Source organism: Paenibacillus sp. FSL H8-0122 (assembly GCF_038005345.1).
In the GTDB taxonomy this organism is placed as follows: domain Bacteria; phylum Bacillota; class Bacilli; order Paenibacillales; family Paenibacillaceae; genus Paenibacillus_AQ.
This window is the reverse complement of record NZ_JBBOTB010000001.1, coordinates 1-115,343: the sequence shown is the minus strand read 5'-3', so window position 1 is coordinate 115,343 and position 115,343 is coordinate 1. Positions and strand designations below refer to the sequence as shown.

The window sequence follows — 115,343 nt, the reverse complement described above, 5'->3', positions numbered from 1 at the left end:
TCGCCCGTACTCGCGCTGACGCTCAGCGAAGCCTCGTAGACTTCTTTGATTCGCGCCAATTGCAGGTCAGTCAGCTCTCGGATCTCCCGGGTCTGCTCCGAGACCTCTCCGGCAATATCAGCCATGCTGCCCACCGCTGCCGCAACCTCCTCTGAGCCGGCGGAGAGCTGCTCCGCTGTCGCCGACACATCAATGATCTGTCCGGCCACCTCCCGGAAGGCGGCGGAGGCCTCCAGCAGAGCAGCCTCCGCTTCGGCTGACATCCGCACCCCTTCCCTCACTTCAGCGGATGCTTCCGTCATCTGTACCCCGATGCTCGCCGAAGCCTGGCTGATATGCAGCAGCAGCTCGGCTACCCGCTCGGCCGAGGCTGCGGAGCCTTCCGCCAGCTTGCGCACTTCACCGGCTACGACAGTGAAGCCTCTGCCGTGCTCCCCCGCATGCGCCGCCTCAATCGAGGCATTCAGCGCCAGCAGCTTCGTCTGATCCGCAGACTCCCTGATCGCAGCCAGCGCACCTTCAATCTCATCCGTGTACTCTTGCAGCCGCAGCACATTATCCAGCGTCTCCCCGGTGGATACAGAGATCGATTTCATTTGCTGGTTAGTGTGGTTCATGGACGTCTGGGATGCCTCTGCAATGTCCAGCGCCTTGACTGCGAATTCCGAGACCGCAGCCGAGGCCTCCGAGATGCGCGAGATGCCCAGCGCCATCTCTTCCATAGCCACAGCGCTGCTCTGTGCGCCTACCGTCTGCGAGTTAGCCCCGGCATGGATATCGCTGATTCTGCCGCTCACCGTCTCACTCATTTTCAGCACATCATCGGCATTCCTGGCGAAGGTCTCGGAGGAGCCGTAGAGACTGTCAGATGCGGTAGACACCCCGGATACCATCCCTTTCACTCTGGCATTCAGATCCCCTGACATCTGGAGCATCGCCTGATAAGCCCTGCCAATCTCATCCCGGGAGGTGACCGGACGGGCATGCAGGATACGGGCTGCTCCGGCGAGATCCCCTTCAGCCATCGTGCCCGCGCTCTCTGTAATCGTCACCAGCGGACGCAAGGACCGGGAGACGAACCAGGCCAGCACCGCGAGTGCGCCCAGAGATAGAGCTAGAATAATACTATAGAGCGGCAGGCTCTCCATCAGGACATCACGGGTCAGCGTACTAAGCACAGCAACATCCGTATCAATGCCCAGCGCCCCGACCAGTTTCCCAGTGGTGTCCTTCATAGGAACGAATGCCGAGATATAATCCCCGTACTCGGGATTGCTGATCAGCGGCGTGCTGGCATTCTCTCCGGCAAGCACAGCCGTAACTGCGGCCGCAGGCATATCGGTAGTCTCATTAATCCCTGAAGCCAGCGGGTCTCCCTCCGGCCTGCCGTCAATCATCAGCTGCGGCTGGCGGGCATCATCAATCCTTACAAAATATACATAACGGGCACCAATCGACTTCCGGAACTGATCCAGTTCATGGCGGAGTGACCAGTACAGGTCCGACTCCTGCGGATCGGCCAGGAATTCGCTGTAGCGGCCGGGTTCAATCTGCGTCACATAATGGCTGGCAATACTCATGTTGTAGCTGCTGATCGTCCCTTTGACCGCTGATCCGGTGTTCACCCACTGAATGGCGGCATTGCCTGCTGTAATGCAGAGAATCACTAAAGTCATAACACAGAGAATACGGGCAATCAGTCTGGTTCGGATAAAAGAAAACATGGAGGCCTTCCCTTTCGCGCATCACAATTGCGTGGTTATAGTAGGGCCATCCGATTAAGCAATGACAAATGTCCCTCTACCGGAAAATTTCGACAAACTTTTCAAAAATCCTTTTCCAAAGACGGCGCAGAACATTAAAATTTGAAAATCAAGTGGAAACGGCTTTGCTGTCTTTTTAAAGGACGGTACCGTTTCGGCGAGAAATAGAAGGATAATGGATAGCGTGAAACCTATACATTCTTATATTTGAACCAAATCATCCTGCGGGTGAACGATGCTAATGCCTCTCTCACCGTCCGCTTTAAGGAGCAGTAATGTTGCACTTTTGGCAGGATTTCTCTACACCTTTTACCGGGTTGAAGTACAATGTTGCATTATTTGCATAAATTTAGGTGTTTAGAGCAAGTTAGCGCTGAATTTGTTGCATTTCGTGCAGGATTTCAGCATTGACCGCTTCTTTGGGGCTGTATTGTTGCATTTTTGGCAGGATTCCTCTTAAAATGTTACTGCCTGTGATGCATGGGGCCCTTTCCTCGGCGCAGCGGCACCCATTGTATTCGGTTTTTCGTATACACTCAGGCCCACGTACCTTCGCCCAGCACAGTATGTATAGCGTGAAACATACACATTCTTACATTTTCAAAAAAAAGGCTGCTTCTGAAGCCTAATCGCTCCAAAAACAGCCTTCTGGCCTTAACCCGTCAATGGCCGCCCGAAGGCGACCATCCAACCCGCTGCACCAGCTGGGTACTTTCTTTATTTTATACTCGTTAACGGTATAGTCCCGAAGCCTTCACTTCATTGAAGAAGGTGTTGAACTCCTCAATATTAAGCTGCTGCGCCGCATCGGACAAGGCTGTAGCCGGATCAGGATGCACCTCCACCATAATACCGTCGGCTCCGGCAGCGAGTGCGGCCTTGGCACATGGAATCAGGATGTCCTTGCGTCCGGTAGAATGGGTGACATCGACCAGCACCGGCAGATGGCATTCCTGCTTGAGAATCGGCACCGCCGAGATATCCAGCGTATTGCGCGTCGACCGCTCATAGGTACGGATACCGCGTTCAATCAGCATAATCTCCATATTGCCGCGGGACATAATATATTCTGCCGCATGAACGAATTCATCCAGCGTAGCGGATAGTCCGCGCTTCAGCAGCACCGGCTTGTTCACTTCCCCTACCGCCTTAAGCAGCTCGAAGTTGTGCATGTTCCGCGCGCCGACCTGAATGACATCCACATAATCCAGCGCTTCTTCAATATGCCGGGGATCTACAATCTCACTGATCGTCAGCAGCCCGTATTCATTCGCCGCTTCACGCAGAATCCGCAGGCCATCCATGCCCAGTCCCTGGAAATCATAAGGGGAGGTCCGGGGCTTGAAGGCGCCGCCGCGCATAACCTTGACGCCAGCCTTCTGCAGGGCAGCAGCCACCGTACGGGTCTGCAGCTCGCTCTCCACCGAACACGGGCCAGCCACCATCAGGGAGGATAATCCGCCTACTGTAACGCCGCCCGGCAGCTCAATAACTGTATCCTCCGCATGGTCTTTGCGCGCTACCAGCAGGGTCTTCTTATGCTCCGTACTTTGCAGATCAAGCGAAGCTGAGAAAATCTGCTTGAACAGCGTACGGATGGTTCCATCCGTGAACGGCCCCTTATTGCCTGCGACCATTTTCTCCAGCATTGCCTTCTCCCGCTCAGGATCGAACTTCGGCACGCCCTGCTTCTCTTTGAGCACCCCAATCTCCTGAACGATTCCGGCACGCTCCGAGATCAGCTCCAGCAGCTGACCGTTAATCTCATCCAATCTTGCTCTCAGATCATCCAATTCCACATTACTCATTCCAAGACACTCCTTTGTGCAGTTAATAGTTAAGGCTATGAACGAACGCAAAAAGACCCCCCGCCGCAAGGGACGAGGAGCCGTGGTACCACCCTTATTTAGAGCTGAATCCTGCTGACGCATCAGCACATGACGGCATACCTGAAGGATACCGGCCAGTTGATTCATTCTGTCTTACATCCGTTAACGCAGGAAGCGGGCCACCCTACCCATAACTGCTGCAGCAGTGTACTTCAGGGACCGACTCGGAAGTGAACTTCGGCACTAAGCGTCTAATGGGGGTGCTCTCAGTCTCCGGCACGCCTTCCCTGTTAAAATCCGCTATGAAGTGCTTACTCTCTTCGTCATTGTCATTACAAGGTATATCGGTGCTGCTTATGCACCAGTTTCTGCTATCTTAATCAAAAAGACTTCCATATGCAAGACATCACAGCACTGTATTGCAGCTTTAACTCAGCATTGTGATTATTTTGTGAAGAGAGGTCTGCTTATTCCTGTTCCGCAAAAAAATTCCCGATGACTTTGGCAATGCTGTCGCTTCTCAGCGGCTTGCTGATATACTCATCCATCCCGGCTTCAAGGCATAGCTCCCGGTCGCCCTTGAGCGCGTTGGCCGTCACTGCAACAATGACCGGCTGCTGGTCTGCCGGCTGCTCTGCCCTGATGGCAGCTGTGGCCTCCAGGCCGTTCATCCCGGGCATCTGCACATCCATGAAGATCAGATCATAGCCATGCCGGGCTGTCATATCGACCGCCTGCCGCCCATCCTCGGCCACATCGACGGTGAAGCCGCGCTTCTCCAGGATTTTGCGCAGGACGATCTGGTTGATCACATTGTCCTCGGCTACCAGAATATGCAGGGACCGGCCTTCTGATTGCGGCTCCGGCTGGTTCCCCTCCGGCCCGTCAGTCGGAAGCGCCTGCGCTTGCGTCCGGAGGACCACGGTGAACACAAAGGTCGCCCCCTGCCCGGCTGCTGTATCCAGATAGATCTCTCCGCCCATCCGCTCGACCAATTGCTTGCTGATCGCCAGCCCCAGACCGGTGCCTTCCCCATGGCGGCCCCTGAAATGCTCCAGCTGATAGAACGGCTCGAACAAGCGGCTGCGGGCCTCCTCGGGAATCCCGCTCCCCGTGTCCGCCACGGTGAACTGGAGCGTTACGCCTGCCAGGCCATCGGCAATGCGCTTCACGCTTACCTTTACCCCGCCGGTACAGGTGAATTTCACGGCATTGCCGGCCAGATTGAGCAGCACCTGCTTCAGCCGCTCCCCGTCCCCGATCAGCCGCTGCGGCACATCCGGGTCCGTCTCCACGCTGAGGGTCAGGCCTTTACGCTCCGCCTTGAGCTGAAGCAGCTCCAGCGCAGAATCCATACAGTGCTGGAGGATGAACGGCTCATCTTGGAGTGAGATTTTGCCTGCCTCAATCTTGGAGAGATCGAGAATGTCGTTGATGATATTCAGCAGGGATTCACCGCTCTGGCGGATAATCTCCAGGAATTCCCGCTGCTGCGAACCCGGCTCACTGCTCTCCAGCAGCAGGTCGGTCATCCCGATCACCCCGTTCATCGGAGTACGGATTTCGTGGCTCATCATGGCCAGGAACTCACTTTTGGCGCGGTTCGTATTCTCTGCGGTCTCCTTGGCAATCAGCAGCTTCTTCTGCTCGGTAATATCCTTGACGATAATATAAAAGCCTACGGTAGACTGGTTGATAATAATCGGCGCAAGGGTAGTCAGAACCTCCACAGAATGCCCGTCCTTATGCCAGATCAGGTTGATATCCTGGCCTGCGGAGCCGCTCTGCCGGCGGGGACCGAGTACATTCTGCAGCTGCCGCTCGCCGATGATCCGGCTGACACTCATGCCCACCATCTCGGGGATCGTATACCCCGTCAGCCTTACCGCCTGTTCATTCCCGTTAATAATATGGCCTTCCAGATCCAGCGATATGATCGCGTCATGATTATATTTCTTCAGCGAGGTATAACGCTCGACCGATTCCTGAAGCTTCTGCTCCACAATCTTGCGCCGGGTCACATCGCGGCCGACAGCCAGCACCCCGCGCTCCCCGCCGTCTTCCACCGTTCTCAGAGAGAATTCAATCCAGATATATTGGCCGTTCGCATGTAATATCCGCAGCTGGACATCAGGCGAGTCAGCCATCTGCTGCGCACTGATTAAGGCCAGATCCTCAGAGTGAACCAGTCTGCTGTTATCCCGGCCGATCAGCTCCTCCGGTCTGTACCCGAGCACCTCTTCCACTGAAGGGGAGCAATAGCGGCAGACTGAGCCCGGCGCAGCATAGTACACAATGTCCCTGATGTTGCCGGCAATCAGCTCGTACAGCCGCTCAGACGTCCCGGTAAATGCCTCCACCGGTGCCGCAAGCGGCCTTCCAGCCAAGTGAACGATATAATACAGCCCCTCTCCCGTTGAAGGCTCGCTCACCCTCGCCACATGCAGCAGCACCGGAACCGCAGAGCCATCCGCATGGCGCAGCTTGATTTCGGCTTCAAAAAAAGGGGCTGCTCCTGTCCTGAGGCTCCCCATCCTGTAACTATGTATGTGCAGGCTATCTTCATCCCAGAACGCTTGGAAGCTGCGTCCCAGCAACTGTTCTTCGGAATATCCGAGCAAGAGGGTTACCGCCGGATTCACCTTCATCCATTCTTCAGCCATGGAGAGAAAAGCTACTCCGGCAGTTCCTGTCTTCAATGCCTGTTCAAATGGAGAAGTCGTCTCCGTATGCTGCTCTAGCATAAGATCCACCGCCCGTTTGTGAAGTATTAGATGCAATTCCTTTATATTAAATCTGCAATATAAATATCTTGCATAATCGGGCGAAAGTCAAATCATTATGTCGAATACAGACAATTCCTTATTCAGCGGATTACAGCAGCCCGTGAACCCGCCGCCAGACAGAGATCTCCCCAGCTCCCCACCTTAATGAATCCCTTGTTGCTATTTCAAGCTAAATCTTCTGCAGGTCTTCTCCGTAGAGCAGCCTTTTCACGGTTTCGGTGAACGCTTTCACCTGAAAGGGCTTGGTGATATATTCGGCAAAGCCCTTCTTCCGGGCCTTCTCAATATCCGAGCTTTGCGCAAACGCGCTCGTCGCCAGCACCGGAATATGACAAGTTGCCTGATCCTGCCGCAGTATTTCCAGAGCTTCATACCCGTTAAGTCCGGGAAGCCCGATGTCCAGGATAATCAGATCCGGCAGAGCTTCCCGCGCTATTTGCAGTCCAAGCTCTGCCGTTTCAGCCTTCAGCAGCAATACGGAGGGCAGATTTCTTTTGAAGATATGGTGTACTAAGGCCATATTGAGCTGATTATCTTCTACATATAATACCGTCCACTTACACTCCTCCATCCAGCTTATCCTCCTAAAAAGTCTCAGCACCCCTAACGGCAGATGGGCAGAAAATAAAAAAACCGAAGAAAGGGACTATTCCCCCTTCTTCGGCTCATGTTCGGCTCATTTACATGTCCGACTCATTTCCACCTCATATATGGTTAGACTTCAGTGAAAAGTATAGGCTATCACGCTGGTATCTTTGTCGAAATCCCAATCCACATAAATATCCGCCAGCTCTTTGCCAAGCATCTGGGCTATAGTGGTGGTATCATCCAAGTAACGCTTCTCCATCTTGCGCTTGGTAGTCTTAAGCGTATTCTCATAGCCGAGGCCAATCAATTCCTTCTCCAAAGGAATCATGATACCCTCACGCTTAATAATTAGAATGCGGGGTCCCAGCCACCAGGAGTCCGTATGGACCGGTTCCTTCTGGACCTTCCTAGTTACTTCGTTAATCTGGAGATGGACTTCCTCGCGCCCGGCATAATCATCAATCGGTACGTCGTCATTCTTGATGAGCGCCACGATCATCCCCGATGCGTTATGAATGCCCCAATCATAAAAAAGCTCGCCGACCTCAATAGCCATGCTCTCCTTCAGGTACGCTGCAAGCTCGGGAAGCAGGGACTTCATCAGAAGCTCCCGTGTATAACGAAACGCCTGTTCTTCTTCCTTATTCAATAAAAACCTCTCCACAGGTCCGATGAAATTACGGATATGCAGTGCTATACATTGCTCCCCGATAGAGGCATGTATCGATTCAGGTCCCTTCCCGAAGCGTTCCCGCAGTAGCCTTCCTGTGAAACTGGAAAGTTGGCTAGTAAGTTCTGTAGTGCTCATTCAATTTCCTCCAGCATAATATTGTAGTGTCTGTGTGTAGATTTGGGGAGACGCTCCGCCTGCTGAAGAAACGGTTCGTTCAACTTAGTATAATCGGTAGCCGCCCAGTTCGTATATATTAAAATAATTTATATTTTTCTGCAGCAGCTTAGCCTGCTTCTATATGTATCGGCGTGCTCCTAGTATTGCCCAAATTATGTCATATTACTTAGACACGGCCGAAACGTACAAGAACATGCACCCGTCAGTCAGAAGCGAATATATTCAAAAAGGTGTTCCGCTGCCGGCATGGCTGCGGAACACCTGTGAATTCACTTGCCTATCTCTTGCTGCTTGCCGCGGTAAGCTTCGGTGAAGACCTCGAAGAACGGTGTCGTGTCCCGCTCTGCCATCGTGTCCTCCGCCCCCGGATTCCAGCCGATCTCCTTCCGCCAGCTGCCCAGCCGGCCGGATTCAATCAGCTCCTGCTCATCCGGGTTCGCAGACTTATCTGCCTGTGGTGCCACATACAATGCATCGACAGGACAATAAGCTTCGCACATGAAGCAGGTCTGGCAATCCTCCTGGCGGGCAATGACGGCAAGCTTGCCCTCCATCGCGAAGACATTCGTCGGACAGACCTTCACGCACAGCCTGCAGCCGATGCAGCGGTCCTGGCTAACCAGCTCAATCATATGGCCCGCTCCTCTCCCGGAATCCGCAGCTCATGGGCATGAGGCACACTTTCCGTGCGGATACCGATCGTATTAACGCCGGAGAGAATCAGGCGGTGGGTCTGGCGCGGGTCCAGCGCCGGATACTCGGCCAGGCGCTGCAGGCCGCGGCTCTCCTTGCGGGCCAGCGCAGCGGTGTAGATCCAACGGCCGACATTCAGCATAGCGGCCGCTTCACGTGACTGCACGATGCCCTGAACCGTGGCAGGCACCTGCCCGCCCAGCTCGGGCATCAGGCGGTTCAGGCACTGCAGGGCGGCAGCGACTACGGGCTCGCTGCGGAAGTAATTGATCCGCAGCGGCAGGATCTCCTGCTGGACCGCCGCGATCAGCGGCTTCGCGTCCAGCGTCCGTGAGGTGCCGGCGCCAGCCGGCATGCCGTAGCGGCCCGCCGCGCGGAGCATCCGGCGCTCCGCCGGATGCGGCTGCTGCAGAACGTGCCGCGCCGCGCTTCGTCCTGCCCAGCTGCCGCTGCAGATGGCCCAGGATGCATTGTAGGCGCCGCCGCCGGAGATGGCGCCGGTCACTTTCTCGCGGGAGGCGGCGTCGCCTGCCGCATACAGCCCCGGCACCGAGGTTTCACACCCGGGGCCGGTCAGGCGCAGGCCGCCCGTGCCGCGCATCGTGCCTTCATAGCGGAGCGTAAGCGGAAATTTATCCTTGAACGGATTAATCCCCGCCCGCTCCAGCGGCATGAAGAAGATCGGGTGGGCATTGCGGAGGAATTCCTGCTTCTCCTTCGTATCAGCCAAATCCAGAGAAGCATAGACCGGGCCCTTCATCATCAGCTCGGGAATGCTGCCAAAGGTGCGGTCGCCCCGGTGCAGCGGCCTTCCCGCAGCATCATACAGCGTGGCCCAGGCCAGCATCCGCCCGCGGGTTACCGTTCCGTCCGCGAAGCTCGGAGCATATTGCCGGGTGAATTCCATACCCGACAGCTCGGCACCGGCTTCGGCTGACATCAGCAGCCCTTCACCGGTAAGCACATTACAGCCCAGCCCCTTGCTGAGGAAGGCGCAGCCGCCCGTAGCCATAATCACCGCATTCGCCTTCACTTCCCAGCTCTCTCCGGTCAGGCGGTTGATTCCGCGGGCGCCACCCACGCCGTGCTGATCATGGAGCAGCTCCAGTGCCGGCGATTGATCCCAGATGCGCACTCCCGCCTTGCGCACCACTCTGCGCATAATCTTCATGTATTCGGGGCCATGCAGATGCGTCCGCAGCGGCCTGCCCTCCTCATCCTTCGGGAAGGGATACCCCCATTCCTCTACCAGCTGCAGATTCTGCTCGACCTGATCCAGCACACGGTGTATCCAGGCATTCTCCGAGAGATAGCCGCCGGCCTTAAGTCTGTCCTGCACGGCCTGTTCCCGCAGCTCTGCCACCGGCGGAATCACCAGCAGCGTCGTTCCCCCCGGCGCGGTAGCCCCGCTTGTTCCGAGATATCCCTTATCGGCCAGGATCACTTTCGCTCCCTGAGAAGCTGCACTCCATGCCGCCCATGCTCCGGCCGGGCCTCCACCCAGCACTAGAACATCTGTTGTAGCCTGCTGTTGCTGCGGCATTCCGCTTCCTCCTCTTCATGGTTCTTTGAAATGTAGAAATAAGATCAGGCCAGCTTCTCCTGCAAAAATGCTATCGTCGAAGTGACAGCCTCATTCAGCGCAGAGGTGGAGCCTTCGTACGGATCTACCGTGCCGAAGGTATGATCTGCACCCCGGATGCTCAGGTACCGGTGCTGCGGCGCTTGTTCCCTGAAGCCGGCATGCTGCTGCAGCAGGGCATCACGGTCCTGATCACCCTGAATCAGCAGCGCAGCAGCCGATACTCTGCTGAGCGCTTCCTCCAGATTGAAACGCTCCTTATTCCGCAGCTGATCCTCCCGGACCGCCTGCTCCTGCGGCGTAAGCGCCGCAGGACCTTCACCCTGCCGAGGCTGCGGTGCAGCACCGCCGTTCCAGACTACCAGCGCCTTCACCTCAGGATGCTCTGCCGCGAACAGGATGTTGCTCCCGCCTGCACGGCTATGCCCCAGAACCGCTATCCGCTCCGTGTCGGCTAGCCCGGCAAGCGGCAGCCTGCCTTCAAGCAGGCTATGGAGCAACTGCTCCAGATCCGCCAGCTCCCTGCTCAGCGTGGCCGCTTCGGCTGCTTCCTCCGGGCTGATCCCGTCAGCATCACGGGCAGCGATACGCGAGAAATTGAAGCTTACGGTGTAGAACCCGCTTCCGGCAATTCTGCCGGAGACCTCCGGCCAGAACGCCCAATCTTTATGCCCTCTGAAGCCATGGCTGATCAGGAGTACGGGCTTCGTTGCCGTCCCCGCAGGGAGCCGTACCTCACCTTCCAGATACAGCCCATTCTCCAGCGGCAGCTTGAAATGTTCAAAAGTTAAGGTTTCATGAGACATCGGCATTCCCTCCGTTTCCCTATGTTGAATTACTTGAGCTGCCAATCGCTGATATTGAAATCCTTCTTGGCCAGCTTCTCATCGACGAGGAAGTTCTTGGTGCCCTCCAGCAGCTTAATACCGTCATCTGTGAAGGCTGTATCCTTGATATCACTGATTGGATTGACCTGCTTCGCGAGTTCCGGGGTGGTATCTCCGATCTCAGCCAGGAATGCATAATATTCATCTTCATGCTGCTTCAGGTCGGCCAGTGCCTTCTCCCGGGCCGCATTCCAGACCTTGGGGAAATCCGGGAATTTCGCAAGGTACTCCTCTGACACTACGGTAGCGCTGCTACCGAGCAGATCCGGATGCTGCGAGGCATCATCCAAATGGGTGTACCCCTGCTCAATCTGCTTAAGCGCTGCCACACCGTTATTGGTGGTCGCGTCTACATCGCCGCGGGCCAGTGCTGCGCTTGCATCGGGAATCAGCATGTGAACCAGCTTATAATCAGTTACGCCCTCCTGCTTCAGCAAGCCGACTACATAACGGTGCATAAACGAACCTTTTTGGATGGCAATCGTCTTGCCCTTCAGCTCCTGCACCGTCTTCGGCCCGTCCTTCTTGCCGATCAGATAACCGACTGTATGCGCTGAAGTCTGGGCGATCAGCCGGGTCTTGGCTCCTGAGGCGTAGGCGATAATCGCCGGGGTATCCCCGAGGCTGCCGAAATCAAGTCTTCCGCTGATTAAGGATTCCGTCTGATCCGGCCCGTTCGGGAAGCCTGTCAGTTTGACTTCGGTAATTCCGTATGGTTTCAGCTCTTCCTGAATAATACCCTTGTAAAGGCCCCAGCCTTCCGCGCCTCCCGGCAGATTCAGCTTATTGGAGCCAATGAATCCGTAATTCAGCACGGCCGGAACATTGCTTGAAGCCTTATCGCCAGCCGCTTCAGCGGTATTGGTACCTCCACTGCCTGCTGCTGAGCTGCTGCTCCCCGTATTATTACCGCAAGCCTGCAGTACCAGCATGATCATCACCATACCTGTAATCAGCGTGAGGCGTCCCCTTTTGCTCCATATACCTGTAATCTCTCTGTACAATCTGCTCATTGCTGTATTCTCCCCTCAGTCGTCTACTGGATGTTGTTATCGCATATCAGAAATCAGAATCCTGCCCGCGCCGCCAGCTTAACCATGAAGTCATGACTAGCCACCGGCTGTCTGCCCTTGCCCCAGCCTACCTTCTCGCGGTAGCCTCCAAGCAGGCCTTGCTCCTCCAGCTCTGCCTCTGTAATCCCGGTAATTCCCTCGGAATCCGGAGCAACATACAGCGCATCCACCGGACAATACAGCTCACACATGAAGCAGGTCTGGCAGTCGCTCTGCCGGGCGATAACAGGAATTCCATTATCTACCCGGTCGAATACATTGGTCGGGCAGACGGATACGCATTGGTTGCATTCTACACACCGGTCAGCGCTGATGACTTCAATCACAACAATACACTCTCCTTCGCTACCTCTTCAGTCTTCACCCATACCTGATCCAGTCCGCCGCTAATCAAGCGGTGATGCTGGCTGTCATCACTTCCCTTGAAGTCCTCCCGTTTATGCATTCCCCTGGTTTCGGTGCGGGCCAATGCGGAGCTGTACATCCAGCGTGCCGTTGCCGTCATCGCTTCGGCTTCACGCGCCTTCATACCTTCCGGCGTACGCTGGATTTCCCGGCTGCGCTGCTCCTTCCATAGTCCGTCCAGACGTTCCAGCGAAGAGGCCAGCCCCTGCTCTGTACGGAACAGATTAATATCGTACGGTTTGACTTCTGCCTGCACAGCCTCCACATATTCTGCGGTTCTGGCCGCCGCTCCCGCCTTCACTTCCTGGTGAACCAGCGGTGAAGAGGATAACCCGACGGGTGTGCGGTGATCCGCATGCCGCCCGAGTCCGGCTGCATAGGCTGCCGCCCCTTCTCCGGCGAAGGAGCCGGAAGACATTGCCCAGGCGGCATTATGGCTGCCACCTCCGGTGAATCCGCCGCAGATCAGCTCCCGGGTAGCCGCATCCCCTGCGGCATATAACCCTGGAACACCCGTGCCGCAATTCTCGTCTGTAATCCGGATGCCGCCTGTCCCCCGGACGGTCCCCTCCAGCCGCAGAGTTACCGGGAAGAGGTCCTTGAAGGGATTGATCCCCCGCCGGTCAAACGGCAGGAAGAAGTTGGTCTGCGCCACCCGCAGCAGCGGCTGCAAGGCCTCGTCGGCTCCGTCAAGCTTCGCGAACACCTGGCGGCCCGCCAGCAGATTCCTGGCAATGACCGAACGGCCCTTCTTGGAGCCCGCTCCTTCCACCACACTACCGTCCTCATAATAGAAGCTGGCATAGCTGTAATACGCGGTCTTCGTCACAGAGGAGAAGGTCGGGCAGATCGCATAGGCGTTGGAGAACTCCATGCCGGACAGGCTCGCCCCTGCTTCCGCAGCGAATAAGTAACCATCACCCGTCAGGACGTTGCAGCCCAGCGCCTTACTGAGGAAAGCGCAGCCCCCGGTAGCGATAACCACCGCCCCGGCATGCACACTCCAAGCTTCTCCGTTCTGGGTCTGCACGCCGGCCGCTCCGGCTACCCCGTGCTCATCGGCGAGCAGCTCCAGCACGGGACTGTGGTCCAGAATCTTCACACCTGCCTTCTTCACCAGCTTACGCATCAGACGCATATATTCAGGTCCCTGCAGGCCCCGCCGGTATGGATTGCCTTCCTCATCCACCGGGAACGGATAGCCGCTGACGCCCAGTCTGTTCATATTCTCATAGGTACGGTCCAGCACCCGGTCCATCCAGCGGTGCTCCGCCAGCTTACCGCCCATAGCATAACGGCTGGCCTTCGCCGACTCGCGCAGCTCTGCCTCCGGCTTCACATACCAGACCCCGGTGCCCGACGGGGCCGTTGCACCGCTGGAGCCGCAGTAGCCCTTATCGGCCAGAATCACCTTCACTCCCTTGGCTGCGGCTGTAAGTGCCGCCCATGTTCCTGCCGGGCCCCCGCCGATGACCAGTACATCTGCTGTCAGTTTCAATGCTTCCTTCAGTGCCGGTTGGTTCATGTTGTTTCCCCCTTGGTTTCATTAGCGTTAGCGTTGCATTAGCCCGTCTTTAACCTTGGTAGCTGTCACGCCAGTGCAGGAATTTGCGTTCGATGACGCGGAATAGAGAATCGATTAGCTTGCCGACCACGGCGAAAATAAGTATTCCGACAAAAATAACTGCCGTATTGGAATTCTGCTTCGCTTCATTAATGAGAAATCCAACCCCGGACTGTGATCCGATCAGTTCAGCAACCACCAGACCGATCCAGGCCACAGCCATCGACAAGCGCAGTCCCAGGAGAATGCCGGGCAGCGCAGCCGGCAGGATCAGCCGCCGCAGCTTCTGCAGCGGACTGAAGCCGAGCACCCGGGCCACTTCGAACAGCTTGTTGTCCACTCCCCGGATGCCCATGAAGGTATTAATATAGAGCGGGAAGAAGGAGCCGCTCATAATAATAACCACCTTCGAAATCTCCCCGAAGCCAAACCACAGAATAATTAGCGGGGCAATCGCCAGATGCGGAACCAGCCGCAGAATCTGAACACTCGGGTCCAGCAGATAGGCAGCGCTGCGGAACAGGCCGGTTAATGTCCCCAGCAGCAGGCCGAGAATCCCCCCAATCAGGAATCCGGTGCCCGCCCGTCCGATGCTGACGCCCAGATGATGGAGGAGCTCCCCCCTAACGGCCAGATCCGCAAATGCGGAGAGGATCGTCAGCGGTGCCGGAAGGAACTCCGGCGAGATCCAGCCTGCGCTCCCGGCAAGCTGCCATACGGCTAGTACCGCAAAGGGAATCACTGCTCCGGCTCCCCAGTCATACAGAAGCTTTTTCCAGAGTACAGAATCTGTCTCTGTCTTGTTGTTAGCCGTAGTAATTGAAGCAGTTCCGCTATAATCACGGGCTTCCCTTACGCCCTTGGCTGTCTTGATTATGGCTTCTATCCCTTCACTCATGCTGTTCTTCCCCCCTATCCCTGATAACTGTCCCGCCACCGGAGCAGACGCTGTTCGATCAGGCGGACAATCGTGTCACTCAGCAGTCCGACAGCGGCAAATACAATAATTCCGACAAATACAACCGGCGTATCGGCAAACTGGCGGGCATCCGACATCATGTAGCCAATCCCCGAGGTAGAAGCAATAAGCTCCGCAACCACCAGTCCCAGCCAGGAGAGTCCCAGCGACAAACGTACGCCGAGCATAATATTCGGCACCGCCGCAGGCAGCACCAGCCTTACAATCTGCTTCCCTCTGCTGAAGCCAAGCACTCTGGCTACCTCAAACAGCTTGTTATCCGTCCCGCGTATACCCATGAAGGTATTGATGTAGACCGGGAAAAACGCCCCTTTGGCAATCAGCAGCACCTTGGATTCTTCGCCGATGCCGAACCAGAGAATGAACAGCGGCACTACGGCAAGGCTCGGAATCATCCGGATCATTTGCAGCGAGGGGTCCAGCAGCTTCTCCGACCGGCGGAATAATCCGACCAGTATGCCAAAGAACAGGCCGAGCCCGCCGCCAAGCAGAAATCCTGATAATGCCCGCACGACACTGATTCTGAGGTTGCTCCATAAATCTCCGGTAGACGCCAGCGTAATGAACGACTGGACAATCGTATAAGGTGTCGGGAACAGCATCTCCGAGATCACTCCGTAATGGCCCAGAATCTGCCACAGGATCAGCACCCCTGCCGGAAGCAGCAGCCCCAGACCGGCAATGACCACTTTTCCGGGTCCATCAGGCCGTCCTGTTCTTCCGGCATTCCCTGCCGCTACAGTCCGCTCTGCCATGACTGTCCCTCCTTGAGAATTATTTAATATATTCGCATGGATTAAGTCGGATATAAGTCGGCACATCCCCTCACTTTTCCACAGTAAGAATCTGTATCCACTCTATATTCCGGCTCCGTCCTTCAATTCAAGCTCCTCTACCTTCTCAAAGTAATTCAAAACCTTCAGCCGCAGCTCCTGAAAGGAGGTTGTCGTTTTGGTGCGCGGATACGGCAGGTCTATGGGAACGATCTTGCGGATTCGTCCGGGTCGGGGCTCCAGAATCACCACCCGATTCCCCAGGAACACGGCTTCATCAATATCATGTGTCACCAATATCATCGTCGTCCGGTTCCGCCGCCAAATGTCGAGCAGCACCGACTGCATATGCGCCCGGGTAAAAGCATCCAGCGCACCAAAGGGCTCATCCAGCAGCAGAACCTTGGGACTGCGCAGCAGCGCCCGGGCAATCGCTACCCGCTGGGCCATCCCACCCGACAGCTCACGGGGATAGGACTTCTCGAAGCCGCCGAGCTTCACCAGCTCAATCAGTTCATCTACCCGCTGCCGGATATCCGGCCTGCCCAGCGGCAGATCCGAGGCAATATTCTTCTCTACCGTAAGCCAGGGAAACAAGCGGTGCTCCTGAAAAATAAACCCCTTATCGATTCCCGGCCCGCTGATCGCTGCTCCCTCCAGAGTAACACTGCCGGTATAGCCGGTATCCAGACCGGCAATGATGCGGAGCAGGGTACTTTTGCCGCAGCCGCTGGGTCCAATCACCGTGATGAACTCGCCCTCCTGCACCTCCAGCTCAACATCCTCCAGCGCCTGCACCTTACCTCCAGCGGCATCAAAGTGCTTATTCAGTGCTGTGATAGACAACAAAGCCTCTCCCATATCTGCTCCTCCTTCTGGCTGAACTCCCTTAGTAACAAAAAACAGAGGAACCTCGCGCAGCAATCACGCAGGCACCTCTGTATGTACAGTCGGTAAAATATAATCCAAAGTAAATTGATTGGAATTTGTAAATTTAAAATATCATCCATTAGATGATCTGTCAATAAAAATACATAATATCCGAGCGGATTAATTTGATTTGATGCTGACATCCTTTTGAAATTATGAAACAGCAACTAGGAAGCAGCCCATCTTAATGGGATAATCGCAAACTTCCACTCATATACTTACAATTAGTAAGTAATTATGATATACTAGGCTATATCCTTGCACTAACGGACAAGCTTACAAGTAACTGCTGCTCAATATTCTGGATTATAAGGGGTCTGTACCATGAACAATCAAGGGAATACACAAGCTAATGCGCAAGCAAATACACAAGCTGATGCTCAAGAAAAAGAAGCATGCCTGCCGGAGTTTGAATTCGGCATTTATACATTAGGCGATATTGTTACCGACTGCCATACAGGGCAGCGGATCAGCCCCTCCCAACGCCTGCAGGAAGTCATTGCAGCCGCGAAGCTGGCCGATGAAGCCGGGCTCGATGTATTCGGCGTAGGCGAGCATCACCGGCTGGATTTCGTAATCTCATCGGTGCCCGTTGTCCTGGCAGCTATTGCCCAGGTTACACAGCGGATCAAGCTCACCAGCGCTACGACCGTGCTAAGCACCATTGATCCGGTCCGTGTCTTCGAGGATTTCGCCACCCTGGACCTCTTGTCGGGCGGCCGGGCCGAGATCATTGCCGGACGCGGCGCTTTCCTGGAATCCTTCCCGCTGTTCGGCTACGAGCTAGAGGATTACAAGCAGCTGTTCAGCGAGAATCTCGACCTGCTGCTCACACTGAACCAGCATGAAGTCATGAACTGGAAGGGTAAATTCCGCTCCCCGCTGCATAACGCCGAGATCGCTCCACGTCCGCTGCAGCAGAGGCTGCCGCTCTCGGTCGGCATCGGCGGCTCAGCCGAAAGTGCCGAGAAGGCCGGGTCCCTTGGCATCGGCATGGCTATCGCTATCCTGAGCGGCAGCCCGGAGCCCTTTCAGAATCTGGCCGGCACCTACCGCCGCGCCGGGGCTGCCGCCGGCCACCAGCCGGAGGACCTGAAGATCGCCATCACCAGCCACGGCTACATCGCCAAGACCTCACAGCAGGCACTCGATGAGTATTACCCTTATTACTACAGCTACCGTAATAGCATCAGCCCGCGTCCCGGTCAGGAGTACCGGATCTCCCGCAGCGACTTCGGCCGGTTCACCTCGCCGGACAACACCCTGGCCGTGGGCAGCCCGCAGCAGATTATTGAGAAGATTCTCTATCAGCATGAGCTGTTCGGCCATAACCGCTTCATGACCCAGCTCGACATCGGCGGTCTCCCCTACCCCAAGGTAGCCGCCGCCATCGAGCTGCTCGCCACCGAGGTCGCCCCGGTGGTGCGCCGCGAGGTTGCGAAGAAGCAGCGCGGAATTTCCTCCGCGCAATAAACCTGTACTGAGGCCGCCCGGTTAATGGGCGGCTTCTTTTGGCGGGAGCAGGTGCACTAGTGCTCCTCATTTCCGCTCACCGCCCACTTTCTGCGGAATCGGGTGCATTAGTGCACCTTAATCTCCTCCTTTAGCTACCTTTTGCCGGAATCTGGTGCACTTCTGCTCCTCATTTGCTCATTTAACCAACTTCTACTCGATTCAGGTGCACTTATGCACCTGATTTTCTCATTCAACTAACTTGCCCTCCCCCGTCCCCGCCCACTTTCAGCGCCACCAAGGGGATTTTTCCCTTTCATTTCCCCATCCCGCCCACTTTCAGCGCCACTAAGGGGATTTATCCCTTTCATTTCCTCATCCAGCCCACTTTTCAGCGCCACCAAAGGGATTTATCCCTTTCATTTCCCCTATCCAGCCCACTTCCAGCGCCACCAAGGGGATTTATCCCTTTCATTCCCCGTCCAGCCCACTTTCAGCTCCACCAATGGGATTTTTCCCTTTCATTTCCTCATCCAGCCCACTTTCAGCGCCACCAATGGGATTTATCCCTTTCATTTGCTCTTCCAGCCCACTTTCAGCGCCGCCAAGGGGATTTATCTCTTTCATTTTCCCTATCCCTATCCCCTTCACCCTCTAATCCACCCCGCAGCACTCAGCCCGCTTCCGGCGGAGTTCACATATCACCCTAATTCCTTATATTAGTTTAAATTCAAGACCAGGCAGACGGAGGATGTCACGGATGAGCAGGCGCATCAGGAGAGCGCATAACCTAAGTGGGCGGCGGCCGTTCGTTCCTTCATTCGTTCGTCGTTCCGCCATTCGTTCAAAGGACAAAAAAGCCCCCAGCGATTGCTGGGGACCTGTTCAATAGTATGATTTAGCCAATGTTCAGGCAAATGAAGGCTTGTTATTATCCACTTTACCGCTGACCAGCTTCTTGTACTCGTCGTCGCCACCCTCCACGGATGGTGCCAAATACACGCTTGGCGCCGAGGGCGTAAGCTTGGAGCCGGATTTGCGTCTGGAGCGGCCTTTGCCTCCCGCGCTGTTGCCGTCACCGCTTGCAGACCGGCGGACAGTACTGGATACACTAACGGCATTCTTCATATTCTTCATCCTGTTAGTCCCCTCCCACTAAATGATTGACGGTGCGGAACAAATCCCGGTTATAGGCCACGACTGCTGTAATATCCTCTGCCGATAATCGCTGACTTCCCGAGAAGTGCACGGACAGCACATGGTTCTCCCCTAAAGGATAGCATAGGATATATACCTCCGCAACTTCCGTACGCTGTAAAAAAGTCCATTCTTTTGTCAGAAAGGCATCCAGCACCCCCGGCTTCACGCTCCCGTCCTCGAAGGCGGCGAACGGATACATCTGCCCGCGTCCCACATTGCCGCCGACCTGCTTCAGGCCTGCTTCCGCTTCGGCCCGCCACATGGCGGCTCCGATGACCCGGCAATCCTCCGGGGGCAGGAATGAATTGCGGACGGCTTCGCTCAGTGCCTGATATTTCTCGGCTGCCTGCGGTGGCGTCACATTATTATTATATTGCCAAAAGAAGTGAAGGATACTTTCTTTTCGCCTAAGCTCTGCCCGCAGCTGCAGCAGCTCTACAGCCGGGTCGTGGTACATCCCCTGCGCCTGAATACTGTCGATGATCTTGCCGCAGCTCACATCCACCGCCGCTGTAACATTGTCATGCTGCCACTCATATTCCAGCGGGGTTAGTCCCGACAGATCCGACAGCAGATGATACTCTTCCACATTCTCACCCGGGATCAGGTCACTACGGGCGGGTACCTGATCCGGCAGCAGGCAGAAGACCCGGCCGCGCCGCAGCCGCGCCCAGAACAGGCCCATTTCGAACTGGGTGTTGTCCCGGGTCACATAATAATATTTACCCCTAATCCGGGCTACATCATCCGGCGAGAACACAAAGACGGCAAAATCGCTGATATCCAGATTCCGCTCCAGCGCTTCCATGGTGTATTCATTCGGCCGGAAAGCAGCGGCATACCACGGATGAACCTCGGCGGTCCGCTTCAGCTGTTCGTGGATAGCTCTGGCATAGCGGATAGATTCTCTGGAAGAACCAATGAATAATCTAGGTCTGATCACGGCGGCACTCCTTTGTCTGTTTCCCCAATATGTAATAATTATACAGACATTTCCTGCCAACGAATAGGGCTTAGAGCGATATTGGGCAGCAGCAATGGAATGTAACTAGCAGCGTTGTTAGCGGTATTCAGAGCAATTATTTATCTTCAATTTTAAATTTTCGGTATTCTCCGGCCGATGAAACGGGTAATAGAAGTTTATCTCTCCGGGAAATGAGGATTTATTTGTATGCGACTAAAATTACATACTGCAGTCCTGTCAGCCTGTCTGCTGACTTCATCCATACTGGCACCTGTCCTGCCGTCTTCCACAGCTTACGCTTCAACGGCCTACTCGGCCAAAGTGTACGCCAGCTCCCTGAATGTACGCAGTGAGCCTGCTGCAAGCGCCGCCGTCACAGGCACTCTGGCTGGCGGTGCCACTGTTACCGTCACCGAAGAGCAGCATGGCTGGCTCAAGGTCCGGGCCGGCTCTGTCTCCGGCTGGGTAGCCGGTTATTATCTGAAGCGCACCAGTGGAAGCTCCAGCACCTCTGCCAGCTCCTCCGCCTCCAAGGCATCCGCCAAGTCGGCTGTGAAGACCTCAGCGGTCTCCAGCGGAACGGCTGTCGTTACAGCTTCTTCCCTGCGCATGCGGGGAGGTCCGGGAACCGGCCACGAGGTCGTGGGATCGCTGCAATCCGGCAATAAGGTGACCATTCTGCTCCGCCAGGGGGAATGGTCGCGGGTCCGTACAGCCGGAGGAACCGTCGGCTGGGTATCCTCCCAGTATCTGTCGGGCGGAGCCGTCCGCAGCGCAAGCACAGTCAGCTCGAATAGCCAGACTCCGAGTGTCGTACGGAAATCCGGCAGCATCCGGGGCAAGCTGATCATAGTGGACCCTGGCCACGGCGGCACCGATCCGGGCATGCTCGGGACAACCTATAACACGATGGAGAAGGATCTGACGCTCCAGACCTCCCTGTATCTGCGGGATTATCTGACCGCCAAGGGAGCCAGAGTAGAGATGACCCGGACCCGCGGGGAGCAGAAGCCTGCGCTCTCCCAGCGGGTGCAGCTTGGACGGCAGCTCGGTGCGGATGCTTTTGTCAGCATCCATTATAATTCATCGCCGAAGAATGTCTCCGGCACGCTGACCTTCTTCTATTCGCAGCAGAATGATCTGCGGCTGGCCCGGGCCGTGGAGACCCGGCTGGGTGAGGGCATCGGCCTGCGCAGCAACGGTCTCTCCTTCGGCGACTATCATATTCTGCGGGAGAATCCGCTGCCGGCTACCCTTGTAGAGCTGGGCTTCCTGTCGAACCCGTACGACGAAGCGATTGTGCGCAAGGCGGCTTATCAGCGGAAGGCGGCTCAGGCGGTCGCTGAGGGAGTGGCCGATTATTTCAACAAGTAGAGAGGAATCAGAGGCTGATCTCCCGGATGTTAAGCTCCGTTCTTTTGCTGAGGTCGATATATTCATCCCCGATACGGATCAGCGGAGTCTCGATATCATGCGGGTTCAAGTAGACAATCTCGCCGACCCGGCCATCGGTTAGAACCACTTCACGCCCAACTGACCGCTTCACGATATTTTCCAGAAAAACGGTTACAATATGCGGGTCCAGCGCACCGAAGCTGCCTCTTCTCATCTGATCGACAATCATATGAAACGGCGTCGGTTCATGATACGGACGTTTGCTGGACATCGCATGAAAAATATCCGCCACGGCCACAATTTTGCTGTACGGATCGATCTGTTCGTCCTTCAGGCCCAGCGGATATCCCTTGCCGTCATTTCGCTCATGATGCTGAAGCGCCACCAGGGCAATGCGTGAATTGGCTCCGGTGGTTTCTTTGAGAATCTCGTAGCCGTAGACCGTGTGCTTCTTCACCTGGCTGAATTCCTCGTCCGTCAGCTTGCCGGGCTTATTCAGCAGCTCTGAGGGGACCTTCAGCTTGCCGATGTCATGCAGAGTTGCCGCCATGGAGAGCACGGACAGCTCCGCTTCACTCATCTCCAGCCATCTGCCGATCAGGGTAGAGAGCACTGCAACGCCGATGTTGTGCTCATATGTATAATCATCCTTGCCCTGCACCGAATGGAACAAGGCGAAGATATCCGGGTTGCGTGAGATCTCCTGGATGACCGGAAGCACCTCCTTGCGGATATCCGCCAGCGGGATTTTGCGGGAGATCCGGTAGGATTCGAATAATTCCTTGGACAGGTCCACTGTACTGTTGACCATCTTCTGATAGGAGGGCGCCTGGTCAGCCTCATCTGCAAAAAGAATGTCGAACCTGTCGATTTTTTGTTTGCGGATAAGCTCCAGATGCTCGGCATTCAGTCTGCTTCCCGCCGGAATTACAGTCACTCCGTAGGCATTAATCAGGTCATTCTTAATCGTTCTTCCCAGATCATTGTCCATACTATCCAGCCCTCCCCAATAACCGCAGCTATGTATTTATTGCCCATATAGCTATTATCGGTTGCAGGCCGGGAAATCCTGACAGGCAGTCAACGAACCTTACATACTCAGGCTTCTTCCTCCTGCTTGCGGTATTCTCTTGGCGTGATTCCGGCGTTTTTTTTGAAGACACGGCTGAAATACTTCTCATCCTCATAACCCACCAGCTCCGCGATCTGCGACAGCCGCAGATTCGTATTCTGAAGCAGCGTCTTCGCCTTCTCCACCCGGAGGCCGGTCAGATAATCCGACAGATTCTCCCCGGTGATCTGCTTGAACTTGCGAGATACATTCTCCCTGCTGATGAAAAAGCGTTCCGCAATATGCTGCAGCGTCATCTCCTGCGCATAGTTCCGGTCCAGGTACTCCCTGATCTCCTGGACGAGCCGGCTATCCGGCGTCTGCGGACTGCCCTTGGACAAGTGGTGAAGCAGCGATTTCAGCCGGCACTGCCAGTTCTCCACCGAGAACAGCCCTTCAGCGTCATAACAGCGCTCCAGGCTAATCTCTGCCTCCGGCCGCCAGCGCTTCAGAACGTCCAGCATCTCCGTCTGCTGATGCAGCAGAACGCGCTCTGTTAGCAGCGGCAGCCCGGCCAGATGTCCGGCCCACTCCTCCGCCACCCGCTCCATCCGCTCCAGATCGCCGGACAAGACGGCGACTCTAAGCTTGTCCAGCCTTTCTTCCAGGCCGTAGTCGTTTGCAGGTCCACGCCCGTCCTCACGCTTCCTGAAGGGATGAATGCGCCCGTCCCGCTGCAATAGATTCCGCTCCGCAAGCGCCTGGCCTGCCTGTTCAAAAGCAGACCGCAGCCCCTCCGGCAACGGGTTCACCGGACTAAGCCCGATATCCAGCTGAACGCCGAACGCCCGGCGGATGGCTTCATTCATGCGGGTAAGCATCTCCTCCGCCTGCACTACAGCACTCCACAGCAGAACTACAAGCTCGCCCCCGCCCTGCCAGTTGCGGAAGGCGTAGCCGCTCTGGCCCTCTGCCATCACTTCATTGCAGACATTGGCCAGCACGAAGGCTGTCAAGGCCACATCTCCATGGAATCTCCGCAGCAGATGGCAATCTGCGCCTTGCAGCGGGATGACGGCGATCCTGCATTCCTGCGCCCCAATCGGCATCCCCAGCTCTTCACAGAGGGCCAGCTTCAGCTCATGGAAGGAGGCCTGTCCGCTTACCAGATCGGACAGCATCTTATCCCAGAAGAGCGGACGCAGTGCGTTCAGCTGCATATTCTGGCGCTGACGCCGCTTCCGTTCCGCCTCCTCCTCCATCCACAGCTTGAAGGCATGCTCCGCAGAGGCAATCAGCTGCTTGCTGTTCAGCGGCTTCAGCAGATAATCCGTACCGCCATATACGATAGCCGGCTTCACATAATTGAAATCCTGATACCCGCTGATGACAATCGTCTTCGTATGCGGATAATGACGGTGCAGCCATTCCAGCAGCTCCGCCCCGTCCATCAGCGGCATCCGCATATCCGTGAAGACGACGGCCGGCTGATGCTCCTGCATGATCCGTATCGCCTCCTGCCCGTTGGTCGCCTCATAGATCCCGGAGATATTATAGCTGTCCCACGGAACAAAGTAACGGATGGCCTCCCGCACATGCTTCTCATCATCTACAATCAGCACCTTCATCTCAGCCGCTCCTTCAAGAAATAGTCTCTATTCGCAAAAGCCGCCGGAATTAACCGCCGATCTCCTCCAGCGGAATAATCAGCGTAACGGTAAGCCCCTGGCCGTCTTCATTATTCTTAAGCTGCATCTCCGCTGCGCTGCCGTACTGGAGCCGCAGGCGGGCCAGCACATTGTACAGGCCGATCTCCTCCTGGCCTTGCTGGCTGCTGCCTCTGAGGCAGGCCGTAATCTCCTCCAGCCGCTCCGGGCTCATGCCCCGGCCGTTATCCTTCACGGCAAGCACCAGGCTGGCCGCCTCTTCCAGCCTGCACTCTATCCGGATCAGCCCCCCGCTTATGCCGTCAGCGAAGGCATGCTTGAAGATATTCTCCACAATCGGCTGCAGGATCATCTTCGGCAGGATCAGCTCCAGAGCCTCCGGTCCCGCTTCCACCTCCAGCCGCAGATTCTCTTCGCCGAACCGCTCCGTCTGCAGAATCATATAGTTCTGCACATGCTCAATCTCGTCACGCAGCGGTACCCGGGTACGCTCGGTATTCATCGAATAACGCATCATGCTGCCCAAGGAATAGATGAGATCATACACCTTCGGCGCATTATAGCGCAAGGACAGGCTGGCGATGGATTGCAGCGCATTGTAGAGAAAATGCGGGTTCACCTGGGCCTGGAGCGCCTTCAGCTGATTCGTCTTGTTCGCCAGCTCCAGCCGGTATTCCTTAACGATCAGTTCATTGATCGTACGGGTCATGCCAGTGATCTTGCGGGTGAGGAGCCCGAACTCGTCCTCCCGCTCAGCTTCCATATGCGCATCCAGCTGGCCGGTCTGCACCTTCTGGGTGAAGTGAATCAGCTTCTTGATCGGACGGGTGAAGCCGATGGAGATCAGCACGGCACTGATGCCCCCGATCAGCAGGAACAGCAGTCCGATGCCCATATTGAACCGGGTAATTACCCTTGCATCTGTGTAGAGATCCTCATAGGGCACCAGCTTGATAATGCTTCCGCTGAACAAAGGGTCCTTGATCTGCTTGTACATTACAATCCCCTGGAAGCCGTCCTTCTTCCAGGCGAAATGCCCGCTGTCCTGCTCTGCGGGCAGACGGCTCCAGCCCGCTGTGACCGGCTTCCCGATCCAGCCCGGGCCAGAGGCGAACAGCGCCTCGCCTTGCTCATTCAGCACATACAGGCGTTCTGTGTCCGAATTGTACATCGATTCCACGATGCCCTTCAGCTCCTCCAGCCTGTAATCAATCGACAGATCCGCCAGTACGCTGTCACTGGGGGTCCGGTAGATCGGAAAATGGGCGGTAAAGACCGGCACACTCCCCGGCTTAAGATTCGGGAAGCCGGACTTCACCCCGTATTGATGATCCATGTGCGTCACTTCGAGATAAGGGCGGTACGTCCCTGCGGCATGGCCGTTCGCGGCGTAGTCTCCGTTATCCTCGCGGCGGAAGTATCCCTTAAGCAGGAGGTTAGACTGCCTGGCAGCCCTCACGTACAGATGAATCTGATACGTATTGCGGTCGGAGAGAAACAGATTGTACAGCTGGGTGGAGATGATGGCCCGGGTGTCCGGCAGAATCGTGCCGGGCGGGGCCTGGGCAGCGCTTTTGGCGGTAAGCAGGGTGGTATAGAAGGAGCTGGGAACATTGATCCCGCTGTAGAGCGACATCGCCTGCTGGTTCATGCCGCTGAAATAACTCCGGAGATTCGCCTCCCCCAGCGTCAGCAGCTTCGTATTCTGCTTCACGGACTGGTCCGTAACCGACTGCCTCGTATAGAGATAAGAGAAGGTCACAGAGATGCCTGACGGGATCACTGACGCCAGCAGCACTAAGGCCATCAGCCGTGTCCGGATGCTGTTCTTGAACATGGGGGAACCTCCTACAAGTTGTGTGAGCCGTATGGCCTGCAATATAATCCACTTTTCCCGGCATGAAATGAAGTGTTAGCGGTGGCCCGGGCTTTCTATAATCAAGCTGTGAACCCGTAGTTATCTTACCCTAAGGAGAATCCATATGAGAAAAACTCTGCGTATGCAGCGCGGCTGGGGACAGCAAATCGTATTTCTCGGCCCCTGTCTGCTCTTTTTCCTGACCATTGTGGTCACCCCGTTCTTCCTCGGCTTCTACTATTCCTCCACGGACTGGAACGGGCTGGATCTGGACAAAGCGGTTTGGACCGGCGCGGCCAACTGGAAACGGATTTTCATGAATGACGATAAGTTCTGGGAGTCCCTGGTGTTCACCCTGCGCTTCACCGTGATCTCAGTGGTCGCTGCCAACGTGCTTGCGCTGCTGCTGGCCTTCATTCTAATGACTACGCTGAAGACGAAGAAGCTGCTCCGTACCGTCTTTTTCATGCCCAATGTGATCGGCGGCATTCTGCTCGGCTACATCTGGCAGTTCATCTTCACCAAGGGCTTCGCTACGATCGGCGAGCTGACCGGGATTTCGTTCTTCCAGCTGCCCTGGCTGGGCACGCCAAGCACCGGGTTCTGGGGTCTGGTCATTGTGTTCGTCTGGCAGACGGCCGGTTATATGATGGTCATCTATATTGCCGGGCTGGCCGGGATTCCGAAGGATCTCATTGAAGCGGCCCGCATAGACGGTGCACGCGCTCCGCAGCTGTTCAAGAGCGTCTACATCCCGCTGATTATGCCGGCGATCACCATCTGCTTGTTCCTGACGACCTCCAATGCCTTCAAAATGTTCGACCTCAACCTGTCGCTGACCAAAGGCGGACCGGGCACCTCGACCCAGTCGCTGGCCTATAACATTTATGCGGAGGCATTGATCAACAACCGGTATGGCCTGGGTACAGCCAAAGCGCTGCTCTTCTTCGCCGCCGTCTCCCTGATCACCGTCACCCAGGTCTGGCTTACCAAACGAAAAGAGGTGTCCGCCTAATGAACAGCAGCCGCTACCGCCCGGGCAACTTCGTCCTCGAAATTGCCGCCATTCTGCTGGCTATTGTCTTCCTGTCGCCGTTCTATCTGGTTCTGAGTAATTCGGTTAAAGGGCTGAAGGACATCCTGATCGATGCCGCTTCCTGGCCGCAGGTGTTCCACTGGAGTAACTATTCCAAGGTATGGGATGCCATTAACTTCCCGCAGGCCTTCTTCAATTCTCTGCAAATTACGATTCTCAGTGTAATCTTCATCGTCCTGTTCAGCTCGATGGCCGCTTATCAGATTGTGCGCAAGCCGACGCGCTTCAATGCCTTCGTGTTCCTGCTGCTGGTCTCGGCGATGATCATTCCGTTCCAGTCGCTCATGCTGCAATTGGTCCGGGTGACCAGCCTGCTGGAGCTGCGCGGCGAGCTGTACGGCATTGTGGCCTGTTATCTAGGCTTCGGGATGCCGCTGTCGGTCTTCCTGTTCCACGGGTTCATCAAGACGGTGCCCTTTGAGCTGGAGGAAGCCGCGCGGGTGGACGGCTCGAATCCTTACGGCGTGTTCTTCCGGATCGTCTTCCCGCTGCTGCTGCCGATTATTGTAACCGTCATTATCCTGAATACGCTATGGATCTGGAATGACTATCTGCTGCCTGTCCTGGTGATCGGCGGGAATAAGGATCTGACGACCCTGCCCGTAGCTGTGACCAAGTTCTTCGGTCAGTACACCAAGAAGTGGGATCTGGCCCTTGCGGGTCTCGTCATGGCGATCACGCCTATTCTCTTGTTCTTCCTGTCACTCCAGCGTTATATTGTGGAAGGCGTGACGGCAGGCTCCATTAAGGGATGATCTTAGGGCAGGCTTCCCTCCGCAATAATATCCACTTTTTCGAGCAACATATGAAGTGTAAGTCATCTATCCATTCCTTTACGCTCTAAGAGCAGGAACCACAGACCAGGGAGGTTATTCTATGAAAAGAAAGTTCGCGTTCATCATGGCAACCGTTTGCACCCTCATTATCGCAGGTTGCGGGAACAGCGGCAATACGAATTCCGCAGGCAATGGAAGCGCTACGAATGCCCCTAACGCGTCAACCGAATCCGCAGCACCGGAAGCCGGCAAAGCGCCTGCCAAGGATGTTACCATCAAGATGTTCCAGTTCAAGGTGGAGATTGCCGAGCAGCTGAATGCACTCGCTGAAGAATATGAGAAGGAGACGGGGGTGAAGGTGGAAGTCGAAACGCATGGCGGCGGTGAGGATTACGGCGCGCTGCTGAAAGCTGAGATTGCCTCCGGCTCTGAGCCTGAGATTTTCAATAACGGCGGGTATACAGCCCTTGTTCCTTATATGGACCGCGCCACTGACCTGAGCAATGAGCCTTGGGCCGCCCAGCTGATCCCAACTGCCAAGACACCGGCAACCGTAGACGGCAAGCTCTATGGCATGCCTATGAATGTAGAAGGCTACGGGCTGATCTACAACAAGGATCTGTTCGCCAAAGCCGGCATAACGGAAGAGCCCAAGACACTCCCGCAGCTCAAGGATGCCGTAGCCAAGCTGAAGACCGCCGGCATCACGCCGTTTGAAGCGACCAATGAGTGGTGGTCCATGGGGATTCACCTTGTTAACGTGGGCATGGCGCACCAGCCTGATCCGAAGCAATTCATTGACGATGTCAAGGCAGGCAAACAGACCATCAAGGGCAATGCCGTCTTCAAGCAATGGCTGGATCTCGTCGATGTGATCTTCGATAACGCCCAGGATAACAAGATGACTACCGATTACGCGACCCAGGTGGCTGAATTCGCCTCCGGCAAGGCCGCCATGATGCTGCAGGGGAACTGGACGCAAGGCGATATCGACAAAATCGATCCGGCTCTGAACCTGGGCCTCCTCCCGCTCCCGATCAATAACGAAGAAGGCACCATCCTGGTAGGCGTGCCTAACAACTATATCGTGAACAGCAAATCCGCACATCCGGAGGAAGCCAAGGCCTTCCTGAACTGGATGGTCAGCTCGGAAACCGGCCAGAAGTATCTGACCAAGGAATTCAAGTTCATCCCGGCGGAAGCCAATATCACCGCAGATGCCGCTGATATCGGCCAGGTCGCCGTTGCCGTGCAAGAGAAGTCTGCGAGCGCGCTGGGCTGGAACTGGGATATGTTCCCTGACGGCGTCACCCAGGGCTTCGGCGCAGCCATGCAGGAGTACCTCGGCGGACAGTTGAACCACGATCAGCTATTGGAGAAGCTGGATAAGGCTGTGCAGGATATTGTGAAGCAATAGGATGGAAGCCTTTTTTTAGACTAGGGGTGTCCTCAGCAGCCGGCAAACGGTACTGTGGCACTCCTTTTTGGGGTATGCGGCTGACATCCAAGGGCAGTTTGCATCCTTATAAATTTTGGATGTAAAATTTGTTATATCCCCATACCCCTCTGTTCAAAAGGATAGGAGTGTTTTCAGTGAAATTAGAAGACTATGCATGGAATACGCATGAGCAGATATTAAAAGAAGCACAAATCGAATTTAAACATAGCAGCCCTAAAATAAAAATCATAGATAACAGCAATTTGCGGAATCGAATTGAAGAAGCTCTTGAAAAAATGCCGCAAAAGTTACTTGCGGAATGGGCTTTGCGAGTAGCTACTCCGTACTTAGATTATCTTGATGACTCTTTAAAGGAGGACCCGCGAATACTTCTGGGGATTGAGACATTACAAAAACGAATAGACGGAAGGATTCGAGCCTTCGATTTACGAAAGGTTGGATTTGTAGTGAATGACTTGGCGAAAGAATCCAAAACAGAGATTAGCAAACATGCTGCGCGTTCCTTCGCCCAAGCCATTGCAACAGGACATATGAGGGGACATGCTTTAGTTAGCAGTGACTACGCAATAAAGACAACGAATTCTTTAACGAATAACTCTATAGATGCTTCTACTAAGGAACGGGAACGACAATTAAAGTTAACAGAGCTTTTAGGCTGAAATCAAAACAAAAGGCCCTCCTCTCAAGCCATTTTATGGCTAAAGGACGACCTCCTGGATAATCTGTTATAGCGTGTTACACAAACATCTCCACTACCAGGAACAGGTTCAGCGCGACCACCAGGGCGGAGATCATCCAGCCGAGAATGGTAGTGATCCGGTGGTTCACCAGCCCCTGCATGATCCGACGGTCACTGGTGAAGATGACGAGCGGAATCAGGGCGAAGGCAATCCCGAAGGACAGGACGACCTGGCTCATTACCAGTGCGCTGGTTGCGTTAACGCCCAAGGCAATGATGACGAGCGGCGGGATAATGGTGATCGCCCGGCGGAGGTAGAGATTGATTTTTTTATTAATGAAGCCCTGCATGACCACATCACCGGCCATCGTACCCACTGACGAGCTGGACAGCCCTGCGATCAGCAGGCCCAGGCCGAAGGAGACCGCCGTAACGGGTCCTGCCAGATTGCGGAACTGCTCGAAAGCGACATCCAGGTCCTCGACCACCAGGCCGTTCTTGAAGAACAGTGCGGCGGCCACAATGACCATGGCCATATTGACCGCACCGGCAATCAGCATGGCAATGAGAATATCGATGAATTCCAGCCGGAAAATCTGCTTCTTCTCCCGTTCATCAATCCCGACAACCCGGCTCTGGGTTAGCGAAGAATGCAGATAGATCGCATGGGGCATCACCGTTGCGCCGAGAATCCCGGCAGCCAGCAGGATGCTGTCCACGCCCTCGAATCTTGGAGTGAACATGCCGGCAACCACGCTGCCCGCATCAGGCTTCGCCATAATGACCTGGAATGCAAAAGCCAGCACCACGATCATCACCATTCCCGCGATTCCGGCCTCCAGGGTACGGTACCCGCGCCGCTGAAGCTCCAGAATGGCGAATGACCCTACAGCGGTAATCAGTGCAGCCGGGAGCATCGGTATCCCGAACAACAGATAGAGTCCGAGCGCCGCGCCGATGAATTCAGCGAGATCGGTGGCGATAATGACGATTTCACTCTGAATCCAGAGGAAAATCGACACGCCCTTCGGGAATTTCTCCCGCGCGACCTCCGGCAGATTCTTGCCAGTCGCAATGCCAAGCTTGGCGGATAACGATTGAATCAGTACGGCCATCAGATTCGAGGCGAAGATGACCCAGAGCAGCAGATACCCGTATTTCGAGCCTGCGGTTATATTGGTGGCGAAATTGCCGGGGTCCAGATAAGCTACGGAAGCTATAAAAGCCGGGCCCAGAAAAGGAAGAAGTCTCTTCAGTCCCTTGACATCTCCGTTAAGCACCGATTGCGCCGAATGTTTGTTGGTATGAGTTTTTAGTATAGGGGATGATTCTACTGCGGTATTTTGCTCCATCATGTTCTGTCCTCCTCTTGCCGAGAAAAAGTTGTCTATACACACGAAAGTTTCCCTGGTGCAACATTTGATCTGGTTTTATTATAATCCTCAAAATGAGAAATGTAAATGTATTTTCATTGGGTTTTCATGTAATGCCTGCACTCCTAATCCTCCACCCATATTATGTAAAGTCACGCGATAAAGTGAGGCTCATACCCTTATGTTATTACCCGCTCCCATTATCGAGTTGACTCCTCTGCCGGGGGTGATTGTACTTTGTGCAGTAGATTACACAATAATTTGCGATAAAACTCACTCTGTTGTATTTCATACATTTGATTTTCGGTTTTTTGTTTTAAAAGGCCATTTTCCCAATAATCTGCTGTATAAACTACAATAGAAGCTGCTTTTTGGTCGATTATAATGAAATCTAATGTACAAAGTGCAGCCAACGCTTTACTCCCAACCCGATTTTTCTCCTACTTGTCGACCATTAGCCTGGCAGACGCATACGCAAATCAGCGATCCTCCAGTAACAGGAGCACCGCTGCTTGTGTAACATTCTAAACTTTTTAAGAAGTTAGCCTGGCATAGCCCGCACAACCCGCCAGATTCTAGATTCACCCACTAACTTATTCGCTGCTGCTTACGTGTCCTGCGTTGCCCTTCCAGGTGTCCTTGAGCGGAACGATTCTATTGAACACCAGCTTCTGAGCTGTGCTAAGCCTGCTGTCAATGCAGAAATAGCCGTGACGCAGGAACTGGTAGGTGTCCCCGGGCTGAGGGTTACCCGCAAGCGGCTCCAGCAGGCAATCCTTAAGCAGAGTTATCGAATTCGGATTGATGTATTCCTCCCAGCTCTCTCCTTCCTCCTTCGGCCCGTTGTTATCCGTCAGCAACTGCTCATACAGGTATACGTCACTCTTCAGCGCATGAGCAGCCGAGACCCATTGCACAGTCCCCTTCACCTTCCGGCCGCTTAGAGGGCCGCCGCTGCGGGTATCCGGGTCGTAGGTGCAGCGCAGTTCGAGGATGTCTCCCGTCTCTGCGTTCTTCATGACTTCATTGCAGCGGATAATGTATCCGCCCTTAAGGCGCACCTCGCCGCCCGGAACCAGTCTGCGGAAGCCCTTCACAGGCACCTCCATGAAATCGGCCCGCTCGATGTAGAGCGTGCCGGAGAACGGTACTTCTCTTGAACCCAGCTCTGGGTTCTCTGGGTTGTTAGGGATCGGAAGCAGCTCAGCGGCCCCGGCGGCGTAATTGGTAAGCACGACCTTCAGCGGGTCCAGCACAGCCATGACAGCCGGCACCTTGGCCTTAATATCCTGCCTCAGACAATGCTCCAGCAGCGAGAAATCCACCATGGCCGTATTCCGGACCATGCCGATCTCCCTGACGAAATCTCTGATGCTCCCCGGCGTGAATCCCCGTCTGCGCAGCCCGCTAAGCGTGGGCAGCCGCGGATCATCCCAGCCGTCCACGAAGCCTCCGGCTACCAGTGCCCGGAGATGCCGCTTGCTTGTAACAACTCCGGTCAGGTTCACCCGGCCGAATTCCCTTTGTCTCGGCGGTTCCGGGGTGCCCAGCTCGTTCAGCACCCATTCGTACAGCGGCCGGTGATCATTGAACTCGATCGAGCAGAGCGAATGCGTCACCCCTTCCAGCGCATCCTGAATCGGATGGGCGAAATCATACATCGGGTAGATGCACCAGGCATTGCCGGTGCGGTAATGCACTGCGTGAATGATCCGGTACAGCACCGGATCACGCAAATTCATGTTCGGCGAGGCCATGTCGATCTTGGCCCGCAGCACTTTAGCGCCATTCGGATAGCTCCCCGCACGCATCTCCCGGAACAGCCGCAGATTCTCCTCCGGCGTTCGGCTGCGGTAAGGACTGTCCTTCCCCGGCTCGGTTAAGGTCCCCCGGTAAGCCGTTACCTCCGCTGCCGTCAGATCACAGACATAGGCTTTCCCCTTCAGAATAAGCGTCTCTGCCCTGCGGTAGATCTCCTCCGAGTAATCAGAGCCGTAGTAGATGTGCTCCCCGGGACTGCAGCCCAGCCATTCCAGATCACGGATGATCGCCTTCACATATTCCATATCCTCTTTGAGCGGGTTAGTATCATCGAAGCGCAGGTGGAAGCGTCCGCCATATTTACGGGCGATTCCCACATTCGTGTGGATGGCAAAAGCACTCCCGATATGCAGATAGCCATTGGGCTCCGGCGGAAACCGGGTGCAAATCTCCCGGCTGAAGACTCCCGTCTCCACATCTTCTCTAATCAGCCTATCCATATAATTCTCCGGCATGGCCGGGTCATTCGTATTAACAATATCGTCAGTCATTCGCTTTCCTCCTGTTCATGGGTGGTGCGCCGCCTTCCGCACAACAAAAAAAGAACCTCACCTCCAAGACCCTAAGTCTTGGGGACGAAATTCTCGCGGTACCACCCCAGGTTCATTAATATGTCACCATATTAATCTCATCAAGTACGGCGCTGCCGTCCGGCAGGGCTTATACTCTAGCTCTGTAACAGGAGCTCCTGTCGTACCATCCCCGGCTGCTGCCTGGTTCCGGTAAGCCGCTCAGAGGCTTGTTTCCATCCAGTCTTCCCTGCTCCTTCACACCAGCCGGAGCTCTCTGTGAGGGAAGAACCTGAATGTACTCTTCTCGTCATCGCGTTTAAATTATTGGATACAGGATATCAAATCTCACGCCCGGTGTAAAGTACTTACGCCAGGCTGCCGGGAGCAGCAGCCTAAGCCTCTGCCGGGGGCTGGCTCAGTGCAGCCAGCAGCTCCAGCGCTTCCTCATGCTCCGGCTCAATCAGCAGCGATCTGCGCGTATAATCCAGCGCCGCCTCATCATCCTCCTGCTCGTAGCTGCAGATTGCCAGGCAGTACAGCACGGTAATCACCGGCTCCTCCTCGCTGGAGGCCAGCGAATGCTCCAGGAAGCGGCGGGATTCCCCGTACTGCTCCATCTCGAACAGCAGCAGGCCGCAGTCCAGCGCCAGATCATACTTTTGCGGCATCGGGTAGAAGCCCCGCCACATCCGGTCGATCCCCCGCTGAAGGTCCAGCAGCTCCTCGTCGCTGGCATCCGGCAGCAGCGCAGAGATCCGCTCGGCACTCTGAATGAACAGCTCCGCGTCATAGCCCCCCAGCCGCCAGAAGGCCAGGATCTGCTGCATGCCGATGGTGTCGTAATTCTTGTCGATCCACACCTTCAGGCTGAAGAAATCATCCGGCCCGAAGCGCTCGACAAACCGCCGGTAGGCCAGCCGGGTATGCGGATGCAGCATCGGCTCCTCCAGCATCATAATGCAGCCCACATTGAGATTCTTATAATGATGCTGCGTGAACTGGGATTGTGCGCCCTTCCGCTCAAAATAATGCACCAGCGCATGATAATTCGCCGTAAGCGAGATGCTTCCGTGATGAATCAGCTTCGGCGGCTCGGCGAACTCCCAGTTCTCCAGCCGGTGGTCTCCCTTATCGGCAGTGAGCAGCAGGAAGCTTCCCCGGGAGAGTGCACCCAGACGCTCCATACAGGACAGGGCTGCCTCCGGGAACAGCACATGTGAATCCTCCAGCTTGTCCAGATAGAACGAGATCACTTCATGATAAGGATACGAGGGGTCCTCATAGCCCGCTGCACGCTTGTAATGGTATTCCGGCACCAGATCACGGAGCACCTCGGACGGTCCCATGGCAGCGGACTGCTCAGGATATTTCAGCGAGACCTCACATTCATAAATCTTGCCTTCATCCATATAGAGCAGCTCCTGCGGGATACTGTCGAAGAAGTAGTTGGCGATTACCATCAGCGGCTGCCCCAGCTCCCCGGGCTTAATCACCAATCCGCTCTGCGTTAAGCTCAGCTCCGTATCCCGGACCGCATCGAAGCGGGCAAAGTCAAGCATTCCCTGCTCTACAAAAGGCTTCAGTCCCTCATGCTGCTGCCAGCCCTCAATGTTCTTCCAGGGCAAATCGCTCATCACATAACGGAACGGCGGCAGCAGCACGCCCGCATACTGGATCAGCTCACACAGCTGCTGCAGCACATGGAACGCCAGACGCCCCACTCCCGCACCCAGCTCCAGCACCACTACCGGCTCTGTAGTGAATCCCTTCTGCGCACGGTCCTGAAGAAAGCCGAAGATGATCTCCGCATATGCCGTTCCAATCATCGGATTGCTTGTAATATACTGCGGAACCTGGTCATTGGCCCAAGCCTGAAGACCCAGCTGTTCATAATAGGTGCGCTGCAAATCCCATATAGGCGCTTCGCTGAAGCGGTAGCGTTCTTGTCCACTTAATGTCATTGGTTCTAACCCTGCTCTCTGATTATCGTACGGATCTTTGTCCGGTAGTCAAATATTATCACATTTGCGCATATATTTTCTTGAAATGCTGTGCGTTCAAGAAAGGAGACTATGCGATGAATCCTGAGCATCCCCGTTCTCCAGGCCAGTCCGTCATTCCCCAGCCCATACGCAGTGACGGTGCAGGCAATATCGACCTGGGTCCACGTGACATCATGCGCGACCGGGAGAATCCCGATATGTTCGTTCCTCCGGTCACGGACAACGGGCTGATCCCGAATCTGAAGTTCTCGTTCTCCGACGCCCACATGCAGCTGAATCATGGCGGCTGGTCCCGTGAGGTGACGGTCAGGGAGCTTCCGGTGGCCACTACGCTTGCGGGGGTGAATATGAGCCTGACGCCGGGAGGCGTACGTGAGCTGCACTGGCACCAGCAGGCAGAATGGTCCTACATGCTGCTGGGCAGCGCAAGGATTACAGCCGTGGACCAGAATGGCCGCAATTTTATTGCCGATGTCGGTCCCGGCGATCTGTGGTATTTTCCCCCGGGTATCCCGCACTCCATTCAGGGTCTGGCTGAGGGATGTGAATTCCTGCTTGTGTTCGACGACGGAGGCTTCTCAGATCTGAACACCCTGTCCATCTCCGACTGGTTCGCCCATACGCCGCGCGAAGTCTTGTCCGCGAATTTCGGCGTACCTGAGTCCGCATTCGCCTATCTTCCTAACAAGCAGGTATACATCTATCAGGACCAGGTGCCCGGCCCGATCCAGAGCCAGCGGATCGAATCGCCTTACGGGGAGATTCCGCTGAGCTTCAAGCATCGGCTGATGGCCCAGCCGCCGCTCAAGACCCCGGGTGGCAGTGTGCGGATTGTCGACTCCAGCAATTTCCCCGTCTCCCGGAATATCGCCGCAGCCCTGGTAGAGATTGAGCCCGGGGCGATGCGGGAGCTGCATTGGCATCCGAACAATGACGAGTGGCAGTATTATCTCAGCGGACAAGGACGGATGACCGTCTTCGGCGGGGACGGCGATGCGCGCACCTTCAATGTAAGAGCCGGGGATGTCGGCTATGTACCTTTTGCCCAGGGGCATTATGTTCAGAATACCGGTACCGATACGCTCTGGTTCCTGGAAATGTTCAAGAGCGACCGGTTCGCCGACGTCTCCCTCAACCAGTGGATGGCGCTCACGCCGAGGGAGCTGGTCAGCAGCAATCTGCATGCCGGACCGGAGCTGATGAACGCCCTGCGCAAGGTGAAATGGCCTGTGGTGAAGTATCCGGATCAGCAGGAGCAGCCGCCGGGAAAGGAACAGGAGCATGGGAAGCAGAAAGGGTAGGCGTTGTTACATTTTTCGCAGCTCCAATTGCCCCGGGACACGCCAACAACAAAAAGCGGCCAGACTCACCGTCTGCACCGCTTTTTCTTATACCATTTTTCCAATAAATTACACAATTCTCACAGTGCTTAGCTATTCACCGGTCACTGCAAAACGCCTGATCCGCTTAGATTAGAGCCACTTCAGCTCCAAATATAGACCCAGCAACGTGATGAACAGTGTGGGAACCGTCAGGATCATCCCTATTTTGAAATAGGTGCCCCAGGAGATCTTCACACCCTTACCGGACAGCACATGCAGCCACAGCAGGGTGGCCAGTGAACCAATCGGTGTAATCTTCGGGCCCAGATCCGAACCGATAACATTGGCGTAGATCAGAGCCTCCTTCACCAGACCAGCGGCATGTGCGGTATCAATGGCCAGCGCCCCGATCAGCACGGTCGGCAGATTATTCATCACCGAGGAGAGCAGCGCGGCCAGGAAGCCCATCCCCATCGTGGCTGCGAACAGCCCGTGCTTCGCAATTCCGCTGATCATCTCTGCGAGCACATCCGTCAGTCCCGCATTACGCAGGCCATACACCACTACGTACATGCCAATGGAGAAGAAAACAATCGCCCAAGGCGCCCCCTTGACTACTTCCATCGTCTTCACGTAAGGACTTCTGCGGGCCATCAGCAGGAAACAGATTGCGATCACTCCCGCTACCACGGATACCGGTATGTCCAGGAATTCACTGACGAAATATCCGGCTACCAGAAGCGCGAGTACGAACCAGGATAGCCGGAACATCCGCTGGTCCTTAATGGCATCCCCCGGAAGCTTCATTCCGGCGGTGTCATACTCCTTCGGAATGCTGCGGCGGAAATACAGATATAAGACCAGAATGCTTGCTCCAAGCGAGAACAGGGTAGGCAGCCACATATGTCCTGCATACTGCATGAAGGTGATGCCGAAGAAATCGGCGGAGACAATATTCACCAGATTGCTGACGGTCAGCGGCAGCGAGGTGGTATCGGCAATGAAGCCGCTGGCAATAATAAAAGGAAAGACTTTGCGCTCATCCAGATTCAGCGCCCGGACCATCGCCAGCACAATCGGCGTCAGAATCAGCGCTGCCCCGTCATTGGCGAACAGCATCGCCACGACTGCACCCAGTACAATTACATAGATGAACATCAGCGTGCCGTTGCCGCGTGCCGCCGCCGCCATATGCAGCGCCGCCCACTCGAAGAAGCCGACACGATCGAGAATTAAGGAAATTAGAATAATCGCTACGAATGCAAGCGTTGCATTCCATACAATCAGCGTCACATCACGGACATCGCCGAAGCTGACCACCCCTGCCGCAAGCGCGAGAATCGCCCCGCCGCAGGCGGACCAGCCAATCGATAAATTCCGCGGCTGCCAGATCACAAAAACCAAAGTCACAACAAAAATCAGGCAGGCTATCACAACCATAATGCAGCCCCCCATTTGATCTGCAGCATTCCCCGATGCACTCCTTACAGTAGATATAAATATAAGCCAATTTATATATACTAAAGCAGCCTCATGTGAAGTACAAGATAAAAATTGCTGGAAGGTTCACCTGCGTTACGCAAGCCTGTTCAGAGCCATCGCCGCCCCACCCGGCAGCCGTCTGCTGCAATAATATTTATATGCTTAAGTACTAAGTGTATGTATGAATACATAGGCTGGATTATGGGGAACGAAGCAGCTTCTTGGAGAGGAGACGCGGTCCGGAAGAGCCATCCTTGTTACGGGATTGGAGGTTCGGACTACCATGAGTACAGACCAGCTCATCGCACTGCTCGTTCTTGTTATTATGATTGTACAGCTTGCCGTCAAGAAGGATAAATCCTGAATCCTGAAGACAGCAGGCCGCCAAAGAGGCCGGGGCAACCCGGTCTCTTTGGCGTGAGGACAAGTGTGGATCGCACCCTCACACCGGTCCAATTGTAATCGGTTTTTCGATTACATTTCTCCTACCCGTCGCACCCTGTGTCCAATTGTAACCGGTTTTTCGATTACATTTCTCCTACCCGCCGCCCCACGGTCCAATTGTAATCGGTTTTTCGATTACATTTCTCCTACCCATCGCATCCGCTCCAATTGTAATCGGTTTTTCGATTACATTTCGTCTACCCGCCGCACCCGCTCCAATTGTAATCGGTTTTTCGATTACATTTCGTCTACGCGCCGCCCCCGGTCCAATTGTAATCGGTTTTTCGATTACATCTCGCCTACGCGCCGCATCCGCTCCAATTGTAATCGGTTTTTCGATTACATTTCGTCTACCCGCCGCACCCGCTCCAATTGTAATCGGTTTTTCGATTACATTTCGTCTACGCGCCGCCCCCGGTCCAATTGTAATCGGTTTTTCGATTACAATTGTTGTCCTGCTAATAACGGAGTCTTCTGTATACAATAATAAAAAAACAAAATTCGCCCATTTCACTTACTAAAGTTGAGAAACATTAAAAAGTATAGTAGAATGATGACATGAAGAAAGGGGCGGATGAACATGGCCGATGAGAAGAAGATTATGGAAATAGGAATAAGCACGTTTTTGGAGACTACACCTGACCCGGTGACGGGGCAGACGATCAGCCATGCAGAACGGCTGCGGGAAGCTGTCGAGGAGATTGTGCTCGCTGACCAAGTGGGCCTGGACGTATATGGAATAGGCGAGCATCACCGTAAGGATTATGCAGGGAGTGCCCCGGCTGTAGTCCTCGCCGCAGCGGCAGCGACAACCAAGCGGATCAGACTGACCAGTGCGGTCAGCGTCTTGTCTTCAGATGACCCGGTGCGGGTCTATCAGGCGTTCGCTACGCTGGACGGCCTCTCGAACGGCCGGGCAGAGATTATGGCCGGACGCGGTTCCTTCACTGAGTCCTTCCCGCTGTTCGGTTACAGTCTGGAGGATTACGATGAATTGTTCGAGGAGAATCTGGAGCTGCTGCTGGCGATCCGTGCCTCCGAGAAGGTCACCTGGCGCGGCGGACATCGTCCGGCGATTCACAATCTGCCGGTCTATCCCCGTGCCGTTCAGGACCCGCTTCCGGTCTGGATCGCCAGCGGCGGTAATCCTGAATCTGCCGTGCGGGCCGGAACATTGGGTCTGCCAATTGCCTTCGCCATTATCGGCGGAATGCCAGAACGGTTCGCTCCGCTGGTGAACTTGTACAAGGAAGCCGCAGCACGCGCCGGACATAATCCGGATAAACTGCAGATCGCCACACACTCCCACGGCTTCGTAGGTGAAACTAACGACCAGGCTGCGGCCTTATTCTACCCGTCCACCCAGGCACAGATGAATGTCATCGGCCGCGAACGGGGCTGGGGCGGAACCTACAACCGCGCAGCCTTCGACGATGCCCGCAGCTTACGCGGAGCACTCTATGTCGGTGACGCAGAGTATGTCGCCGAGAAGATCATTCTGCTGCGCAAGAATCTCGGCGTGTCCCGGTTCTTCCTGCATGTGAATGTCGGCTACATGCCGCACCGCGAGGTCCTGCGTGCCATCGAGCTGCTAGGCACCAAGGTTGCCCCTATTGTGCATAAGGAATTGGCCCGGATCGAGGGGAAATAACTGCACGCAAGCACAGCAAAGCATACCGAAAACACCTCAAGGCCCATTCGGCGCCGGAGGTGTTTTTTTGTGACGTCATCTGAAGCTTCTTATCTTATCTTCGTATCGTCCGGCGTTCCTTCTCAGCCAGCTAAGATTGCACCAACGCTTGAATCACAGGATACGAAACCAGATTCCGGTCTCTGTACGCCGCTGTGATTACATCCTTATGAGAGCTTAGAATCCCATTTTGCAGCAGCACCGCCTTGATTCCCCTTTCGGCAGCCCCGTTATAGGTGAACAGAACGCAATGCTCGGCGGCATAGCCGGAGAGAATCAGCAGATCGATACCTTGCTCCCGCACAAGCTTTTCCAGATCCGTCTTCCAAAAGGCATTCGAGTATTCCTTCTTCACATTGAAATCCGTCTCCTGAATCTCAATTCCGGGGATGATCGCGAATTCCGCTTCCTCAGAGGGCTGCATCCCTTCAATATCCTGAATATGAATCACGGCATGGCCCTTGGCCCGCAGCATCCCGGAGACATAATTGATATACTCGCAGGCGCGGTCAATCTCCTTCTGCTCTACCCCGCTGACATGGACCTCTTGCAGATCAATAATTAACAATCCGATTTTCACTCCTGCTTCCCCCTATCCGCTTATCCTTCAACATTACCCGATGACGGCTGTTCATTCAACCAACCGCATACAAAAAACTGCAGTAGAATGATCCACCGGAATGGACCTTCTCTGCAGTATGGTTTGTCTTCACAGCTATCCTGATCCGGTTATTCTTTGACTCCGCCCAATGCTACACCTGCGATAATATAACGGGACAGCAGGAAGTAGACTATGAACAGCGGCAATGCGGTCAGCGCCAGCCCCATATAGATAGAGCCGAATTCCGTCTTGTAGATGTCCCCGCGCAATAAGCTAACCATGATAGGCATCGTATATTTCTCCTTCTGAGTAAGGAGAATTAACGGCATGAACAAGTTGTTCCAGTTGGCTACAAAAGCAAAAATGGCTTGTGTCGCAATGGCCGGCATCATCAGCGGCATAATAATCCGGTTGAAGGTTTTGAATTCACCAGATCCGTCAACACGAGCAGCTTCCACGATCTCAATGGATAGTGTAGCGAGCAGGTATTGACGCATGAAGAACACCACCGCAGGCGCTGCAATGGCCGGCAAGATCAGCGGAAGGAAGTTGTTGGTCCAGTGCAGCTTATACATGAATTGATAGAAGCCGATCGCACTGGCTTGGGAAGGAATCATCATCACGCACATAATGAAGGTGAAGAACGCGCCCCGCAGCTTCCAGCTATAGGTTACCAGTCCGTAAGCAGCCAGTGAGGAGAAGTAGACGGTACAGAGCGTTGCACCGCTGGCAATAATGAAGGAGTTCATGAAGCCTTGCAGTGGATCAAAGCTCTTGTCGAGCAGCACCTTCAGATTGCCCATCATGTGGCTCGAAGGGAGCAAGGAGAGTCCGCTCTGAATCTCCGGTGTAGAGCGTGTAGCGTTCACGAACATAATCCAGAACGGCAAAATGCTGAGTACTGCCAAAGCAATGCAAACCACGTAGATAATCGTCTTGTTTACAGTTTGGGTGACTTTACTGCTTTCCCGATTCTTCTCCATGGATTACACCTCCCTAGCCGCTGCCTGGGCAGCATTTCTGTGTGTTTGTTTTTGGATCTTCTTCAACTTGGCTGCGTCCCGGTCACGCATCACGTAGAACAGGAGGCCGGACAGTAGAGCAGAAATCAGGAACATAATCATACTTGCGGCTGCAGCACGGTTATACATGTAGCTGCCCTTGAACGCCTGCCCGTAGATGAACATGGACGTAGTAAGCGTAGAGTCATCCGGTCCGCCCGCCAGGAATAATTGCGGAATATCGAACATGGTCAGACCGCCGACCATCGAGGTAATCAGGGTGAACAGCAGGATGGTACGCAGACTCGGCAGGGTGATCCGGAAGAAGGTCTGGAACCCGTTCGCGCCGTCAATCGCCGCCGACTCGAACAGCGCCGGGTTAATCCCCATTACGCCTGCAATCAGGACGATCATCGTGTTCCCGTACCACATCCAGAACTGGATGAAGGCGATTATGCCGCGGGCTGTCGTCTTATCCTGCAGGAAGAAGATTGGAGAATCACTCCAGCCCAGCATCTGAAACAGGCTGTTGACCGGACCCATAGGATAGGCGAACAAGGTACTGAACAGCACGGCAATCGTACTTGCAGTGATGATATTCGGCATATAGAGCAGAACCTTGAACAAGCCTTGTCCTTTGACGTTCAGACGCTTGTTCGTGAACCAGGCGGTCAGCAAGAGCGCAAGGGCCATCTGCGGAATAAAGTTGGTAATCCACAGGAGGAAGGTATTGATCAGGGACTTGCGGAATGAAACATTATCGAACAGGAGATCCTTGAAGTTCTGGAACGGGTTATCAAGGATATGTATAGGCTTCGGAATGAGCCCCTTCATATCCGTGAACCCGATGACTGCTGTATACAGAATCGGGTACAGCGAAAAAATCAGAAAGGCAAGTACAAATGGAAAAGTAAAGATATAGCCGAATTTCGCATAGCTGACATCCTTGCGGCGCATGCTCTCACCTCATTAGTTGATTATAGGGGCGGGGATAATCCCCCGCCCCCTTCGAATTCCTCTTATTCGCTTTCAATACCCAACTGGTCTTTGACTTGCGACTTGAAGGTTTCGATTGCTTTTTCCTTGGTCTTATTGCCTGCAGTGTACTCACGTACCTGTTCGCGCCAGGCTTTGTTAATCGTTTCGTCGAATTGGGTCAGGTTCTTACCTGAAGCATTCGCGTTGGCCGGAACGAAGACGTCGAACATGTTCTGTCCGCCGAGCAATGGAACTTCACCATTGGACTTGGACATCACCACAGAAGAAGCTACGCTATCCTTCGTGCCTTGTTCGCCTGCTTTCATCGTACCGTTAGCCCAGTAATACTGGAGGCCCGTCTCGGAACTGTCGAGTGTAACCCATTTAACGAAGTCTGCAACGGCTTGCTTCTTCGCGTCATCCTTGGTTACTTCGGCATTAGCCAAGAGCCAAGTACCGCCCCAGAAGAAGCCTGTGGTCGGTTCAGTTACAGCCCAGTCGCCGTTGGTATCCTTCACCTGACCGTTCATCACGTAGTTGATGAGCCAAGCCGGACCGAAGAATCCGAAGATCGGTTGAGCGCCTGCACCGGACATATCGGCATACCATGCTTCTGTCCAGTCTGTTGTATCGTTATGATAGCCGTTGTCTTTCAGCTTCTTGGAGAGATCCATGAATTCTTCACGCTTCGGATCGATGTGCAGCTTGCCGTCCACGATCCAGCCCTTGTCTGAGCTATTCTCAATCGGGTGCCAGATATCGCCGTCGCCGGATACGATACCATAGCCTTTAGCCTTCAGCTTCTTCGCTGCATCGAAGAATTTATCCCAGCCGGGCCCAACCTCTGTTTTGATCTTAGCCGGATCATCGGTTCCGAAGACATCCTTGGCAATGGAGCGGCGATAGATGAAGGCACCGCCTGTAGCCTGGTAACCGAGGCCTTTCAGATGACCGTCAAGGCTGCTGCCGATATCTACAGAATACTGGGCGATGCCAGCATCTTTTACCATTTGATCATCAAGTCCGAGGTCTGCATAATTTGCAGCATAGGTGGATGCATCGCCTTGCGTGTATTTAAGTACAAACGCGGATTCCGCTGCGTAAATATCCGGGGCATCCTTCCCGCCGCCTGCCAGCGCCTGGTCAAGTGCAGGCTGATAAGCACCGTCTGTAGTTGCAATTACCGTAGTTTTGAATTCCACATTCGCATCAGGATGCGCTTCCATATACTTCTTGGTCATGTTCGGAATTTCGTCGGTGAAGCTCCACAGATTGATCGTTACCTTCTCACCGCTACCCGCTTCCGGAGCTTTGGTAGCCTCTGCAGCATTCGATGCGGCCGGAGCCGTTGTCGCGGCTCCGCCGGATGAGCTGGAATCCGAATTCCCGCCGCCGCATCCTGCCAGAGCAGATGACATCACGAGTACTGTTGAGAGCCCCGTTAAAACACGCTTCATACTTTTCATACTTTGCCTCCCCTTTTATATTCATCCTCGGTTTTTTGTAACCGCCTTCATATTATAGTGCTTGTCCCTCTCCGGCATAAGGAACCCCTCATTGGGAAAAATACCACTATTTATGGGTTTTGCTCTAAAAAGTACAAAAAAGACGCCAGGGCTATATGCCGAAGCGCCTTAACACGCAGGAGAAGAATCAATCGTGATGAATCTCTCTACTCGTAATGATTCTTGCCAGAAGCAAGCCGTCACTGAAATAGTATGCCTCATTCCTGGCAATGATAGATGGGTATAAGTTGACCGCGAGGGTCCATCCATTCAGAATAATGAAAATCAGCGGAAGGAAATAGTTGTCTTCGTTTCCGATTCAAGCAGAACCCTGCCTTTACGAAATATTTTTCACCTTAACGAATAATTATCTGAATTCATTCTATCTAACTATGGCCTATTGGGGTATAAGTAATTAGCCGCCCGAGCTGAGAATAATGAAACTTGTCGTGCTATATAACGTAAATTGGGACCATAGAGACAAAGAAACACGGGAGAGGAGCTTGTACCTGATGGAGTATTACCGCCGCAATAGTTCAGACACCCTGGAAGAAGTCAACAGTTCCGCAAGCGGGCTTACGTCTGCTGAAGTAGAGGACCGGCTGGCCAAAGAAGGCTACAATGAGTTGAAGGGCAAAGCAAAGGACCCGCTATGGAAGCTGTTTCTGGAGAATTTCAAAGATCCTATGGTCATTGTGCTGCTCATCGCGGCAACCGTTCAGATCGTAATGGGACATATTATGGAATCCGTCATCATCTTCGTGGTGCTGATTCTGAATGCTGTAATCAGTGTGGTTCAGACCCGGAAGGCGGAGAGCTCACTGGACGCCCTGCGCCAAATGTCCGCACCCGAAGCCAAGGTCATGCGGGACGGGGCCTTACTGTCGATTCCGGCAAGAGAGCTGGTCCGGGGCGATATCGTCTTCCTGGAGGCTGGCGATTATGTGCCTGCGGATGGACGAATTATTGAATCCGGGAGTCTGCGGATTGATGAGGGCATGCTGACCGGCGAATCCGAAGCCGTAGAGAAGCACACTGACCCGATCCCGCAGGAGGTTCCGCTGGGCGACCGGCGCAATATGGCCTTCAGCGGCTCACTGGTCGTCTATGGCCGGGGAACGCTGGTCATTACAGGAACGGCACTCGGCACCGAGCTCGGAAAGATTGCCGGGCTGATCGAGAGTGCCGAAGCCAAGCAGACGCCCTTGCAGCGCAAGCTGGAGAGCTTCGGCAAAAAGCTGGGGATCGCCGTCCTGTTGCTGTCTGTGCTGATCTTCTCCATTCAGGCCGCACGCGTCTGGCTCTCGAATGATACGGTGGATACCACCGAGGCTATTCTGAATGCCCTGATGTTCGCTGTAGCAGTAGCCGTTGCCGCTATTCCCGAGGCATTGTCTTCTATCGTAACCATTGTACTCTCCGTGGGCACGAACAAGATGGCCCGGCAGCATGCTATTATCCGTAAGCTGCCTGCTGTAGAGGCACTGGGATCAACGAGCGTCATCTGTACGGACAAGACCGGGACGCTGACCCAGAATAAAATGACGGTTGTGGATTATTTCCTCCCCGGAGGGCCAGAGGAGCAGTTCAAGCTGAAGGCCGATGACTGGTCGGAGGAAGCCCGCAAGCTGCTGCATATTGCCGTGCTCTGTAACGATTCCAATATTAATGAAGAAGGCAAGGAGCTGGGCGACCCGACCGAGGTAGCGCTGATTGCCTTCAGTAACAGCAAGGACAGGGATTACCGGGAGATCCGCGATAACTTCCCGCGCGAGGCAGAGCTGCCGTTCGACTCTGAACGTAAGCTGATGACTACGCTGCATACGTTCGAGGGACAGAAGGCCCTGCTTACCAAAGGCGGCCCGGATGTCCTGTTCAGCAGATGCTCCCATGTCCTGCTGGAGGGCCAGGAGGTTCCGCTGACGGCAGAAGTCCTGGAACGCTTCACCGATGCCAACGAACAGTTCTCAAGCAGGGCTCTGCGGGTTCTGGCTTATGCATATAAGAACGTGCCGGACACGGTCACAGAGGTGGATCTTGAGGATGAGCAGGACCTGGTGCTGGTCGGCCTGTCGGCGATGATTGACCCGCCGCGCGAGGCTGTATATGGCTCCATTGCCGAATCTAACAAAGCCGGTATCCGCACCATTATGATTACCGGGGATCACAAGACTACAGCCCAGGCGATCGGCCGCGACATCGGACTGATGGCGGAGCATGAGATCGCCGTCACCGGCCAGGAGCTGGATGCCATGTCCGATGAAGAGCTGGACAGCAGGCTGGAGCAGATCGGCGTGTATGCGCGTGTCTCCCCGGAGAATAAGATCCGGATCGTCCGGGCCTGGCAGCGTAAGGGCAAAATCACCGCCATGACCGGTGACGGCGTCAATGATGCTCCGGCACTGAAGCAGGCTGATATCGGGGTTGCTATGGGCAGCGGAACCGATGTTGCCAAGGATTCGGCGGCTATGATCCTAACCGATGATAACTTCGTATCGATTGTCAATGCAGTGGCTGTTGGCCGGACAGTGTTCGATAACATTAAGAAGGCAATCGCCTATCTGTTCGCCGGCAATCTGGGTGCGATTATCGCCATCCTGTTCGCCCTGATCTTCGACTGGATCAATCCGTTCACGGCCATTCAGCTGTTGTTCATTAACCTGGCGAACGACTCCCTCCCGGCGATTGCCCTGGGCATGGAAAAGGCCGAGCCGGATGTAATGAGCCGCAAGCCGCGGGACATCAGCGAGGGCATTTTCGCAGGCGGGATGATGCAGGCAGTGATCACCCGTGGTCTGCTGATCGGGATTGCCGTAATTATCTCCCAGTATATCGGGCTGCAGCATTCGGATGAAATGGGGATTGCGATGGCCTTCACCACACTGATTCTGGCGCGCACCCTGCAGACCTTCACTGCCCGCTCCAACAGCCAGACCTCTGTGGAAGCCGGCTTCTTCAGCAACAAATATGTAATCGGCGCGGTCTTGATCTGCTTCGCCTTCTATGGCATTGCGGTCCTGCCGGGTGTCAGAGAGATCTTCTCGATCCCTGCCACCTTCGGGATGAACCACTGGCTGACCGCCACCGGACTCGCCCTAGGCGCTGTTATTGTGATGGAGCTGGCGAAGCTGGTCCGCCGTATGCTGCCTGTGAAGCAGGCTGCTTAAGCCAGGCTAAGTTAACGAACCTTAATAACAGCAAGAAGCCTGCACTCCCAATTATGGGGGTGCAGGCTTTTTATACTCAATCACTTCTTCAAATGATAAGGCACTGTAGTGACAATCACATCGATGCGGAACAGCAGACGGGCGCGTATCAGCAGGCTCGATTGATTATGAAGGATATTATGCCAGCCTTTCTTCGGAATGAACTGTGGAATAATGACCGTTACCCTATGGTTCAACTCTGCAGCCTTCCAATTCACTTTATCAATAAACTTGGTCAATGGCTGTACGATGCTTCTATAAGGAGTATATAAGGTTACTAACCTTACGTCAGGCTGCCACTTTCGCCACTTCTCCTCGAACACCGCTTCATCTTCCCGCTCGAAGGGCACGTAGACGGCTATTATCTGCTGCGGAGACAGCGACTTGGCATATTCCAGGGAGTTCATCACGACATGAGTGATTCCGGCGACCGGCACGATAATCACATTGCCTTCAATCTTGATCGTTTCCTCACAGGTCGAAATTCTAAGCTGGTCCGCAATGGCCTCATAATGCTTATGAATCCGGTGGAACACCAGGAGCAGAATCGGCAGAAAGACAAATACCGGCCATACCTGAGTAAACTTGGTCATGAAGAACATCATCGTCACAACGAAGCTGATTAGAGCGCCAACCGTGTTGATGATGAACTTTTGCACCCAGCCCGCAGGCTTTTCCCGTAGCCATTTCACCATCATTCCGCTCTGCGACAACGTAAAGGGAATGAATACACCTACGGCATATAAAGGAATCAGCTGCTCCGTTTTCCCCTCAAAGACATATATCAGAATCATGGACAAAACACCCAATATAATAATACCGTTAGAGTAACCCAGCCGGTCCCCCCGCATGGTGAACATTCGCGGAATGAATTTATCCTTGGCAAGGTTCACAGCCAGCAATGGAAAGGCGGAATAGCCCGTATTAGCAGCCAGGATCAGGATTAATGCAGTCGTTCCCTGGATAAAATAGTACATCGCATTCCGGCCAAAGGTTTGCTCGGCAATTTGCGAGACAACCGTAACGTCAGCGCGGGGAGCGATCCCGTAATAATAGGCTAACACCACAATGCCTGAGAACATCACAGCCAGTAACACTCCCATGGCGATTAAGGTTTTGGAGGCGTTGGACGCTTCCGGGCTTTTGAAATTCGGTATGGCATTGGAGATCGCTTCTACACCCGTTAACGCTGAGCTCCCTGAAGAAAATGCGCGCAATAACAGAAATAGGCTGATTCCCGCTACAGGAGTACCCAGTGAGGTATGCAGTTCTGCCGGAACGTTGCCTGTCAAGATGTTGTACAGACCTGTACCAATCAGGATGAATAAGGCCAGGACGAATAAATAGACCGGATAAGCGAGGACGGAGGCAGATTCTGTGACCCCTCTTAAGTTCAAAATCGTGATCAGCAGCACAAACCCAATGGCAATCACCACTTTATGCTCATGCATGCTTGGAAAAGCCGAGGTGATGGCATCCGTACCCGCCGATATACTTACAGCCACCGTTAAAATATAGTCAACCAGCAGCGAACCGCCGGCTATTAACCCCGGATACTTACCCAGGTTCTCCTTGGACACCACATAGGCGCCCCCGCCGTGGGAATAAGCAAAAATAATCTGCCGGTAGGACAGAATGAGCGCGGTCAGCAGGATCAACACACCCAGCGCAATCGGGATCGAATACCAGAAGGCGGCTGCCCCAATCGTAACCAGAACAATCAGAATCTGCTCCGGCCCGTAGGCCACGGATGACAGCGCATCTGAAGACAGGATAGCCAGCGCTTTCTTTTTATTTAACTTTTGCTCTCCCAGTTCACTGGACTTTAAGGGCCTGCCAATTAAAAATCGTTTTAAAAATGAAATCACTCGGTTTCACCACTCGCTTGTTATTTGTAGGAATCTTGGTTGTACCCCATCTGCCCCTATTCTCGAACACAACAAAAAGACCACAGAAGACTATTCTGTGACCTTCAACATATCATGTCCGGCATTAATATAGCGTTAAGGATTACGCAAAGACATTAAGATTGCATTAAGATTATCCTTAGGCCGGAGCATTGCCTGACCCCATGCATTCACTAACCAGTTCCTCAATTTCACTTACGAAGTCATGAAGAGTGGATTTCCGGTGACAGAAGTTGAATTCTTCCCGATGTTCCTCGATATAAGCTCTGGACAGTTCCGGTGTGAAGATCGCTTCACTGAATCCTCTTCCCAGCGCTTCGCAATCGATGCCGGGATACGCAATCTCGAGCTGGGCGATCTCCGTGAGGCTTCTCTGCATCTTGTCCTCTAATAGTAGTAGAACGGATTCTCCCGAATAGATCTGGTGGACCCATAGCGTCCGCAAGGCCTTCAGAGCAATTATTTTTCCTTCAGTTAACCGGATTAGCTCCTCCTGAATTTGAACGATCTGGTCCTTGTCCCAGTAATCGATGATCATCTCGAAGATCCAGTACATCCATTCCTCATCTTGACTATGATTCCTGAACACATCTTGGATATAGGGGATTAACGGATCACCGATCTCTCTCAACAAAGGAGCAATCCGGCCAGCCCCTGGCCAATTCATATCCTGAATCCACTCCAGCAGTCCGGGCAAAATAGGCTTTACACTGGGATAGCCCAGCTTAACAATAACCTCCGCTGCTCCGTCCCAATACTCTTTGCCCAGCGGCTGCAACAACAGACGAAGCTCCTCATCCTGGATGTCCTGAAGCTTATGAATAGCCTCCGCTTGTTCTGCTTCAGATGTGTCCCAGTCCAGCTTTTGAATAAGTGCATGAATGTCTTCCACGTGTTCCCCCTACTTTGCAATAGTCTATTCCTTCGGTTCTTCCCGCCACTCTCCATCCTTATAGATGAAGCGGCTGGGCTTCCCTTCCTTGTCCTGTGCAACAATCTCAACCGCAGGCCCTTCGCTGATCTCCTCCAGCACTTCAAATGAAGCCTCATCCCCGGCAGGGAGCTTCCGGTATACTTGCTCCAGCCCGTCTTTTCCCGTCTTGCTGCGGACAACGTCACTCTTAACGGCAAAGATCATATTCAAGTCTAAACGGACCTCTCCGCCCAAGACAGGCAACACCCCAAGCACCCTTCGCTGAGAGTCGATGACATCAAACCCCATTTTCCAAAAATCGCTCAGCTTGTGCACCTGATTATCTCCCAGCGGAGACACCTGTATGGCAGCCTGTGGAGTGAGCGTGAATTTACGTGGAAGCCCTTGCTCCAGCTGCACTAGCATAGCAAGCTTAAGGCCGAGATAGATCACAATAAACCCAGCACACCCCATACTAAGCACCCGTCTCCTGCCCAAAGACACCGGAAGCACGAAACTCATAACCCCCACAAACATAGGCACCCACACTGTTGGATCACCAAGATAGATCAAAGGAAGGGTATAAGCTTCGCTGGACAGCGGATAGATCAAATGAACCCCATGCCCCAAATAGTCCACCAGAATATGCCCCAGCACACTCCCCGCCAGACACAGATATAACTGGATATACGAATATTTCTTCAATAGCAGCTTGAATATGAACACGATTGGAACCATATCCAGTCCCATAACTACAATGGAATGCGACCAAGGAGATACATACCTGTTCCCCAACAGATCCGGCACAATTCCCAGGAACGAGGTCAGTCCGAGCAGAACCACTTTTTCCTTAAAAGAAATCGCCTTGCGCATAAGCACAATCGATACAATAAAACTGCCCGTAAGCAGATGTGTAGCAATATGCATAGCCAATATCATAGACACCTTTAATCCCCCCGCTTTGGTTGTTAAGCTTCGTCCATCCCTGAATCGTCAGACGTTCCCCTCAATATTCAGAGCCTCGACAAGTTATTAACAAATGGAGCGGGGAAAAGGTTCATTTGCTTAATTCACTCTTATAGATAATGAAAGTACTGCTGCAACCAATGCAACCGGGAATCCAGTAATTAAAAACTTAGGCTTCACCTTCATCACATTGTTCCCTCTAGTGGTTCAAGCGAAGCGGCCGCTCTCTCATAATCAGCCTGAAAAAAGGTTTTAGCTGAACTCATACTGAAATACAATCCTTCTTTCTCAAAGTATAAATACGGTACTTTATTCTCTTGAGCAATCCACTCCCCCGATACATTTTTAGAAAGCACAACTTTTTTAGTCGAAGCAATCTCGTTAGTTGGTTTAAGTTCTTCTCTGGATTGAGTAATTGAACCGCGAAAAAATACAATACGGACTTGATTGTCTTTAGCTTCAACACGATCCAGAAAATCATCGACACCTAATTCTACTGTAGGGATATAGACTTTATCTAATCCGGCTTTCTTAGCAGCTTCACTAATTTCATTTTTTTGTTCTGCGGTATAAGAGAACGGCTCGGCTTCTGTCATTCCTTCACCTTCATTATTGGCGGAATTTTCAGTTGCAGGAGTATTTGAAGATGAATTTACATTCTGACTGCATCCTGCTAATAAAGCACCAAGCAGCAAACCCATAAACACGACTTTCCTTTTGTAGTTCATGGAATATCCTCCACTTGTTGATTTGTCACCTCACCATAATAGACTGAACCGCTCTTCCAAAAGTTGCATAATCTTCTCAACTCAGTTTCTTTTTTGAAACTCTTTTCAGGTCCAGTAAACTAACTCAGACGGGCGCATATCAAAATACAACGGCAGCCCTGGCCCCTTAAGAGTCCCGGCTACCGCTGCTTATTTACCACACTACTATTTACTTACGGCGGGCAACCATCATAATCTCCATACTGCCGAGCTGTAAAGGATGATTTCCGAATTGTCCCGGGCTACAGCCATATGCGGCCTCCACTGCGAACCCTTCACTGCCCAGAAGCATCTGCAATTCACGGAAGGTAAAAGCGGTAGTATAGATCAATACCTCTTTGGATTCGCCCTCGGGGCTGTAGACCTCTTCTTTATCGATTACGGTGCAGGAATACGGATCGAATAACGACTCATCCTGTATATTCCGGGCTAAGTTAAGTACATTAATTGCCGTAAGCACGAATAAGGAACCTGGCTTCAGCACCCGCTGCACCCCTCTAAGCACCTTCCGGTGATTCTCTTCACTGCCTGCCAGTCCAAAAGCTCCTTCATAGAGACAGATCGCACCATCGAACTCCTGCTCAAACATTAACTCGCGGGCATCCGCCACCAGAAATGTTGCCTGTAACTCTTCCTTCGCTGCTTCCCGATTCGCGTGCCTGATAAACTCCGCTGAAATATCAACGCCCGTTGTTCTAATTCCGCGCCGGGCCAATTCCAGACTATGCCGCCCCGGACCACAGCCAATATCCAGGATGCGAGTCCCCTGCCGCAGATTCATTAACTCCATTAAAAAGTCTGCTTCCTGCATCGTTCCCTGGGCGAAACCATATTTCAAATACTGCTCCCGCATGAAATCTCCGATGGCTTCATAATAATCCCCACTGTACTCAAAGCTTGCTTGTGTGTTCTTCAAAAGCTATCCCTCCGTATCTGTTGTGCCTACACGGAAGTGGATTGGCGTGACAGCTTAACCCCTTCCGTGTCCCGATGGACAACGTTCAGCCTGTCAGCGCTTCTATTCATAAGTTCACTCGCTTTCCTTATTATGTAACTTCAAGTTAGAGTGTTGGAGCCGGGAAGTCAAAAGAAAGAACCGTTATACTCATTCTATACGGTTAGCTTAACGAAGCCCCCGGATCTTCATCCCCGCCGAAGCATCCAGCGTAACCTCACAGACATCCGTTCTGATCGTCAGCGGATGCGGATAAGCTTCCTCCTGATCAGACATGAACCAGACCCGGCCTTGCTTCACAGCAATAATCAGCCCATGCTCATCACCGGCAGCAGCGAACTGGTTACTATAGTCTTGCCAAGGAACGATTCCTACCCGGGATAGCTTGAGCAGCGCCTCCTCTGCATCGGGTACAGGCAGACCGATCTCACTTACACATAACAGACTGGCTGGAGAAAAGGCTTCATTGGCGGAATTGTTCAGATTGTGCCGGGCAATCAGCTCTACAATATTACCTGCCGGATCATAGAAATAGATGGAATCGGCATTCCAAGACTCGAAGTGCACAACCTCCTGGCCCTCATTAGGAATGACAGACACCTTAGGAGTAATCCACCGCAACGCTTCATTGATCTGATTCTCAGGAATATTAAAAGCAAAATGATATTTCGGCTGTCTGCTTGGGTTAGACTCAGTAAAGGTTAGAGTAGACACCCCCGCTTGTACACTGAAGGAGGCTGAATGTCCCTGGACTACCGTCAGCCCAAGAGTATTCTCATAAAAGTCCTTCATTCCCTGTAAGGAATGGGTCTGCATCTCTACTTCTCTTATCACTTAGGCTCACCTCTATTTGTGGCATAAAGCCAGTACTTTGTTTTCCATGGTAGCCATGCAGAGAATGGAAGTCAAACCCGCATCTGCAACTTCTGCGCAGCATCCGCGTCCATAACAATATGGAAAATATATCTATTCTCTGAAAACAATAGGACAATAGAACATTACAGGAGGTTTCTATATGCGCTATATGGCAGCAATTGTGCTGGCGGCAGCTCTGCTCTCAGGGTGTCAGGGGGCAGACAAGGCCGGTGTTAACGGCTCTTCCCCGTCTCCATCCTCACCCGCAGAAGAGTCACCCACGGCTATGTCAGCCGCACCTACCACTTCAACACCTTCAAGCGAGGAGGAGCCGCTGCTCTATATTGAGCAATTGAAAGTGATCGGCGGCGGTGGACAACTGATACAAGTGAAGTCGAACAGCGATATCGATAAAAAATCATTGGAGCAAGCGATAAAGAATAGTCTGCAATCCAGTGACCCTGAGACTGGATTCCGTTACACGCTGGAATGGGAGTCCCCGCGGTTTGTGCAAATCCGCCTGCATCTCGATGAGGGCAGTGTCTGGTCCGGGACGTTCAATCTGGATGAAGCCGTCACCACAGACGGGCGCAAGTATGCTAGTACAGAGCAGCCGTACCGTAACACGGTAGTGATCAGAGCTGGAGACGGTGAGGGCAGTCTGTTGTTCCAAGGCGTCACCTCCGGTACCCGGCGCGTAGTTCCTGCCTGGAACACGGGCTGGATCAAGCCGGTCCAGACCCGGGAATCGGTGGCTCCCTCCTACCTGTTCTACGGGCAGGAGAAGCATCATCTGGTGCACGCCCTGACAGGCGAGGCGCTGGAGATTCCGGTTTTTGCTCAGGAGAAGGATGCCTACGGCAATGACTATGGTTACCATGAGATGTATTCTGACCGCTTCTATGGGGATTTCACTTATATGATCTCGGGCAATAAGACGCTGTATCGTGTAGACCTGAAGGACTTCACCCGTACGAAGCTTCATGTATTCAGCAAGCCGGTCTACGGCATGTCCTCCTCGCCTGACGGCAAGCGAATAGCTGTACTAACCGCTCATGACGAGTTCATTGGCCCCGGGGCAGACTTGACTGTACTGGATCAGCAGGGGGAAATACTGCATTCGCGGGAGAACGCCGCCTACATCTCCCATAGTGATGGCTTCTTGTTCGTGTACTCACTGGCCTGGGAGGATGACTCACATCTGATTCTTCCGGCAGACAGAGATGAGCATAATCCGCTTGGCCAAATCCGTTACAACACCGGAACCGGGGCATCTTCGGTGATGGAGGATCAGCGGATCACGGACCAATTGAAGCAGGATCTCAAGGAGCATGAGCGGCAGCCGCATAATGACCTGTTGCTATCTGGGCTGAAGTGGTCACCGGACAACCGATTCGCAGCCTTCAAATCCGGCACAGGCGCCATTCAGATGTACGACACACAGGAGCGGACCTTCACGTTCGTATCCGCAGGCACATTGCTGGGCTGGATGCCGGATGGAACGCTGGCCTGGGCGGATATTAAGGATTATGTGTATACTTTTTGAGTGAGAGTACATCCACGTTCGTTTCTTCTATATCTAATCCGGCAAAATGCCTGCAATCCTGGTTATGGGTTGCAGGCTTTTTATAATCCCTTCTGAGAGGCATCGTTATTCTAAAAAAATATTTTTGTGTAACATAGTGAGAATATTGAATGGTTTTTTGCATCTTAGAAGTAGAACAGCAGGAAAGGAGGATTACAAATGAACGACAGGGAACAGGAGCTTAGCATAATCCACGATGTTTTAAGAGGCAATAAGGCATCCTACACTTTCCTGGTAGACAAATATAAAAACAAGATTTATGGCCTGCTTTTAAAAATGGGCGCCTCTTCTGAAGATGCAAAAGATATGACACAGGAAGCCTTTATAACAGCTTATCGGAAGCTGGAAAGTCATCGCACAGACCGAAGTTTTGCAGGATGGATTTATACAATTTCGATTCATATCTTCCAGAATAGATACAGAGGAAAAAAGCACCAGGTTCATCTAGAAATCACTAACGATCTCTTAAGCTCGTTACCTGATCCGGAAAGTGAAGCTATACATCAGGAGAATAGAAAAGAACTCTCCGTTCTAGTCAACAAGCTTCCAAGCAAATACAGATTAATGATACTACTGAGATATACAAATGACCTGACTTATGAAGAAATGGAGCAAATTACAGGGTACAGTATTAATCAAATCAGAAACGGATTGCATCGGGCTAAAAAAAGACTTCATAAATTACTCATAAAGGAAGGGGTGAACTTAAATGAAATGTTGGAGCATTGCGGAGATGGAAGAGTACCTCATTAGGGGGCACCTGGATGAGTTGGAGAAGCATATTGAAAACTGCCCGGGTTGTTTGGCTTGTTATAATCAGCTCCTGCAAGAACAATCTGAATTCTCTGATGCCTTATTCCCGGCTGTATTACCATCTTCATTCACCAATCAAGTCATGGAATCACTACAAGGAACTTTAATAGACCCTGTTGTAGAGCCAGTGCAAATGAATCTCCCTTCTAAAGATTCTCCTCATCGGACACATAGAACCTTACAACGATGGACGGTTGCTGCTGCGATGCTTCTTATATTGTGGGGATCCTTAATATATGCAAAACCATCTATAGCAGAATTCGTTCGATCCATGTTTTCATCTAACGCCTCGTTAGACCCTGGACTGCTACAATCCAGAGAATTAGGGCTGATTCAAGATCCAGGAATAAATGTTAGTAATCACGGTTACAGAATTCAGGTAAATGAAGTTTCAGCAGATGCGGTCAGACTCACCATAGCGTTGAAGATCACTGACCGTTTTGGACAACCGATTAAAGACGGATTTGATCCAGAGAAACTTATCGTTAAAGATGAGCAAGGAAATGAGGTCGGCTTAGGGAGTGGGATTGCAGGATATGTTGGTGGTGTATATGTTTATAAATATACTTATAAAGGAGAACTTACTTCATCAACAATTATTGTAGAAAGCCATATTGATCAGATCAAAGAAACCAAAGGGAACTGGAAATTTTCTTTTCCTGTGGATTTGACTATAGCAGCTCCTCTGACTACTGTAAATGAGTTGAATGAGCGCTATGTTACCCCAGAAGGCCTGACAATTCAGATGGACAGACTGACCCGTACCCCGAGCGGAGTTAAATTAGAACTTACAACATCACTAAGCCAACAAGCAAGAAATAAAGTTCCGGCTGATATGGAAGAGAAGCAGAAACTGATATTTCACTTTGAAGATGAACAAGGAAGAATAATATCACAAGTTAATGGACTAGGTTCTTTTAATATGTTGGTGGGAGATACATCAGAGCGTACTGAAAAAGGGGTTCATTGGGCTTATACCTTTATTGATTTGCCTTATGATACACAACAAATAAAGATGGTTTTAGATGGATACTCCATACCCGAGAAGAGCGAGGGTTCCATAGTCATTTATCCATCAAAGCTAAGCAAAGAAAATGCCGTATTTAATATTTCTGGTGATATAGTTAGGCTCAAATCCTTTAAAATCACTCAGGACCCTGATCAACAAGCAGCAATAGCGGCTGGAGTTATTGAGAATCAAGAACCAAAATCGGCGGGAGTTTTCGAAATTAAGGGTGCCTATGTAAATACGGGCAATCCTGATATTGATAAATGGCAAGCCATTGATGATAAAGGCAATAATTATCCAGTAGAATTTCGAGGGAGAACGAGTCTCGAAGAGAAAGAACAAGATGGAATTTTTATCGTTAAAGGCTTAAACAGTATACCAAAGAGACTAACTTTAATTAGAAGTATTGTCGATCGGTATTATTCAGATTTTCAATGGTCTTTTGACCTTCCAACAGGCAAACCAATCCCGGATTGAAACTAGTATTGATATATTCTGAGAATGAAAAACGCAGAGTTGTTGATTACAACTCTGCGTTCTCGATTATCCATTCACCCGGTTCTCAACCTTCAGCGCCAGTGTTAGTGCGCCCTCGGTGTGTATACCTTTTGACTATACTTCTCCCCAAAAAATCTCAGTTTCATATTCGAAGGGAACCACACCGCCCTGATTATGCCTGTCAAATATATTCTGCAGCTCTGTCATCATCGGATTGTAATTCGGATGTCCCGGAACAGGGCTATAGGAGGAGGATAACAGCCGGCCGCTCAGACCCTCGAAATCGAACTCCTGAGTCATTTCAAACTGGCTTTTATGCATCGTATTCTCTTTGAAAAAGGAGCGAAGCATCGCCTGAGAAATGTTTTTATGATTCACTTGTTCATAGTCGGTTCCGTAGGTGTGAAGCAGTTGATCGTACTCTTTACGAAATGAAGTACCGTGTGTAAGCCGGGAATTCCATATGAGTATGACTTTCCCGCCAGGCTGTAGTATTCTGCGGAACTCCGTTTGCGCGGCTGCTTGGTCAAACCAGTGAAAGGCCTGTGCACAAACAATAAAATCAACCGACCGATCCGGTAACCCGGTAGCTTCCGCAGACCCTGATCTGCTCTGAAAGCCCGGATGGCTGGATAATCTTTGCTCTGCGGCTTCACGCATAGCCTGATTGGGCTCGACCGCGATTACCTCGCTGCCGCGTTCCAGAAGCAGCTTGGACAGGCTTCCTGTGCCTGAACCGATATCCGCTATTTTACTGTTCGGGCGCAGACCAATATCGTTGTACAAATAATCAATAGCCTCCTGTGGATAGCTTGGGCGGTACTTCACATAGGAATCGACCCGGTTCGTAAACCTCTCACCGTTGTTCATCGCTGTTCACTCTCCTATTTTGTTTTTTTCGGAAAACCGTATACGAATAGTATCACACCAATTAACGTAAGAATGGGCACAAAGAGATTATCGAAGAAGCCTGTGATGGGAGTTTTAGGCTGGACATCGTACATTTGCGCTTGGTATAACGCAGAAATTTCATAATTTCGAGCGATCAATGTACCTACACGCTCGATAGTGTAGATTAACGCGGCCGTAATCAGAAAGGCTGCCCCTAGTTTTCTGTATAAGTCGTTGCCCATGGAATATTCTTGCCTCCTCTACCCTTGATTGATTTAGTTACGGTTTCACCACTCCGCCTGGAAGCCCGGAAGCCGGCGGCCAGACGATGGTTCCGCTGCGGTTCATGTACCCTCTGATTTCCTCGCGTGTATCCGGAACCAGCAGGGTGATTTCCGCCAATTCACCGTTAAAATCAGCTGCCCAATAGAGTTGGGGCTTGACCACGAAGCGGCCGGAGGTATTAATATAGCCGTACCGCTGCCCCGGGCTGGCTGAAGCCAGACCGCCCTTAAACAACCCTCCGGCCGTAAATCCCTGGATGACTTTGGTGCCCTTCTTATTAATATAGAAGGTGACTCCATTGCGCTCGACGAACGCCAGTCCTTCCGAGAACGGCTGCGCCATGCTGAACTGCGGTTTGATCAGGTAATTGCCTTTTTTGTCGATGTAGCCGTATTTTCCGTTCACATACACGGCTGCCGCCCCGTCGGAAAACGGTGTGGCATAATCATACCGGGGCGTAATGCGAAGCTTGCCGGTAGTATCGATATAGCCGTATTTGCCGCCAACGGCAAGCGTAACGGCCGCCATGCCATCAGAGAAATCAGTCGTCGAGCTATACTGGTACGGAACGATAAGCTTGCCCTTTGTGTTAATGTACCCTGAGGCTTTGCCCATATTGACCCGGGCCAGACCTTCGGAGAAATTAAATGCCCGGACGTAGATTGGCTGTATGGCCACCTTGCCTTGACTGTCAATATACCCGTACCGGGTCGCCTTAGCTCCACCAGCGGTCTGAATCTGCGCTGTATACAGGGCACGGTCATTATACAGAATGCCGGCATCTCTCAGCTTATATTCGAACAGCTTGGTGCCTGCTGAACTGAAATAATATTGCTTTTTAGCCGCATGGTCCTCAACATACAGCGTTCCTCCAGGTACTCCTGAATACCCGTATCCGTCATACACCGCTTCGATGACTACTGTGCCTTTGCCGTTGATGAAGCCGTATTTCCCGTTCACTTCCATCGGATACAATTGCTCGGCCGTCTTCGCCTGCACAGTGCCCGCACTGGCGGCTTGAGCCTTATCCTGTGATGGACCCGCTATGCCTGCACTGAACACCATCGTCGTCATTAATAGGGTTAAAGCCAGCTTTTTAAACACCTGTGGTTCACTCTCCTCAGAGGCTATTTTCCATTCTTTAGTATAGACGGTGATTGTACCGGTTTTGTTGTGCATGATTTGGAAGAAAAAAAGAGGGCTGCCCCAAGCAGCCTCTCAAGGCTACCGGGACAACCCTTTTATGATCACAATTAGCGAATCTCGCCTCTGGAAGCAATCAGCTTCTGATACCAGTAGAAGCTCATCTTGCGGATGCGGCGCAGCTCCTTCAGGTCGAACTCCTCGCGGTCTACATAGATGAAGCCGTACCGTTTGCTGGAGCCTTGATGGGTGCTGACCAGGTCGATCGCAGACCAAGGACAGAAGCCGAACACCTCTACCCCATCGGTAAGCGCGAGCTGAATTTGCTCGATGTGCTTGCGGAAAAAATCAATGCGGTAGGCATCATTGACGGTTCCGTCTTCCTCCAGCTTGTCGAATGCCCCCAGCCCGTTCTCCGTCACAATCAGCGGCAGGTGGTAACGGGAATAAATCTGGCGGAGCGTTGTTCTGAAGCCGACCGGGTCGATCTCCCAGCCGAATTCTGTGGTCTGAAGGTTAGGGTTTACCGACCCCCGGTATGCTCCCGGCTCGCCGACGATTTCGTGCTGATCGCCTGTGTGGGAGAAGTCGTTGCCGTCATTTTTGCTCTCCCCAACGGTCTGCGAAGTGTAGTAATTGAAGGCAATGAAGTCCGGGTGGCCTTGCCGGAGGATGTCCATATCCCCTTCCTCGATCTTCGGCTCATAGCCCTTCTCCACTAGATAACTCCAGGCAATATGGTTATAGCGTCCGTAGACCGCCATATCCAGGTAGAGCCAATTACGGATCGCTGCATAGTTATCTGCGGCCAGCATATCCTCTGGCTTGGAGCTGGCCGGATAGATCACACCGATGTTGGGGGCAGGCCCAATCTTCGCTTCCGGCAGCATCTGATGACCTAGCACCATAGCCTTCGCCTGCGCAACGAGCATATGATGATTCTGCTGGTAGAGCTCTTTTTGCGGGTCGGTCATATTCTCATTCAAGGTTCCGATCGATCCCGGATGCAGAATCAGCATATTCTGTTCGTTGATGGTCAGCCACCACTTCACGCGGTCCCCGTAATTCTCAAAGAGCGTCTTGGCATATTGTTCAAAAGCATCGATTGTCGCCCGATTGGACCAGCCTCCCCGCTCTTCCAGCCCGTAAGGCAGATCGAAGTGGTACATCGTGACGATAGGCTCAATGCCATATTTGATCAGCTCATCGATCAGATTGCTGTAGAATTCAAGTCCCTTCGGATTGACAGCACCGTCTCCTTGCGGATAGATCCGGCTCCAGGCGATGGAGAAGCGGTAGGCTTTGAAGCCCATTTCCGCCATCAAGGCAACATCCTCTTTGTACATATGATAGTGGTCACTGGCGACCTTGAAGTCCGTTACCCCTTCCACGTGGTTGGCCAGATCAATGACGGAAGGCCCCTTGCCGTCCTCATCCCAGGCACCCTCCAGCTGATAAGCCGAAGTGGACCCGCCCCACAAGAAATTTTCCGGAAAAGCGTGAAGTTGTTTGTGCAGCATACCTAATTCCTCCTCAGTCTTGTATTAATCCACCAATGTCAAAAGCACTTCGTTCTGCTCAATTTGCTGCTGGTCCGTCTCGAAGATCTCGACCTCTTTGGTCGTTAAGGTTACGATCACCGGCGTGATCGTCTGATACCCGGCTGCCCGGATCTGCTCCAGATCGAAGCGGATCAGCAGATCGCCTTGGCTCACCCGGTCGCCTTCCTTGACCACTGGTGAGAAGTGCTTGCCTTTCAGGCCAACGGTATTAATTCCGATATGAATTAACACCTCTGTTCCGGCTGCGGACGTGATGCCAATGGCATGACCTGTCGGGAAAATGGAGGTCACCGTCCCGTCCACCGGGGCTACTGCTTCTCCAATGACAGGATCAATCGCCATCCCTCTGCCCATGGCTCCGGTTGAGAAGGCCTCATCGGGAACGGTACTGAGCGGGAAGGCAGCGCCGGTAAGCGGGCTGTAGATCTGCTCCTTTTTCAGGTCCACCGACGGCGCTGCCGGCTTGTCCGGCTGAATGGGTTCAGGCGCGGCTGCCGGAGCGGAAGCTTCGATTCTACCCTTACCCTCATATCCGAACAGCCAGGTCAGCAGCAGCCCTGTCCCCATGGAGACAACCATCGAGACAATGAAGATCGACATCGGCTGCTCCACCGGAATCGAGAAAATATTATGGAACACATACGCCGTATACAGTACACCGAAGTGTCCGTTAATCGCTCCGCCCAGCGCCCCGGCAATAATAACGATTGGAATCACCCGCTTGTAGCGGAGAATCAGGCCGTATACAATCGGTTCGCTGACACCGGCCAGCAGTCCGGTAATCCCGGAAGAGGCGGCGATACTCCGCAGGTTCCGGTCTTTCTTGGCTCTCAGGAAGATCCCGAAGGCCACCCCGATCTGGGCAAACACCGCTGCTGAAGCCATGGCTTCAATCGGGTCACCGCCGTTCGCAATATTTTGCAGCGTGATTGGAGTGAAGCCCCAGTGAAGTCCGAACACAACCATGAAGGTCATTCCCCCGCCGAGTACAATCCCCGACAGGATGCCGCTTACGCCAATCAGCCAAGTCACACCGGAAGCGATCCAGTCGCCGACACTTGTACCGAATGGACCGAAGGCGATCACCGACAGCGGAACCATAATCATCAGCGAGAGCATCGGAACCATGAAGATCTGCAGGTCCTTGTGGATGATTTTCTTAAGCAGCTTGTCCAGCAAAGCATAGATGCTAATCGCAATGAAGATCGGGAAGACACTGGAGGCATAACTGACCATCACCACCGGAATTCCCAGGAAGGAATGGGCACCGTCTCCCTCCAGCATCGCCGTAAAGTTCGGTTCCATCAGCGCCGCCCCTATGGCTCCTGCTACGTAAGGGTTCGCTTTTAACTTGATGCCCAGGGTAATTCCTAGGAAGATAGGCAGGAAGTAGAAGACGGCATTGCCGGCCGCAGACAGAATCTTGTAGGCATCGCCTGAATCAGACATCCAGCCCAGCAACGTAAGTACCGTCAGTAACGCCTTCAGCATCCCTGATCCGGCCATCACGGGAATCAGCGGGGAGAAGCTCCCGGAGATAACCTCGAACACCTTCGATACCGCCGAGGTCTTCTGGCCGGAATTCTGCGTATCTGTGGAGGTGCTGGACAGGAAGCTGGTGCTTTTGACAATTTCGGCATATACATTCGCTACGTTGCTTCCCACGACAACCTGGAATTGCCCTCCGCTCTCTACCACGGTAATGACGCCCGGATGCTTCTCCAGCGTCTCCCGCTCGGCCTTCTTGTTATCCTTGAGGCTGAATCTCAGCCGGGTGGCACAATGGACTAGATCGTTAATATTCTGCTCCCCGCCTACGAGACGGATGATGTCTTCCGACATTTTTTTGTTATCCATGCTGACTCTCCTTTGCTTTACCGCCGTAAATTGGCATAAAAAAAACCTAAACGAAAGTTGTGAGACCACAAGTGTGATCCACATCCCGTTTAGGTATCGCCTGCTGTAGCAGTAACAATCCTTAGATTTAAGTTGTGACTCCAATATAGCGGAATAAGTAATCGTTTGCAAGCCCTTTTTGACTTCCTTTTTAATCCAACGGGTCCATATCTCTTGAGGTAACGCGCTGAATATGAATCGTCAGATAGACCTTCTCGTCAATGGACATGGCATTCCCGTACGTCTCCTCCAGGTAGCGGTTGATCTTGCCCGTACACGCAAAAGCCTGCGGAAATTTCACCTTAATCTGATCGTACAAGAAGTTGTCGCCTAATGCGGACCGCTCTTGTTCCCCGCTGATCATGCGCTGGAGGAAGTACTGGAGGTGGGTTAAGAACCGGGAATAATTGAACGAATTCTCATTGAGCTTAACCTGGTATTCCTCTGTCAAAATGCTGAAGATATCGCTCATCGCCTTGGTCACCTCGACCGTCCGCTGCATCTCCTGCCCATCCTGACGGGCATTCACGAAGTGCATCGCAATAAAGCTCGCCTCATCCTGATCCATCTCAATGTCAAAATGCTTGCGAATCAGGCTTAGCGCCTGCACCCCGATAGCGAACTCCTTGGGGTAGAACTTCTTGATCTGCCAGAACAGCGCATTCTTCAGATTCATCGCCTTCCGGTAGCGGGCAATCGCAAAATGAATATGGTCAATTAACGTAATATAGATATTGTCGTTGAAGATGTCACCCATCTCCGCCTTGGCGTGGGCAATAATCTCATCGGCCAGCGAGAAATATTCAGCAGACGTCTCCCCGATCAGATCAATCAATTTACGCGGAACCTTCTCAGGCTTCAGCATGAAAGTCTTCTCAATCCGTTCCTCTTCGACCCGCTGCCCCGCTTTCTTTTTAAAGCCTAATCCGTTCCCAATGATAACGTATTCATGTCCGACCTGATCTTCAGCCCGAATCACATTGTTATTGAAAATCTGCCGGATGATCATTGGTGCTTCACCTCTTCTGTATATCTCCCTGAAAATATATCCTAAGATAACACAGTGGTGTTAGAAAAGACAAGGGGTGGGGGCTTCTGTTCATTTGGAACGTATTGGTACTAAAATGGTAGCCACGAATTGAACCAATAGGATCGGGAAAAATACGTTCCAAATACTAGGAATAGTTGCAATGGCAAAATAGAAGGAATAGGGTGCCAGCCAGACCAACGAAATGGCCATAAGTAAGCGAAGACCACGCCAGATTGAAATAGCCATGACGGCTGAAGGTACTATGAGCATGAGGACCACAACCACTTGTGTGCTGATGGATGCCACCTGATCACTGTATGGGTTAAAAAACAGAAACAGGAAACTTAGTCCAATACCCAGTAGCGATAAGAAAAAGGCCGACCATTTCACCCCTGGACTCAAATGCCTCACCTCCTGTTCACTGTGGATGATAATCAGAGAATCCCGAAATCAGAACTCTAAACCCCTTGGTGACGCTATCCACCTTCCAAGTTCCGTTTGCGAATATTAGCGAGACTGTCCGATCTTCTGCATATTGATCTTCACCTGTAAGACCATTCGCTATTATTACAGATTGTGAAAGTGTGGCAGAATTCTTACTGGTATAAATAGGTGAAGTGACAGGCGTTTCATAAGTACCCGCTGTTTTCAATCCTTTGTTCTGAGTAATAGACTTCATTAATCTATCCGTGAAGTACGGTTTGAAGGTAGCATTTACATTTTTAATTGAAGATACATTTGAGGCTTGATTTAATTTATCAGATAGAAGTTTCAAACGTGCTTCAGAAACTTTATTCTTTTCAGGAATTTGAATAGATGGGGTCTCCATATTAACAACCAATCCTTTGTTGCCCGCTGTTACTGTTGCTTGTTTAGACAGTTGATTCCACACTACCGTTGCTCCTAACGACTGACTAACAAAACGAAGAGGGACATAAGTTGTTCCTTTGATGACTTGTGTTGCAGTATCCAAATCGACATATTTTCGTGACGGTGTATCTGGAGTTTCACTCGATGGAGCAGATTCAATAATCACACGTTTGAAATTTGCTGCAAGCCATATCGTCGAATTGCCGTTTTTGATTTTAACAACTTTATCTGTTTGAAACCATTCCAAGCTTGCGCCAAGATTTTCGGAGACAGCACGTAAGGGAATTATGACTCGTCCGTTGTTTATTTGACCATTGTTAATCGTTGTAGATGTTTGTACCTCTGCTGCATAACTAGACCCTGTTGTTAAAGGCAGTAAAAGAAGTACGGATGAAAGCAATGCAATTGTCCATTTTTTCATCATAATATTTCCTCCTCTTAAATAATTCACCACAAATTACTCTCTCGCATCTGATTTCTCTATAAAATACAATTCGGTCAAACAAAAACTCCCCATTTAGCAACAGGATTTATTAGTTCACCTGTTTACCGTGTGGGGAGTAATTTACTTACAGTAATATGGTATTAATGGAATCAGCCTTTACTATGAAGAGTAATCAGGTAACCGTCCGGATCAGCAAAGGTAAAGGTACGTCCGAAGGGGCCGTCGATGGGTGCGGATGTAATTTTGACGCCTGCTGCTGCGAGTTTATCGTGAATGACTTGCGTATCCGGGGCATAGAGCCATAGCGCAACACCAAGTCCAGGCTGAGTCCCCGTACTGAGCTCGACTCCCGGCATGAGGTCACGAAGTGCAAATGCAATAGGCTTGGTGTCAAAAACCACCGCATGAGGCGGGCCCGCCTGTGAACGGACGAGTCCAAGATAGTGTTGATAAAATTCAGCAGAGCCTTCAAGATCGCTGACCTGAAGGGAGATAAAATCGGGTCCAATGACTGACATAATAGCCTCCTAATATTCGCGTTTGTAGGTTAACATGTCTTCATTATACCCACCCTTCCTGACAGCGTTATGTCAGTAGCGTTTTATTAAGATCCGCATCCCTTTTACGCAATTTCTGAAATACCGAGTATTCGTGACTGGACTTAATATAGTTAAGGATCTGTTCGGCGCATTCTGCCGGAGTCAGCTCTTCCGTGTTCACTTCAAGGTCATATTCATCAAAACGATAGACGATGTCGAACTGGGCATCCGCCAGTCCAATCTGCCGGTCCCCTCTGGCCTGCTCTCTTCGGATGAGCTCTTCCCGGGAGCATAGGACACCAATAAACAGCGTAGTCCGATCAGCAAAATGATCCCAAAACTCATTAAATCTCTTATCGTTGTCGAATACGGTATCCACGATGACATTGAATCCCATTTCGGATAACAGCTTAATCGTCGAGTAGTACACGGAGACTATGGAGTCATCCAGTATTTGCGAGACCACCTGATGGTCTATTTGCCGTACAGGCTCGTCTGGAAATTTATGATTAATGAAATCATTGTAATTCATGAAAAAATCATCAATCGATACATGATAAAACGGAATCTCTTTCTGTTTCGTAAGTTCAGCCGAGATGGAGCTCTTCCCGGAGCTTGAAGTTCCATTTAGAACAAGCAACATACCTTTATTCAATTCGTTCCCTCCTATTCATCCATCCATTATAAACCATAGGCGATAGAGGACGGAACTCTCAACTATATCAGTTGAATCCGCCATTCACACGAATCGTCTGCCCCGTGATCCAGCGGGCTTTGTCACTGACGAGCAGGTCGATCACATTCGCAATATCCTCAGGCTCGCCCAGCCGTCCAAAAGCATTCATCCGCCGGAAGGAATCCACCAGTTCGTCAGATTTCCCGTTCAGGAATAGCTCCGTCGATACTTGCCCGGGTGCTACGCAATTCACTACGATATCCTTCGCTCCAAATTCCTTCGCTAACTGGCGGGTTAACTGCTCAACGGCCCCTTTGGTTGCGGCGTAGACGCTATAAGTCGGCAGCATCGCGCCCGATACTGAAGTCGAGAAGTTGATAATCGTTCCGCCCCGCTCCATATGATTCATCGCTTGCTGGCAGGTGAAATAAGTCCCTTTTACATTTACAGCAAAGTGCCGGTCGAACATCTCCTCCGTTACGTCCGCAATAGGCACGCAGTCCATAATTCCGGCATTATTCACCAGAATATCGACACGCCCGAATTGCCCGATTGTCTCCGAGAAAAGTGCTTCGACCTCACTGACTTTGCTTACGTCGCCTTGAACGGCTATCGCTTCCCCGCCAGACTCCTTAATGATTTGCACGACCTCTTCCGCTTTTCCCCGGTTAGATGAATAGTTGACAGCCACTTTTATTCCTAACCCGGCCAACTGGATGGCGATTTGTCTTCCGATACCCCTTGATGCACCTGTGACGATGGCTACTTTTCCGTTCTGACTCATTAGGACCACTCTCCTTAAGTTTGCTTAGGCCGGATGATGATCGGTTGGCCTTATGGATCCATTGTAAATCAATCGACCAGCATCCAGTTATAACAGACCTGTTCACTTCTTGCCTATTTCTCTTCAACTCGTTATGATTAACAGCAAACCCCATGAGTATGGGAAAAGGAGGCTTCTAACTTGGACGATATATTGCGGACCGGACCGCTTTTGCAGCAATTGGCTGCACTGATCCTTCGCCATGCTCCATCGGCAGGTACCCGCCAGACGCACATTCCTTCCTTGCAGCTGATGCATGCCACAGATGTAGCCGAACCGCTGGAGTCTGTATACAAGCCATCGATCTGCGTCGTCGCCCAAGGAGCCAAAGCAGCCACCCTGTCTGGCAAAAGTTACCATTACGATCCTTCCACTTACCTGGTCACTTCGGTGGAGCTGCCGATTAACGGGAGAATTACCCGGGCTACGCCTGAGCATCCTTTTCTGGGCATCAAGCTAAGCTTCGATCCGGGCACCATCCTGGAAATTGTAAAAGAAATGGATGACTCCTCCCTTATCCCGGGTGAAACGTCGCTTGGCATCGCGGTTGCCCAAACCTCCAGGCACTTACTGGAAGCCATTGTACGGCTCATCCAATTACTCGACGCGCCGCAGGATATTCCTGTTCTGTCCCCGCTCGTGATCCGTGAAATTCTATATCGCGTTCTTCAGAGCGACCAAGGCTCACACCTTCATCAATTCGCCATCATCGGCAGCCATGCGCACCGGATTGCTGAGGCCATCCAAGTGATCACTAAGCAGTACGATCAATCCCTTGTCGTTGAACAGCTTGCTGAGTCCGTAAATATGAGCACCTCTGCTTTCCACAAGCACTTCAAGCGCGTCACCGCCATGAGCCCGCTCCAATACCAGAAGGTCATCCGCTTGCAGGAAGCCCGCCGTCTCATGCTGACCGAATCCCTCCAAGCCTCCGATGCCGCCTTCCGCGTAGGCTATGAGAGCCCCTCCCAGTTCAGCCGCGAATACGCCCGCCAGTATGGGAGACCGCCTGTGTCGGATGTTCAGGAGATTATTGGGTTATCGAAGTAGCTAACTTCTTCAGACTTAGCTGTTCACATGACGACATCCAGCTTTCCGTCACGGTTTGATGAGCAGTAGGAGACTCTAACGGTTTTAACGATGAGGTGGGGTTTATTATTTGTATCTTCCCATCCAAAAAAATGAGCCGCCCTAATTTCTCAGGACGGCTCAAGACGAATTAACTTAATCGATGAATATTTTCATATCAACATTAATCAAAAAATGTATCCAATTCCCCTAACCCTACTCCACAGTAACACTCTTAGCCAGGTTTCTTGGCTTATCCACATCATGACCCAGAGCCAGAGACGCATAGTAAGCAAGCAGCTGTAGGGTAACTACAGACAGTGCAGCGGTCAGCAGCGGCAGGGTCTGAGGGATCACGAAGACCTGGTCAACGGAGCGGAGCAGGTCGTCTTTGTGCTCTTCGTGGGTGATGGCCATGACATGGGCGCCGCGGGCCTTCACTTCCTTGATGTTGCTGACGGTCTTCTCCAGTACGGATTCCAGGGTAGCCAGAGCGATGACCGGAACGCCTTCTTCGATCAGGGCCAGGGTACCATGCTTCAGTTCACCCGCAGCATAGGCTTCAGAGTGAATGTAGGAGATTTCCTTGAGCTTCAGCGAGCCTTCTTGAGCTACAGCGTAGTCTACGCCTCGGCCGATGAAGAACAAGTGCTTATGCTCAGCGATTTGCTCAGCGTAGGCTTTAATCGCGTCTTTTTGACCCAGAATGACTTCTACTTGCTCCGGCAGAGACTGCATAGCGGCCAGAATCTTGGTAACCTCAGCCTCAGTCTGTGTGCCGCGTACTTCAGCCAGATACAGACCCAGCAAAGTGAATGCGATCAGCTGGGAAGTGTAAGCCTTGGTCGAGGCTACAGCGATCTCAGGACCAGCCAGCGTAACCAGCACACTGTCTGCTTCCCGGGCAATAGAGCTGCCTACTACGTTGGTGATCGCCAGCACATGGGCTCCATTCGCTTGACCTTCACGAAGAGCGGCCAGCGTATCAGCAGTTTCACCCGATTGGCTCACTACGATTACCAGTGTCTCTGGAGTTACGATTGGTGACCGGTAACGGTATTCAGAAGCGATATCATTCTCTACAGGAATGCGTACCAGGGACTCAATCAGGTTACGTCCAACCAGACCGGCATTATATGCAGTACCGCAAGCTACCACTTGGATATTGCGGATGTTCTTGATTTGTTCTTCTGTCAGGTTAAGCTCAGGCAGAATAACCTTGTTGCCTTCAGCGTTCATGCGGCCGCGCATCGTATCACGGTAAGCCTTAGGCTGCTCATGGATTTCTTTCAGCATGAAGTGCTCATAACCGCCCTTTTCTGCGGTAACGGCATCCCAATCGACAGTAATCATTTCCCGAGAAATAAAGTTGCCTTCAATCGTCATCAGTTCGACAGCATCCCGTGTCAATACAGCCATTTCGCCGTCGTTTAGAATATATACGTTGCGGGTGTATTCCAGCAGTGCAGGAATATCGGACCCGATAAAGTTCTCGCCATCGCCAAGACCAATGATCAGCGGGCTGGCTTGACGTACTGCTACCAATTTATCCGGTTCATATTCAGTCAGAACCCCCAGGGCGAAAGCTCCGCGCATGTAAGAGATCGCCTGCTGTACAGCCTTAACGATATCTCCCTTGTACTCACGGGCAATCAGGTGGGAGATGACTTCTGTATCCGTCTCGGAGGTGAAGTGGCATCCTCCAGCAATCAGCTCTTCCTTGAGATCCAGGTAATTCTCGACAATCCCGTTGTGTACTACCGAGAATTTGTGACTGTTGTCCGTGTGAGGATGAGAGTTCTCATCGGACGGCTTGCCGTGTGTTGCCCAGCGGGTGTGGCCGATGCCGGCACTTCCTGTCAGTGGAGTCGCATCCAGACGGGATTCCAGGTTCGCCATACGTCCCTGTGCTTTTACAACCTGCAGACCATCCTTCGTGAATACCGCAATCCCTGCGGAATCGTACCCGCGATATTCCAGCTTCTTCAGACCCTCTACCAAGATCCCCTGCGAATTCTGATTACCAATATATCCCACAATACCACACATTATATTTTCCTCCGTCCAATTTATCGAAATTAGGCGCGCATGAGGAAAGAAACGTGCCGTGCGGCATGTTTTGAAGAAAAGCAAATATGATGTTGTCCATTACACCCAACATGATAACCTGTCAATTACATCGTTAGTCACGATTATGCACAGTCTTCTCCTCTGCCGTGGCAGAACCGTCTGCGTTCCTGCAAATGCGCATACCCATGATTTGTACATCTTTAAGTTAGCACCCACAAAAGCGTTGTGTGCAAGGTCGCCCTCGCATTTTCCGCTTCCATTTACGGCTCTGGTGCATCACCGGGAGGTCCCCGCCGAACATTTCGAACACCTCCACCTCGTCAGCTTACATCTGCCGTGATCCGTTCAGACCGTCCTGCACTGCTTACGCAGCCACCGGTCCTCCCTTCTCTCCCGCGCAAGATCAAGCTCTGGCGCTTGTGTTGCAATAACCTTACGATCCCCGCTTTCCTTCTGGAATGACACTTAGTCTATTATATGCACCTCAACCCGTTTTTGCAACGATGTGGCGAAGAAAACCTTTTTCATCCATTTCACACTTTTTCCAAACAGCATGACGCCATTAATCATTCAGCCGGTGAACGAATCGGATTGATCCATCCACCGGCTGCCCGTTCCTGCTACTTCAGTGAGTGATTACACTAGCTCGCGCTGAACCACTTCAACAATCTGCCCTACAAAAAGATCCAGTTCCGCCTTATCCGGCCCTTCGGCCATTACACGGATCAGAGGCTCGGTTCCCGAAGGACGCACCAGGACACGCCCGTTGTCGCCCAGCTTGCTTTCCACTTCTATGATCGCGGCCTCAATGGCCGGATTATTCGGATAATTGGTTTTGTCCTGCACACGCACATTGACCAGCACCTGCGGATACTTAGTCATCATGGACTTCAGCGTGCTTAGCTTTTTGCCGGAAGACTTCATGGTATTCACCAGTTGAATCGCAGTCAGAATGCCGTCACCTGTAGTATTATAGTCCAGGAAAATCACATGGCCGGATTGTTCCCCGCCCAGATTATAGCCGCCGCGGCGCATCTCTTCCATCACATAACGGTCACCGACCGCAGTCTTTGCCGTATTCAGCGACAGCTTCTCTGTTGCCTTGTAGAAACCGATGTTGCTCATTACTGTAGATACAATGGTGCCATCCTTCAGCTTCCCTGCACGGTTCATCGCATCCCCGCAAATGCAGAGAATGAAGTCGCCGTCCACCTCGTCGCCGTTCTCATCGATAGCGATCAGGCGGTCCGCATCTCCGTCAAAAGCAAGTCCCAGATCCGCACCATGGCGCAGCACCTCTGCACGCAGAGTCTCCGGGTGTGTGGAGCCGAAGCCGTCATTGATATTAAGCCCGTCCGGCTCTGCCCCAATGGCAATCACTTCCGCGCCCAGTTCCTTGAACAATCGTGGTGCCAGCTCATAAGCTGAGCCGTGTGCACAGTCGAGCACCACCTTCGTGCCCTTGAAGCTCTGGTCGATGGTAGTCTTCAGATACTCCAGGTAAAGGTATTTCGCTTGATCATCGACCCGCAGCGTGCCCAGACCCGATCCTACCGGACGCGGCAGCTCATCGTGCTCGGCATCCATCAGCTCCTCGATGCGCAGCTCCGTTTCGTCTGTCAACTTGAAGCCGTCTCCGCCGAAGAACTTAATTCCGTTATCCTCCACCGGATTATGCGAAGCAGAGATCATCACTCCCGCATCCGCCTTCAGCAATCTGGTGATATAAGCTACAGCAGGTGTAGAAACTACACCCAGACGGATCACATCTGCCCCAATGGACAACAAACCCGCTATGAGTGACGATTCCAGCATCGGACCCGAGATCCGCGTATCCATCCCGATGACCACTTTAGGCTTTTCCACATTTCCTGCCAGCACATATCCCCCGCAGCGTCCAATACTGTAGGCCATTTCTGCTGTTAATTCACGGTTAGCCACCCCGCGTACGCCATCTGTTCCGAAATACTTACCCATCTTTTTTTCTCCTTTTGAATACGCTGCTTCAGCTTAATAAATTATAGTATGAATGATTCGATAATTCGTGTATGTCAGGTACATACAAATAGACTCGTTCGTGACCGGAAAGTTATGTTCCGCCCGTACTGTCAGCATTATTGCCGCTTGCGGGCGGCGTTGGTTCAGCAGTCTCCGGCGGAACATGTGTCGGCGTCGGGGTCTCCTCTATAATCTCGCCGGTATGCTCCGGGGTTGGCTCTACGAGCGTCTCGTTCCCGGATGCAGGCTCAGCACTGGGCTCCGGCGTAGGCGTCGGGACAGGGCTACTGTCCGGCGCGGCAGTCGCGGCCGGAGCAGCAGGCGCTACCAGCTCCACCTTCGCAACAAGCTGCGAGGCGGTATTCTGCAGGGTAATGAACCGGGGGAGCGACACCTGCAGCGTAACATCGTAAACACCGGCCGTAAGCCCCCCGGCATCTGCAACCACACTGATGCTATCCTGGTCGAGCTGGTCCAGCAGTGTTGGCGCACCTGATAGGGTCAGATCCATAGTGGCGCTTCCAGGGTCTATGATACGGGCTGTCAGCCCGCTGCTGACGCCCTCCAGCTTAATGGGGATAGCAGAGAGGGTCCGCTGGGTAATCTCCGCCGCAGAGACCGCTACGGTCATTGCCGCAGGTTCAATCTTGCCTGTGCCCTCCGGCGGCTTAAGCTCCAGCTTCATCTGCTCTGTGCCCGCATTCTTGATAGCGCTCAAATCCAGGACAGCCTCATACGAGGATAAGGTCTTAAGGGTCTCTGCACTGCCGTATACCGTTACCATATCCTGTTCCGGCGTTACCCTGGACAGCACCAGTGAACCGGGCAGACTGCCGGTGAAGCTGATGTCCAGCGGCAAGGTTTTGGACGGGAGGGTAACAGGCACTTCTACCGCTACTGTAGAGGGTTCAATGACCGCATCCTCCAGCTCGTTCCCCTTACTGTCCAGAGCGAAGAGCTTCAGCCGCTTCTCGCTAAAAGTCTCATTCTGCCCCTCCAGCTCCACCTTCCCCTGCACCTTCGCTACCCGTCCAAGATCACTTGCCGGAAGGGTAACCTCTACGGATACAGGGTCAATCACAGGGCTGCCTACTTCATAGCCTGCTGCCGGCTCCCCCGTTATATTCAGCGAGACGGGAAAAGACTTGGTCGTCCGCGGCTCAATATGCACATTCACCTGATTCGGGACCATATCATCCAGGGTTACACCGCTTGGAGTCGAATACATCAGCGGAAGCGTATTATCGCCGGGCTTCACATCCTTCAGATCCAGCCATACCCGATAGGCATCGGAGAACTTGTAGGTCAGATCGGACTTCTTGCCCCTTACCTCCATCCTGACGCTGTCCACATCCTTGGTCAGTACATAATTCTCACTGTCGAAGCCCTCAATCTCCACTTTGACATTCTCGATCGTCTTCGATTCGGTATTAACCGTAGTCTGGTACGTTGGCGCTGTATCCACATGCACAATGGTCCACAGAATAATCCCCAGAGCCAGGGCAAGGATCTTGTTGAAGTTGTTGTTCTTCATCCATTTATCCATTGTCTTTATTCCCCCTCCGTTTCCAGAAAGCGGAGCTCTTCTCCATCAGGGGCGAGCTGCTTGCGCTCAGCTCTTGGTGCAGCTTCGAGATCAGGGACTCTTCCTTGATATCCCGGACAATTTGTCCATTGATGGCCAGCGAGATCAGGCCGGTCTCCTCAGAGACGACCACAGACACCGAGTCTGCCACCTCACTGATACCGATTGCGGCCCGGTGCCGGGTTCCCAGCTCCTTGCTGATGAACGGATTCTCCGAGAGTGGCAGGTAACAGGCTGCCGCAGCGATCTGGCCTCCCTGCATAATCAGCGCTCCGTCATGCAGCGGCGTATTGGGGATGAAGATATTAATCAGCAGCTCGGAGCTGACCTCAGAGCGCATGGCGATCCCGGATTCCGTATATTCATTAAGCCCCGTGGCCCGTTCGAATACGATCAATGCCCCGATTTTGCGGACAGCCAGATAATTCACGGCTTTAATCACTTCACCGATTAATTTACTGATCTCCTCATCATTCTCCGCATTCCGCCCGAAGAACTTGCCCCGGCCGAGCTGTTCCAGCCCCCGCCGCAGCTCCGGCTGAAAAATAATAAAAATCGCGAGTATCCCAAAAGTAAACACCTGGTTCATCAGCCACCTCAGGGTATACAGATCCAGTAGAGTACTGCCGCCCCAGATGACGACCAGGACCATAATCCCCTTCAGCAGCTGAACCGCCCGCGTCCCGCGCACCATGTTGAGCACTTTATAGATAATGTAGCTGACAATTAGAATATCAATTATATCTTTAATGGATTCTTTCCATGTAAGGTCGGTAAAGTAGCTCATGGCCGAAAACCCCCGTGATTTCAAATTAACTGGGTTTATGTAAATTGTCTGTTAAGCTTGAATCTTATTCTAGGTTATAACGTTACGCCTCCGGTTGCAAGTTTGGCGGCTGGTAAATTGATGAACCTGTCATTTCAGGCAACAAAAAAGCGCCATCTTTCCGGAAAAAGAGGCGCAAATGAGTTATCTGCTACAAGCGACCAACATTTAGCTATCGGTAGGCAACTTCAGAGAACATGTTCGTCACTTTATACCAGATCCAGCTTACGGCTTGGTCTATACTTTTGACTTGCCCGGAGATATGGGCGGTTGAAGCCTGATACAGCGAACCGTCGATTACCGTTACGTTCCCGTTGACTTCCCCGTAGACTTGAGTCTTACCGTTCTCCACCGTCAGATCGCCGGAGATAATTTTGCCGGAGGGTACAATCACCGTATTCCCCTTGATCACAACCTGGTCGAGGTCTGCCCCTCTAACCACAAGCTGCCGATCCTGATTCCAAAAGGTTACGGAGCTCATCAGCATCACAAGAATGAACATCGACGCCGCCGTCAGGGCCGGATGTCGCTTGATCCAGGTGATGAAGGCTCTTTCCTTCTTGGGTTTCGGTAATGAATCCATAATCCGGCCAACCAAATCCTCCGAGGCCACAGGTGTCTGGTGCATCAGGGAAAACATCAGCATATCGGTCTGTTCCAGTTCTTTGAACCTCGCACGGCACTCCGTACAGGATAAAAGATGCTCCTTCAATTCCCTCTGCTGCAGGTCGGGCAAGTCGTCATCCAGGTAGTCGTGCATCATAGAGACGGCCAGTTTGCATTCCATAGGAGCCAATCCTTTCATACGTGCTAATTTAGTGCATAAGACTTGCTTAACTTACATACGTCCCTGCAATGCAGGAGTTTCATAAAAAATAATCTATTTTTACAATTTGGGTCCTAACTTCTTACGTAAAAACTCACGGCCACGATGCACCCGGGTCTTGATCGTCGTTACAGGCATATCCAGCACATCGCCGATCTCCTGAAGCGACAAATCCTGCAGATAGCGCAGAATCATAACCGACCTGTACTTCACGGGCAGGCTGTCGATGGCTTCATAGATGAGTCTCTGTGTCTCCGAGAGCAGCAGTTCCGTCTCCGGGGTCACATTATCGCTCGGAATCATCGAATACCCGTCAATCCCCTCCTGGTCGTTCATCTCGGCATCCAGGGAATAGGTCGGGCGACGCTTGCGCAGCCGGTCAATGCAGAGGTTCGTGCCAATCCGGTAGATCCATGTCGAGAACTTCTGCTTATCATCATACCTGTCCAAATTTCTGTAGACGCGCAAAAAAGTCTCCTGAACAACATCCTCCGCCTCATGGCGGTTATTCAGCATACGGTAAGCCAAATGATAAATTTTGTCTTTATATAGTTCCACAAGCTCGGCAAATGCCCTTTGGTCACCCTTCAGGGCGAGCTTTGTCAGTCTGCCTTCCAGATTCTCCACCTGTTAACTCCCCCAGACTTGCCGCCCTTGGACTTTCAGCTCTTCGAAGACCACGGTACAAGCATTTAAATCGTAAATCATGTGCTTGCAAAAATCAAGGTTTGTATTGTTACCTTCCATATAATGTGCTGGAAAAGCTTGCTGCGGGACGCTGGCGGCTGATCGCTGAAGGAACCCCCTCGCCCCCTGGCGGCTGATTAGTCGCGGGCTGCGCAGAACATTTGGACTTCCGGTCGCTGTTATTGGCAGATTTCCTGATTAGAACCGCAGGCCGCGGTTGAAATCTGCCAATAAAGGCGAACGCTATCGCTCCTGCAGTTCCAAATTTCCGCTCCGCCCCCTCCATCAGCCTGGTTCCCCCCTACTACTGCTACCGCTTTTCTTGTTGCCCAAGTATATCTCAGGCAACAATAGGGTGGGGCATGGGCTCGGCCGGGTCTGCGACTCCCGGCCTCCCTGGAACGGCAAAAACCTCCTAGCAGATGAAGCATGCCCGTGCCGTATGCCACTCTTAGGGCGGCACCTCACTTGTTTGCATCCACCTGTTTCATCCTCATTCTATTTCTATTCGGTTTTCGCATACATTTTTTCGCATACATTTTGCCGATAACCCTCATGACCACCCAATGTATTCGGTTTTTGGCATACATTGCGCCGGACGAGTGCTGTGCGGTCCAAATGTAATCGAAAAACCGACTACATTGCGCCGGACGGTACTGTGCGGACCCAATGTAATCGAAAAACCGACTACATTGCGCCGGATGGTGCTGTGCGGACCCAATGTAATCGAAAAACCGACTACATTGCGCCGGATGGTGCTGTGCGGACCCAATGTAATCGAAAAACCGACTACATTGCGCCGGATGGTGCTGTGCGGTCCAAATGTAGTAGAAAAACCGATTACATTGCGCCAGGTGGCGGTATGCGGACCCACTGTATTTGGCCCATGCGCCTTCACGACCTTCTAATGTGTTCGGTTTTTCCGCATACAATGGGCCCGTGCGCCTTCCTGACTGCCAATTTCCTATAAAAAAAGCCCACCTCCGGCTAGGAGGTGGGCGGGAACTTCTGAAGCGCCTTAGGGCCGGCTTCAAAGATTCAAGACCGAGAGATCAAGACCTAAGACCGGAAAATCAAAACCTTAAAGCGGCTTCGCCGACTTTTAGACCCAAAACCCTAAAGCGGCTTCGCCGACTTTGAAGAACAAGATCGGTAGAGTAAAGTGCAGCTACGGTGATCAACGCAAATCATCAGCCGGTATTCCGAAGACCGGCGGCAATACCATTGATCGTGAGAAGTACCTCACGCAACAGCTCAGCGTCATCCCCCTCAGCCTCACGCAGGGCGCGAAGCTCTGAGAGGAGCTGAACCTGCAGGTAGCTGAGCGGATCAACGTACGGATTACGCAGACGGATCGATTCCTGAATGACAGGAACATTATCCAGAATGTCCTGCTGGCCGGTGATCTGGAGAATCAGCTCGGAGGTCAGCTTGAACTCAGCCTCGATCTGGCCGAAGATTCGCGCACGTGCTTCCTCGTTCTTGCCCATCCCGGCGTATTCCTTGGCGATGACAAGATCCGCCTTCGCAATAGCCATCTGCAGCGTATCGATCAGGGTCGTGAAGAATGAGAAGTTCGCATACATATGCTGCATGATCTTCATATTCTCTTCCTTGCCCTCATAGAAGCTCTGCAGACCGGTTCCGGCGGCATACCATGCTGGAAGCAGATAACGGCTCTGCGTCCAAGCGAATACCCAAGGAATCGCACGCAGGTCCTCGAAGCGCTCGCTATTCTTCCGCTTCGAAGGGCGTGAGCCAATATTCAGCTCCCCTACCTCCGGCAGCGGGGTTGATTCTTTGAAGTACGTCAGGAAATCCGGATCACGGAAGATCAGATCCTGATATTTGTTCAGCGAGACTTCAGAGATACGGGCAATAATCTCATCCCACTTGGCTTCGTACAGATCCGCTTGCGGTGATCTGGCATGAATAGCGGCCGTAATTAGGGCAGATGTCGCCTGCTCCAGACTGCGGTAAGCAATGCCTTTCATCGAATACCGGGAGGAGATAACCTCGCCCTGCTCGGTAATCTTAATCCCGCCGCCGATGGTGGAAGCCGGCTGGGCCAGAATACTCCGGTTGAGCGGCATACCGCCGCGTCCGAGGGCACCGCCCCGTCCATGGAAGAACTTCAGCTTAATGCCGAACTCATCGGCAGTCGCTGTGATCTGCTTCAGGGCCACACGCAGCTCCCAGTTCGCTGTAACCACGCCGCCGTCTTTATTACTGTCGGAATATCCCAGCATGATCTCCTGCAGATCATTCATCGCACGGACCGCATCGCGGTAGATCGGCATGTTCAGCAGCGTACGCATAATCTGCGGCGCATCATGCAGGTCGTCAATCGTCTCGAACAGCGGCACAGCCTGCAGAGTACAGACTACCGTACCGTCGTTGTCTTTGCGGAACAAGCCGACTTCCTTGGAGAAGACCATAACCTCCAGAATATCGCTTGCCGCCTCTGCCATACTGATCAGATAGCTTGTAATACACTGCTTTCCGTATTCCTCCTGCGCCTCATAGATCGCACGGTATACCGCCAGGCACTCCTCTGTCCCTTCACTATAAGACTGGTAAGGGGAAGTCAGCGGACGCGGATCATTCAGCAGCTTCTCCAGCAGCACAATCTTCTCTTGCTCCGACAGCTTGGAGTAATCCGGTGTAACATTCATCTTGGCCAGAACCTCTGTCATTGCATTCTCATGCTCCTGGCTGTGCTGGCGGACATCCAGCGTAGAGGTGTGGAAGCCGAACAGCTCCACCTGACGAATCAGCTTCTTAATGTAGGTATCTGCTACATAATCGGCGTAGTGATGCCGCAGGCTGCGGTCAATCACGTTCAGGTCGTCGATGAATTGCGCCGGGGATGAGTAGCGCTCTGGTGTTCCTTTTTTCTCATCGTCCAGCACATTCTGGGTCTTGGAGATCATATAGCTAAGCTTAATCCGGTAAGGCTCGTTATCATTACGCCAGGCATCGACCCGGTTAAGATTGATAATATTCCGGTCGGCTTCAATGGATTCCAGCAGCTCCGGCGTCACATTCACAATGCTTGTACTAAAGCTAAGGTACTGCATCAGCTCGCGCATAATACGCTGGTATTCACGAATAGCCAGCTTGCGCTGCAGACGTAGGGTCTGCAAGGTTACCTTCGCCTTCACGGAAGGGTTGCCGTCGCGGTCTCCCCCGATCCATGAACCGAAACGCAGATAGGTCGGCACATGCCAGTTCTGGCCCGGATAATACTTGCTCAGACAGCGCTCAAGCTCCTGATATACATCCGGCAGTACTTCAAAAATCGTCTCATGGAAGTAATACATCCCGTTACGTACTTCATCCAGCACCGTAGGCTTGCGGTCACGCAGTTCATCGGTCTGCCACAAGGTAATAACCTCATTCAGCAGCTTCTCCCGGAGCTGTTCGCGTTCGCGGAAGGTTAACGTCGGATTATCCAAGCCCATGACGTCGTCGGAGATCCGTTTGTGGATATCGAGAATCGCACGGCGCATAGCTTCAGTAGGGTGAGCGGTCATAACCAGCTCGAGCGACATGCCGCTCATGATCTCAAGAACCTCTTCGTGGGAGAAATCCCGTTCGCGAAGCTCCTGAACCGCGCTCTCAATCGACCCCGGCTGTACCGTCTCCCCGGCAGAACGTTCATAGTCGCGTTTGCGGCGAATCCGGTGGTTCTGCTCGGCGATATTCACCAGCTGGAAATAAATTGCGAAGGCACGGATCACCTGATGGCGATTCTCCGGGTCCAGTGAGCTAATCAGCTCTTTAAATTCGTTGTGCAGTTCAGGCAAAAACAATGAGCGCAGCGATTTGCTGGTCTCCCGGATTTTCTCCACAATATCCAGCAGTTCGTTACCGCCTTGGTGTACCAAGACTTCGCCCAGTATGTTCCCCAGGAACCGTACGTCTCGCCGCAGCAGATTGTTGGAGTTGCTTTTGCTAACGGTAGTCGTAAGTTCGGTCATGCTGCTCCCCCCATCCTCTTCCGGATCAATGCTCTTAACATTGTCTATTTGAAAAGCTTCCTCATATCATACAATAAAAACGCCCGGAAATCTTCAACTTTATTGCGCGGTAAAGCAGTGCAGTGATTTCGATTATACACCAAACCGGCCATTTATGCAGTCCCAAAAAATTATGTATTTCTTTCTGGTATATTCTCTCTTTGATATGTGCTGTTTGCAGTGTTCATGTGAAGTTATGTGACGTATAACGACAAAAACAGCCAGCTCCGCAGAGCCGGCCGTTCATCACAGGTTAACTTTTATTTCATCGTGTGCCCTGAGCGGTTGTTGAATGCCAATTCGAATAATCCGGTAGCCGATAACCCGGCCAATCCGCCTGCCCATAGACGCAAGGTCAACTCCAGCTCTGTAAAAGGATACGCCGCCGCTCCAACCAGCAGCCCGATGCCCAGTCCGATAAAAGGGATGCTGTTACGCGGCAAATGGGTATTATTTTTGATCAGCTGCACCAAGGCAAGAATAAATACGGCCAGGATGGAGGCAAAAGCCAATACATGGTCCAGCAGTTCGCGGTTCATCATGAGATTGCTCCTTTCTGCGGGATGGTGGTGATTTCAACGGTGTTGGCAGCCGGATGGTAGGCAATCTGAGCGCCCAGCGCCTCCGCAATTTTACGTGCAGGAACATAGGTAACCCCATTCTCCAGCCACCCGTCCGCAATCTTCCTGCCATTCACCTGTACTGCAACTTTCATCTGAGTCTTCATCACTGGTTCCTCCTTGGGCTTGATCCGTTCAACCACCGCCTCCACGGCCGCAGCCGCAGGCTTTTTGCCGGTTCGCAGATCCGCCAGACTTAATCCGAAGCTCATCTGCAGATGCGGATAATCCTTGAAGCTAGTCCAGTCGCCGCCCCATTCGAACCCGATGGCCTTAGCGTGTTGCACGACCTCCAGCCAATCCCGGGTCCCATTCCGATTCCCGTCCCTGTTCATATCCCAAGAGACGCTGGAGCCATCCGGAAGCAGCAGCGAAAAATCCACCGCCAGCCCATAATTGTGATAACTGTACCCGCCGCGCGCATTGGTCACGATTGCTCCCGGCCGGGTTCGCCCCTGGGCAAAAAGCGCATCCTGTTCGGCAATCGTCCGCAGGCCTTGGGTGATCAGGATGGGAACCCCGCCAGCATAACTGCGTTCAATCAGTGCAGTCGCTGCGGCAAGGACGGCGGGATGAAGTCCTTTTAACCGGGCAGCAGATTTACTCAGGAGTTGAGTTAGCGTCAGCATGCGATTCCTCCCCTTTCCTGATTTCAGAGAGGACCACGAACAGATCCTGGCGTCTGGTGTACATCAAGAGGGTTAGAATGACTAGCCCTAGGGTCGTTCCCGTCTGGGCAATTGCCCAGGCATCCGATTGCAGCGAGCTTCGTATAGCTTCCGGGGCGGGAGCGGAGCTGAATCTGATCCAGAAGGCCACCGCCATTTTTACCGTATACGCCCCGAGGAAAAAGAACGCCGCCAGCATAAACAGACTGACCACGCGCACCCGGAATCTCCGGCGGAAATACAAAAAAAGCGCAGCCATCAGCAGCAGCGCACAGATAAAAGATATAGAATAGGCCAGTAACAACACAATATCAATGCTGCTCATCTTCTGCCCCCCGATCATAGATTAGGAACTGGGCGAACCCGTTGTTCCTGATTTCATCCTGAATGTCCTGAGAGACATTCTTGTACCTGCGGATCGAGAGCGATACCTTATGTCCTGCCAGTGCCAGTCTCCGCTCTCTGTCCCGGTGCAGGGGCGATAGACGCTTGATCCACGCACTCAGCACGTTATCCCCCCCTGTCTTCTTCATTAGTACTACTGGTGTGGCTGTTTGCGGAATGGTCTATTTTCAAGCGCTGCAAGACTTCAAGCGTGGGTGCCATGAAGTCTGACCGCTCTTTGTCGAGGATATTCTGCAGCCTGTCCCGGTCCTCCTCAGCACGCTCCAGCAGTTCACGCGGCACCAGATTCCCCTTCACAATTGACCGCAAAAGCACAAGCATAATCATGAGCAGAATCAGAGCGATGATATAAGCCAGTCCATACTTATCCGCAAGCGGCAGCAGCTTCTCCAGATTCGCTACATCGTTGCTGTCCATTGCTTCACTCCCTTCTGTGTGGTTATTAAAATAGTTATTAAAGTAGTTATATAAGACGCACTTAAGATTTAAACTTGAAGCTTCATCGTCACTGCGGTGAACATTTGGACTTAGCCCCCGGACGGGTCCGAGGGCAAAATAAAAACGCCCTCAGCGGCGCCTCTGGCAATCTACTCTTCAGTTACAAGGAACGTAAGTCCGTTCTCCAACAGAATCTGCTTGACCGCAGGCTTCAGCGTAGAGGGGACCTCGCTATACTTCGTCTTCCCCAGCGTAACGCGTTGTGCGAAAAATAATGCCATTGCTCTCACCACCTTTCTATAATAGAGGTAATGCGCAGGTTAGACCCGCTGAACGATTACGTGTAGACTTGCGTGGCCATCTCCGCAATGAGATCCTCAATGAAATCCGCCCGTTCGCTGAGCGCGTTATTCTGCGCCTTTAGCCACAGATTCTCTTGCTGCAACTGCTCCAGTTCTGTCAGTACCGGCGGCTTGTTGGCCTCAGCCTCCCGATACGCTTCCCAAGCGGCCTGCAACTCCGCCTCCGTCGGCTGCGGCGCATCCAGCTTCCAGACCGCAATATACGGCCCCCGCTCCACCAGATCATAATCCTCGCCTTCGGTCAGCAGGTTATAGTCGATGCCGTAGCGATAGTGGATACCTTCTACAGGCTGTTCTCCGATTTCTGGCGGCTTGATCTCGTAGCGTACCTGGCCCTTGGCTTCTGCTCCGGGTCGCAGGACGGGTTCTGGGCCGTTGTCTTGGACGATGAAGTCGTGCATGGGGTTGGCGTTGGGATGTATTTGTTTGATTGCTTGTGATAGGTTCATTTTCAGGCCTCCTTTTAGGCTAATCTTACAATAGCAAAATGTGTGGTTTTATCTGCTGTATAAATGGAGCATGAAACATCCGAATAGATAAATAGCTCTATAATTTGACCTGCATACAAATCATATAGTCCACTTCCAGAAATCTGAATATCTCCCTTGCCTCCATGAAATTGCTCTGCAATCCAACTGTTCTGAACCCCGTCAACGTGAACAGCCAGTATCTCACGGGTCAAACTATTCGCTCCGGCGACGGCTCCCACACGGGCCTCAATACTATAAAATCCCGGTTCCGGAATAAGGAATCTGGAATTGGGTATGTCGGTAATGGACTTGTTATTATTAATGTTCGCTGTAAATAAAATTTTTGTCCACGTCATGGCAGGGACAACTTGAGAAGTAGAAACATTTTCGTGGTGCATTTCCCCAATTGGCCTAGATGTTTTAGTATTATCTCCCCATGGGTTAAGAACACCGCCATTTCCTCCGGTTATAGCTCCACTTGGTATAGTTCCATCAGTATTAACTATCGCCCCGGCACTTGTAAGAATAGCCGTAGCGTTTCCGGTTCCTGAGCAATTTGTAACGGTTACTTGCCCCTTCTCAACATGAATTGCGACACTGCGATTAGATATTGTACACCCCTCGACTAATCCACGTTGATTAAAAAAGCTAATTCCTGTGTTAGGGTTAGAAGCAATTACTATACAGCTAGTAAAATCGCACTTCCCACCATCATATGCATAAAATGCTGACTGAGTGGTGGAGGTTGCTGTAAAACCAGAAACTACAATACGGTTACATCTCGCGGCGGTGAATGATCGAATAGACGCCGAAGTGCCATTAATCGAAACATAACCCGCACCATTAGTCCCGGATATAATCACATCTTCTGCATAAGTCCCTGCTGCAACACTGATTGTAACCGTGTGATTGACTACCTGCGGAATCATACTAATTGCCTTGTTGATTGTCTTGAACGCCCCTGCTGCCGTGTTGGCAAGTCCCGTATTATTGTCGTTCCCATCCACACGGACGAAGTAGGTAGTAACCGCCGTAGTCTGCTGTGGCGTAGTCACTATATTCGCCTTGCCATTCCAGGCCGTCTTCTCTGCATCGGTTACGAAGCGGTTGGACGAGTCCTGTACGATAACCGATGGCGAATGCGTGGAAGGATGTACATAATTATTAGCCCCCTGCGCCACACTATCCAGCTTCGACTTGTCCGCTCCAGCCATCAGCCCCGCAGCAGTCGTGGTCGCAACTGACGTTGACGCCTTGGCGTTCCATGCCGTGCGCTCCGCGGCTGTGATGTGCTTGACCGCATCCGCGGCGTGATCCTGCGCGGTCTTGACGGCGGTGTCCAGAATATCCATATTGCCGTTCAGGTCGGTGATATCTACAATGTCTGTACCATCGGGCTTTTTTAGCCCCAGATTACCCGTTGTTTTCATCGCTCACACTCCTATTCATATACTCTTAGTTCGTTCCAGGTCTTGCCGTGCGCACCGTTCCAGGTGAGGGACTTCAAGGAGTCCCACCAGGTGTAGCTGTACACGAAGCTATAGTCCAGATGGGCCGGTTTAATCTCTTCCATGATCTGAATCAGACCCGCCATATTGGCTGGAATGCCCAGCGTGCCGACGAAGCGCACCTCGAAGCTATACGCTCCGGGCACCTCCACGACCTCCACATCTCCCCCGGAAAAAGCAGACGCCGTCCGCCGGATCATCTCCGGTGTAGTTGTTCCACTGCCCCGCAGCTTGGCCTTGATCATCTCCCGCCGGGTGGCGTAGGACTTGTTCGTATCCGAGGCCAGCCCCAGCATCCGCTCCCAGCGGGACAGTCCCCAGGTAGCCGACTCCAGCGTCTTCTGATCGTCACTGTCGGCCATGGCGTAAGCCACTTCACCGCAGGCTCTACCTGCGCTGGCCTGCACAGCCTCCATCTCAGGCACGCCCTGATAATAATCGGGCAGGTACTTCATCAGATCAGGAACGGTAACCTCCGGTCCCTCCCCCGTCACTCCATCTGCCGAATAAGCCACAAGGCCATATATACTGTCTCCATAAGCCACAGCTACACCCCCTTCAGCTGGTTCCAGGTCAGCGGACCCTTGGGCAGATAATCATGGGTATGTGCAGCCGGAGCGAATACAGTAGGCTTGCCGTCCACACCTGACCACTGAACTGTATCCGCAGCCTGGGCATAATCGACCTTGCCGTTGTTATTCGTGTCGTAGATGCTTTTCAGCATATCGCCTGTGCTTTGGCCTGCCGCCAGCAGCATATTGCTGCTGCCGCTGCCGATGAACAGCTTGCCGCTATCTGTGCAGTAGCCCAGCTCGCCTGCGGCCAGCGTACCCAGCGCACTCTCCAAGCCGCGGCGGATTTGAATCAAAGTCTTCCGTGCCATGGTCACCGCCTCCTAGAATGTCCCGCCATCGATAATGCTTACTGTGAGCTGGTTGCCATTGGCCGAATCGTAGACGATGCTTGAGCCGTCGATGTTGACCTCGATGCCAGTCGAGTTGACCAGGATTCCCTTACCCGGCTTGGCCGCAACACTGGTTGAGCCGACAATGATCCCATTGCCTGCCCCGACGGTCAGTGTGACACTATCCGCCTGCCCGCCGCCGGTAAGACCATTCCCAGCCGTGATCGTCTGTAGCGCGCCGCCCGTCCGCACCCAGCCGCTCCCGTTCCAGCTGTAGATTTTCTGCTCATCGTCCACATAGGCCGTCCAGCCGACAGCCGGAGCATAATAAGCCCAGCTACCTGCGGCATATTCCGCAATCTGATTCGTTTTCCCCGCCCAGACGCCGGTAGCACCGGAAGGAATAATATACCGGTCTGCTTCCACGGGACTTCCTGGCGGAGCCGTCAGATGCTGATCCTTCACCGAAGCCTGCGGCTCAATATTATGCTTGGCCAGCTCGATTTCGTTTTTGATTTTTTGTGCGGACCACAGATCTGTAATCGTCGAACCGCCATCGTTGATCACCCTATGCTTCGCGGCATCGTTAAGATGCGTTGCAATTTCTGCGGCGGTCTTCGAATTCGTGCCGTCCGACACTTTATTGGGATGCCCTGCTGTAAGATCCGCCTTGAGCACCTTGGCATACGTGGAGCCGTCAGCGATATCGTCCACCGTTCCGCTCACATCTGTTAATTTCTGCGCGTTAACCCGCCGCCAGGCGGTCCCGTCATCGAAATACAAATACCCGTTGTTACTCCCGCTGCTCACAAGGTACAGACGCCCCACCGAGGCTGCCGCAGGACGCGAAGCTTCGGGACCGGACAAGGCCCGGCCCACCATGGAGTTGGAGCTACCGTCTCCGATATAGACCTCCTTCGTATCTGTGCAGAAGCCCATTTCACCCGCCTTCAGCATCCCGTAAGTGGACAGCTCGGCCCGGGTACCGCGTTTGACCTGAATAGTCTGTGCCATATTACACCTCTCTTCTAAAAGATCCGCCGTCAATCAGACCGGCCTGTTTATACCGCTCCAGTTCAAGCTGCGTAGCCGTAAGCCCGCCCTGTAACTGGTTCACATCATCCGCTTCCACAGTGTCTCCCGGTGTCTCGTAAGTCACATAGACTTCGGGCACATCCGCATAGATGTTAATGAGCCGCCGCCAAGGGGCCTCGTCCGGGAAAGAGACCGAATAATTCCGCACCTCTGTCCCGCTGAAGCGTGAGCCTGTGTACACGGCCAGCGTCTGATTGTTAATATTGTCGTGGGCCAACAGTCCGCTGAATACACCACCTGTGAGCCGAAGCTTCTCCTCTACAACATGACTGCCGCCATTTGCCTTTTTGTTCAGCTTATCCTGAAAAACATCGATCTGCTCCGGATATCCCATACCTACACCTCCAGAACGACATTGCCGAACAGCGGCACTTCTGTCTCCAGCAGCGGGATATTTGCCGTTCCGCCGTTCAGCTTCAGCCCGCTATAGTCCAATACGCCCTCCGTATTCAGCAGCAATGCGCCAATGACCGATTGACTGATATAGGTAGCGGCAAAAGCCTTCTCCTTACGATACTTCTCCAGGAGCGCCGTAAAAGCTTGAATAACCGGCTGCAACGCATAGCCGGCTGCCAGCGTAACCTTAGCTGAGACATCAACCACCTTGCCTGTGGCCGATTCCACCGTCACCACCGCACCCACCGGAGCCTGGCCCTCGCCAAGGCCCGGCGCAGGATCAATAAACTGCTGCACCTGGGAGACCAGCAGCGGGGAGGCGGGCTGATGCTCCGCGTTCACAATGACCACCTTGACCGTCTTCGGTCCGGCCCACAGCGGGAAGACCCGCGCTCCCCCTACGCCCTGGATCTGCTGTGCCCACTCCATGTAATGATATTTATTGCCGCTCGTTGCAGGCCGCCGGGCCGAATCGAAGTACCGCTGCCGCAGCGCTTCATCCGTCTCCGCATCCGTGCCGGGAACCAGCAGGCCCGTAACCTCCCCCCGCGCAAGTCCAGGGATATAATCAATCGGCAACAGCACGCCTGAATACTGATTCCCCTCAGCCCCGGCAGTCTCGCTCTCCAGGCGGTACGTCCCGGGAGCAAGCTTCTCCGCAGCACTATAATGGAGCAGTCCCAGGGAGAAACGGCTGCCCAGCGGAATGTCCAGAGGCTGTTCGCCGCCGGTATAGAACCTCGCGCCAAGCTGCGCTTTGCCTGCGGGCTGACGCTTCAGTCCTGTCCAGGCAATGGTTCGTTCCAGATATTCGCCGTCCGCCGCATCCGGGAAGAACAGATTATTGCTGACCTCAAGCTCCAGATACATCTGGGCCATTTCGGCGGCTGCCGGCGCAAGCGCATCATAGATAATACTTCCCTCGCGCTTATCCAGCCCCTCTGGCACACGATCCAGCATACGTTCCAGCAGAGCCTCGTACGTCTGATCCTCATACACTGGCCATCCCCTCCTTTCTAAGCTCCAAATCACCGTATACTGTGACAGCCGTACAGCTGAAGCTAACCGTATCTCCGTCAAAAAGAATCTCCACATCCTCAAGCGCCTGAATCCGCTCATCCTGGAGCAGCGCATCGCCGATCAGCCGGCGCAGCTCCGGCCGGGCCAGCAGCCTGTCCTGACCCAGCACCAGCTTCCACTCCGTTCCGTAGTCCGCGCTATAGATCAGGTGCTCATAACGGCTGGTTTGCAGCACCTTGATTGCTGCCTGCTTCACCGCTTCGAGCCCGTCTACCCGCCCGCCGATCCGCCCCCGCTCCCAGTCCATCCGGTACGTCAGGCTCGGAGCATTCCCCGCAGCGGTCACATTCCCTTCCAGCGCTCCCGTCACCGGACCGGATCTGCCTATTGCCGGAATCATAAATCCACCAGCCGATCGAGGACAATATAGCTCTGTCCGCCTTGCATCCGCACGAGCAGCACGCGGTCTCCCGCTTCAAGTCCACGCCGTAGCAGGATCTCCCGGCCTTCGATCACAGCCTTGCTCTCCATCACGGATTCAACCACAACCAGTGCGGCTCCTGTCAGCAGCAGCCGCTGCTCCACCTGAATCTGCAGCGGCTGTGCCAGAACCACCGTCTCATAAGACAAAGCCACCGGATTCGTATTGGATACGGCCCCGAGGCTTGCCTGTTTAATAATATCGAGCATGTTGTCTACACCACCTTAATGTCTAGGGACATCGTATGCTCCCCTCCGGAAATTTTATGGCTGCATTGATCTACCAGGAACAGCTGCGTCTGGAATTCATCCAGCAGCACATAGATGAAGTTCCCCGCCCTCACCCGTATATCGCCAATAGCCTGTACCGAGAGGCTGACTTTCTCGCGGTTATGCTGCTTGAGCAGATTGCCTGCCTTTTCCTGAATCTGCGCAGCATTCGCCTTATCATCTGCCTTCTGGTAGAGATGCAGGATACCCCAGCGCTTTACATTTTCTTTATCTGTGACCGGGTAAAACTCGCGTTTGCCGGTCTTTTCGTTGTCCTGGTAGAGCAGAATCGTATTGTACGTATTATCGTCGATGCTTCTTTTCAGCGAATAATCATACAGGTAATGGCCTGCCCCCAGAATCACCTTCAGCAGCATGGACTGCGGACTGCGCAGCGTCAGCTTGCCGAAATCATCATAAAAGGCCATTAGCTGGCCCTTATACTGCAGCTCACTGCCGACAGCGCCCATAATAATATCCAGCAGCTTCTTGCCGTCTTCGATCAGAGAGGGAATTTTGTACCCGGCCGGTTCCAGTAGTCCAGTCCGCAATCCGCGGTCTTTGGCAATGGTGCTGATGACCTCAGTGGCTGTAACGTCCTGGAGCACATAACTGCCATTGCCCAGCAGATAGCGGATCTGATCGTACGCCGTCAGCTTGATCTCCTGATTCGCACCCGTGTCGATGCTGAAGACGAAGCCGTAGAATACATCGACCCCGTCTCTGCGGAACTGCACAATATCCCCATTGCTGATCGCGAACTTCTTATGCTGATACATACCGCTGTCCACCAGCGTAAGCTCAAGCGTCGCAGGCTTGCCGGTCCGGGTGGTTTTCCACGTGATATCCGTAACGATCCCGGCAATATTCCAGATGGCGCCTTCCTTATTAATTACGATTAATTCCATCGCCACGGCCTCCTAAGACAGCTTGATCACTCTGCCGACTTTGAGCTTCTTCAGTTCGCTGTCAGAGATATTGTTAAGCTTTTGCAGCGTTTTGGATTTACTGCCGTCACCGAGCAGCTTTTGGGCCACCGACCAGAGCGTATCCCCGGCTTTGAGTGTATAGGTCGCAGGCGCTGCCTTCTCACTTGCCCTTTTCTGCTGCTTCTTCACTTCACCGGTACTGCCCACCTTGACAGCTAACGCCTGATAGAACACATACTTTTTGAGTCCAAGTGTATAATCGATATCCCCCGAGGATCCCGCACTCAGCTTCCAGGAGAAATTCTCGATACTGACCGCCATATTAATGCCAATATCCCCGGTAAAAGTCTGCTGTGCCTGCGCCCTGGCCTGCTTCAGCCAATCTGGGGTCTGCGTATTCTGCACGTTCGCCGATTTCAGCCCTGAGAAAACAAACCGGACCGGCCTGCGGCTAAGCATCCATTTGCGGATCAGCTCCACGTATTCGTAGGGCTTCAGCAGCTTGCCTGCATTCTCGCCGGAGTACACCACGAACGGATAATACTGTGCCGGAAACATACTCTCAATCGTAATCTCCGTCAGCTTCGGATAAGCGATAGCATTGATTTCACCGAAATCCACTATGGTATAGCTTTTGCCATCGCTGTTCTCCTTGATCTCCAAGGTCTCAGGGTTCACCGGAAGCCGGATCACCTCTTCATAGTTGTTGAAGCTAAGATAGAATCCATACTCCTCCATGTTACGTGTACACCCCCTGCGCCGTAGAGACGAACTCCTCTTTCAGCTTCTGCCCGATCTTCGTGATGATGGAGTCAATATCACCGGAATTATTAATATTCCCGGTTGTTACCTGCACCGTTGGCGTCAGCTCGACAAAATTCTGAATCGACTGAATCTCCGCCAGCTCCCGCAGCATATCCAGATCATCGCTGGAGATATCGACCTTTTCATTGATCTTGCCTACCTCGCCCACCTTGTTGACGTTGTTCAGGCTGCCGTTTTGGTTGGCGAAAGCATTAGTAGAACCTCCCGGGATATTCTTAAGAGACTTAGGGTTAGTTAACTCCTTGGCTTTATCCGCCATTTGTTGTCCCTTATCCATGAAATTGTTCATGGCATTCTTTCCTATTTCATTCCCCTTGCCATATGCCGCTTTTGTATCCTTATAATCTGTTAGCTTGGATATTTCCAAAACTACCTTGTCTGCTGGTTTATATGCTTCAAGGCCTTGACGATATTTCCCAATAATATCACTGGCACCATGAGGGGTCTCCGGTTCCTCTACATCTAGTTTGACCTTACTGATCCCTAATGTGTCGAAGAATGGAATGTTGCTCAGCATATCAACCAGTGAGTTGAACTTGTCGAGCACCCACTGAATAGCCTTAGCCATTACCTTCATGAATCCTCCGGCGAATCCTTCTGCGCCTACAGCAATACTATACATAACATCCAGCGCACCAGCGGCAAGACCATAAAAGAATCCCTGTACTTTATTGACAGCCCAATTAAATATATAAACTAACACATCGCCAGCCAAAGTGAAAAAATTCTGGATACCAATGGCTATATTCTGCACAACTGCAGCCAGGTAGTAGAACGATCCCACAATAAATCCAATCACCTCGCCCGCCGAGACGCCAAGATGCTGCAAAATCATCAATAAGACTGCTATCACCGCAATGACGATTAAGATTGGCCAGTTAGCAGCCAGCCAGGCTGCAGCGAGCATATAGACCTGAACAATCATAGCTGCCAGGAAAACAATCGCTATCGCCTCAAGAATAGGCTTGATGAAAGACCAGTTATCCTGAACCACTTGAGCCAGCCATAACAATCCATTAACCACCATTGAGATCACATTCGCTATGACAAGAAACCCGTTAGCCATCGCATCAATCAGCGGTGCAAGCTGTCCTGAAGTTAACGCGTTGTTAATCATATCCATTACCGGCCGCAGAGCGCCCATTGCCTTAGCACCAATCTGTCCGAGCGCATTGTCAATATTCTCGTTCATCACGTTCCATTTCTCAATATCCCCCGGCTGTGCTGCTTCCTTCACGGCCTTCTCCCCGAACGACTTAATCGTGTTAAAAGGCGTTACCACATCAGCCGTTTTGAGGAATTTCATGATCTTGGAATCGCCGCCCGGTGCAGGCGGGACTGGTGGAGGTGGAGGTGGCGGCAACGGCGGCGGTACCGGGTCCTTCTTCAAGTTGATTTTCGGTTTCGGAAGAACCTCAGGTTTCACCACTGGCGGTTTAACATCCTCTTTTTTCACCTCAGGTTTCTTCTCTTCCTCTTCCTTTTTTTCTTTTTCCTTGAGGCCCTCCCACCACTTCACCTCTTTGGGCTCGGGCTTTTTTTTCTCAGGCTCCTCTACAGTAGGAGCGGCGTTAAGCATCCGGACCCCCAACTGCTGGGATTGCGCAGCCCTTTGACTTTGCTGCATCACAATTGTTCTGGACACATCCACTTTGACAGGCAGCCGTTTAAATCCTTCCAACAGCGTATCATTAATCTGTTGCAAGGATTGAATCATCCGATCCTCCGAGCGGATGATTTGTTCACTGGAACGTCTCACAGCCGCCTGAAAACCCTTTACCGACCGGTTAACCATGTCGAGATTATTATTCATCCGCAGGCTTTGTTTGTGGACGGCTTTCCAGATCGTAACCGACCTGCGCGAGATAATGACTGCTTTCGAGCTATCGATTTCCATTCTTTCACCCCCTTCATCGCTTCTTCCCCTTGCTCCGCGCGCGCTCCCGCTTCTCCTTGTCCACGCGGACGGAGATCATGGCATAGATCGCCGCGCGTTCGCGGACAGAAAGCTTCATCAGCTCATGCGGGAGAATATGCAGCTCATGGAGGGCGTAATAGGCCAGATTGGCCTCACCATCGCCCTCGTTGATTAGTTTTTTACGTCATCCACCAGCTCGTTCATATCGGTGGCGAAGCCGTTCAGGGCCTGTACCCGTTCCCCAAGCGCAGCGAATTCTCCGGGCAGCAGCATTTTGCGCAGCAGCGATTCCGCGCCCATCACCCCGTAGGAACGCTGAAGCTCCGTGTTCTTGAGGTCCGGGTGCACGATGCTTGCCGTCATCAGCTTCGCCATATATTCATTGGGATCAATGTCCGTAGTGTAGGTGCCATTCTTTCCTTTGACCTTGCGGGTAGCCGCCTTACGGCATTCCTGGTTCTCTTCCTCATTCATACTGCGCAGCTTCCAGACGGCAGGGTTACCTTCCTTGTCCTTGAACCGCAGCGAGACCGCAAATTCCTCTGTCGTATCACAAGCCGCATTTTGCGCAAAAAACAAACTTAATTCACTCATGTCGTTCCTCCCGGATTCTTATTGTGTTAGAGCAGCGGAGAGGCCCGCCGCAGCATACCGCCGCATAGCGCGGCTTTGGCTTACGAGATGATCCAGATACTTTGCGGGGACCTCAAAACCTGTTCAATCAACAATCAGTTACTAACTACGCCCGGCCCTCCCCAGCTCTGTTCTAAGGATGGCGTGACTACGCTTTATTGACCGCCATTAACCGGGGCCGCGAAGGGCTGCACCAATTCCACATCCTCGAAGGTAAAAGCAACCTCTTCCTCCAGCGCATCGGACTCCGTATCCAGCGAAGCCATAATGACACTGTCCAGGTTGACATCCTTCAGCATGATGCGCTGGGCGCCCACGGTTGAGGACGGATCTTCATTGGTTACGATAATGCTGAAGTATTGGTCAATCCCGGTCTTCATGTACTCCAGCATCATCTGGCGGAAACGGCTCGTCATATAGAAAATCGTCATCGTACCGCTGCCCGACCAGCCGGTCGCCTTATGCTGCACTCCGCGGCGTCCAAGCGTCTTCACTTCCGCCTTCTGCTTCTCTACAGTGGCTTCCAGGGTTTTGACATAGAACATCTCTTCCGTCTGTCCGTTAATCGTGGCATAGGCCCGGCCCTCCTGGCCGGACAGCGTATCGCTGGCTCTCAAGAATGTCATCTTAGACCACCTTCACTTTCATATATACTTTTTCTACCGAATCTACCGGCTTCACTGCTACCTCCAGCACTACGCTGTCACTGTCCGCTCCAGGAGTCACTACAATGTCGCTCTGCGCATTGAAGTTCTCAATCGCCCCAAGGTTCTGCAGATCATTCATATAAGTGACGCACTGCGACCAGAACAGCGCACGCCCGTCCTCGTTATTCGGCAATTTCCCAATGAAGTAGCTCTCAAAAATCCGCTTCAAATCACCAGCGATCCCATCCAACACACGCAGCACGCGGTTCTTGGAGAAGGCCTTGCCTTTGTCTGTGGAGAAGGAGGTGAACGTGTTAATGTCCTGCTCCACTACTGCCCGGCCTCCGCTATAGGTGAATAGCAGTTCTCCGTCTGTAAGTGCTTCTACGGTCTCGGAATGGCTGAAACGCACATCTGCATCTACAGCATCGTCATAGGCCTGATAAGTCAGGGATTCATTCACCGCAGCAGCGGCAGTAGCACCGGCAACCCAAGCCACGGCATAAGCTTTATCCACTACCGTCCCATCGCTCAGAATTACACCGTTCGCCACACTGATAATGCCTTCATGGTCAGCCGTAGCGTAATCGGACAAGACTGCCTGCACCTTCTTGCCTTCCGTATTACGCAGACGCTTCACATAGGCGCTATACAGGGACTTCAGCGTGTTATCCTGTGACACGAGACCCACAGTCTGGAAATCCTGAACCTCCAGCGCCGACAAGAACGCACTATGCTCCGCATTCGTGACCGTTCCATTTGCACCGCCCGAGAGCGGCAGCCCGGCCGTCACCGTTAGTGAACCGGATTCACTTGGCTTAAATTCTACATATGCATTCGCAGTCAGGCTGGAAGCAGCGCTTACCGTCTGCTTGTCCACTTCGGCCCCGTCCAGCAGCGTGCGGACATCGAACTGGGTAGTGTCATCGATATTTTTCTCAATCACTACCTTAAGCGCATTCCCGCGTTCCCCGCCATACAGCGCAGTCGCCTGAACTCCGTTATTGGTCACAGCAGCCTTCACACCCTGATTCAGGCGGTAGAGCAGCAGTGTGCCCGCCCGCTTCAGCACCTCTCTCACCGGCAGCAGCTCTGCAGCCGTCAGATCGTAGCCCAGCTTTTGCTGGAAATCGTCCTGAGCCGTAAGCTTTACAATGACGCCCGCTGGTCCCCAAGGCAGTGCAAGCGCCAAAGCAGCCGTACCGCGTTCCCCCATTTTACCTGCCACAATGCCGTTCGAGGCTACATTTACGTATACCCCCGGACGTACCTTGTTTTGTGTTGTCCATGTTCCTCCAGCCATTAGATAACCTCCTTATTTAGATACAGCTCCATTAAATGCTTAGCCTCTTCCAAGGTGTAGCTCCCGTCCTCTTGCAGAACTACCTCCAGTACATCCTTTTCCCGCGGCGCAAATAGAGCGGACTTCATCATCTGCTTCTTTCCAAAAGCATCCGGTCCCCCGCTGCCGCGTTCCCGTTCACTTACCTTCATTTCCTTAGAACTCATTTCAGCCGCGCCCCTTCTGTGAAGTGTCCCATCAGCTCCGTCTCACCCTCCGGCTGCTTCTGCTTCTGGAGATAGAGCATATAGTCCACGGTGAACAGCGCTCCCCGTTCCTCTGCTCCGGCCACCCAGGACTGGCGCACCACCCGATAAGCGGGGTTTACACTTTCTCTTGCATCCAGCGCCTCACAGAGCCCGTCAGCTATAGCCTCTGCATCCAGCAGACTGCCTTGCTCATAGCGGATACCGAAGCGGTAGACCGCCATGTATCTGCCTTCACGCTGTCTGTCGTAGGTTGCCGAGAGCAGCTCCAGCCTGAAGTAGGCTGACTGCGGCTTATCCCCTTCCGCATAGACAGGAATATCCGGGAAAAACTGCACCAGCGCAGCCGTGATAACTCCCCGTAGTTGTTGTACCGTCATGATTTCATTCCTCTCATGAATAGATGTGGTAATCCCTCCTGCCTTTCTTGAAGTCACCCACGGATTCGATTCAGGAAGAATAGGACCCGTCTTGTATCCGGCAATGACCGAAGGAGCTTTCACCGCGCTTGTCTGCCAGCCTCTTGTAGGCTTCGATGAGGTGGAGCATTCATGCTCCTGCGGTGTCCTTCTGCTTCATTTGCCATGTTATAATCATAGACCCCCTGAGACCTTGCGCAGGCGCTTTTACAGAGGAGTTAACGATAACTTCCGGTGGAAAAAGGGATGTTTCACGGCGTTCCCCGCTCTTAGCCCCGTCTCTCCTGCACGTCCTGCTTCAATGGAAGGGTTCAATATACGGCGAGGCCGCCAGAACATATAAGCTCATGCAAAAAGACCGTATCACCCCGGCGGGCAATACGGCCATCTGATTACATATGGAGTCTGCATTTTGTGTCCAAAACATTTCTACCCCTTCGGCAGGTTCCCTCCAGCCGGGGTCTTCGTGAGCGCAGCCAGAGACAGCAGCTGCAGATCGGCGAGCGCCAGCGCCATCTTGTAGAACGCCTTCGATCTTATTTTCACATAAGTATCCTTGCTCACCGGGGGATCGAACACATGATTATAGATAGTGTAGTCGTAGCTCTCCTCCCTGCGCATGTATCTCTCCCGCACCAGTTGCTGTTCCCTCTGGGTAAGCCGCTCTACGACTGAATCAATTACATCACAGTATGCCCGTCTTGCAGCAGGCACATCTACATTATGCGTGGCAATTGCTGCTGTCTGATCAGTAACCGTATGGGTTGCGCCATGGAACCGTTCCGTATAGGAGTACGTAATCCCGGCCTCTTTAGCCTCAAACGTTACAGATTTGAAAATCCGGTACTTCTCCAGCATATTCTCTATAGTGACCTGAGTCCGGCGGCGGTCAAGCTCGGGCAGCGAAGATAGAATCATCATCATTTATACCACTCCTTAGATGTTATACAGATTTAAGAACTTTGTTGCGGACCTTTCCGGTCAAATGTGTTAAAATTCTACTTGTTCGTATAGTGTTCGCCTTTTTTCATAATATACCACTTATCTACCAATTCAGTAAAACCTCATTTTCGCCCGTTTTGCAGCATAAACAAGCTAAATGCATGCCCATTCTTACCTTTTGGCAATAATAGACTCTTTATTGTTTACCTATTGGCATAAATAGCTTATAGTAAGTACAACAGCTTTTTAGGTGATTAGGGATAAGGAGTGGTTATCGATGGCAGAGGAATTCGGATACTATCTGAGACAGCTTCGGGAAGGAAAGGGATTGACCATTAATCAGCTGGCAGCGCTTGCCGGTATCAGTGGAGCCCAAATCTCACGAATCGAGAATGGATTACGGGGTGTCCCCAAGCCGGCTACCCTGCGTAAGATTGCTGAAGCGACCGATGTGTCTTACGAGGAGCTGATGGGCCATGCCGGTTATTTAACCGAGACTGAGAGCAGTACAGAGGGCACTGTGCCTGCCTGGGCCACCAGCAAGGATAAGCGGGACTTCCGCCAAATGCTGGAGGATGACGGTGAGCTGATGTTTGACGGAATTCCCCTGAACAAGGAGGATAAGCAGCGAATCAAGGACGTACTAACCGGCCTGTTCTGGGAGGCTAAGCAGATGAACAAGCGGACCAAGCCCAAGCACCCTCCAGGTAAAGAGTAAATACCAGGCAATCCAACTACTATTAACATGCTGCGGGTGAAGAATATGGATGAACTAATCAAGCGTTTGGTCAAAAAATACAATAGCAGCAGCCCCTTCGAGCTGGCTGAAGCACTGGGGATTCACATCCGGTTCATGCATCTGGGTGACGGCACCAAGGGCCTCTACTACCGCAAGCTAAGAAGAAGGTTCATCGTCATTCATAACCAGCTGCCGCTGGAGTGGCAACGATTCGTATGCGCCCATGAACTCGCGCATGACCGTCTGCACAAAGGGGTCAACCGTTTTTTTCTGGAGGAGAATTCCTATTTCTCGCCAGGCAAGCTAGAGCGGCAGGCTAACCTGTTCGCGGTCAAGCTGCTATCGGTCGGCACTGCCATTGAGCAGGATGAGTCCCTACAGAGCTATTATGCAAGGATTGGCATCCCGGCTGAGGTTGTCTTTTTTTTAGACGATTAAAGGAACGTATGTTCCTTTAATGACGCAACAAAAAACTCTTACCGCAGTAAGAGTTCATTGGCCAGCCATAAGCTGTTCGATCGGGATGACACGATTTGAACATGCGACCCCCTGGTCCCAAACCAGGTGCTCTACCAAGCTGAGCTACATCCCGAAACTATTAGATTATTATGGAGCGGGTGATGGGAATCGAACCCACGCTATCAGCTTGGAAGGCTGAAGTTCTACCATTGAACTACACCCGCACAGGTGAAATGAAATATCGGGATGACACGATTTGAACATGCGACCCCCTGGTCCCAAACCAGGTGCTCTACCAAGCTGAGCTACATCCCGTTAATACAAAGAGTTGAATCAATGAAGTATAAATGGCGCGCCCTGAGAGATACGGATGCTACGCATCCGATTGCGAAGTAATCCTATCGAAGCATATGCTCCAACGAACTCGTTCGAATCTGGGGACACTTAGATAATTCAATGAAGCAAATATGGCGCGCCCTGAGAGATTCGAACTCCCGACCTTTTGATTCGTAGTCAAACGCTCTATCCAGCTGAGCTAAGGGCGCAAAAAATTTGGAGCGGACGACGGGAATCGAACCCGCGACCCTCGCCTTGGCAAGGCGATGCTCTACCGCTGAGCCACGTCCGCAAATAAGTGGTGCGCGTGAAGGGACTTGAACCCCCACGTCTTACGACGCCAGATCCTAAGTCTGGTGCGTCTGCCATTCCGCCACACGCGCATGAATCAATAAAAGTGAGCCATGAAGGACTCGAACCTTCGACACCCTGATTAAAAGTCAGGTGCTCTACCAACTGAGCTAATGGCTCATATTTGGCAGGGGATATAGGATTCGAACCTATGATGACGGAGTCAGAGTCCGTTGCCTTACCACTTGGCGAATCCCCTACAATAGATACCTATATAATGCCCACAATCTCCCTCAAATATCAAGAACATTATGGTGGAGGCTGAGGGGTTCGAACCCCCGACCCTCTGCTTGTAAGGCAGATGCTCTCCCAGCTGAGCTAAGCCTCCATATGTATGGTGACTAATAAGGGTACTGATTAAAAATGGTGACCCGTATGGGATACTCTTCACTCCGTTACGAGATTGCGAAGTATTCCTTACGATGCCTATGCTTCAACGAACCCAGGGAATTCTCATCCCATAAAAAATGGTGACCCGTATGGGATTCGAACCCATGTTACCTCCGTGAAAGGGAGGTGTCTTAACCCCTTGACCAACGGGCCTTAAAAAATTTGTGGAGCTCTCAACCGGATTCGAACCGGTGACCTCTTCCTTACCATGGAAGCACTCTACCTGCTGAGCTATGAGAGCATGGCTCCCCGAACAGGACTCGAACCTGTGACAACTCGATTAACAGTCGAGTGCTCTACCAACTGAGCTATCAGGGAATATTGTCCGCTTGGCAACGTCCTACTCTCCCAGGACCCTTCGGTCCAAGTACCATCGGCGCTGGAGGGCTTAACGGTCGTGTTCGGGATGGGTACGTGTGGAACCCCTCCGCTATCGCCACCAAACGGGCATTTACAGCGTAAATGCTTCAGGAATTGATTCCTGAAAACTGAATCCGAAACGAATCTGCGTGTTAGAAATTTGGATAAGCCCTCGACCGATTAGTATTGGTCAGCTCCATGCATTGCTGCACTTCCACCTCCAACCTATCTACCTCGTCGTCTTCAAGGGGTCTTACTAATTGGGAAATCTCATCTTGAGGGGGGCTTCACGCTTAGATGCTTTCAGCGCTTATCCCGTCCGTACGTAGCTACTCAGCCATGCTCCTGGCGGAACAACTGATGCACCAGCGGTACGTCCATCCCGGTCCTCTCGTACTAAGGACAGCTCCTCTCAAATTTCCTGCGCCCACGACAGATAGGGACCGAACTGTCTCACGACGTTCTGAACCCAGCTCGCGTACCGCTTTAATGGGCGAACAGCCCAACCCTTGGGACCTACTTCAGCCCCAGGATGCGATGAGCCGACATCGAGGTGCCAAACCTCCCCGTCGATGTGGACTCTTGGGGGAGATAAGCCTGTTATCCCCAGGGTAGCTTTTATCCGTTGAGCGATGGCCCTTCCATGCGGTACCACCGGATCACTAAGTCCGACTTTCGTCCCTGCTCGACTTGTAGGTCTCGCAGTCAAGCTCCCTTATGCCTTTGCACTCTGCGAATGATTTCCAACCATTCTGAGGGAACCTTTGAACGCCTCCGTTACTCTTTAGGAGGCGACCGCCCCAGTCAAACTGCCCGCCTGACACGGTCCCCGTACCCGCTCAGGGCACTAGGTTAGAACCTAGATACGATCAGGGTGGTATCCCAACGGCGCCTCCGCAGAAGCTTGCGCTCCTGCCTCACCGGCTCCCACCTATCCTGTACAGATCGTACCCAAATTCAATATCAAGCTGCAGTAAAGCTCCATGGGGTCTTTCCGTCTTGTCGCGGGTAACCTGCATCTTCACAGGTATTAAAATTTCACCGGATCTCTCGTTGAGACAGCGCCCAAGTCGTTACGCCATTCGTGCGGGTCAGAATTTACCTGACAAGGAATTTCGCTACCTTAGGACCGTTATAGTTACGGCCGCCGTTTACTGGGGCTTCGGTTCACAGCTTCGGGTTACCCCTAACCGCTCCCCTTAACCTTCCAGCACCGGGCAGGCGTCAGCCCGTATACTTCGCCTTACGGCTTCGCACAGACCTGTGTTTTTGCTAAACAGTCGCTTGGGCCTTTTCACTGCGGCCCCCTCGGGCTATTCACCCTACCGAGGCACCCCTTCTCCCGAAGTTACGGGGTCATTTTGCCGAGTTCCTTAACGAGAGTTCTTCCGCGCGCCTTAGAATTCTCTTCTCGCCTACCTGTGTCGGTTTGCGGTACGGGCACCTTCTCCTGACTAGAGGCTTTTCTTGGCAGTGTGAGATCATGACCTTCGCTACTATAATTTTCGCTCCCCATCACAGCCCAGCCTTACGATGTGCGGATTTGCCTACACACCAGCCTCACTGCTTAGACGGACATCCATCAGTCCGCGTCACTACCCTCCTGCGTCACCCCATCGCTCATAGCGGATTACGGTGGTACAGTAATTTCAAACTGTTGTCCTTCGACTACGCCTGTCGGCCTCGCCTTAGGTCCCGACTTACCCTGAGCGGACGAGCCTTCCTCAGGAAACCTTGGGCTTTCGGCGGATCAGATTCTCACTGATCTTTTCGTTACTCATACCGGCATTCTCACTTGTGTAGTGTCCAGCGCTCCTTACGGTACACCTTCAACCCCTACACAACGCTCCCCTACCCCAGATACAAAGTATCTAGCCATAGCTTCGGTGGTGTGTTTAGCCCCGTTACATTTTCGGCGCAGAGTCACTCGACCAGTGAGCTATTACGCACTCTTTCAATGGTGGCTGCTTCTAAGCCAACATCCTGGTTGTCTGTGCAACTCCACATCCTTTCCCACTTAACACACACTTGGGGACCTTAGCTGATGGTCTGGGCTGTTTCCCTTTTGACAATGGATCTTAGCACTCACTGTCTGACTCCCGGCAAGAAGTAAATGGCATTCGGAGTTTGACTGAGCTTGGTAACCCTTGCGGGCCCCGCACCCAATCAGTGCTCTACCTCCACCACTCCATTCACCGAGGCTAGCCCTAAAGCTATTTCGGGGAGAACCAGCTATCTCCGAGTTCGATTGGAATTTCTCCGCTACCCCCACCTCATCCCCGCATTTTTCAACATGCGTGGGTTCGGGCCTCCAGTGCGTGTTACCGCACCTTCACCCTGGACAGGGGTAGATCACACGGTTTCGGGTCTACGTCCACATACTTAATCGCCCTATTCAGACTCGCTTTCGCTGCGGCTCCGGCTTCTCACCTTAACCTTGCATGTTAAACGTAACTCGCCGGTTCATTCTACAAAAGGCACGCCATCACCCATAAAAAGGGCTCTGACTTTTTGTAAGCACACGGTTTCAGGTTCTATTTCACTCCCCTTCCGGGGTGCTTTTCACCTTTCCCTCACGGTACTGTTTCACTATCGGTCGCCAGGTAGTATTTAGCCTTAGCAGATGGTCCTGCTGGATTCATACGGGGTTTCACGTGCCCCGCACTACTCGGGATCCGTCTCGGAGAGAACACAGTTTGGGCTACAGGGCTTTTACCTCTATCGCGGGCCTTTCCAGACCTCTTCGCCTACTCTATTCCTTTGTAACTCCATGTGAGACGTCCCACAACCCCAAGAGGCAAGCCCCTTGGTTTAGGCTGTTCCGCGTTCGCTCGCCGCTACTGACGGAATCACTATTGTTTTCTCTTCCTCAGGGTACTTAGATGTTTCAGTTCCCCTGGTCTGCCTCTGCGTATCCTATGTATTCAGATACGAGTAACTGCGAATTACCACAGCTGGGTTTCCCCATTCGGACACCCCCGGATCAAAGCTTGCTTACAGCTCCCCGAGGCAGTTTCGTTGTTCGCCACGTCCTTCGTCGGCTCCTGGCGCCTAGGCATCCTCCGTGTGCTCTTAGTAGCTTAACCAATGTGTTTTCCCTAAGGAAAATCACGGTAGCAACTAATAACTATTTCAACTTGCTTACACAAGTTTCAGCTAAAAGATGTTCTAAAACGCAAATTCGTTTCGGTATCCAGTTTTCAAGGATCAAGTTTTTGCATATACTGTTGTAAAGAATGATTGGTGGAGCCAAGCGGGATCGAACCGCTGACCTCCTGCTTGCAAGGCAGGCGCTCTCCCAGCTGAGCTATGGCCCCAGATAAGTATTCAGTTTGTAAGTGTTATATGGTGGGCCTTGGTGGACTCGAACCACCGACCTCACCCTTATCAGAGGTGCGCTCTAACCAACTGAGCTAAAAGCCCATATAACAAAACTTACAGTAGTGAAGCAATCAATGAATTGATTGTTCGCTTGGCGGCGTCCTACTCTCCCAGGACCCTTCGGTCCAAGTACCATCGGCGCTGGAGGGCTTAACGGTCGTGTTCGGGATGGGTACGTGTGGAACCCCTCCGCTATCGCCACCAAACGCATACGAAAGAGACTTGCTCTTTCAAAACTGAACACGAGTGAGTGTCCGAACCCGAAGGTTCTATTGTGGAAGCGAAGCTTCCGATTTGAATGTCTTCGTTGCAGAAGACGATTCTCCATAGAAAGGAGGTGATCCAGCCGCACCTTCCGATACGGCTACCTTGTTACGACTTCACCCCAATCATCTACCCCACCTTCGGCGGCTGGCTCCCTTGCGGGTTACCCCACCGACTTCGGGTGTTGTAAACTCTCGTGGTGTGACGGGCGGTGTGTACAAGACCCGGGAACGTATTCACCGCGGCATGCTGATCCGCGATTACTAGCAATTCCGACTTCATGCAGGCGAGTTGCAGCCTGCAATCCGAACTGAGACCGGCTTTGCTGGGATTGGCTCCACCTCGCGGCTTCGCTTCCCGTTGTACCGGCCATTGTAGTACGTGTGTAGCCCAGGTCATAAGGGGCATGATGATTTGACGTCATCCCCACCTTCCTCCGGTTTGTCACCGGCAGTCACTCTAGAGTGCCCAGCTTTACCTGCTGGCAACTAAAGTCAAGGGTTGCGCTCGTTGCGGGACTTAACCCAACATCTCACGACACGAGCTGACGACAACCATGCACCACCTGTCTCAACTTTCCCCGAAGGGCACCTGATGCATCTCTGCTTCGTTAGTTGGATGTCAAGACCTGGTAAGGTTCTTCGCGTTGCTTCGAATTAAACCACATACTCCACTGCTTGTGCGGGTCCCCGTCAATTCCTTTGAGTTTCAGTCTTGCGACCGTACTCCCCAGGCGGAGTGCTTACTGTGTTAACTTCGGCACCAAGGGTATCGAAACCCCTAACACCTAGCACTCATCGTTTACGGCGTGGACTACCAGGGTATCTAATCCTGTTTGCTCCCCACGCTTTCGCGCCTCAGCGTCAGTTACAGCCCAGAAAGTCGCCTTCGCCACTGGTGTTCCTCCACATATCTACGCATTTCACCGCTACACGTGGAATTCCACTTTCCTCTTCTGTACTCAAGTCACCCAGTTTCCAGTGCGACCTCAGGTTGAGCCCAAGGTTTAAACACCAGACTTAAATAACCGCCTGCGCGCGCTTTACGCCCAATAATTCCGGACAACGCTTGCCCCCTACGTATTACCGCGGCTGCTGGCACGTAGTTAGCCGGGGCTTTCTTCTCAGGTACCGTCACTCCGGTAGCAGTTACTCTACCGGACGTTCTTCCCTGGCAACAGAGCTTTACGATCCGAAAACCTTCATCACTCACGCGGCGTTGCTCCGTCAGGCTTGCGCCCATTGCGGAAGATTCCCTACTGCTGCCTCCCGTAGGAGTCTGGGCCGTGTCTCAGTCCCAGTGTGGCCGTTCACCCTCTCAGGTCGGCTACGCATCGTCGCCTTGGTGGGCCGTTACCCCACCAACTAGCTAATGCGCCGCAGGCCCATCCCCAAGCAGCAGATTGCTCCGCCTTTCATTCTCTCCTCAGGAGAAGAAAGAAATTATCCGGTATTAGCTACCGTTTCCGGTAGTTATCCCAGGCTTGAGGGCAGGTTGCCTACGTGTTACTCACCCGTCCGCCGCTAAGTCTGAAAGGAAGCAAGCTTCCTTTCAGACTCCGCTCGACTTGCATGTATTAGGCACGCCGCCAGCGTTCGTCCTGAGCCAGGATCAAACTCTCCAAATTGGTATTTAGAAAGAGCGATTGCTCATTTTGAAACATCTGACGAGAATTTACATTCTCACGATGAATTTCTAAAGCGTACAAGACGCTGTGAAACTCATCACTGTTTGGATCTCACCGAAGTGATTTCCCACTCACTCGTTGTTCAGTTTTCAAAGATCAATGTCTCATTTTAGCTCTTCACCGCATCTCAGCGGCGACCTTCATAATATATCATAGTGTTTCGTTGTTTGGCAAGCTTTTTTTTGAAAAAGTTATTTTTCATTATTTCCTGCCTGCGTCTTCTCTTTAAACATTCAAAAGGAGCGCGAGATATAATGTATCATGTCGGCTCCCTTTTCGTCAAGCTATTCCATTCATTTTATTTATTCCGGTTATCAGCCCGCTTCGAAACTAGTGCTTGAACTGAGAAGAACGTCCACCCCACGCATACTTAGACAGCTCTTTCTGTGGAGCAAATCGTGCATACATACGGAAAACTGTTTTATATCGATTGGCAATCGCATGCCTAATGTTCTGATCTAAACGTTGGTCACTCATATCCAGCAGCATCTCATCCAGCTCTTTACGCAAAACATAGTCCAGCTCCTTGCATTCCTTCTCATTGAATAACATCCCCAACATATGCTTGGCCTCCTTCATGAAATTCATAGTTATCCAAAATCATCAAACGCCGTTTCATCTCAATCAAAAAGCCATTTGATGTGGGAAGCTCTATTGAAGTGCTTACACTAAATTAACCGGAGTATTGAACCTATAACCAATATCATAAGAAAATTCCATTTTGGGACTCTCTTTATTCAACCTGGCAGGAGATCCAAATGTTCCGGCTTTACTGTTATGCACAATTCCCCGGAATTTTATGATAAAAGCCAAAATGTAATTGTGCTCTCGATGATTGCTGCAACAAATAACAGAATCACAATCCAGACTGAAGCGGTGAAGGTCTGCCGCATAAAGCCCTGCCAGTTCACTGGCTCTTCCCCGCTCCGCTTCATCGCTCCAAAGAGTGCAGAGAGCACCTTACTGCCGAACTTCAGCCCAAAGGCACAGGCAATGATGATGGCCGGAATCTCAATGATGCCATGCGGCAGCAGTCCTTTTACAATCAGCGTGAACAGATCCTGTCCCTGTATCGCGGACAAATGAATCAGATAGCCGATAACCGCACCGTTGATGAGCAGGAAGAACGCCGGCAAGAGGCCGAATAAGGCGCCCAGATAAATGATGACTACGCTTTTGATACTATTGTTCAGAAAAATGAATACAAAAAAGCTCCACTGCGGATTGGACGACTCTCTAAGGTTCCCGCTAATCTTACTGATCCCCTTCAATTGCTCATTCAGCAGCTGCTGAAGACTATCTGTGCCGAGCCAGCCCAAGATTCCCCCCGCTATGAACAGGATTGTGGCCATTAGGAGCGCGGTGCGAATCGTCCTTAGATCCTTGATAAATGTATTAAAAGATAACATGCGTACCTCCTGATTTGGATTCTGCCGAATTGCAATTCGTATGGATTGATTCATATCTGAGGTCATAAGCGCCCTGTACGAGCATACATTTAGAACAAACAAGCATTTCGCATGGGAGAGGAGCGCTGACATTATGAATTCTTTTTATGTATTTAGCGGCAAAAAGATCAAACGGTTCCTGTACATTTTTGCTGCTGCGCTTCTTACCGCCGGCGTTGTCTATGTGGAGAGGGGCAATATCACCGTATTCTCTGAAGCTGCCCCTTCTGCCATTTACAGTGTGCCGACGGAAAAGAAGCTGATCGCCTTGACCTTCGATATCAGTTGGGGAGAGAAACGGCCTGAGCCGATTCTGAAGGTGCTGGAAGACAAGAAGGTGGATAAAGCGACATTCTTCCTGTCCTCACCTTGGAGCAAAACCCATCCTGAAATCGTAACAAGCATCAAAGACGCCGGGTTCGAGATTGGCAGCCACGGTCACAAGCATGTGAACTACAGTACGCTAAGCAATGATGAAATCCGCACGCAGATCAGTACGGCCCATACAGTATTGACGGAGCTAACCGGATCTCAGCCCAACCTGATCAGAATGCCTAATGGTGATTTTGACAAAAGAGTCCTGCAGGTGGCGACCGATCTGGGCTATAAAGTCATTCAATGGGACACGGACTCACTGGACTGGAAGAACATCGGTGTGGACAACATCGTTAACCGTGTAACGAGCAAAGCCCATCCCGGAGATATTGTGCTGCTGCATGCCAGCGACTCCTGCAAACAAACGCATGAAGCCCTGCCTCAGATTATTGATAAGCTGCGCAGCCAGGGGTATGAGTTCGTAACCGTCTCGGAACTAATCAGCCAAAGCAGTGCAAACGGCAAGGAAGTCCGCGATTCCGCCTTGCTGGATAATGGCCTGGAAGACGCTGCAGGAATGTAACTCCCTTACCTGTGTATGGCATTAGTGGCGCGGTGAGATGAGCTCAGAGATATCCGGCGTTGGCGTATTCAGCTTCGGGTAGCTCAGGTCAAGCCCTTCCAGGGTTTTGACTACAATCTTGAGGGCCAGATAGTTGCGGTACCAGCGGTGATTCGCCGGAATCCAGTACCACGGAGCCTTATCTATACTGCTTTCCTGGAAAACATCCTCATACGCCTTTTGATAATCGTCCCAGTATTCGCGTTCCTGCAGATCACTGGCATCGAATTTCCAGTGCTTCGCCGGATCTTCAAGCCGCTCCTTAATCTTCTCCAGCTGCTTCTCCTTGGAGATATGCAGAAAGAGCTTAATGACCGTCGTTCCCTCTTCCGCCAGCATCTCCTCGAACTGGCGGATGTAGCGGAACCGCCGCTTGGCATCCTCCTTGCTAAGACTGCCATGCACGCGGGGCACCAGTACATCCTCATAATGCGAACGGTTGAATGCGGAGATATAGCCTTTGGGCGGGGTCTTCATATGAACTCTCCACAGGAAATCGTGCGCTTCTTCCTCCAGTGAAGGCTTCTTGAAGCTGGTTACGATGAACCCCTGCGGATTAATGCCGGAGAATATATGTTTGACGGTTCCGTCCTTACCGCTTGAATCCATTCCTTGCAGGATGACCAGCAGCGAATGCTTTTTTTGTGCAAAAAGGATATCCTGCAGCTTAACCAGCCGTTCCTTCAGCTTCTCCATTTTAGCTTCGGCTTCTTCTTTGGATTTGAAGTCTCCCCGTTCATCAGGATCGAGGTCCTTCAGGCGTGTTTCACTTGTGTCTTTTATCATATAGCGCTTGATGTTCATATATTCCCTCCTCCACTCTGTTCTTTAAGATTAACCTCTTCATCTTCATTCTAACCGCTCCCCACAGGCAATGCCAAAACCCCGCCTCCCTGGTTGTATACAGAGGGGCGGGGTTATGAGCATGATTGCTATGGTCAGATTGTGGCCGGCTTCAATACACGGTGCAGCATCAGAATCTGGAAGGCATTACATGCGATAAGTGGTACAAGAATAAAGATTGTGGCGCTGTCCACGCCGATCCGCAGCACACCGATAATCTCCACTATAGTGATTGCTGTCATGAAGAAAAAGGTCGGGACCCAGGCCGATACGTTCGTGCTGCGCATTTTGAGCCAAGATACAATAAGTGCAGTGAACAGAATAGCCACGCCTAGCGTCAAATCCGTCCGGGCGCTCTGGTCTCCGCTGACAAAGGTGCGCAGGAACATCAGCTCAAACAACGCCAGCACGGCCAGCACCAGCTGTATGTAACGCCACGCCTTGCGCGGGAACACCCCGATGCCCGTATAGTTGAGAATCAGATATGCAAAAAATCCGAGCTGGGCGTATACGCTTACAAGCACTCCGTAGCCCAAAAGAATCAGGGAGTACAGGAGAAGATCGGCAGTGCCTTTAAACTCTATACCGCCATTCACTATCTGCAGAGCAAGTCCGGCAATGACAGCCCCGCCTGCACCGATCAAAAGTGTGGTCCAGAACAAATAAAACCATTTTCTCAAGCTCAGCGCTTCCACCTCCCCGTGTCAGATTTATTTTACCAAGGTTACCGTCAAAAAACCATTCCGCTTCAACATAAATGTGCCCTGGCGCGGCATACTACAGTCAGTAATTCTATAAAGGAGGGCAGCGCCAATGAAATGGAGGGCTATCTGGTCTGGAGGCTTGGCACTTGGCTTGATAATCACCTTGACGGCCTGCGGGGGCGAACAGAGCAGTTCTTCTTCGGGACAAGGCGGATATAAGGAAATGAAGACGATGGTTGTCGATATATTGAAAAGTGATGAAGGGAAAAAGGCTGTAGAGGAAGCCTTGTCGACTCCAAGCTCAGAAGAGGGCAGCGCCGTCAGCGGCTTAAGCATGAAAATGATGCCTATGCAAACGACGGAACAGATTCGGATCGCGGTTAAGGATACCCTCACTGCACCCGAGTATCAGAAGGAAATCGAAAAAATCATGACCGACCCGCAATTTGCCGGGGATTTTGCCAAAGCGATTAATAAAGAGAGCAAGGAACTTCATCTTCAATTGATCAAGGACCCCACTTATCAGAAGTCGGTTGGCGAAATTATGAAGTCGCCGGAAATGACGAAAATGTTCCTCGATCTTACGAAGACTCCGGATTACCGCAAGCAGTCCATGACGATTATGCAGGAGGCTATGCAGAACCCGCTATTCCGTATGGAAGTACTTACGCTTCTCAAATCCGTGGTCCAGGATGAACTGCAGCCTAAGGTTGAGAAAAAGGATGGTGGTAAAGGCGAAGGCAGCGGCGGAGAGGACAAGCAGGGCGGTGACAGCCAGAAGCAGGAAGGCGGAGACGATTCCGGTTCGGGTTCTTAATTAAAATAAGGCCTTGCCCCGTGGATGGGACATGGCCTTATTTGTTTATGTGTGTGCAAGGTCAAGGGGTGATTATTGCTCGTACTTGGCAATCAGCTTGTCTGCAATGTCTGCGAACAATACTCCGGTAGCCGTATCCGCCTTATATACTGACGGTGAGAAGTCCGGCTCGGAAATATGGTTGTCCGGGGCACCCAGCGGCACCTGGGCCAGCAGCTCTGTATGCAGCGTTTCTGCCAGACGGGCTCCGCCCCCTCTGCCGAAGATGTAATCCTTTTTGCCGCAGGAGGAGCATTCGTAGTACGCCATATTCTCAATGACGCCAAGAATCTCATGCTCGGTCTGCAGAGCCATAGAGCCCGCTCTCGCCGCCACAAAGGCAGCCGTAGCATGAGGGGTAGTGACAATGATCTCCTTGCTGTGCGGCAGCATCTGGTGGACATCAAGAGCCACATCGCCCGTACCTGGAGGCAGATCCAGCAGCAGGTAATCCAGTTCCCCCCAGCCGACATCGGCGAAGAACTGGCGCAGCATTTTGCCAAGCATCGGTCCTCTCCAGATTACCGGACTATTCTCCCGGATGAAGAAGCCCATCGACATGACCTTGACGCCGAAGCGTTCTACCGGAATAATCGTACCTTCTTCCACGATCGGCCCTTCTTCAATACCCATCATGTCCGGGATACTGAAGCCGTAAATGTCCGCATCAATCAAGCCGACTCTCTTGCCCTTGCGGGCCAGTGCCACAGCCAGATTCACGGTTACCGTTGATTTTCCGACCCCGCCCTTGCCGCTGGCGATCGCGATGAAGTTCACCCCTGAGTTCTCGTTGATCAGCTCATGCCCCTCAAGGCCTGCTGCGTGTCCTTTGAGCTTCTCCCCTTCATCTGAATCCGGCTCGTCCCCGCTGCCCTCTCCGCGGAGCATAGCCCGTTCATAATCGGTGGCATCACGCAGGCGGATATGAATCTGTTCTGCCCCGCCCTCCGTAAGCAGGTCGCGTACCTGCTGCTCCAGCTCCATCCGCTTCTTCTCATCCGAATCCAGACATACGATGGATAACGAAATACGGTCTTCCTTGATCATGATATCGCGGATTAACTGTAGTTCGATCAGGCTTTTTCCGGATTCCGGGTCTGTAAGCGGCTGTAAAAGTTCCTGAATTTGTTCCCTGGTCTGCATGGAAAGCACCTCTGTTCCTATCCGGCGGTAAGCCCCGGTATTTGTACCCATTATAGCATTACCCCCGGAGGGAAGAGTAGTCCCACCCTTTGCCGCTATCGCTGCTCGGAGCTGTACCGCAGGATGCCCCGGTAGATGCTGGTTGCCACCTTCCGCTGGTACAGATCATCCCCAAGGAGCAAGGACTCCTGAGGATGTGACAGGAAGCCTACCTCAACGAGCACGGACGGCATCTTTAACATTTTTAACAAATAAATGGTATTCGCTGTCTTCGCCACGCGGTCCGTATTCTCAAGTGTAGCTCTCAGCTCATCTTGAACCAGCCCGGCCAAGGCCTTATTCCTCTCGCTGCTTGGATAATAGAAGGTCTGCGCCCCGCTCCAGCGGTTGGAGGGAATACTGTTCATATGTACGCTGACAAACAGATCGGCGCCCTTCTCTTCAATGCTCCGCACCCGCTGCTTGAGATCCTCCGTCTTGCGTCTTGCGTACCCCTTGGTGCTGCCCTGGGCCAGATCATAATCCCCTTCACGGGTCATCACCACAATCGCCCCAGCCTGCTGCAGATAATCGCGCAAGTACAGCGACACGGAGAGATTGATATCCTTCTCAATCAAGCCTGAGCGGCTCACCGCTCCCCCGTCCGCCCCCCCGTGACCTGCATCAATGGCAATCACCTTGCCGGAGAGCGGCAGGCTCCAATAATTGACCGTCTTGGCAGTCGGCATGTCATAGGCGATGATTCCGATCATTATAGTGAGCAGCACAGCGCCCAGGATACCTTTTTTGATGCCGCGCCAAGAGATCCAGACCGAGACTTTATGCTTCTGCCCTCCAGACATAACAAAGACCCCCTCGTCCCGATAGATTCTACTCATCTATATGGGACAAGAGGGCCAAATAGTACTGGCTATGCTCCCTATTCGATTAGGACTTCACAGCGGCTTCCGGTGACATGCCTTCAATCAGGATCTGCGCCACCTCAGGGCGTGTGAATTCAGGAGGCGGACACTGTCCGTCACGCAGCAGTGCCCGTACTTTCGTACCGGAGAGCGTCAAGTGCTGGTCAGACGGATGCGGACAGGTTTTGCTGGAAGCCATATTGCCGCATTTCACGCAGAAGAAGCTGTGCTCGAAGAACAGAGGTGTGATGCCCAGCTCCTCGGCGGTGAAGTTCGCAAAGATCTCTTGAGCTTCATACGTACCATAGTAATCCCCCACACCGGCGTGATCACGACCCACAATAAAATGGGTACAGCCGTAATTCTTGCGCACCATGGCATGGAAAATGGCTTCACGGGGGCCCGCATAACGCATCGCTGCCGGGAAGACGCCAAGGAAGGTACGGTTCTCCGGATAATAATTCTCCAGTAAAGCCAGATAACTCTTCATCCGCACATTGGCCGGAACATCATCCGACTTGGTCTCACCAACCAGGGGGTTGAGGAACAGAGCGTCCACAACCTCCATAGCGCATTTCTGGATATACTCATGGGCACGATGTACCGGGTTACGCGTCTGGAAGCCTACAACCGTTCTCCAGCCCTTATCGGCGAATATCCGGCGGGTCTCGGCGGGGTCAAAATAGAATTCAGCGAACTTCTCCGGCTGCGGGCGGTTCAGCACCGTTATAGGTCCGCCTACATAGGTTGCCGGCCGGGACAGCAGCTTACTGACTCCGGGATGCGCGGGATCGGTTGTTTTGAACACATTGTGCGCCTCCACCTGCTGATCTACTGTGTAGATACTCTCGATATCCAGCAGACCGTAGACAACACCGTCGTCTTCACCGATTAGAGAAACCCTGTCGCCTGTCTTAAGAGTTGCTGCAAGCTCGTCACCGACAGCCAGCGTAACCGGTATACTCCATACGGTTCCGTTAGCCAGGCGCATATTGCTTACTACCGAGTGATAATCCTCTTCGTTCAGGAATCCGGTGAGCGGCGAGAAGGCGCCTACACCAATTAGATCCAAGTCAGACAAGGTCCATGTATTGAGGGCAATCGATTGATGGCCTGAAGCTTGCTTCAGCAGTTCTTCTCTCTCTGCTCCGTCTGCGATGCGCCGGATCAGTGTTCCTCCGTGAGGAAGTATTGAAGTCATCCCTGTTCTCTCCTCCTGTGTAGTGCCTGTGTAGTGCGGTATAGAGTGCTGGTAGCTTAGTGCGTGCGGGTAAATTAATGATTAAGTGATTATATCTGAGCGATACTTATTTAGGCGTATCTTATTTGTGTTTATTTATGCAGTCCGCACTCTGTCTTGTCCGAACCGGACCATCTGCCGGCACGCGGATCTTCACCAGGCATTACAGCCCGGGTGCATTGCTCACAGCCGATACTCGGGAAATTGCGGTCATGCAGCGGATTGTAGATTACATCATTCTCGCGGATATAATTCCACACATCCTCCGTAGTCCAGTTGGCAATCGGATTGAACTTGACCAGCCCGAACTTATTATCATATTCTATCTTCTTCGCATTGGCCCGGGTAGGTGCTTGGTCCCGGCGAATCCCGGTAATCCATGCGTCGTATTGCGAGAGAATACGGGTCAACGGTTCTACCTTACGGATTGCGCAGCACTGGTTAGGGTCAGTATTCCATAGGGCCTCGCCATATTGCAAGGCCTGCTCCTCTACCGTAATCTGCGGAGACACCCGGACGAATTCCATCCCGTACTTATCAGCCATAATATCTCTAGTCTCATAGGTTTCCTTGAAATGATAATCCGTATCTAAATAGAACACATCTGTCGAAGGACTCACCTTCTGGATCATATCCACCAGCACTACATCCTCCGCCCCGAAGCTGCAGGCAAAGGTTATATTCGGAAAGGTCTCCACCGCCCAGCGGATGATCTCCTCCGGAGCTGCATGCTCCAGCTCTTCCGCTTTCACTTTGATTAAATCCTCTTTCTCGAGCAGGTTCATCTTAGTTTCCTCCATCCGGATATCGTCAAGATCGAAACCTACGAGGTTAATCCCGACTAATTCTATAAGATATAGTATATCCGTTTATCCGGCGAAGTCAATGGGTTTTGTTCAATTTGGAATAAAGTATTGTGAACATTAGTATTCTGGAGAAAAACAAAAAAGCCCCAGCCATAAAGGCCAGGAGCTTCCATTCCTTGATAACAAGGGATTCTTAACGTTTCGAGAACTGTGGAGCGCGACGAGCAGCTTTGAGGCCGTATTTCTTACGTTC

General features: G+C 52.5%; 105 protein-coding genes, 14 tRNA genes, 4 rRNA genes and 1 other annotated feature (1 of these 124 running past the window's edge). Of the genes, 18 read left to right on the top strand and 105 right to left on the bottom strand.

The features are described from left to right. The 14 genes from NSS64_RS00615 to NSS64_RS00545 all read right to left on the bottom strand — a co-directional run. Positions 1–1,724 carry the 5' portion of a methyl-accepting chemotaxis protein gene (locus NSS64_RS00615; RefSeq protein WP_341138884.1) on the bottom strand. It extends 34 nt beyond the left edge of the window, so only the first 1,724 of its 1,758 coding nucleotides appear in the window; its start codon is at positions 1,722–1,724; its stop codon lies beyond the left edge, outside the window. Positions 1,725–2,494: 770 nt separating this feature from the next. Further along, on the bottom strand, positions 2,495–3,571 hold the full coding sequence (locus NSS64_RS00610) for a bifunctional 3-deoxy-7-phosphoheptulonate synthase/chorismate mutase (RefSeq protein ID WP_340937907.1): 1,077 nt from the start codon (positions 3,569–3,571) through the stop codon (positions 2,495–2,497). Positions 3,572–4,059: 488 nt separating this feature from the next. After that, on the bottom strand, positions 4,060–6,336 hold the full coding sequence (locus NSS64_RS00605) for a PAS domain S-box protein (protein ID WP_341138883.1): 2,277 nt from the start codon (positions 6,334–6,336) through the stop codon (positions 4,060–4,062). Between the two features lie 211 nt (positions 6,337–6,547). Beyond that, the gene (locus NSS64_RS00600; RefSeq protein ID WP_340937905.1) at positions 6,548–6,949 is read right to left on the bottom strand and encodes a response regulator; all 402 of its coding nucleotides are present in this window, start codon (positions 6,947–6,949) and stop codon (positions 6,548–6,550) included. A gap of 150 nt (positions 6,950–7,099) precedes the next feature. Next, a complete protein-coding gene (locus NSS64_RS00595) occupies positions 7,100–7,774 on the bottom strand; it encodes a Na-translocating system protein MpsC family protein (RefSeq protein ID WP_340994531.1) in 675 nt (224 codons plus the stop codon). Between the two features lie 311 nt (positions 7,775–8,085). After that, complete coding sequence (locus NSS64_RS00585; RefSeq protein ID WP_209876726.1) at positions 8,086–8,448, bottom strand: 4Fe-4S dicluster domain-containing protein; 363 nt, start codon at positions 8,446–8,448, stop codon at positions 8,086–8,088. Beyond that, positions 8,445–10,052: an FAD-binding protein gene (locus tag NSS64_RS00580; RefSeq protein WP_341138882.1), complete on the bottom strand. Its 1,608-nt coding sequence runs from the start codon at positions 10,050–10,052 to the stop codon at positions 8,445–8,447. The genes NSS64_RS00585 and NSS64_RS00580 overlap by 4 nt, the downstream gene beginning before the upstream one ends. Before the next feature lie 44 nt (positions 10,053–10,096). Then, positions 10,097–10,897, bottom strand: coding sequence for an alpha/beta hydrolase family protein (locus NSS64_RS00575; RefSeq protein WP_341138881.1), 801 nt, complete (start codon positions 10,895–10,897; stop codon positions 10,097–10,099). Between the two features lie 29 nt (positions 10,898–10,926). Then, positions 10,927–11,991 (bottom strand): ABC transporter substrate-binding protein, encoded by a 1,065-nt coding sequence (locus tag NSS64_RS00570; RefSeq protein ID WP_341138880.1) that lies wholly within the window; start codon positions 11,989–11,991, stop codon positions 10,927–10,929. 53 nt (positions 11,992–12,044) lie between these two features. Further along, positions 12,045–12,377: a ferredoxin family protein gene (locus NSS64_RS00565; protein WP_340937898.1), complete on the bottom strand. Its 333-nt coding sequence runs from the start codon at positions 12,375–12,377 to the stop codon at positions 12,045–12,047. After that, the gene (locus tag NSS64_RS00560; protein WP_341138879.1) at positions 12,374–13,981 is read right to left on the bottom strand and encodes an FAD-binding protein; all 1,608 of its coding nucleotides are present in this window, start codon (positions 13,979–13,981) and stop codon (positions 12,374–12,376) included. The genes NSS64_RS00565 and NSS64_RS00560 overlap by 4 nt, the downstream gene beginning before the upstream one ends. Before the next feature lie 49 nt (positions 13,982–14,030). Beyond that, positions 14,031–14,918: an ABC transporter permease gene (locus tag NSS64_RS00555; RefSeq protein WP_341138878.1), complete on the bottom strand. Its 888-nt coding sequence runs from the start codon at positions 14,916–14,918 to the stop codon at positions 14,031–14,033. A gap of 14 nt (positions 14,919–14,932) precedes the next feature. Next, positions 14,933–15,754: an ABC transporter permease gene (locus NSS64_RS00550; RefSeq protein WP_341138877.1), complete on the bottom strand. Its 822-nt coding sequence runs from the start codon at positions 15,752–15,754 to the stop codon at positions 14,933–14,935. A 102-nt stretch (positions 15,755–15,856) separates the two neighbouring features. Then, positions 15,857–16,633, bottom strand: a complete 777-nt coding sequence (locus NSS64_RS00545) for an ABC transporter ATP-binding protein (RefSeq protein WP_341138876.1) — start codon at positions 16,631–16,633, stop codon at positions 15,857–15,859. A 393-nt stretch (positions 16,634–17,026) separates the two neighbouring features. On the opposite strand from NSS64_RS00545, the gene NSS64_RS00540 reads away from it, so the two are divergent. Beyond that, entirely contained in the window at positions 17,027–18,175 is a 1,149-nt protein-coding gene (locus tag NSS64_RS00540; RefSeq protein WP_341138875.1) for an LLM class flavin-dependent oxidoreductase, read from the top strand. A 450-nt stretch (positions 18,176–18,625) separates the two neighbouring features. Here NSS64_RS00540 and NSS64_RS00535 read toward each other — a convergent pair whose 3' ends face one another. The 3 genes from NSS64_RS00535 to NSS64_RS00525 all read right to left on the bottom strand — a co-directional run bounded on the left by NSS64_RS00535 (position 18,626) and on the right by NSS64_RS00525 (position 20,297). After that, entirely contained in the window at positions 18,626–18,805 is a 180-nt protein-coding gene (locus tag NSS64_RS00535; protein WP_341138874.1) for a hypothetical protein, read from the bottom strand. 258 nt (positions 18,806–19,063) lie between these two features. After that, positions 19,064–19,291: a hypothetical protein gene (locus NSS64_RS00530; RefSeq protein WP_341138873.1), complete on the bottom strand. Its 228-nt coding sequence runs from the start codon at positions 19,289–19,291 to the stop codon at positions 19,064–19,066. A 4-nt stretch (positions 19,292–19,295) separates the two neighbouring features. After that, entirely contained in the window at positions 19,296–20,297 is a 1,002-nt protein-coding gene (locus NSS64_RS00525) for a TIR domain-containing protein (RefSeq protein ID WP_340937883.1), read from the bottom strand. A 228-nt stretch (positions 20,298–20,525) separates the two neighbouring features. Between NSS64_RS00525 and NSS64_RS00520 the strand changes: the two genes are divergently transcribed. Next, positions 20,526–21,692, top strand: coding sequence for an N-acetylmuramoyl-L-alanine amidase (locus NSS64_RS00520; RefSeq protein ID WP_341138872.1), 1,167 nt, complete (start codon positions 20,526–20,528; stop codon positions 21,690–21,692). A 7-nt stretch (positions 21,693–21,699) separates the two neighbouring features. On the opposite strand, the gene NSS64_RS00515 is transcribed toward NSS64_RS00520, so the two are convergent. The 3 genes from NSS64_RS00515 to NSS64_RS00505 all read right to left on the bottom strand — a co-directional run bounded on the left by NSS64_RS00515 (position 21,700) and on the right by NSS64_RS00505 (position 26,268). Further along, positions 21,700–22,704, bottom strand: coding sequence for an HD-GYP domain-containing protein (locus tag NSS64_RS00515; protein WP_341138871.1), 1,005 nt, complete (start codon positions 22,702–22,704; stop codon positions 21,700–21,702). A 107-nt stretch (positions 22,705–22,811) separates the two neighbouring features. After that, positions 22,812–24,392 (bottom strand): response regulator, encoded by a 1,581-nt coding sequence (locus tag NSS64_RS00510; protein ID WP_341138870.1) that lies wholly within the window; start codon positions 24,390–24,392, stop codon positions 22,812–22,814. A gap of 49 nt (positions 24,393–24,441) precedes the next feature. Next, positions 24,442–26,268, bottom strand: a complete 1,827-nt coding sequence (locus NSS64_RS00505; RefSeq protein ID WP_341138869.1) for a sensor histidine kinase — start codon at positions 26,266–26,268, stop codon at positions 24,442–24,444. A gap of 145 nt (positions 26,269–26,413) precedes the next feature. Between NSS64_RS00505 and NSS64_RS00500 the strand changes: the two genes are divergently transcribed. The 4 genes from NSS64_RS00500 (at position 26,414) to NSS64_RS00485 (ending at position 30,279) form a co-directional block, all read left to right on the top strand. After that, entirely contained in the window at positions 26,414–27,304 is an 891-nt protein-coding gene (locus NSS64_RS00500) for a carbohydrate ABC transporter permease (protein ID WP_209876702.1), read from the top strand. Beyond that, positions 27,304–28,140 (top strand): carbohydrate ABC transporter permease, encoded by an 837-nt coding sequence (locus tag NSS64_RS00495; protein ID WP_341138868.1) that lies wholly within the window; start codon positions 27,304–27,306, stop codon positions 28,138–28,140. The genes NSS64_RS00500 and NSS64_RS00495 overlap by 1 nt, the downstream gene beginning before the upstream one ends. Before the next feature lie 121 nt (positions 28,141–28,261). Continuing rightward, entirely contained in the window at positions 28,262–29,578 is a 1,317-nt protein-coding gene (locus tag NSS64_RS00490) for an ABC transporter substrate-binding protein (RefSeq protein ID WP_341138867.1), read from the top strand. Positions 29,579–29,754: 176 nt separating this feature from the next. Beyond that, on the top strand, positions 29,755–30,279 hold the full coding sequence (locus tag NSS64_RS00485) for a putative immunity protein (protein ID WP_340937871.1): 525 nt from the start codon (positions 29,755–29,757) through the stop codon (positions 30,277–30,279). A 76-nt stretch (positions 30,280–30,355) separates the two neighbouring features. Here the strand turns inward: NSS64_RS00485 and NSS64_RS00480 are convergent, their stop codons facing one another. From NSS64_RS00480 to NSS64_RS00470, 3 genes are all read right to left on the bottom strand, one after another. Further along, a complete protein-coding gene (locus NSS64_RS00480; protein ID WP_341142740.1) occupies positions 30,356–31,651 on the bottom strand; it encodes an Nramp family divalent metal transporter in 1,296 nt (431 codons plus the stop codon). 614 nt (positions 31,652–32,265) lie between these two features. Next, the gene (locus NSS64_RS00475; protein WP_341138866.1) at positions 32,266–33,984 is read right to left on the bottom strand and encodes a glutamine--tRNA ligase/YqeY domain fusion protein; all 1,719 of its coding nucleotides are present in this window, start codon (positions 33,982–33,984) and stop codon (positions 32,266–32,268) included. A 77-nt stretch (positions 33,985–34,061) separates the two neighbouring features. After that, positions 34,062–34,325: a binding site (T-box leader), on the bottom strand. Between the two features lie 72 nt (positions 34,326–34,397). After that, complete coding sequence (locus NSS64_RS00470; RefSeq protein WP_341138865.1) at positions 34,398–35,966, bottom strand: tetratricopeptide repeat protein; 1,569 nt, start codon at positions 35,964–35,966, stop codon at positions 34,398–34,400. A gap of 116 nt (positions 35,967–36,082) precedes the next feature. On the opposite strand from NSS64_RS00470, the gene NSS64_RS00465 reads away from it, so the two are divergent. Beyond that, positions 36,083–37,309: an oxalate decarboxylase family bicupin gene (locus tag NSS64_RS00465; RefSeq protein WP_341138864.1), complete on the top strand. Its 1,227-nt coding sequence runs from the start codon at positions 36,083–36,085 to the stop codon at positions 37,307–37,309. A 171-nt stretch (positions 37,310–37,480) separates the two neighbouring features. On the opposite strand, the gene NSS64_RS00460 is transcribed toward NSS64_RS00465, so the two are convergent. From NSS64_RS00460 to NSS64_RS00450, 3 genes are all read right to left on the bottom strand, one after another. After that, positions 37,481–38,770: an arsenic transporter gene (locus tag NSS64_RS00460; protein WP_340937865.1), complete on the bottom strand. Its 1,290-nt coding sequence runs from the start codon at positions 38,768–38,770 to the stop codon at positions 37,481–37,483. Positions 38,771–39,011: 241 nt separating this feature from the next. Continuing rightward, positions 39,012–39,239, bottom strand: a complete 228-nt coding sequence (locus NSS64_RS00455; protein WP_341138863.1) for a hypothetical protein — start codon at positions 39,237–39,239, stop codon at positions 39,012–39,014. A gap of 111 nt (positions 39,240–39,350) precedes the next feature. Next, positions 39,351–39,740, bottom strand: a complete 390-nt coding sequence (locus NSS64_RS00450) for a hypothetical protein (protein WP_341138862.1) — start codon at positions 39,738–39,740, stop codon at positions 39,351–39,353. 96 nt (positions 39,741–39,836) lie between these two features. Here NSS64_RS00450 and NSS64_RS00445 point away from each other — a divergent pair, with 96 nt between their 5' ends. After that, positions 39,837–40,907 (top strand): LLM class flavin-dependent oxidoreductase, encoded by a 1,071-nt coding sequence (locus tag NSS64_RS00445; RefSeq protein ID WP_340937864.1) that lies wholly within the window; start codon positions 39,837–39,839, stop codon positions 40,905–40,907. Between the two features lie 130 nt (positions 40,908–41,037). Here NSS64_RS00445 and NSS64_RS00440 read toward each other — a convergent pair whose 3' ends face one another. The 4 genes from NSS64_RS00440 to NSS64_RS00425 all read right to left on the bottom strand — a co-directional run bounded on the left by NSS64_RS00440 (position 41,038) and on the right by NSS64_RS00425 (position 44,992). Next, a complete protein-coding gene (locus NSS64_RS00440; protein WP_341138861.1) occupies positions 41,038–41,526 on the bottom strand; it encodes a cysteine hydrolase family protein in 489 nt (162 codons plus the stop codon). Positions 41,527–41,675: 149 nt separating this feature from the next. Next, positions 41,676–42,530 carry a carbohydrate ABC transporter permease gene (locus tag NSS64_RS00435; RefSeq protein ID WP_340937860.1) on the bottom strand — a complete coding sequence of 285 codons (855 nt, stop codon included), beginning with the start codon at positions 42,528–42,530 and terminating at the stop codon, positions 41,676–41,678. 3 nt (positions 42,531–42,533) lie between these two features. After that, complete coding sequence (locus NSS64_RS00430) at positions 42,534–43,505, bottom strand: carbohydrate ABC transporter permease (RefSeq protein WP_340937858.1); 972 nt, start codon at positions 43,503–43,505, stop codon at positions 42,534–42,536. Between the two features lie 62 nt (positions 43,506–43,567). After that, on the bottom strand, positions 43,568–44,992 hold the full coding sequence (locus NSS64_RS00425; RefSeq protein WP_341138860.1) for an ABC transporter substrate-binding protein: 1,425 nt from the start codon (positions 44,990–44,992) through the stop codon (positions 43,568–43,570). A gap of 551 nt (positions 44,993–45,543) precedes the next feature. Here NSS64_RS00425 and NSS64_RS00420 point away from each other — a divergent pair. After that, on the top strand, positions 45,544–48,198 hold the full coding sequence (locus NSS64_RS00420; RefSeq protein ID WP_341138859.1) for a cation-translocating P-type ATPase: 2,655 nt from the start codon (positions 45,544–45,546) through the stop codon (positions 48,196–48,198). 80 nt (positions 48,199–48,278) lie between these two features. On the opposite strand, the gene NSS64_RS00415 is transcribed toward NSS64_RS00420, so the two are convergent. The 6 genes from NSS64_RS00415 to NSS64_RS00390 form a co-directional block, all read right to left on the bottom strand. Continuing rightward, positions 48,279–50,105: an APC family permease gene (locus NSS64_RS00415; RefSeq protein WP_341138858.1), complete on the bottom strand. Its 1,827-nt coding sequence runs from the start codon at positions 50,103–50,105 to the stop codon at positions 48,279–48,281. 178 nt (positions 50,106–50,283) lie between these two features. Further along, on the bottom strand, positions 50,284–51,036 hold the full coding sequence (locus NSS64_RS00410; protein ID WP_341138857.1) for a DUF5071 domain-containing protein: 753 nt from the start codon (positions 51,034–51,036) through the stop codon (positions 50,284–50,286). A gap of 24 nt (positions 51,037–51,060) precedes the next feature. Beyond that, a complete protein-coding gene (locus tag NSS64_RS00405) occupies positions 51,061–52,002 on the bottom strand; it encodes a hypothetical protein (RefSeq protein WP_341138856.1) in 942 nt (313 codons plus the stop codon). Positions 52,003–52,208: 206 nt separating this feature from the next. Further along, the gene (locus NSS64_RS00400) at positions 52,209–52,751 is read right to left on the bottom strand and encodes a hypothetical protein (RefSeq protein WP_341138855.1); all 543 of its coding nucleotides are present in this window, start codon (positions 52,749–52,751) and stop codon (positions 52,209–52,211) included. Positions 52,752–52,959: 208 nt separating this feature from the next. Then, the gene (locus NSS64_RS00395; RefSeq protein ID WP_341138854.1) at positions 52,960–53,706 is read right to left on the bottom strand and encodes an SAM-dependent methyltransferase; all 747 of its coding nucleotides are present in this window, start codon (positions 53,704–53,706) and stop codon (positions 52,960–52,962) included. A gap of 207 nt (positions 53,707–53,913) precedes the next feature. Beyond that, positions 53,914–54,579: a VOC family protein gene (locus NSS64_RS00390; RefSeq protein WP_341138853.1), complete on the bottom strand. Its 666-nt coding sequence runs from the start codon at positions 54,577–54,579 to the stop codon at positions 53,914–53,916. Positions 54,580–54,760: 181 nt separating this feature from the next. On the opposite strand from NSS64_RS00390, the gene NSS64_RS00385 reads away from it, so the two are divergent. From NSS64_RS00385 to NSS64_RS00375, 3 genes are all read left to right on the top strand, one after another. Beyond that, on the top strand, positions 54,761–56,146 hold the full coding sequence (locus NSS64_RS00385; RefSeq protein ID WP_341138852.1) for a hypothetical protein: 1,386 nt from the start codon (positions 54,761–54,763) through the stop codon (positions 56,144–56,146). Positions 56,147–56,344: 198 nt separating this feature from the next. Then, complete coding sequence (locus tag NSS64_RS00380) at positions 56,345–56,938, top strand: RNA polymerase sigma factor (RefSeq protein WP_340937846.1); 594 nt, start codon at positions 56,345–56,347, stop codon at positions 56,936–56,938. Between the two features lie 16 nt (positions 56,939–56,954). Then, positions 56,955–58,484: a DUF4179 domain-containing protein gene (locus NSS64_RS00375; protein ID WP_341138851.1), complete on the top strand. Its 1,530-nt coding sequence runs from the start codon at positions 56,955–56,957 to the stop codon at positions 58,482–58,484. A gap of 135 nt (positions 58,485–58,619) precedes the next feature. Here the strand turns inward: NSS64_RS00375 and NSS64_RS00370 are convergent, their stop codons facing one another. The 11 genes from NSS64_RS00370 to NSS64_RS00320 all read right to left on the bottom strand — a co-directional run bounded on the left by NSS64_RS00370 (position 58,620) and on the right by NSS64_RS00320 (position 68,626). Next, positions 58,620–59,375 carry a class I SAM-dependent methyltransferase gene (locus NSS64_RS00370; protein WP_341138850.1) on the bottom strand — a complete coding sequence of 252 codons (756 nt, stop codon included), beginning with the start codon at positions 59,373–59,375 and terminating at the stop codon, positions 58,620–58,622. Between the two features lie 14 nt (positions 59,376–59,389). Then, a complete protein-coding gene (locus tag NSS64_RS00365) occupies positions 59,390–59,638 on the bottom strand; it encodes a hypothetical protein (protein WP_341138849.1) in 249 nt (82 codons plus the stop codon). A 37-nt stretch (positions 59,639–59,675) separates the two neighbouring features. After that, entirely contained in the window at positions 59,676–60,785 is a 1,110-nt protein-coding gene (locus NSS64_RS00360; RefSeq protein ID WP_341138848.1) for a WG repeat-containing protein, read from the bottom strand. 149 nt (positions 60,786–60,934) lie between these two features. After that, positions 60,935–62,344: a glycoside hydrolase family 1 protein gene (locus tag NSS64_RS00355; protein WP_341138847.1), complete on the bottom strand. Its 1,410-nt coding sequence runs from the start codon at positions 62,342–62,344 to the stop codon at positions 60,935–60,937. A gap of 24 nt (positions 62,345–62,368) precedes the next feature. Further along, positions 62,369–64,243, bottom strand: coding sequence for a beta-glucoside-specific PTS transporter subunit IIABC (locus tag NSS64_RS00350; RefSeq protein ID WP_341138846.1), 1,875 nt, complete (start codon positions 64,241–64,243; stop codon positions 62,369–62,371). Between the two features lie 190 nt (positions 64,244–64,433). Further along, positions 64,434–65,291, bottom strand: coding sequence for a BglG family transcription antiterminator LicT (gene licT / locus NSS64_RS00345; RefSeq protein WP_341138845.1), 858 nt, complete (start codon positions 65,289–65,291; stop codon positions 64,434–64,436). A 90-nt stretch (positions 65,292–65,381) separates the two neighbouring features. Next, positions 65,382–65,714, bottom strand: a complete 333-nt coding sequence (locus NSS64_RS00340; RefSeq protein ID WP_341138844.1) for a hypothetical protein — start codon at positions 65,712–65,714, stop codon at positions 65,382–65,384. A gap of 16 nt (positions 65,715–65,730) precedes the next feature. Continuing rightward, positions 65,731–66,606, bottom strand: a complete 876-nt coding sequence (locus NSS64_RS00335) for a stalk domain-containing protein (RefSeq protein ID WP_341138843.1) — start codon at positions 66,604–66,606, stop codon at positions 65,731–65,733. A 170-nt stretch (positions 66,607–66,776) separates the two neighbouring features. After that, positions 66,777–67,145: a VOC family protein gene (locus tag NSS64_RS00330; protein WP_341138842.1), complete on the bottom strand. Its 369-nt coding sequence runs from the start codon at positions 67,143–67,145 to the stop codon at positions 66,777–66,779. A gap of 67 nt (positions 67,146–67,212) precedes the next feature. Next, a complete protein-coding gene (locus NSS64_RS00325; RefSeq protein WP_445667825.1) occupies positions 67,213–67,809 on the bottom strand; it encodes a chloramphenicol phosphotransferase CPT family protein in 597 nt (198 codons plus the stop codon). Between the two features lie 79 nt (positions 67,810–67,888). Then, positions 67,889–68,626, bottom strand: a complete 738-nt coding sequence (locus NSS64_RS00320) for an SDR family oxidoreductase (protein WP_341138840.1) — start codon at positions 68,624–68,626, stop codon at positions 67,889–67,891. Between the two features lie 180 nt (positions 68,627–68,806). On the opposite strand from NSS64_RS00320, the gene NSS64_RS00315 reads away from it, so the two are divergent. Next, positions 68,807–69,715: an AraC family transcriptional regulator gene (locus tag NSS64_RS00315; RefSeq protein ID WP_341138839.1), complete on the top strand. Its 909-nt coding sequence runs from the start codon at positions 68,807–68,809 to the stop codon at positions 69,713–69,715. A 234-nt stretch (positions 69,716–69,949) separates the two neighbouring features. Here NSS64_RS00315 and glmS read toward each other — a convergent pair whose 3' ends face one another. The 6 genes from glmS to sigW all read right to left on the bottom strand — a co-directional run bounded on the left by glmS (position 69,950) and on the right by sigW (position 77,665). Then, positions 69,950–71,782: a glutamine--fructose-6-phosphate transaminase (isomerizing) gene (gene glmS, locus NSS64_RS00310; RefSeq protein ID WP_341138838.1), complete on the bottom strand. Its 1,833-nt coding sequence runs from the start codon at positions 71,780–71,782 to the stop codon at positions 69,950–69,952. Positions 71,783–72,439: 657 nt separating this feature from the next. Next, a complete protein-coding gene (gene glmM / locus NSS64_RS00305; protein ID WP_340937797.1) occupies positions 72,440–73,780 on the bottom strand; it encodes a phosphoglucosamine mutase in 1,341 nt (446 codons plus the stop codon). 112 nt (positions 73,781–73,892) lie between these two features. Further along, on the bottom strand, positions 73,893–75,347 hold the full coding sequence (locus tag NSS64_RS00300; protein ID WP_341138837.1) for a CdaR family protein: 1,455 nt from the start codon (positions 75,345–75,347) through the stop codon (positions 73,893–73,895). After that, positions 75,340–76,173, bottom strand: a complete 834-nt coding sequence (gene cdaA / locus NSS64_RS00295) for a diadenylate cyclase CdaA (protein WP_076081805.1) — start codon at positions 76,171–76,173, stop codon at positions 75,340–75,342. The genes NSS64_RS00300 and cdaA overlap by 8 nt, the downstream gene beginning before the upstream one ends. A gap of 211 nt (positions 76,174–76,384) precedes the next feature. Further along, the gene (locus tag NSS64_RS00290; RefSeq protein WP_036724508.1) at positions 76,385–76,999 is read right to left on the bottom strand and encodes an anti-sigma factor family protein; all 615 of its coding nucleotides are present in this window, start codon (positions 76,997–76,999) and stop codon (positions 76,385–76,387) included. A gap of 99 nt (positions 77,000–77,098) precedes the next feature. Then, entirely contained in the window at positions 77,099–77,665 is a 567-nt protein-coding gene (sigW, locus tag NSS64_RS00285; RefSeq protein WP_036696241.1) for an RNA polymerase sigma factor SigW, read from the bottom strand. A gap of 662 nt (positions 77,666–78,327) precedes the next feature. Here sigW and NSS64_RS00280 point away from each other — a divergent pair. Then, positions 78,328–78,633, top strand: a complete 306-nt coding sequence (locus tag NSS64_RS00280) for a hypothetical protein (protein WP_341138836.1) — start codon at positions 78,328–78,330, stop codon at positions 78,631–78,633. Positions 78,634–78,915: 282 nt separating this feature from the next. Here NSS64_RS00280 and ppc read toward each other — a convergent pair whose 3' ends face one another. The 25 genes from ppc to NSS64_RS00155 form a co-directional block, all read right to left on the bottom strand. Next, positions 78,916–81,708: a phosphoenolpyruvate carboxylase gene (ppc, locus tag NSS64_RS00275; RefSeq protein ID WP_340937791.1), complete on the bottom strand. Its 2,793-nt coding sequence runs from the start codon at positions 81,706–81,708 to the stop codon at positions 78,916–78,918. 299 nt (positions 81,709–82,007) lie between these two features. After that, entirely contained in the window at positions 82,008–82,286 is a 279-nt protein-coding gene (locus tag NSS64_RS00270) for a holin (RefSeq protein WP_340757619.1), read from the bottom strand. After that, on the bottom strand, positions 82,286–82,996 hold the full coding sequence (locus NSS64_RS00265) for a M15 family metallopeptidase (protein WP_341138835.1): 711 nt from the start codon (positions 82,994–82,996) through the stop codon (positions 82,286–82,288). Before NSS64_RS00265 ends, NSS64_RS00270 begins: the two co-directional genes overlap by 1 nt. Continuing rightward, the gene (locus NSS64_RS00260) at positions 82,968–83,360 is read right to left on the bottom strand and encodes a hypothetical protein (protein WP_340937788.1); all 393 of its coding nucleotides are present in this window, start codon (positions 83,358–83,360) and stop codon (positions 82,968–82,970) included. The genes NSS64_RS00265 and NSS64_RS00260 overlap by 29 nt, the downstream gene beginning before the upstream one ends. Continuing rightward, positions 83,347–83,544, bottom strand: coding sequence for a hypothetical protein (locus NSS64_RS00255; RefSeq protein ID WP_076081810.1), 198 nt, complete (start codon positions 83,542–83,544; stop codon positions 83,347–83,349). Before NSS64_RS00255 ends, NSS64_RS00260 begins: the two co-directional genes overlap by 14 nt. 1 nt (position 83,545) lies before the next feature. Next, entirely contained in the window at positions 83,546–83,857 is a 312-nt protein-coding gene (locus tag NSS64_RS00250) for a hypothetical protein (RefSeq protein WP_076081811.1), read from the bottom strand. A gap of 170 nt (positions 83,858–84,027) precedes the next feature. After that, entirely contained in the window at positions 84,028–84,159 is a 132-nt protein-coding gene (locus NSS64_RS00245; protein WP_341138834.1) for a hypothetical protein, read from the bottom strand. A gap of 56 nt (positions 84,160–84,215) precedes the next feature. Continuing rightward, the gene (locus NSS64_RS00240) at positions 84,216–84,689 is read right to left on the bottom strand and encodes an XkdW family protein (RefSeq protein ID WP_076081812.1); all 474 of its coding nucleotides are present in this window, start codon (positions 84,687–84,689) and stop codon (positions 84,216–84,218) included. Positions 84,690–84,703: 14 nt separating this feature from the next. Further along, positions 84,704–86,140 (bottom strand): hypothetical protein, encoded by a 1,437-nt coding sequence (locus tag NSS64_RS00235; RefSeq protein WP_341138833.1) that lies wholly within the window; start codon positions 86,138–86,140, stop codon positions 84,704–84,706. An 11-nt stretch (positions 86,141–86,151) separates the two neighbouring features. After that, positions 86,152–86,763, bottom strand: a complete 612-nt coding sequence (locus tag NSS64_RS00230) for a putative phage tail protein (RefSeq protein ID WP_341138832.1) — start codon at positions 86,761–86,763, stop codon at positions 86,152–86,154. Positions 86,764–86,765: 2 nt separating this feature from the next. Further along, positions 86,766–87,101 carry a hyaluronate lyase N-terminal domain-containing protein gene (locus NSS64_RS00225; RefSeq protein ID WP_341138831.1) on the bottom strand — a complete coding sequence of 112 codons (336 nt, stop codon included), beginning with the start codon at positions 87,099–87,101 and terminating at the stop codon, positions 86,766–86,768. Between the two features lie 12 nt (positions 87,102–87,113). Further along, the gene (locus NSS64_RS00220; RefSeq protein ID WP_341138830.1) at positions 87,114–88,136 is read right to left on the bottom strand and encodes a DUF2793 domain-containing protein; all 1,023 of its coding nucleotides are present in this window, start codon (positions 88,134–88,136) and stop codon (positions 87,114–87,116) included. Position 88,137: 1 nt separating this feature from the next. Next, positions 88,138–88,551, bottom strand: a complete 414-nt coding sequence (locus NSS64_RS00215) for a phosphoglucomutase (protein ID WP_340994602.1) — start codon at positions 88,549–88,551, stop codon at positions 88,138–88,140. A 2-nt stretch (positions 88,552–88,553) separates the two neighbouring features. After that, the gene (locus NSS64_RS00210) at positions 88,554–89,612 is read right to left on the bottom strand and encodes a baseplate J/gp47 family protein (RefSeq protein ID WP_341138829.1); all 1,059 of its coding nucleotides are present in this window, start codon (positions 89,610–89,612) and stop codon (positions 88,554–88,556) included. Further along, positions 89,605–90,033 (bottom strand): DUF2634 domain-containing protein, encoded by a 429-nt coding sequence (locus NSS64_RS00205; protein ID WP_341138828.1) that lies wholly within the window; start codon positions 90,031–90,033, stop codon positions 89,605–89,607. Before NSS64_RS00205 ends, NSS64_RS00210 begins: the two co-directional genes overlap by 8 nt. Further along, complete coding sequence (locus NSS64_RS00200; RefSeq protein WP_341138827.1) at positions 90,030–90,323, bottom strand: DUF2577 domain-containing protein; 294 nt, start codon at positions 90,321–90,323, stop codon at positions 90,030–90,032. The genes NSS64_RS00205 and NSS64_RS00200 overlap by 4 nt, the downstream gene beginning before the upstream one ends. A 5-nt stretch (positions 90,324–90,328) precedes the next feature. Further along, a complete protein-coding gene (locus tag NSS64_RS00195; RefSeq protein WP_341138826.1) occupies positions 90,329–91,291 on the bottom strand; it encodes an XkdQ/YqbQ family protein in 963 nt (320 codons plus the stop codon). Between the two features lie 12 nt (positions 91,292–91,303). Next, positions 91,304–92,050: a LysM peptidoglycan-binding domain-containing protein gene (locus NSS64_RS00190; RefSeq protein WP_341138825.1), complete on the bottom strand. Its 747-nt coding sequence runs from the start codon at positions 92,048–92,050 to the stop codon at positions 91,304–91,306. Between the two features lies 1 nt (position 92,051). Then, positions 92,052–94,034, bottom strand: a complete 1,983-nt coding sequence (locus NSS64_RS00185) for a hypothetical protein (RefSeq protein WP_341138824.1) — start codon at positions 94,032–94,034, stop codon at positions 92,052–92,054. 192 nt (positions 94,035–94,226) lie between these two features. Then, on the bottom strand, positions 94,227–94,649 hold the full coding sequence (locus tag NSS64_RS00180) for a phage tail assembly chaperone (protein WP_036696211.1): 423 nt from the start codon (positions 94,647–94,649) through the stop codon (positions 94,227–94,229). A gap of 194 nt (positions 94,650–94,843) precedes the next feature. After that, positions 94,844–95,314 carry a phage tail tube protein gene (locus NSS64_RS00175; protein ID WP_341138823.1) on the bottom strand — a complete coding sequence of 157 codons (471 nt, stop codon included), beginning with the start codon at positions 95,312–95,314 and terminating at the stop codon, positions 94,844–94,846. Position 95,315: 1 nt separating this feature from the next. Continuing rightward, positions 95,316–96,638 carry a phage tail sheath family protein gene (locus tag NSS64_RS00170; protein WP_341138822.1) on the bottom strand — a complete coding sequence of 441 codons (1,323 nt, stop codon included), beginning with the start codon at positions 96,636–96,638 and terminating at the stop codon, positions 95,316–95,318. Beyond that, on the bottom strand, positions 96,638–96,844 hold the full coding sequence (locus NSS64_RS00165; protein WP_341138821.1) for a hypothetical protein: 207 nt from the start codon (positions 96,842–96,844) through the stop codon (positions 96,638–96,640). Before NSS64_RS00165 ends, NSS64_RS00170 begins: the two co-directional genes overlap by 1 nt. Next, entirely contained in the window at positions 96,841–97,263 is a 423-nt protein-coding gene (locus NSS64_RS00160; RefSeq protein WP_341138820.1) for a phage tail terminator family protein, read from the bottom strand. Before NSS64_RS00160 ends, NSS64_RS00165 begins: the two co-directional genes overlap by 4 nt. A 468-nt stretch (positions 97,264–97,731) precedes the next feature. After that, positions 97,732–98,220: an ArpU family phage packaging/lysis transcriptional regulator gene (locus NSS64_RS00155; protein ID WP_445667824.1), complete on the bottom strand. Its 489-nt coding sequence runs from the start codon at positions 98,218–98,220 to the stop codon at positions 97,732–97,734. 301 nt (positions 98,221–98,521) lie between these two features. Between NSS64_RS00155 and NSS64_RS00150 the strand changes: the two genes are divergently transcribed. Then, complete coding sequence (locus NSS64_RS00150; RefSeq protein ID WP_340937756.1) at positions 98,522–98,962, top strand: helix-turn-helix domain-containing protein; 441 nt, start codon at positions 98,522–98,524, stop codon at positions 98,960–98,962. A gap of 45 nt (positions 98,963–99,007) precedes the next feature. Beyond that, positions 99,008–99,421 carry an ImmA/IrrE family metallo-endopeptidase gene (locus NSS64_RS00145; protein WP_340937755.1) on the top strand — a complete coding sequence of 138 codons (414 nt, stop codon included), beginning with the start codon at positions 99,008–99,010 and terminating at the stop codon, positions 99,419–99,421. 80 nt (positions 99,422–99,501) lie between these two features. Here NSS64_RS00145 and NSS64_RS00140 read toward each other — a convergent pair. From NSS64_RS00140 to NSS64_RS00045, 20 genes are all read right to left on the bottom strand, one after another. Further along, positions 99,502–99,575, bottom strand: a tRNA-Pro gene (locus NSS64_RS00140). 17 nt (positions 99,576–99,592) lie between these two features. After that, positions 99,593–99,666, bottom strand: a tRNA-Gly gene (locus NSS64_RS00135). 17 nt (positions 99,667–99,683) lie between these two features. Then, positions 99,684–99,757, bottom strand: a tRNA-Pro gene (locus NSS64_RS00130). 153 nt (positions 99,758–99,910) lie between these two features. Beyond that, positions 99,911–99,987: transfer RNA gene (locus NSS64_RS00125), tRNA-Arg, on the bottom strand. Positions 99,988–99,995: 8 nt separating this feature from the next. Beyond that, positions 99,996–100,070 (bottom strand) — tRNA-Gly (locus NSS64_RS00120). A gap of 7 nt (positions 100,071–100,077) precedes the next feature. Next, positions 100,078–100,161 (bottom strand) — tRNA-Leu (locus NSS64_RS00115). Between the two features lie 15 nt (positions 100,162–100,176). Further along, positions 100,177–100,249: transfer RNA gene (locus tag NSS64_RS00110), tRNA-Lys, on the bottom strand. A gap of 5 nt (positions 100,250–100,254) precedes the next feature. Next, positions 100,255–100,328 (bottom strand) — tRNA-Gln (locus NSS64_RS00105). A 53-nt stretch (positions 100,329–100,381) separates the two neighbouring features. After that, positions 100,382–100,457: transfer RNA gene (locus NSS64_RS00100), tRNA-Val, on the bottom strand. A 140-nt stretch (positions 100,458–100,597) separates the two neighbouring features. After that, positions 100,598–100,672: transfer RNA gene (locus NSS64_RS00095), tRNA-Glu, on the bottom strand. Between the two features lie 12 nt (positions 100,673–100,684). After that, positions 100,685–100,760 (bottom strand) — tRNA-Thr (locus NSS64_RS00090). A gap of 1 nt (position 100,761) precedes the next feature. Beyond that, positions 100,762–100,837: transfer RNA gene (locus NSS64_RS00085), tRNA-Asn, on the bottom strand. 9 nt (positions 100,838–100,846) lie between these two features. After that, positions 100,847–100,963 (bottom strand): 5S ribosomal RNA (gene rrf / locus NSS64_RS00080). A 76-nt stretch (positions 100,964–101,039) separates the two neighbouring features. Further along, a 23S ribosomal RNA gene (locus tag NSS64_RS00075) occupies positions 101,040–103,965 on the bottom strand. A gap of 155 nt (positions 103,966–104,120) precedes the next feature. Then, a tRNA-Ala gene (locus NSS64_RS00070) sits at positions 104,121–104,196 on the bottom strand. Between the two features lie 29 nt (positions 104,197–104,225). Next, positions 104,226–104,302 (bottom strand) — tRNA-Ile (locus tag NSS64_RS00065). Positions 104,303–104,349: 47 nt separating this feature from the next. Continuing rightward, positions 104,350–104,466: ribosomal RNA gene (gene rrf / locus NSS64_RS00060) — 5S ribosomal RNA — on the bottom strand. A 124-nt stretch (positions 104,467–104,590) separates the two neighbouring features. Further along, a 16S ribosomal RNA gene (locus NSS64_RS00055) occupies positions 104,591–106,151 on the bottom strand. Together the 16S, 23S and 5S rRNA genes with 14 tRNA genes alongside form the textbook arrangement of a ribosomal RNA operon. A 390-nt stretch (positions 106,152–106,541) precedes the next feature. Next, a complete protein-coding gene (locus NSS64_RS00050) occupies positions 106,542–106,772 on the bottom strand; it encodes a hypothetical protein (RefSeq protein ID WP_036692450.1) in 231 nt (76 codons plus the stop codon). Between the two features lie 236 nt (positions 106,773–107,008). Further along, positions 107,009–107,620, bottom strand: coding sequence for a stage II sporulation protein M (locus NSS64_RS00045; protein WP_341138819.1), 612 nt, complete (start codon positions 107,618–107,620; stop codon positions 107,009–107,011). Positions 107,621–107,753: 133 nt separating this feature from the next. On the opposite strand from NSS64_RS00045, the gene pdaB reads away from it, so the two are divergent. After that, positions 107,754–108,557, top strand: coding sequence for a polysaccharide deacetylase family sporulation protein PdaB (gene pdaB, locus NSS64_RS00040; protein ID WP_036692446.1), 804 nt, complete (start codon positions 107,754–107,756; stop codon positions 108,555–108,557). A 21-nt stretch (positions 108,558–108,578) separates the two neighbouring features. Here pdaB and NSS64_RS00035 read toward each other — a convergent pair whose 3' ends face one another. Both NSS64_RS00035 and NSS64_RS00030 read right to left on the bottom strand, forming a co-directional pair. Continuing rightward, positions 108,579–109,400, bottom strand: a complete 822-nt coding sequence (locus NSS64_RS00035; RefSeq protein ID WP_341138818.1) for a PPK2 family polyphosphate kinase — start codon at positions 109,398–109,400, stop codon at positions 108,579–108,581. Positions 109,401–109,534: 134 nt separating this feature from the next. Further along, positions 109,535–110,125 (bottom strand): KinB-signaling pathway activation protein, encoded by a 591-nt coding sequence (locus NSS64_RS00030; RefSeq protein ID WP_341142738.1) that lies wholly within the window; start codon positions 110,123–110,125, stop codon positions 109,535–109,537. Positions 110,126–110,252: 127 nt separating this feature from the next. On the opposite strand from NSS64_RS00030, the gene gerD reads away from it, so the two are divergent. Beyond that, on the top strand, positions 110,253–110,960 hold the full coding sequence (gerD, locus tag NSS64_RS00025; RefSeq protein WP_340937752.1) for a spore germination lipoprotein GerD: 708 nt from the start codon (positions 110,253–110,255) through the stop codon (positions 110,958–110,960). Positions 110,961–111,032: 72 nt separating this feature from the next. Here gerD and NSS64_RS00020 read toward each other — a convergent pair whose 3' ends face one another. From NSS64_RS00020 to rpsI, 5 genes are all read right to left on the bottom strand, one after another. Continuing rightward, complete coding sequence (locus NSS64_RS00020; protein ID WP_341142737.1) at positions 111,033–112,142, bottom strand: Mrp/NBP35 family ATP-binding protein; 1,110 nt, start codon at positions 112,140–112,142, stop codon at positions 111,033–111,035. 95 nt (positions 112,143–112,237) lie between these two features. Beyond that, complete coding sequence (gene cwlD / locus NSS64_RS00015; protein WP_340937750.1) at positions 112,238–112,984, bottom strand: N-acetylmuramoyl-L-alanine amidase CwlD; 747 nt, start codon at positions 112,982–112,984, stop codon at positions 112,238–112,240. Between the two features lie 85 nt (positions 112,985–113,069). Further along, entirely contained in the window at positions 113,070–114,245 is a 1,176-nt protein-coding gene (sat, locus tag NSS64_RS00010) for a sulfate adenylyltransferase (protein ID WP_341138817.1), read from the bottom strand. 131 nt (positions 114,246–114,376) lie between these two features. Then, positions 114,377–115,069, bottom strand: coding sequence for a phosphoadenylyl-sulfate reductase (locus NSS64_RS00005; protein ID WP_076081754.1), 693 nt, complete (start codon positions 115,067–115,069; stop codon positions 114,377–114,379). Positions 115,070–115,283: 214 nt separating this feature from the next. Beyond that, on the bottom strand, positions 115,284–115,343 hold a 60-nt coding region (gene rpsI / locus NSS64_RS32695; RefSeq protein WP_365697380.1), incomplete at its 5' end, for a 30S ribosomal protein S9.

What these genes read in the sequence shown, in the direction of transcription:
- NSS64_RS00260 (WP_340937788.1), bottom strand. Translation starts at nt 83,360, where the DNA reads ATGAGCAGCATTGATATTGTGTTGTTACTGGCCTATTCTATATCTTTT.
- NSS64_RS00380 (WP_340937846.1), top strand. Translation starts at nt 56,345, where the DNA reads ATGAACGACAGGGAACAGGAGCTTAGCATAATCCACGATGTTTTAAGA.
- NSS64_RS00515 (WP_341138871.1), bottom strand. Translation starts at nt 22,704, where the DNA reads ATGGACAATGATCTGGGAAGAACGATTAAGAATGACCTGATTAATGCC.
- NSS64_RS00595 (WP_340994531.1), bottom strand. Translation starts at nt 7,774, where the DNA reads ATGAGCACTACAGAACTTACTAGCCAACTTTCCAGTTTCACAGGAAGG.
- NSS64_RS00175 (WP_341138823.1), bottom strand. Translation starts at nt 95,314, where the DNA reads ATGACATTCTTGAGAGCCAGCGATACGCTGTCCGGCCAGGAGGGCCGG.
- NSS64_RS00330 (WP_341138842.1), bottom strand. Translation starts at nt 67,145, where the DNA reads ATGTCAGTCATTGGACCCGATTTTATCTCCCTTCAGGTCAGCGATCTT.
- NSS64_RS00350 (WP_341138846.1), bottom strand. Translation starts at nt 64,243, where the DNA reads ATGGATAACAAAAAAATGTCGGAAGACATCATCCGTCTCGTAGGCGGG.
- glmS (WP_341138838.1), bottom strand. Translation starts at nt 71,782, where the DNA reads ATGTGTGGTATTGTGGGATATATTGGTAATCAGAATTCGCAGGGGATC.
- NSS64_RS00425 (WP_341138860.1), bottom strand. Translation starts at nt 44,992, where the DNA reads ATGAAAAGTATGAAGCGTGTTTTAACGGGGCTCTCAACAGTACTCGTG.
- NSS64_RS00220 (WP_341138830.1), bottom strand. Translation starts at nt 88,136, where the DNA reads ATGGCACAGACTATTCAGGTCAAACGCGGTACCCGGGCCGAGCTGTCC.
- NSS64_RS00190 (WP_341138825.1), bottom strand. Translation starts at nt 92,050, where the DNA reads ATGGAGGAGTATGGATTCTATCTTAGCTTCAACAACTATGAAGAGGTG.
- NSS64_RS00495 (WP_341138868.1), top strand. Translation starts at nt 27,304, where the DNA reads ATGAACAGCAGCCGCTACCGCCCGGGCAACTTCGTCCTCGAAATTGCC.
- NSS64_RS00290 (WP_036724508.1), bottom strand. Translation starts at nt 76,999, where the DNA reads ATGGAATGCAAACTGGCCGTCTCTATGATGCACGACTACCTGGATGAC.
- NSS64_RS00170 (WP_341138822.1), bottom strand. Translation starts at nt 96,638, where the DNA reads ATGGCTGGAGGAACATGGACAACACAAAACAAGGTACGTCCGGGGGTA.
- NSS64_RS00320 (WP_341138840.1), bottom strand. Translation starts at nt 68,626, where the DNA reads ATGAGTCAGAACGGAAAAGTAGCCATCGTCACAGGTGCATCAAGGGGT.
- NSS64_RS00160 (WP_341138820.1), bottom strand. Translation starts at nt 97,263, where the DNA reads ATGACGGTACAACAACTACGGGGAGTTATCACGGCTGCGCTGGTGCAG.
- pdaB (WP_036692446.1), top strand. Translation starts at nt 107,754, where the DNA reads ATGAATTCTTTTTATGTATTTAGCGGCAAAAAGATCAAACGGTTCCTG.
- NSS64_RS00500 (WP_209876702.1), top strand. Translation starts at nt 26,414, where the DNA reads ATGAGAAAAACTCTGCGTATGCAGCGCGGCTGGGGACAGCAAATCGTA.
- NSS64_RS00460 (WP_340937865.1), bottom strand. Translation starts at nt 38,770, where the DNA reads ATGGTTGTGATAGCCTGCCTGATTTTTGTTGTGACTTTGGTTTTTGTG.
- NSS64_RS00370 (WP_341138850.1), bottom strand. Translation starts at nt 59,375, where the DNA reads ATGAACAACGGTGAGAGGTTTACGAACCGGGTCGATTCCTATGTGAAG.
- NSS64_RS00035 (WP_341138818.1), bottom strand. Translation starts at nt 109,400, where the DNA reads ATGAACATCAAGCGCTATATGATAAAAGACACAAGTGAAACACGCCTG.
- NSS64_RS00225 (WP_341138831.1), bottom strand. Translation starts at nt 87,101, where the DNA reads ATGGCACGGAAGACTTTGATTCAAATCCGCCGCGGCTTGGAGAGTGCG.
- NSS64_RS00600 (WP_340937905.1), bottom strand. Translation starts at nt 6,949, where the DNA reads ATGGAGGAGTGTAAGTGGACGGTATTATATGTAGAAGATAATCAGCTC.
- NSS64_RS00585 (WP_209876726.1), bottom strand. Translation starts at nt 8,448, where the DNA reads ATGATTGAGCTGGTTAGCCAGGACCGCTGCATCGGCTGCAGGCTGTGC.
- NSS64_RS00505 (WP_341138869.1), bottom strand. Translation starts at nt 26,268, where the DNA reads ATGTTCAAGAACAGCATCCGGACACGGCTGATGGCCTTAGTGCTGCTG.
- NSS64_RS00215 (WP_340994602.1), bottom strand. Translation starts at nt 88,551, where the DNA reads ATGGGATATCCGGAGCAGATCGATGTTTTTCAGGATAAGCTGAACAAA.
- NSS64_RS00520 (WP_341138872.1), top strand. Translation starts at nt 20,526, where the DNA reads ATGCGACTAAAATTACATACTGCAGTCCTGTCAGCCTGTCTGCTGACT.
- NSS64_RS00560 (WP_341138879.1), bottom strand. Translation starts at nt 13,981, where the DNA reads ATGAACCAACCGGCACTGAAGGAAGCATTGAAACTGACAGCAGATGTA.
- NSS64_RS00550 (WP_341138877.1), bottom strand. Translation starts at nt 15,754, where the DNA reads ATGGCAGAGCGGACTGTAGCGGCAGGGAATGCCGGAAGAACAGGACGG.
- NSS64_RS00250 (WP_076081811.1), bottom strand. Translation starts at nt 83,857, where the DNA reads ATGGACAGCAACGATGTAGCGAATCTGGAGAAGCTGCTGCCGCTTGCG.
- NSS64_RS00510 (WP_341138870.1), bottom strand. Translation starts at nt 24,392, where the DNA reads ATGAAGGTGCTGATTGTAGATGATGAGAAGCATGTGCGGGAGGCCATC.
- NSS64_RS00575 (WP_341138881.1), bottom strand. Translation starts at nt 10,897, where the DNA reads ATGTCTCATGAAACCTTAACTTTTGAACATTTCAAGCTGCCGCTGGAG.
- NSS64_RS00200 (WP_341138827.1), bottom strand. Translation starts at nt 90,323, where the DNA reads ATGCTCGATATTATTAAACAGGCAAGCCTCGGGGCCGTATCCAATACG.
- NSS64_RS00445 (WP_340937864.1), top strand. Translation starts at nt 39,837, where the DNA reads ATGGCCGATGAGAAGAAGATTATGGAAATAGGAATAAGCACGTTTTTG.
- NSS64_RS00355 (WP_341138847.1), bottom strand. Translation starts at nt 62,344, where the DNA reads ATGCTGCACAAACAACTTCACGCTTTTCCGGAAAATTTCTTGTGGGGC.
- NSS64_RS00420 (WP_341138859.1), top strand. Translation starts at nt 45,544, where the DNA reads ATGGAGTATTACCGCCGCAATAGTTCAGACACCCTGGAAGAAGTCAAC.
- NSS64_RS00545 (WP_341138876.1), bottom strand. Translation starts at nt 16,633, where the DNA reads ATGGGAGAGGCTTTGTTGTCTATCACAGCACTGAATAAGCACTTTGAT.
- NSS64_RS00020 (WP_341142737.1), bottom strand. Translation starts at nt 112,142, where the DNA reads ATGCAGACCAGGGAACAAATTCAGGAACTTTTACAGCCGCTTACAGAC.
- NSS64_RS00570 (WP_341138880.1), bottom strand. Translation starts at nt 11,991, where the DNA reads ATGAGCAGATTGTACAGAGAGATTACAGGTATATGGAGCAAAAGGGGA.
- NSS64_RS00045 (WP_341138819.1), bottom strand. Translation starts at nt 107,620, where the DNA reads ATGTTATCTTTTAATACATTTATCAAGGATCTAAGGACGATTCGCACC.
- NSS64_RS00165 (WP_341138821.1), bottom strand. Translation starts at nt 96,844, where the DNA reads ATGAGTTCTAAGGAAATGAAGGTAAGTGAACGGGAACGCGGCAGCGGG.
- NSS64_RS00465 (WP_341138864.1), top strand. Translation starts at nt 36,083, where the DNA reads ATGAATCCTGAGCATCCCCGTTCTCCAGGCCAGTCCGTCATTCCCCAG.
- licT (WP_341138845.1), bottom strand. Translation starts at nt 65,291, where the DNA reads ATGATCATCCGGCAGATTTTCAATAACAATGTGATTCGGGCTGAAGAT.
- NSS64_RS00155 (WP_445667824.1), bottom strand. Translation starts at nt 98,220, where the DNA reads ATGATTCTATCTTCGCTGCCCGAGCTTGACCGCCGCCGGACTCAGGTC.
- NSS64_RS00235 (WP_341138833.1), bottom strand. Translation starts at nt 86,140, where the DNA reads ATGAAAACAACGGGTAATCTGGGGCTAAAAAAGCCCGATGGTACAGAC.
- cdaA (WP_076081805.1), bottom strand. Translation starts at nt 76,173, where the DNA reads ATGAGCTACTTTACCGACCTTACATGGAAAGAATCCATTAAAGATATA.
- gerD (WP_340937752.1), top strand. Translation starts at nt 110,253, where the DNA reads ATGAAATGGAGGGCTATCTGGTCTGGAGGCTTGGCACTTGGCTTGATA.
- NSS64_RS00245 (WP_341138834.1), bottom strand. Translation starts at nt 84,159, where the DNA reads ATGGCATTATTTTTCGCACAACGCGTTACGCTGGGGAAGACGAAGTAT.
- NSS64_RS00610 (WP_340937907.1), bottom strand. Translation starts at nt 3,571, where the DNA reads ATGAGTAATGTGGAATTGGATGATCTGAGAGCAAGATTGGATGAGATT.
- NSS64_RS00005 (WP_076081754.1), bottom strand. Translation starts at nt 115,069, where the DNA reads ATGAACCTGCTCGAGAAAGAGGATTTAATCAAAGTGAAAGCGGAAGAG.
- NSS64_RS00205 (WP_341138828.1), bottom strand. Translation starts at nt 90,033, where the DNA reads ATGATTCCGGCAATAGGCAGATCCGGTCCGGTGACGGGAGCGCTGGAA.
- NSS64_RS00265 (WP_341138835.1), bottom strand. Translation starts at nt 82,996, where the DNA reads ATGCTGACGCTAACTCAACTCCTGAGTAAATCTGCTGCCCGGTTAAAA.
- NSS64_RS00430 (WP_340937858.1), bottom strand. Translation starts at nt 43,505, where the DNA reads ATGCGCCGCAAGGATGTCAGCTATGCGAAATTCGGCTATATCTTTACT.
- cwlD (WP_340937750.1), bottom strand. Translation starts at nt 112,984, where the DNA reads ATGTCTGGAGGGCAGAAGCATAAAGTCTCGGTCTGGATCTCTTGGCGC.
- NSS64_RS00540 (WP_341138875.1), top strand. Translation starts at nt 17,027, where the DNA reads ATGAACAATCAAGGGAATACACAAGCTAATGCGCAAGCAAATACACAA.
- sat (WP_341138817.1), bottom strand. Translation starts at nt 114,245, where the DNA reads ATGACTTCAATACTTCCTCACGGAGGAACACTGATCCGGCGCATCGCA.
- NSS64_RS00435 (WP_340937860.1), bottom strand. Translation starts at nt 42,530, where the DNA reads ATGGAGAAGAATCGGGAAAGCAGTAAAGTCACCCAAACTGTAAACAAG.
- NSS64_RS00400 (WP_341138855.1), bottom strand. Translation starts at nt 52,751, where the DNA reads ATGAACTACAAAAGGAAAGTCGTGTTTATGGGTTTGCTGCTTGGTGCT.
- NSS64_RS00145 (WP_340937755.1), top strand. Translation starts at nt 99,008, where the DNA reads ATGGATGAACTAATCAAGCGTTTGGTCAAAAAATACAATAGCAGCAGC.
- NSS64_RS00270 (WP_340757619.1), bottom strand. Translation starts at nt 82,286, where the DNA reads ATGAACCGCGAACTGCTGGACCATGTATTGGCTTTTGCCTCCATCCTG.
- NSS64_RS00050 (WP_036692450.1), bottom strand. Translation starts at nt 106,772, where the DNA reads ATGTTGGGGATGTTATTCAATGAGAAGGAATGCAAGGAGCTGGACTAT.
- ppc (WP_340937791.1), bottom strand. Translation starts at nt 81,708, where the DNA reads ATGACCGAACTTACGACTACCGTTAGCAAAAGCAACTCCAACAATCTG.
- NSS64_RS00240 (WP_076081812.1), bottom strand. Translation starts at nt 84,689, where the DNA reads ATGAACCTATCACAAGCAATCAAACAAATACATCCCAACGCCAACCCC.
- glmM (WP_340937797.1), bottom strand. Translation starts at nt 73,780, where the DNA reads ATGGGTAAGTATTTCGGAACAGATGGCGTACGCGGGGTGGCTAACCGT.
- NSS64_RS00335 (WP_341138843.1), bottom strand. Translation starts at nt 66,606, where the DNA reads ATGATGAAAAAATGGACAATTGCATTGCTTTCATCCGTACTTCTTTTA.
- NSS64_RS00605 (WP_341138883.1), bottom strand. Translation starts at nt 6,336, where the DNA reads ATGCTAGAGCAGCATACGGAGACGACTTCTCCATTTGAACAGGCATTG.
- NSS64_RS00580 (WP_341138882.1), bottom strand. Translation starts at nt 10,052, where the DNA reads ATGCCGCAGCAACAGCAGGCTACAACAGATGTTCTAGTGCTGGGTGGA.
- NSS64_RS00475 (WP_341138866.1), bottom strand. Translation starts at nt 33,984, where the DNA reads ATGACTGACGATATTGTTAATACGAATGACCCGGCCATGCCGGAGAAT.
- NSS64_RS00365 (WP_341138849.1), bottom strand. Translation starts at nt 59,638, where the DNA reads ATGGGCAACGACTTATACAGAAAACTAGGGGCAGCCTTTCTGATTACG.
- NSS64_RS00385 (WP_341138852.1), top strand. Translation starts at nt 54,761, where the DNA reads ATGCGCTATATGGCAGCAATTGTGCTGGCGGCAGCTCTGCTCTCAGGG.
- NSS64_RS00195 (WP_341138826.1), bottom strand. Translation starts at nt 91,291, where the DNA reads ATGGAATTAATCGTAATTAATAAGGAAGGCGCCATCTGGAATATTGCC.
- NSS64_RS00555 (WP_341138878.1), bottom strand. Translation starts at nt 14,918, where the DNA reads ATGAGTGAAGGGATAGAAGCCATAATCAAGACAGCCAAGGGCGTAAGG.
- NSS64_RS00470 (WP_341138865.1), bottom strand. Translation starts at nt 35,966, where the DNA reads ATGACATTAAGTGGACAAGAACGCTACCGCTTCAGCGAAGCGCCTATA.
- NSS64_RS00480 (WP_341142740.1), bottom strand. Translation starts at nt 31,651, where the DNA reads ATGGAGCAAAATACCGCAGTAGAATCATCCCCTATACTAAAAACTCAT.
- NSS64_RS00530 (WP_341138873.1), bottom strand. Translation starts at nt 19,291, where the DNA reads ATGAAGAATATGAAGAATGCCGTTAGTGTATCCAGTACTGTCCGCCGG.
- NSS64_RS00490 (WP_341138867.1), top strand. Translation starts at nt 28,262, where the DNA reads ATGAAAAGAAAGTTCGCGTTCATCATGGCAACCGTTTGCACCCTCATT.
- NSS64_RS00150 (WP_340937756.1), top strand. Translation starts at nt 98,522, where the DNA reads ATGGCAGAGGAATTCGGATACTATCTGAGACAGCTTCGGGAAGGAAAG.
- NSS64_RS00180 (WP_036696211.1), bottom strand. Translation starts at nt 94,649, where the DNA reads ATGAGTGAATTAAGTTTGTTTTTTGCGCAAAATGCGGCTTGTGATACG.
- NSS64_RS00300 (WP_341138837.1), bottom strand. Translation starts at nt 75,347, where the DNA reads ATGGATAAATGGATGAAGAACAACAACTTCAACAAGATCCTTGCCCTG.
- NSS64_RS00325 (WP_445667825.1), bottom strand. Translation starts at nt 67,809, where the DNA reads ATGTTGCTTGTTCTAAATGGAACTTCAAGCTCCGGGAAGAGCTCCATC.
- NSS64_RS00185 (WP_341138824.1), bottom strand. Translation starts at nt 94,034, where the DNA reads ATGGAAATCGATAGCTCGAAAGCAGTCATTATCTCGCGCAGGTCGGTT.